The organism is Candidatus Eisenbacteria bacterium (assembly GCA_020847735.1).
In the GTDB taxonomy this organism is placed as follows: domain Bacteria; phylum Eisenbacteria; class RBG-16-71-46; order RBG-16-71-46; family RBG-16-71-46; genus CAIXRL01.
On record JADLBL010000023.1, the window covers coordinates 1 to 115,343 of the forward strand.

The following is a 115,343-nucleotide window of genomic DNA, read 5'->3' on the forward strand; positions in this document are numbered from 1 at the left end:
ACGACAGGTTCACCTGGATCTCGCGCATCAACCGCCGCTCCGACGTGATCCCGAACAGGTGGCCGATCAGCATCGCCTTCAAGAGCTGCTCGGGTGGGACCGACGGCCGCGCCAACGGGCTGTGGAAAGGCGCCATCCGCTCGCGGATGACCTCCCGGTCGATCACGGATTCGATCGCCCGCAGCGGGTCGTCGGCCGGCACCAGCGGGTCCACGGAGGTGTAGTGGAACATCGCCGTCTGGTGGTTCGAGGCGCCCATCGTGGGTCGCGGTCTCCTTCCTGGATGCTCCGCAACCTACCGGGTCGCCTGGACGAAGTGCACCCTTTTTCAGCAGCCTGTTAGACTTTTCCCGCTTCCGAAGGCGCAGCGCGCGATGCGCGGGCGCGAACCGACCTGCACGACTTCGATCGGAGAAGACACCCATGACCCGCGTCCGCCGCCCGTTGCCGATGGCCCTGCTCGCCTGCGCCCTCGTCCTCTCGGCGACGGCGGGCGGCGCGACGGCCCGGCCGATTCTCTTTCCGCCGCTTCCGAACGGCGTTCGCGAAGTCCGCGACGAGCGCGACGTGTCGCCCTACCTCGCGGCGTGGAAGGCCGCGTCGCTCAGGCGCGAGCGCGCCGCGGCGCGACCGGCGACGCTCAACCAGCAGTCGTGGGACGCGCGCTGGTACGACCTGGACCTGTCGTTCGCGCCCACCACCTCGACCGTCTCCGGCACGGTGCGCATGAAGGCGACGGTCACCGCCGGCGCGGTCTCGAGCGCGGACCTCGACTTCGCCGCCGGCATGGTCGTGGACGGCGCGACCTCGGGCCCCGGCGCGACGACCTGGTCGCGCGCCGGCGACGTGCTCACGCTGGATCTGGACCGGGCCTATTCGGCGGGCGAGACGTTCGACGTCACGGTGACCTATCACGGCACGCCGACGGGCGGCTATTTCGGGTTCCAGATGGTGAACGGCCGCGAGATCATCTGGAGCCTTTCCGAGGCCTACGGCGCCCGCACCTGGTGGCCGTGCAAGGACGCGCCCGAGGACAAGGCGGACTCGGTGACCGTCCATTTCACGGCGCCGCTCGGTCTGACGACGGTCTCCAACGGCACCCTGGTGAGCACGGTGATGAACGGCCCGACGGTGACCGCGAACTGGAGCGAGCGTTATCCGATCGCGACCTACCTGGTTTCGATCGCGAGCTACCCGTACACCGTCACGACCGACTGGTACCGGCCCTCGCCCGCCGACTCGATGCTGCTGCGCTTCTGGAACTACCCCGAGTCGGTCGCCGGCGTCTCCGCGGTGCAGGCGAAGGTCAAGGACATGATCGCCGCCTACGCCGCGCGCATGGGCGAGTACCCGTTCCTCGCCGAGAAGTACGGCCACGCCGAGTTTCCATTCGGCGGCGGCATGGAGCACCAGACCTGCACGAGCATCGGCGCTTTCCCCGAGTTCGTGGTCGCGCACGAGCTGATGCACCAGTGGTGGGGCGACCTCGTGACCTGCCGCGACTTCCACCACATCTGGCTGAACGAGGGCTTCGCCACGTACGGCGAGGCGCTGTGGGCCGAATCGCAAGGGGGATACGCCGCCTACAAGGCCGACATGGACCAGAACCGCTACCTGGGGCCCGGCTCGGTGTGGGTGCCCGACGCGAGCAACGAGACGCGCGTCTTCGATTCGAACCTGTCCTACAACAAGGGCTCGTGGGTGCTGCACATGCTGCGGCACGTGCTCGGCGAGCAGACGTTCTTCGACGCGCTGCTCGCCTATCGCGCGACCTGGGGATACAAGAGCGCGACGACCGAGAACTTCCGCGACGCCTGCGAAGCGGTCTCGGGCCGCGACCTCGACGCGTTTTTCCAGCAGTGGATCTACGGGGAGTACTACCCGCAGTACCGCGCGAACTGGACGAGCGCGCCGGCCGGTGGCGGCTACGACGTCACGCTGACGCTCGAGCAGACCCAGTCCTGGCAGCTCTTCACCATGCCGGTGGACGTCACCGTGACCACGGCCGGCGGTGAAACCACCTTCGTCGTTCCCGACTCGCTCGCTTCGCAGCAGTTCGTGCTCCACGTCGCCGACGCGCCCGTGAACGTCGAGGTGGACCGCGACGGCTGGATCCTCAAAACCATGGACCAGGTCGTCGCCAATCCGACGTTCCAGAAGTCCGTGCTGCTCGTGAACGGCGTGGACTGGGCGACCTACGGAACCGAACTCGCGAGCGCCTGCACCGACAAGGCCTTCTGGGGCGCGTACGGAATCGATTTCTGGGACACCTTCGCCGCGCCCGAGGGCGGGTATCCCGCGACTCTGCCGGCGCCGCTCGGCCACGGCTCGGTGCCGGGCGACGTGCTCGGCCAGTACCGGAACGTGATCTGGCTCGGAAACAACTACGCCGGCGACCTCTTCCACTGGCAGGACTCGCCGGTGCTCCAGTACCTGCGCGCCGGCGGCAACCTGCTGCTGCTCTCGCGGCAGGGCGAGACGTTCCTCGGCGACTCGCTGCGCGCCTACCTGGGCGTGAACTGGGCCGCGACCGGCCAGACGCTGCCCGACGCGGCGGCGACCCGGCCCGGACTGGCCGGCATGGCGCGCACGGCCACGCAGTCCGCGTGCGCCGTCTTCGACACCGCGTCGGCGACCGGCGAGACGAGCACGCTGCTGCGCACCGCCAGCGGCTTCACGCCCGCGCGTGGCATCGGCGCGATCCGCATTCCCGCCGCGGGCGCCGGCTCGCGGCCGGCGGGCGGCCGCTTCGCGTTCGTCTCGGGCCGGCCGTACCGCTGGACGCACGCCCAACTCCAGACGAACGTGACGGCGATCCTGTCCGCGTATTTCCTCGAGCCGGTGAACCTCGCGGACGCGGACGGCGGCGCGCCGCCCGCGCGGCTCGCATTCGCGGCGCCGGCGCCCAACCCGTCCAGCGCCACGACCGCGCTGCGCTTTTCGCTTCCGCGCCCGGGTCGCGTACGACTCGTGGTGATGGACGTGGCCGGACGCCGTGTGCGATCGCTGTTCGACGGTCCGCTCGCCGCGGGCCCGCACGAACTCGCGTGGGACGGCCGCGACGAAGCCGGCGCTTTCGCGCCCGCGGGCCTCTACTGGGCGCGGATCGAAGCGGCCGGCGAGACGGCGACGCGAAGGCTCGCGCGGGTGAGGTAGGCGGCCGCGATCTCCCCGGCCGTCGCCGCCGATGCCGCGCCCGTCCCGCGCGGGTCGCGTCGGTCGTGCGTGCGGGCCTAGTTTGCGCGTCTCATGTTCAGCACCCGGTCTCCGGGTCACCGGCCCGAAACTCTTCCGCGTCCGGCCGGGACGCGTTCGCCCGCCAAGGAGCCGACTCCCATGAAGCGCAAGTCGTTCACGACCTTCCCGATCATGCTCGGCGCGCTCGCGCTGGCCGTCCTCGTGGGCGCGGGCCCCGCCGGCGCCGCCGACAAGGACAAGGACAGGAACAAGGACCGCGGCGGCGCGACGCCGGCCGCCCCCGAGAAGCCCGAGAAGCCGTTCACGGACTGGAAGAAGCTGACCAAGGACGCCGAGGCGAAGCCGGGCTTCTTCACGCTCTGGAAGAAGCGCGACAATCTCTACCTCGAGATCTCGCCGGACCAGCTCGGCAAACCGTTCCTGTACGTGGTCAGCATCGCGCGCGGCATCGGCGGCAACTTCGTTCTCGGCGGGCTGCCGCTCGACGACCGCATGCTGCGGTTCGAGCGCGTCGGCGACCGGGTGCTGCTGTACGACGTGAACACGCGTTTCACCGCGCCGAAGAACCTGCCGATTGATCGCGCGCTCGACCTTTCCATCCCGAACTCGGTGCTGGCGTCCTTCAAGATCGAGAGCGAACAGGATTCGACGAAGCATCTGCTGGTGGACGCGGCCGGCTGGTTCGTGAGCGACGCGACCGACCTCGCGGAGCGCCTGAAGGGCGCGCTCGGGAACGTCTCGGTGCGCTTCGACAAGGAGCGCTCGGCGGTCACCGGGGTCAAGGCCTTCCCGCGCAACTGCGAGGTCGAGGCGCTGCTCACGTTCTCGCCCAACGATCGCTCGCGGCTGTCGGTCGAGGCGGTGCCGGACGAGCGCTACATCCCCGTGTCGGTGCACTACTCGCTGTGCGCGCTTCCCGAGACGCCGATGGCCGAGCGCTGGGCCGACAACCGCGTCGGCTACTTCCTCGGCGCGGTGAAGGACTTCAGCCGCGACGACAAGGAGAGCTTCTGGCTGCGCCACGTCAACCGCTGGCGGCTCGAGAAGAAGGATCCGACCGCGGCGGTGAGCGAGGTCGTGAAGCCGATCACCTTCTACGTGGACTGGACGGTGCCCGAGAAGTTCCGCCCGTGGGTCAAGGAGGGCGTCGAGAATTGGCAGAAGGCCTTCGCGGCGGCCGGGCTCCAGCACGCGATCGTCGCGGTGGACGCGCCGAAGGACGACCCCGACTGGGACGCCGAGGACACGCGCTACAGCACGGTGCGCTGGATCACCTCGAACGAACCGAGCTTCGGCGCCATCGGGCCCTCGCGCGTGGACCCGCGCACGGGCGAGATCTTCGACGCCGACATCCTGTTCGAGGCGTCCATGTTCCAGAGCTACGCGAACGCCTACCGGCGCTACGTGGACCCGCAGGCGATGGCGGCCACGCTCCTGCCCGAGTCGCGCCTGGCGGCGCTGCCGCGGGGGCTGGGCCTCGGGGACCTGTGCACGCTGGGCGACGCGCTGTCCGAGGGCGGCTCGCTGCAGCACGTGGCGATGCTCATGGACGACGCGATCCCCCCGGGCGCGCCGATTCCCGACGCCTACCTGCACCGCGCGGTGGTCTGGGCGGTGATGCACGAGGTCGGGCACACGCTCGGCCTGCGCCACAACTTCCGCTCCAGCACCTCGACGCCCGACGACCGCCTGCAGGACAAGGCCTGGACGGAAGCGAACGGCCTCTACTCGTCGGTCATGGAGTACCCGAGCCCCAACATCGACTACACGCACCGGCAGCAGGGCGACTACTGGACGACCACGCCCGGCACCTACGACCTGTGGGCGATCCGCTACGGCTACACGCCGTCGAACGCGACCGATCCGGACTCCGACTACGCGTTCGCGCGCCGGATCGCCGACGAATCGCTGCAGGCCGGCCACGAGTACTCGACCGACGAGGACACCTACCCGGCGGACGCGCCCGACCCGCGTTCGAACATCTACGATCTCGGCAACGATCCGCTGCAGTTCGCGAAGGACCGCACGACCTACATCGCGGGTCTGTGGCGCAACCCGAAGCTCGAGGACCGCATCGTCGGCGGGAGCGGCGACCTGACCGCGCTGCGCCGGGCGATGGTCACGCTGCTGCAGCAGTACGGGATCGCGTCGGGCATGGCGGTCAAGTACCTCGGCGGCTCGTACCTCTCGCGCGTCGAGCGCGGCCAGCCGGGCGAGCGCGATCCGATCGTGCCGGTGCCGGCGGCGCTGCAGCGCGACGCGCTCGCGTTCCTCTCGCAGCGCGTGTGGGCGGCCGGCGCGCTCGACGCGCCGCCGGCGCTGCTCGACCGCATGGCGCCCAGCCGCTGGTCGCACTGGGGCATGGGCCCGGGCGGCGTGTTCGCGGGCCGGCAGGACTTCAACTGGAACGACTACGTGCTCGCGGTGCAGTCGGGGCTGGTTTCGGCCGCGACCTCGCCGGCGCTGCTCGCGCGCATGCGCGAGGCCGAGAACCGCAGCGCCGACCCGTACCGCCTGAGCGAGCACTTCGACCGCCTGACGCGCGCCCTGTGGGGCGAGGTCGGCGGCGCGGCGCCGGCGGCGATGAAGGCGCTCGACGGCACGGGCACGCGTCGCGACGTGCAGCGCGCCTACGTGGACCGGCTCGCGGCGATGGTCACCGGCGAGCTGGCGGTGAACGACGACGCGCTGTCGCTCGCGCGCCTGCAGCTCCAGCGCATTGACGCCCGCTGCGCGCGGGTGCTGGCGCTGGCGGCGCCGCTCGGCGACAACACGCGCGCGCACCTGCTCGAGGCGCGGGCGCGCATCAAGCGTGCGCTCGAGGCGGGAACCGACGTGAGTGGTGGCGCGGCCGCAGGGGCGCGCGGCCAGCGGGCGGCGGACGGGACGCGCTGATCACGACCGCCCCGGTCCGCGAGATGCGGGCCGGGGCGGTGTCGCATCGCATCGCTTCGACCGGTGGCGGCGTCACGCAGCACTGCTCGTCGGGGGCGGGACCTTTCGGGCGCCGGGTGGGGCGAGGCTCCGGAGGGCGTGCTTCTCACGGTCTTCGAGGGAGGCGTCGGGGAGTGCGCGGGCCGCGGCCGTTGCGGCTTCCTTCGCCTCGGCGAGGCGGAAGCGGAGCTTGCGCAGCCAGGGCATCGCTTCTTCGGCGCAGGCGCGGGCGGCTTCGTTCGCAGCGAGTTCGCGGGCGTAGGCCTCGCTTCGGGTGCGTTCGGATTCGGCGGGAAGAGGATCGGCCGGGCGGCCGCGCCGCCCGCCGGCGCCGCGAGGGCGATGACGCAGGCGAGCAGGGCTATCGGCAGCGGGCGGCGGCGAGCGTCTCGGGAACATCTGCCTCGCTTGCACCATTGGGAGCAACTAGCGCTGGCGCTAGTGAACCGTTCGACGGCTCCGGCGGCGCAAGCTGCTCCATGGCCATGGGCTGCGCCTTTGCGGCCCGCTCGGCGAGCAGCTCCTGCACCTGCCGCTTCGTCAGGCGAGCGGCGACCGCGATCAGCTCGGCCACGTTCTCCCGGGTCAGCGCCGGCGCGAGCAGGTTCACGGTCGTGAGCGTCAGCCGTCCGTCGGCGACGGCGTCGAAGAGCGCGGGGAACTCGCGTGCGGCCCGGGCGGCGTCGATGCGGCGGTAGGCGGCGTACTCGCACAGGTGCCACTCGGCGCCTGCTTTCTCGCCCCGTGAAGCCCGAGCTCTTTGCGCGGCGCGTCCGCCCCGCGCCCGCTACTTCTTGAGCACCCGGTACGCGTGCCCCCACTGCCCGGCGAGGAACCCCGGCGCGCACCAGAGGATGCAGAGCGGCTCGATCGCGCGCGCGCCCTCGACGCCGCCGATGTCCTGCCACTCCCAGCCGAACCTCGCGAGCACGTCCTGCACCTGCTTCTTGGCGCCGGCGTCGTTCCCGCACATGAACATCGTCGGCTTCTCGCCGCCGAAGTCGGGATTCACCATGTGCGCGTTGCCGACGCACGAGAACGCCTTCACGAAGTGGGCCTGCGGAGCGAGACGCTGGAGCCGCTCCATGAGCGAGTCCTCGAGCGTGGTGAAGAAGTGCAGGATTCCATTCGAGGGTGGCGCATCGGCGATTGGATTGGTGGCGTCGATCACGGTCCGGCCCGCGAGCGATCCGGGATCCGACAGCTTCACGACCGCCTCGGCCGCCGTGCCCTTGACCGCGAGCACGACGAGATCCGCGCCCTTCACGGCCTCGGCGAACGTCGCCGTCGTCGCCCTGGGCCCGGCTTCCGCGCGCCAGCCCGCGAGCTTCTCGGGCGAACGCGAGCCGCGCACGACCTCGTCGCCATGCTTCAGGAATCCATTCGCGAGCACTTCTCCCACCTTGCCCGAACCGAGAACCGCGACTCTTGCCATGATCTCTCCCTTTCCGCCGCGCCTGCGCGGGCACGCTGGGCGACTGTCCCGCCCGCCGCAGCCCCGCCCGCGCCGAGCCGCGATCCTGGCGGACCACCGGCTCGCAGGGGCCGGCGCCCGGAGCGCGAGTTTCGGCATCCCGGAAACGGCTCGCAAGCGATAACGCTGGCCGCCGGGCCGCCGGGCCGCGTACTCTCGCGGGCCCATGACCCTCAAACTCTCCACGACGCTCAACGGCGAGAACCGAACCTGGGCGCTCGAGGACCTGCCGGCACGCATCGGCCGCTCGTCGTCGAACTTCGTCCAGGTGCTCGATTCCAGTGTCTCGCGCGAACACGCCGAGCTCGCGCGCGACGGCAACCGCATCACGATTCGCGACCTCGGCAGCCGGAACGGCACGCGCGTGAACGGTCAGGACGCCGCCTCGCCGGTCGAGGTCAAGCCCGGCGACACGATCGAGGTCGGGCACGTCGTGATCCGCGCCGGACTCGAGGAAAGCCCGACGCAGTGGGCGTCCTCGCCGAGCCACGCGTCGTCGCTGCGCCTCAAGGTCGCCGACGTGCTCTCGCACCCGACCGCCGACGTCCGTGATCCGAACCGCATGGTCCGGCTGCTGGCCGAGGCCGGCCAGCTGCTCGTCCTGCCCAGGCCGCTGCGCGAGACCTGCGAGGAGATCCTGCGCTTCGTCGAGCGCGCGGTGCCCGCCAATCGGCTGCTGATCCTGCTGCGCGGCAAGGACGGCGACAGCCTCGAGCAGGTGGCGGCGCGCACCCGGGGGGCGAGCGCGAAGGACCCGCTCGCGCTCTCGCAAACCATCGCCAGCGTCGTGCTCGGCGAGAACACCGCGGTGATCACGGCCGATGCCATGAACGACCCGCGTTTCGCGGGCGCGCAGAGCGTCGTGGGCAACCTCATCCACTCGGCGATGGCGGTTCCGCTCTACGACAACGCCCGGGTGCTGGGCATCCTGTACGCCGACAGCACCAATCCGACGGTCACCTACGGCGCCGAGCAGCTCGAGCTGCTCACGCTGCTCGCCAACATGGCGGCGGTCAAGATCAGCAACGCGCGCCTGCTCGAGGCCGAGCAGGCGCGGCAGCGCCTGGCGCTCGAGCTCTCGACGGCGACGCGCATCCAGCAGAACCTGCTGCCGGAGGCGCCGACCGACGTGGCCGGCTGGTCGCTGCACGCGCTGCTGCAGACCTGCTACGAGGTGGGCGGCGATCTGTACGACTTCTACCAGCGCGCCGACGGCCAGCTCGTCTTCCTGGTCGGCGACGTCTCGGGCAAGGGCATGGGCGCGGCGTTGCTCATGTCCTCTGCGCTCTCGTCCTCGCGGGTGCTCTACGAGGCCTTCGACAACCCGCTCGCGCTGGTCGTGCGGCTCAACGAGGTGGTCTACCGCAGCACCGACGCGCGCAACTTCATCACCCTCTTCCTCGGCTACCTCGATCCGGCCAGCGGGCGGCTGCGGTACGTGAACTGCGGCCACCCCGAGCCGCTGCTCGCCCGCGGGCAGGCGCTGCGCTCGCTCGAGGCCACCGGCGTGCCGATCGGCATGATGGCGTCGTTCCCGTGGACGATGGGCGAGACGACGGTGGAGCCGGGCGAGACCATGGCGGTCTTCAGCGACGGCATTCCCGAGGCGCAGCGGGGCGACGAGTTCTTCGACACCGAGCGGGTCGAGCAGGCGATGCGAGAGTTGGGCGGCGAGGCCGACCTGGCGAAGCTGGCCGACGGGATGATCGCCCGCATTGACGACCACTCCGCCGGCGAGCATCGCAGCGACGACGTCACCCTCGTGCTGCTGAGACGGGCCTGAACGGTCCGCTCCGGCCGCCGGCCCGCCCGTGCCCCGGCAGTCCCCGTTCCGTGGGCGGACAGCGCACGTCGGGTGGGCGGGAAAGGCCCTGAAGGGTGTTTTCCGATGGCGCCATGCCCGGCGGCCGGGATAGGGTGGCCGGACCGAGATCCGCCCCCGGAGCCGCGTCGCGCATGAACAAGCCCGAACCGAATTCCGACGTCGAGGACGAGGTCGTCCCTCCGGCCCGCGTGACCGCCGACGTGGCGGCGCACAGCCACGTCGGGAACGTGCGCGAGCAGAACGAGGACTCCTACGCGATCTTCCGGCTGGGCCGCTTCCTCGAGCGCGTGGACAGCAACATCCCCGAGGAAATCTTCTCGTCGCACCGCGAGGACAGCGGCTGGCTGATGGCGGTGGCCGACGGCCTCGGCGGGCACTCGGCCGGCGAGGTGGCGAGCCGCACCGCGCTCGTCTCGATGCTGCAGCTCGTGCTGCGCTCGCCGCGCTGGGCGCTGCGGCTGGACGATCCGGCGACGCGCGAAGCCGACATCGCCGCCCTGTTCAAGCGCGTGCGCAGCTACTTCGCCGGCGTTCACGACGCCCTGCGCGCCACGTCGGCCAGCGACCGGAGCCTCGAGGGCATGGGCACGACCCTGACCTCGGGCTACTCGGTCGGCAACGACCTGTTCATCATCCACGTCGGCGACTCGCGCGCCTACCTGCTCCGCGGCGGGCAGCTGCGGCGCATCACCCACGACCACACGCTCGCGCAGTCGTACGCCGACCAGGGACTGATCCCGCAAGCCGAAGTCGAGTCGCACGAGCTGGGCCACGTGCTGACGCGCGCGATGGGCGCGGGCGAGGGCCACCCGGAGTACGACATCCACCACCTCGACCTGCAGCACGACGACCGCATCCTGCTGTGCTCCGACGGCCTTTCGCGCCACGTTCCCGAATCGGAGATCGCCACGCTGCTGCTCGCGTTCTCGGACAGCGCCGGCGCCTGCAGGGCGCTCGTGGACCGCGCCCTCGCGCAGGGCGGCACGGACAACGTCACGACCATCGTCGCCCGCTACCGCGTTCGATGAGCGACTTCGGGCGCGGGCTGCTCGGGCTGTGGCCGCTGGACCCGTCCCTCACCTACCTGAATCACGGCACCGTGGGCGCTCCGCCGCGCCGCGTGCTGGCGGCGCAGCGGGCGATCCGCCGTGAGTTCCACCGCCGTCCCGCGCCGGTGCTGCTGCGGCAGCTCGCGGACGTGGGCCCGGTCGCGATGCGCGAGCGGCCGCGCATGCGGGTCGCGGCCGACGCCGTCGCGGCGTTCCTCGGCGCGCGCGGCGACGATCTGGTGTTCGTGGACAACGCCTCGGCCGGCGTGAACTCGGTGCTGCGCTCACTGCGTTTCGAGCCCGGCGACGAGATCGTGGTCACGGATCACGGCTACGGGGCGGTCGCGAACGCGGTCGAGTTCGTGGCCTCGCGCACCGGCGCGCGGCTCGTGACGGCAACGCTGCCGCACCCGCTGTGGCGGGCGGACGCCATCACCGGCGCCGTGCTCGCGGCCGTCGGCCCGCGCACGAAGCTGGTGATCGTGGACCACGTGACCTCGCCGACCGCGCTGGTGCTGCCGGTCGAGGGGATCGTCGCGGGCTGTCACGCGCGCGGGGTGCCGGTGCTCGTGGACGGGGCGCACGCTCCCGGCGCGCTGGCGCTCGACATCCCGGCGCTCGGCGCCGACTGGTACACGGCCAACCTGCACAAGTGGGCGATGTCGCCGATCAGCTGCGGCATCCTGTGGGCGCCGCCCGCGCGGCAGCAGGACCTCCAGCCGCTGGTGGTGGGCTGGGGATGGGGCAGGAGCTTCACCGCCTCGTTCGACTGGCAGGGCACGCGCGATCCATCGCCGTGGCTCGCCGCCCCCGCGGGCATCGAGTTCATGCGCGGCCTCGGGCTCGAGGCGATGCGCGCGTGGAACCACGGGCTCGCGTGGGGCTCGGCCCGCCGGCTCGCCGAGCGCTGGAAGGTCGAGTTGCCGCAGGAGGAATCCATGGTCGGAACGATGGTGGCGGTGCCGCTGCCCGAAGCGTTCGGCGCCACCGGCGACGACGCACAGCGGATCAAGGACGCGCTGCTCTTCGAGGATTCGATCGAGGTGCACCTGCAGGCGATGCACGGCCGGCTGCTGTGGCGGATTTCGGCGCAGGTCTACAACGACGAGGCCGACGTCGAACGCGCGACGCGGGCGATCGAAAAGCGGGCGGAGGCCTGACGCGTGGCGCTGTCCCCGGGAACGAAGCTCGGCCCCTACGAAATCACCGCGCCGCTCGGCGCCGGCGGCATGGGCGAGGTGTACCGCGCGCGCGACGGGCGGCTCGGCCGCGACGTGGCGATCAAGCTGATCCCGGACGCGTTCGCGAACGACCCCGAGCGCCTCGCGCGCTTCGAGCGCGAGGCGAAGCTGCTGGCCTCGCTGAAGCACGCGAACATCGCGGTGCTGCACGGCCTCGAGGAGGCGGGCGGGCGGCGATTCCTGGTCATGGAATGCGTCGAGGGAGAGTCGCTGGCGCAACGCCTGCGGCGCGGGACCCCGCCGCTCGGCGAGGCGCTCGAGATCGCGCGCGCCGTCGCCGCGGCGCTCGAGGCGGCGCACGAAGGGGGCATCGTCCACCGCGACCTCAAACCCGGAAACGTCATGGTGACGCCGGCGGGCGACGTGAAGGTGCTCGACTTCGGCCTCGCCAAGGGGGGCGCGGGCGGCTCGTCGGACCCGAACATGAGCGCCTCTCCGACGCTGACCTACGCGGGCACCGAGGCGGGCGTCATCCTCGGAACCGCCGCGTACATGAGCCCCGAGCAGGCGCGCGGCAAGGCCGTGGACCGGCGCACCGACATCTGGTCCTTCGGCTGCGTGCTCTTCGAACTGCTCAGCGGGCGGCAAGCGTTCACGGGCGAGACCGTCTCGGACATCGTCGCCTGCATCCTGCAGGTCGAACCGGAATGGACGGCGCTGCCCGCGGCGACGCCCGAACGCCTGCGCGCGCTGCTGCGCCGCTGCCTCGAGAAGGACGCGAAGCGCCGCCTGCGCGACATCGGCGAGGCGCGGATCGAGATCGAGGACCTGATCGCCGCCGGACGCTCGGGCGCGCGGACCGCGCCGGCGGCCGCGGCGCGGCGGCCGTACACGCCGGGCGTGCCCGCTCTCGCCGTCGTCGCCGCGCTGGCGCTGGCCGCCGGGGCGTTCCTGCCGCGGCTCATCGTGCGCACGCCGCCACCGGAACCCGCCCGCTTCGAGGTGGCGGCCCCGCCCGGACCAACGTTCTACCCCGACGCGCAGTTCGTCTCGCTCTCACCGGACGGCCGCACGCTCGCGTTCGTCGTCCCGGACTCCGCCGGCGTCACCCGTCTCTGGATCCGGCGGCTCGACTCGATCACGCCCAGCGAACTGCCGGGGACCGAGGGCGCGCTGATCATGTTCTGGTCTCCCGACAGCCGCACGCTGGCGTACTTCGCCTCCGACGAGCGGCTCATGCGCGTCGCGCTCGAGGGCGGCACACCCGAGAAGATCTGCGACACCAAGGCCGCGCGGGGCGGAAGCTGGAATCGCGACGGCGTGATCGTGCTCGCGCCGTATCCCAACGGCGGCATCTACAAGGTTTCCGCCGCGGGCGGCCCGCTGGTCCAGCTCACGCACCCGGACTCGGCGCACGGCGTGACCGGCCATCGCTTCCCGGTGTTCCTGCCGGACGGCAGGCACTTCCTGTTCAGCGCCATTCCCGCCGGGCCGGATGGCAAGGGCGGGGTGTGCGTGGGGTCGCTCGATGGCGGGCCGACGCGGGAGATCGCCCGTGGCGAGACCGGGCCGGTGTTCGTTGCGCCGGGCTGGCTTCTCACGACGCGCAACGCGCGGATCGTCGCGCTGCCGTTCGATGCGCGCGCGGCACGCATGCGCGGAGAGCCGGTCGTGATCGGCGACGTGACCACGGGCACGCAGTTCGCCGGCGGCCCCGTGGTCAGCGCCTCGCGGGACGGTTCGCTGGCCTATCTCGAGCCCGCGGAAACCCGGAACCGGCTCGCCTGGCTGGACCTCGCGGGACGCGAGACCAGTGCGCCGCCCGTGCCGCCGGGGGACTACGTCCGCCTTGCGGTCGCTCCCGACGGACGGCGCGCGCTGCTCGTCGTGCAGACGGAGCCGACACGTTCCGACCTGGTGCTCGTGGACCTCGAGCGTGGCGCGCGCCAGCGATTGACCCAGTCGCCGGAGAACGCGGTCCAGATGAGGTGGTCGCCCGACGGGACACAGATTGCCTGGCTCGACGACACGCGACAGAGCCTCCACGTGCTCTCGCTCGCCGACGGTAGCCGGCGCGATCTCCTCGCGGGCGACCATGGCTACAAGCGCCTCGACCAGTGGACGCCCGACGGCCGCTCGCTGCTGATCGAGCGGCTGGACCCCGTGACCCGCTGGGACCTGTGGTTGCTGCCGGTCGATGGCGGGCCGCCCACGCCATGCGTGCGAACGCCGACCAACGACCAGGCCGGACAGGTCTCCCCCGATGGTCGCTGGGTCGCCTTCCAGAACGACGAATCGGGAACGGTCAACGTCTACATCCAGCCCCTCGCCGGAGCGGGGGCGCGCTACCAGGTGACGCTCGGCGGCGGCGTCGGAGCATGGTCGCCCGACGGCCGGCGGTATCTGTTCTCGAACGCCGACGAGCCCGGCGTCATTCACCAGGCCGAAGTGCGCGCCGGCCCGCCGTTCTCGCTGGGACCCGCGACGGTCCTCTCCCGGCTTCCGGCGAATGTCGTGGACCTGGACATGGCCCGGGACGGCAGGCGCTGGCTGGTGCTGCTCGCGGCCGGAAACGCGCGACCGCCGGCAGCGGTCGTGCTCCAGAACTGGCAGGCGGCGCTTCGCAGGCATTGAGGCGCGGCTTCGGGCGCCTCGGCCCCGGAACTGGACGCGGCCCTCGCCGGTCGTGCACAATCGCCCGCCGCAGTCGCAGTGGCGAGGCCTTCCGTGGGCCGTTGACCCGCTCCGGACGCCCACCCGCAACCCCAGCAAGGATTCACCGATGATCGCAGCCACCCAGATCCGCGTCGGCAACCTGATCCTCTACAACGGCAAGCCGCATCGCGTCGCCCAGATGGTGCATCGCACGCCCGGAAACCTGCGCGGCTTCGTGCAGGCGAAGCTGGTCAACATCGAGAACGGCTCGAATCAGGAAGTGCGCTTCTCGTCGGAGGAAAAGGTCGAGAAGGCGCAGCTCGACGAACACTCGCTGCAGTTCAGCTACAAGGCGGGCGACGAGTTCCACTTCATGAACACCGAGTCCTACGAGATGATCTCGCTCGACAAGGGCGTGCTCGGCGAGGCCGCCGGCTACCTGACGGACGGCATGGTGATCTCGGCCAGCTACTGGCAGGGCAAGGTGGTCGGCATCGAGCCGCCGATGTTCGTCGAGCTTGAGGTCGTCGAGACGACCCCGAACATCAAGGGCGCGGCGGTCCAGAACACGAACAAGCCGGCGATCCTCTCGACCGGGCTCGAGATCAAGGTTCCCCCCTACATCGAGCAGGGCAACAAGGTGCGCATCGACACGCGCACGGGCGAGTTCGTCGAGCGGGTCTGACGCGGGGAGGCCAAGTGGCGTCGGCGCGCCGCGGGCTCGCTCCCGCGGCGCTTCGTCGTTCGGGTAGCATGCCGGGCCGTGCCCGCCCCGTTCCTGACGCTCGTCCTGCTCGCCGTCCTCGGAGCCACCGGTCTCCCGGGCGCGGCGAGCGCCGCCGTCGCGGACTTCTGGAGCACGCCGCGGCGGGGCGCCAACCTGTTCAACGCGCGCGAGAGCGGCGAGCGGCTGCGCGCCGCCGCGGCGGCGGGTGTCGAATGGGTGCGCCTCGCGCCGGACAAGTGGGAGGGCGAGGGGAGGGACTTCCTGATGGGCGACGCGGATTCCTTCACCGCGATCCCCCCGCGCGACCTCGCCCGGCTCCGGGCCGTGCTCGACAGCGCCGAGGTCGCGGGCGTCAAGGTCGCGCTCGTGATGCTGAGCCTTCCCGGCGCGCGCTGGCGCCAGCACAACGGCGACCGCTCCGACTTCCGGCTCTACCGCGAGGAGCGCGCGCTCGCCGCCGCGGAACGCCTCTGGGGCGGGGTCGCGAGATCGCTGCGCGGCCATCCGGCGCTCGTCGCCTACGACCTGCTCAACGAACCGCATCCCGACCGCGCGCGCGACGTGGCGCCCGGGCGGCTCGCCGAGGTGCAGCGGCGGCTGCTCGCCGCCGTACGCGCCGCGGACCCGGACGTGCCGGTGATCCTGGAGGGCGCGGCGTTCGCTTCGCCGGCGGGGATCGAGGCGATGGCGGTGCCCGACGATCCGCGTGTGCTCTACTCGTTCCACTTCTACGAGCCGTGGGCCTACGTGAATCACCGGCAGGCCGGACGCTGGCGCTACCCCGGCGACCTTCCGGCCGACGACGACACGACCCGGCTCGAGCGCTGGGACGCGGCGCGCCTCGAAGCGGAGCTCGCGCCGGTCGTCGCGTGGCAGGCGCGGCACGGCGTCCCTTCATCGCGCGTCGTCTGCGCCGAGTTCGGCGTGCCGCGCACGCACCCGGGCGCCGGCGCGTGGCTGGCGGACGTCCTTCGGGCCTGCGAGCGGCGCGGCTGGCACTGGGCGTTCTACGCGTTTCGCGAGGACACCTGGCACGCGATGGACTACGAGCTGGGCGCGGGGGCGCTGCCGCGTGGCTACTGGCGGGCGGTCGAAGCGGGCCGGCCGCCGACCCTGCCCCGGGGCCCGAACCCGCTCTGGGACGTGATCCGGCGTGGGCTCGCGGGGGACACGACCGCGGCGGGCCGGCCCGGTGTCTTGGGAGGGCGCGCGAGATGACACGCGACGACCTGCTCGACCGCATCGCCCCGGACCCGGCGCTCGCGACGCTGCTCGCCGAGGCGCGGGCGCGGGAGGCCGCGCTCGAGACGCCGGACCCGACGCACGACACGGCGCACCTGCTGCGCGTGGCCGCTTGGACGCTGCGTCTGGGTGGCGATCCGGTGGACTTCCGCGAGGCGGTCGCCGCCGCACTGCTCCACGACGCGGTTCATGTTCCGAAGAACTCGCCCGGGCGCGCGGGCGCGAGCGTTCTGGCCGCGGCGCACGCGACGGAGCGCGCCGTGGCGCTCGGCTTTCCGCCCGAGGCCGTGACGCGCATCGCCGACGCGGTGCGCGACCACAGCTTCTCGCGCGGTGCGGTGCCGGCGACGCCGCTCGGCCGCGCCCTGCAGGACGCCGACCGGCTCGAAGCGCTGGGCGCGATCGGGCTTCTGCGCACGATCGCGACCGGCGTGCGCATGGGCGCGGACTGGTTTCACGCGGAGGACCCCTTCGCCCGCGCGCGCCCGCTCGAGGACGCGCGCTACTCGGTGGACCACTTCTTCACGAAGCTGCTGGGCCTGCCCGCGACGATGCGCACGGAGGCCGGCCGCGCCGAGGCGGAGCGCCGCGTGCAGGTGCTGCGGGCGTTCCTCGACGCGCTCGCGGACGAACTCGGGGAAGCGCCGCCCGGAACGAGCCGCTGAGATCCTGAGCCCCGGGTACGCGGGCAAGGAGTCCGGCGCGTTCGATGTGGCGGTGCGGGACGCGCGCACGCTACCCTGCCGCGTCCCTTCTGCCTGCCGATCCTCCCCACGGAGCCTCCATGGCGCTCGCGCCCGGCGAAAAGGTCGGTCCCTTCGAAGTCACCGGCCCGCTGGGGGCCGGTGGCATGGGCGAGGTGTGGCGGGCGCGCGATGCGCGCCTGGGCCGCGACGTCGCGATCAAGGTGCTGCCCGCGGCCGTCGCGGGCGACCCGGAGCGCCGGGCCCGTTTCGAACGCGAGTGCCGGCTGCTGGCCTCGCTGAACCATCCGCATATCGCGGCGGTGCTCGGGCTCGAGGATGCGGGCGGCGCCCCGGCGCTGGTGATGGAGCTGGTCGAGGGCCCGACGCTGGCCGAGCGGCTCGAACAGGACGGCGCGCTGTCGCTGCCCGAGGCTCTGGGCTTCGCGCGGCAGATCGCCGAGGCGGTCGAGTACGCGCACGAGCGCGGCATCGTGCACCGGGACCTCAAGCCGGGGAACGTGAAGCTGACGCCCGAGGGGGCGGTCAAGGTGCTCGACTTCGGGCTCGCCAAGGCGCTCGCGCCCGAAGAAGCGTCGTCCTCGTCGCCGCAGCTCACGCAGTCGCCGACGATGAGCGTCGGCACGCAGGCGGGCGTGCTGCTCGGGACCGCGGCCTACATGGCGCCCGAGCAGGCGCGCGGCAGGAGCGTGGACCGGCGCGCCGACATCTGGGCGTTCGGCGTGATGCTGTTCGAGATGCTCACCGGACGGCAGCTGTTCGCGGGCGAGACCGTGAGCGACACGATCGCGCGCATCCTCGAGCGCGCGCCGGACTGGGGCGGCCTGCCCGCGCGCACGCCGGCGCGCGTTCGCGAGCTGCTGCGGCGCTGCCTCGAGAAGGACGCGAAACAGCGCCTTCGCGACATGGGCGACGCGCGGCTCGAACTGGAGGCTGCGATCGCCGCCCTGGCGTCCGGCAGGACCGAGGCGCCGGCCGGCGCGACGTCCGCGGTCCGCGCCCGCAGCGCCGCCCTGCTCGTCGGCCTGGCGCTCGTCACGCTCGCCGGCGGCTGGTGGCTGCACGCACGCTGGGATTCGAACCACGAGGCGTCCCTGCGGCTCTCGGCCGTTCCGCCCGACGACCTGGTCGTGACCACCATGATGCTCGCGCGGGACCGGGACCAGGTGGTCCTGTTCGCGTCGGGCACGCCGCGCGGCGCCGCCTCGAGCTCGGCGAGCGCGGTGTACCGCCGAGCGCTGGACAGCTTCGAGTGGACCCGGGTCGCCGGCAGTGAGGGAAAGGTGAGCTGGGACCTTTCCGACGACGGGCGCTGGCTCTACGCGGTCCGCCCGGTGGCCGAAGGCGCGCGCGAGCTCGAACTGCAACGCATCGCGACCGACGGATCGTCCCCGCCCACGAAGGTGATGCCATGGGGCCCCGACTGGTTGGGGTGGGAATTGCTGCCCGACGGCCGGATCGTCGTCGTCGAACAGGGATTCAAGCGATTCGCGGTCGTGACGCCCGTCGCGAAGGGCGCTCCCTCGTGGAGGCCGCTCTCGTTCGAGCACACGATCGGCAGACTCACCCTGGAAGAGACGAACCCGGACGGGCGCACCGTGCTCATCACGGTGGGCTACTACGATTCGACCGGCTGGGTGGTGAGCGCGGGCACACTCGACCTGGAGGGCGGGCGACTCTCGATCTTCGAGCCGAACGCCGGCTCGCCGCGGCTCATGCCCGGCAATCGCATGCTGATGTCGCGGAACGGCACGCTGCTGGCCGCGGAGTGGGACCCCGCGCATCGCCGACTGGCAAGTCCTCCGGTCGCGGTCATGCAGGGCCTTCGCGCCGGCATGTCGTGGGATCACTCCCAGCTGCGGGTGTCGCCCCGGGGAGACCTCGGCATCGTGCTCGGCGGCGCGGCCGCCCAGCAGCGCAGTCTCGCGATCGTCCATCGGGATGGCCGCGTCGAATCCTGGAACGAGGAGCGCCGCCTCTTCGAAGGCGCGCCTTCCGTCTCAGCCGACGGCCGGTTCGCGGCGGTGGTCAGCCTGCCGCCGGGAGAGAGCGAATTCGAGGTTCTGGTTCTCGAGCGGGGTCGGCCGGGTGCGCGAAGGTTCGCGTTTGCGGAAGGGGAGGACTGCCGCGACGCGCATTTTTCACCGGATGGCGCCACCGTCGTGTGGACCCTTCAGGGCGGAGACTCGACCGGAGGCCTCTACCGGCAGCCGCTCGACGGAAGCGCGCCGGCCCGCAGGTTCCTGCCCGCCCGCAGCCTGGAATCCAGCGATCAGGTCGAATGCTGGTTCCCGGATGGCCGGTCGGTGCTGGTGAGGAGCTATGACGGACGGCACGGCTGGCTGCGGCGGGCGAGCTTCGTTGGCGACTCGGTCGTTCTGGCCGACGTCATTCGCGAGCCGTTCAACACCTGGTCGGGGGTGATCTCGCCGGACGGTCGCCGGATCGCCTACCTCTCGGACGAGGGCGGCCAGCCCGAGGTGTTCGTCGCCCTGCTTCAGCCCGGCGGTCGTGCCGGCGCCGCGGTGCCCGTTTCGCGGGACTACGGCGTGCGCCCGCAATGGATCGAGGGGGGCAACGCGCTGCTCTGGGCGACGCGCTCGAGCGTCATCATGACCGCGCGCGTCTCGCCCGCCCTCGACGTGTCGGTCCCCGAGAAACGGCTCGACCTGTCGCCGTGGGTCGCCGACCGCGAGGACTTCACGGCGCTGCCCGGCGGCGATCTGCTGGTGACCCGCAAGGGCGACGGCGAGGGCGAGATCCGCCGCTTCGACATCGTGCTGAACTACGGCCCCGAGCTCGAGCGGCAGATGCTGCGCGCCCGCGAAGGCCGTTAGCTTTCGTTCGGCAACTCGCCGCTAGCTCTCGCCGACCCTCACCAGGTTGAAGAACTCCTGGTTCGTCTTCGTCTTGCCCAGGCGGTCGGTGAGCTTGAGCATCGCCTCCTGCGGCGGCATCTGCACGAGGATGCGGCGCAGCGCCTGGAACGTGTTGAGCAGGTCCGGGGCGATGAGCTTTTCCTCCTTGCGCGTGCCGCTCCTGGGGATGTCGATCGCCGGGTAGATGCGCCGCTCGGCCAGCTCGCGCGACAGGAAGATCTCGGAGTTTCCGGTGCCCTTGAACTCCTCGAAGATGATCTGGTCCATGCGCGAGCCGGTGTCCACCAGCGCGGTGCCGATGATCGTCAGCGAGCCGCCGTTCTCGATCTTGCGCGCGGCGCCGAAGATCTGCCGCGGCGCCTGCATGGCGTTCGAGTCGAGGCCGCCCGACATCGTGCGTCCGCTGTTGCCGGCCGCGGCGTTGTAGGCGCGGGCGAGCCGCGTGATGGAGTCGAGCAGCAGCACGACGTCCTTGCCCTCGATGACCTGCTGGGCGACCTGCTCCATGGCCCGCTCGGCGGTCTCGATGTGCTCGTCCACGGTCATGTCGCTCGAGGCGGCGATGACCTCGGCGGGAGTGTTGCGCTTGAAGTCGGTGACTTCCTCGGGGCGTTCGTCCACGAGCAGCGCGTACACCTTCACGTCCGGGTGGTTGTGCGCGACCGAGGCGGCGATGGCCTGCAGGATGCGCGTCTTGCCCGCCTTGGGCGGAGCGACGAGCAGGCAGCGCTGCCCGCGCCCGATCGGAGCGATGAGATCTATGGCGCGCCCGGTGATGCGGTCACCGTAGGGCGGGTCGCCCTGGCCCGCGGGCAGTTCGAGGACCAGCCGCTCGTAAGGATCGAGCGCCGCGCCGCGCTGCTGCAGATCCTTCAGGATCTCGAGGCCGCCGCGCCGGCGCTGCTGCTGCTGGCCGCCTCCGCCGCCGCGCTGGCGGCGGCGGCGCCCTCCGCGCCGGTCCTGGCCGTTCATGTTCTGCTGGGCGTAGCCACCGCCCTGTTGCTGGCCCTGCGGCTGGCCGGGCCCGCCCGGTCTCTGGCCGCTGCGCCCGCGCCGGCGCCGCCGGCGGCGGCCCTGGCGATAGTCCCCCTGCGGCTCCGCGCCGCCTTCCTCGCCGCCCGTCATACCCTGCGGCTCGCCGGCCGGTTCGTGCATCCCGGGCGCTCCTTCGGTGTCTCCACTCATTTCCTGCTGCTCCTGGTACTCGTTCAAGTTCGAGTCTCCGGACTGCGCTTCGGGGGCGGCGCCCGGGGTTTCGGGACGCGGGCCGCGCGGACGGCGACGGCGTGGTCTCATCGAGGATCCTTCCGCGCGCACGTCGCCGTGCGCCGGGGGTTGGACTGCCGCGGCCCGGACGCACTTCCGCCACGGGTGCCGCGTGTGAATGCCGGCGGGCGCATCCGTCGCGTGCGGGGCCGCGCATCGCGCGGCCGGCCGCTCTCGCGTCCGGCTTCAAGGGTTCCTGCGCCCGACCATCTCGAAGTCGGAAGGACCGCCGAAGCTCCCAACCGTCGCGCCCGTCGAGCGGACCGGGAGGACGGGAATGGCCGGGAACCTGCCCGCGTCACCGCGGGCTCGTGAGGCGCGACGCCGCGCCCCACCGGCTTCCTTCGCTTCTTTCTTCGTCTTCTCTTCCGCGCGCGAAGTCATCGCCAGCGTGCGCGCGGCATCCATTGGGAACTACCGCCCCGGGGCGTTCCAGGGCCCGCGCGTCTCCGTCACGGTGCCGCGCGAGCGGCCGCCCTGCAAGTCGTTCGTCGTCCCGGCTCCGGCGCCCGCCGTGCGGGCTTCACGAAGCCCGTCCGGTTTTCGGCATCGCGGCGGCAGACCTTTTCCTTCTTTCCGGCGCGCTCGAGGAGCGCGAATCCCGCGCTCGACGCCGGTTCGCGATCACCCGCCGGGGTCTCGAACGACCCGGCCCAGGGCAACCGCCTGTCACTGCGTTTCGTGTCTCCCGCAATCGCGATCGTGCTCCCGCCCGTTCCGTTTCCGGATCCGGCGGGGCCCGTCCACACCGCCCTCACCCGAACAGCTTCGCGTCGGCGATGTCGGGCGCATCGGGCGCCAGCGACACGGCGACGGCGAGGAGGACGTTGCGGGAGGAGAAACCGGGCGCGTCAGCGACGCGCCGCTTCCGGTGCATGTAGCACTCCTCCAGACAGGGCAGGCTTGCGGGCCGGATTATGGGCACGGTCGCGGCCGAAAGGCAAGGGCCGAAGTTGGCGCGTTCATTCCCCGCCGCCGCCCGACCAGGTCGTCTCCTCGCGGCCTTCGCGCCGGTTCACCCAGCGCGCCATCACGAACAACAGGTCGGCAAGCCGGTTCAGCCAGCGCACGAGGCGCGGCTCGACGTGCTGGCGTTCGACGAGCGCGGTGACGCGACGCTCGGCACGCCGGCAGACGGTGCGCGCGAGGTGCAGTTGCGACGCCAGCGGCGAGCCGCCGGGCAGGATGAACTTCGTGAGCGGCGCCAGCTCGGCTTCGAGCGCGTCAATCAGCCGTTCGATCGAGAGGATGTCGTCGTCGGAGACGCGGTGGAGCGAGGCGAGCGCCCGTTCGTCCACGGCCGCCAGCTCGGCGCCCACCTGGAAAAGGGCCGACTGCAGTTTCGCCAGGTGCGCGTCCACGAGCCGGCCCCCGTCGAGCGCACGCGCGACGCCGAGGACCGCGTTGAGCTCGTCCACGCTGCCGCAGGCTTCGACGCGCGGGTCGTGCTTCGGGACGCGGCCGGCGCCGATCAGTCCGGTGGTGCCGTCGTCGCCGGTGCGGGTGTAGATCTTCATCGCGTCGCGCAGCGTAGCCGCGCGCCCACGAGGCGTGCAATGCCGGCGTCCGGCGCGGGTCCGCCGCGGCGCCGTCGTCGGGCGGCGCGCGCCCCGCGCGGCTTGCGCGCCCGCGGCGCGTGCGCGATATTTCCACCCCTTTCGCCGCCCGACCTCGTCCTTCAGCCCTCGAGGCGTCATGCCCGTTCGCGACGTCCTGCCCGCCGTCCTCCGGGGGGAACTCGGCTCCGAGCTGTCCCCGGCCACCCGCGAAAAGCTGGAGAGCGTCGCCCACGACGCACAGGCCGAGAAGAAGCTCGTGTCCGTTCGCGACGAGCTGGGAAACCGGCTCAAGCAGCCCGAAGCGGCGTGGGGCGTGTACTACCTGCTCGCGGCGGTGTGCGCGCTGCATGGCGAGGTGGAGCGGGCGCAGCAGACACTGCTCCAGCTCGGCGAGAAGGTCGCGGCGAAGGAGCAATGGGAGCCGCTGGCCGCGATCGCCGAACGGTCGCTGGCGCTGCTGCAGACGCACGCCGCGGCGAGGTTGCTCGTGCAGGCGCACGAGGGGCTGGGCCAGGATCCCGAGCGGATTGACGCGCTCTCGCGCGCGTGGGCGATCAACCCCGACGATCTCGAGCTCGCGCTGCTGCTCGCCAGGCGCCTCGGCGACGCGAAGCAGGACGACGATCGTCGCGCGCTGCTCGCCGAACTGGCGCCGCGTTTCGCCGCCGAGCAGCGCTGGAGCGGGATCGAGGAGGCGGCCCTCGAGTTCGTCGAGCACGACGACGACGAGGGGCTCGTGCAGGTCGCGCAGACCCTGCCCGCGGTCGCGACGCAGGGCGCCTTCAAGGAGGCGAAATCGCTCGCCGACATCGTGGTCGGCGGTCTGGCGAAGCGCGCTTCCGCCGGCAGCGCGCTCGAACCGCTGCGCCGGGTCATCGCGACCGCCGCCGCCGCGAAGGGCCCCGAGGCCGCCGAGCCGTTCCGGGCGGCGATCACCGAGGCGCTCCGCCAGGGTCCCGGCGCGACGATGCCGGACGCGGCCGCGGCCATCGAACAGTGCGGGCTCGGCGATCCCGACACGCCGCTCGCGAAGGCGGTCGAGGCGTTCGACGCGGTCGCTGCGCTGGCGCCGGGCCGCGGCGTGCTGCACGACGGATTCGGCCCGGGCCGGATCGTCTCGAACGACACCGAGACGGTCGTCGTGGACTTCACGAAGGTGAAGGGCCAGAAGATGCCGTACGCCGCCGCGAAGCGCACGCTCACGCCGGTCGCCGAGGACGATCTGCGGCTGCTGCGATTCTCGAACCCGGCCGAGGTGAAGCGCCTGATGGCCGAGGAACACGGCTCGATGGTCGTCGGCGCGCTCAAGGCGCTCGGCGGGCAGGCGGACGCGAACCGGCTCAAGCTGTTCCTGATCAGCGCCGACCTCGTCCCGGCCAGGGACTGGACGGTGTTCTGGCGGAAGGCGAAGCCGGCCTGCGAGAAGGATCCGCGCATTGACCATTCGCGGGCGTTCGAGCAGGTCTACCGGCTCGCGCCCGAGGGCGCGGGCGCAGCGGCCGCCGGCCGGGCGCCGCTGCCGCCCTTCGAAGTGCGCAAGCCCGCGCGCTACAACCTCGGCGTCATCAAGAAATTCCTCGCCCAGCACCCGAAGCTCGAGGAGCCCCTCAAGGGCCGCTTCGGCCGCTTCATCGAGAGGACGATGAAGGACGACGAAGGCGAACGGGCCGATCGCGCCCGCGCCGGGCTGTACTTCGCGCGCTGGTATCCGGCCCGCCGGGACGAGTGGGTCGGCACGCTGCGCGAGCTGTGGACGCGCGAGTTGGGGATTTCGGATCTCGCGACCGAGGACGAACAGCTCGCGCTGCTCGCCGACTCCCGCGAGGCCGGCGTCGAGGCCGAGGCGATCCTGTCGGCGCTCGATTCCCGGTTCGCCGCGGTTCGCGAGGAGGCGGAAAAGGACCGCGCGCAGCTCGACGAGACCGGCGCGGCGAAACTGCGCCGGGCGCTGCTCGACCACGCGATCCAGTACCCGGCCGCGGTCCTGCGCCTGATCGAGGACGACCTCGGCGGGGAGTCGCCCCCCGACGACGCCTGGCGGCTGCTCTTCGCGGCGCTGCAGCTCATCGAGGAGCGGCCCAAGCCCTCGACCGCCGAAAAGGTGCTGCGCTGGCTCGAGCCCGACGGCGCGCTCGAACGACTGCTCGCGCTCGTGCCCATCCGCAACGAGGACATCCTCAAGCTCCGCGTGCTCATGCGGCAGTGGCGTTCCAGCGACCGCTACCTGTTCCCGGTGCTCGACGCGATCGCGCGCTTCGGCCTTCCCGAGGAGAAGCACTGGGTGCTCGACCAGCGGCAGAAGAAGAACGAAAAGCTCTTCAGCCAGGTCGGCACGCAGGCCGACGCGTTCGACGTGCCGGTCATGACCCGCGCGACCTGGCAGAAGCTGCACTCGGAACTCGAGGGCATCGAGCGCGAGCTCAAGACCACGATACCGCGCACCATCCAGAAGGCGCGCGAGCTCGGCGACCTCAAGGAGAACGCCGAGTACCATTCGGCCAAGCTCAAGCAGGCGAACGCCCAGAAGCAGGCCGCCTCGCTGCAGCTGCGGCTCACGCGCGCGCGCTTCGTGGAGGACGCCGAGTACCGCGAGGGCGTCGTCGGGCTCGGCACGGAGGTCGTGATCGCCGCGGGCGGCGAGCGCAAGTCGTTCTGGATCCTCGGTGACGGCGAACATCACCTGGGAGAGAACGTCATCTCCTTCCAGGCGCCGATCGGCAAGGCGTTGTTCGGTCGCCGCGTCGGCGAGGAGGTCGAGCTGACGGGAGAAGCCGGCCGCCACTGGCGCGTCGAGACGATCGCGCGGCGGTTGCCGCCGGCGAGCGAGGCGGCGACGAGCCTCTCGTAACGCCATCCCGCACTCGCGCACGCATGACGCAAACGCCGTCCCCGCAGGGGCGGCGTTCGCGTTTCACGCAGCGCGGCGGGGTTTCGTGTCACGTGCATCGCGCGTCGGCACCGATCCTGCGTCGGCGCGCGTCGCCGCGATCGCGTTCGACGCGGCGACAGGCGCGCGTGATTTTGTCCGCGCGTTCGGAGGAATCTCTTGCGCGCCCCGCGAACTGCGCCTATGGTGCGCGCACGTTTCACCGCGCGCTGCGAATCACATCGAGCAACAGTCGCAGCGTTGACGCTGGCAGGTGCGTGCGCGTCTGGCCTCGCGCGCGACCTCTCGATCGGACTCGGGTGCCGGCGGGCGGCGATGACATGAGTTTAGGCCGCAATGATGGGACGGCGTCCGCGTCGATCCCGCGCATTGGGTCGGAAAGGGAATTCCCGCCGCCCGCACTCGAGACTATGGTCACCGGCTCCTCCGCCGGGTCGCGCCGGACGCGCGACGCACCGCGCGGAGGCGATCCGGCTTCGCGAGTGCGGCCAACAGGAGGTGCCGGTGTCCCTCGCGCGCACGTCCGGCACCGTTCTCGAGATCGACGAGGCGCTGCGTGGCGCGCTGACGCTCGGCTGGCTCGAAGCCGATGGCGTGCGCCACGAGCCGCTGCCGGAGGCGTTTCTCGCGGAGCGTGACGAGGCGGTCGCCCGCATGCGCGCCCGCTACGGCGGCCGCCAGGCCGGCGACATTCCCGGCGTCGCCGAGAACCGCTCGATGTTCCACCGCCTCGGCGTGGACCCGACCAAGACGCGGCCTTCGAGCGAGGCGCTGCTGCGCCGCGTGCTCAAGGGTCAGGAACTGCCCTCGATCCACCCGGTGGTGGATGTCTGCAACCTGGCGTCCTTCGAGTACCAGTTGCCGCTCGGACTGTACGACCGGTTGGAGATGCGCGGCCCCGTCTTCGCCCGGCTCGGGCGAAAAGGCGAGGGCTACGATGGAATTCGCAAGGCGCACGTGAACCTGACCGGGCGGCCCCTGCTGGCCGACGACGACGGGGCATTCGGCGCACCCACCTCGGACTCCGCCCGCACGCAGGTGACGGACGCCACCAAGGCGTTGCTGGTCATCGTGTACCGGCCGCTCGCGCGGCCGGGCGAGGACCTCTCGTCCATGCTCGCCCGGGTCGCCGACCTGCTCGCCCGCTACTGCGGGGCGACGGTACGGGTCGTGCAGACGCTCCGCTGACTCCCCGGGCAACTCGGACCTTGTCGCGCCGTGAGGCGCGCACGTACCTTGCGCGCGCCCCCGGTGACGGATCCCACGGCGGCCGACAGGCGCGGCCCCACACCACGAGGAGGAACCTCGTCATGAAGCGTTTGATCGTGCTCACGCTCGCGCTGCTCGCCGGATCGGCCGGCGTCGCGGGCGCGGCCGGCATCGGCCTCGGCGCCTTCGCCGGCATGAGCTTTCCGGTCGTCCAGGACGACGCGGCGCAGGGCTCGATGCTGGGTCTGCGTCTGCCCGTCTCGGTCGTGCCGCTGCTCACCGTCGAGCCGTACTGGGCGTCCAGCGCGCTCGGCGACAAGGACGTGACGATCAACGACGTCACGTACACGCGCGAAGGCTTCGACACGAACGCCTTCGGCCTGAACGCCATGCTGACGACCGGCGGCCCGGTCCAGTTCTACCCGTTCGCCGGCATCGGCCGCACGAAACTCGAACGTCCCGGCAACGACGCGAGCCTGACGACCTACAACGCCGGCTTCGGCGTCGGCTTCGCGCCCATCCCGAAGCTGTCCGTCCACGTCCGCGGCGAGTTCCAGATGGCCGTGGACGGCGAGGCCTCACGCAAGTTCGGCAATGTCACCCTCGGCGCGTCCTACGCGCTGTTCAGCCTGCCCTGAGAGGAGACGCAACTCCCATGAACAAGCTTCGTCTCTCGATGGCGATCGCGGGCCTCGCGGCCCTGATGGCGACGGGCTGCGTGCTCATCTCGGGCCAGTTCGTCGTGACGGCGGCGTTCTCGACGTTCGGCCTCGATCCGGTCACGGTGGACTCGCCGACGACGCTCGCGGGTGTCCCGGTGGATCTGAACGAGGTGAGCGAGTACGCCGACCACAAGGACGAGCTCAAGGGCGTCGTGGACCTGGCGCTGGTCGGGACGGTCACCAACCTCACCGCGAACCCGACCTCGGTCGAGGTCTGGATGGTCGCGAACCCCGGCGCGCCGCTGACGACCGAGACGGCGGTGAAGTCCGCCGGCACGAAGGTCTGGGGTTCGCTGCCCGTGCCCGGCAACGGTTCGGTCAAGGTGGACTGGAACAAGTCGGCGGGACTGTTCGTCGGCCGGCAGGCGCTGGTCTCGGAGATCAAGGGCGACGGCCGCTTCGACCTGTACGCGATCGGCACGGGCGCCTACGCGTTCCGTCTCGACAAGGGCGCGCTCATCGCGGTCGTCTCCGCCGGCAAGTAGCCCTTCGTGGCTCGCGGCGCCCGGTCCCGTTCGCGGGACCGGGCGTTCGTGCTTCACGGACCGGCTCGGGGCTTCGCCTCGCGGGCGGGTCAGCCCCGCCAGCGATTCGTGATCGGCAGGCGGCGGTCCTTGCCGAAGGCGCGGGTCGTGATCTTGATCCCGGGCGGGCTCTGGCGGCGCTTGTACTCGGCCCGGTCCACGAGCCGGACGACACGGCGGGTGACCTCCTCCGGGTGTCCGTGCTTGACGATGTCGGGCACCGAGCGGTCCTCCTCCACGTACAGCCGCAGGATCGCGTCGAGCACGTCGTAGGGCGGCAGCGAGTCCTGGTCGGTCTGGTTCGGGCGCAGCTCGGCGCTCGGGGCGCGCGTCAGGGTTTCCTCGGGGATCACCGCGTCACGGGAGTTGCGCCAGCGCGACAGCTCGTAGACCTGCGACTTGTAGACGTCCTTGAGGACCGCGAAGCCGCCGGCGGTGTCGCCGTAGAGCGTGCTGTAGCCGACCGAGGTCTCGCTCTTGTTGCCGGTGGTGATCGTCATCCAGCCGAACTTGTTCGACAGGGCCATCAGATAGTTGCCGCGAATGCGCGCCTGCAGGTTTTCCTCGGTGGTGTCCGCGGGTCGGCCCGCGAAGACGTCCGCCAGCGCGCGTTCGTAGCCGTCCACGACGTCGCGAATCGGCACCGTGAGCAGCCGCATGCCGAGCCGGCGGGCCAGCTCGTCGGCGCCCGAAAGCGACTCGTGCGAGGTGTACTCGGACGGCATCGAGACGCCGACGACGTGCGCGGCTCCGAGCGCGTCGGCCGCCACGCAGGCGGTGAGCGCCGAATCAATCCCGCCCGAAAGCCCGAGCACCACGGTCTCGAAGCCGTTCTTGCGTACGTAGTCGCGGGTGCCGAGCACGAGCGCGCGGTAAATCTCCTCGATGTCCGGGAGTTCGCGCGGCGCCGGGCGCGGCGCGAGCGGCGGCTTCGCGGCCGCGGGCGGAACGGGCGGCAGGTCCACGCACGGCAGATCCTCCTCCTCGGCGAGCTGGCGCTCCTTGCGCAGGCGCGTGTCGTGCAGCCGGGCGTTGAAGACCTCGTCGAGATCGAGGTCGGCGACGACCATGTCCTCCTCGAACAGCGCGCCCTCGGCCAGCACGCGTCCGCGCTCGTCGAGGATCAGGCTCGCGCCGTCGAACAGCACCTCGTCCTGTCCGCCGACCAGGTTCACGTAGGCGACGATCGCGAGGTTGTCCGTCGCCCGCGTCGCGATCATGCGCCGCCGGTCGTCGGCCTTGTTGGCGTGGTAGGGCGATGCGCTCAGGTTGAGGATCACCTCGGCGCCGCCGCGCACCGCCTGCTCCTCGGCGGGACCGCCCGCGATCCAGATGTCCTCGCAGACGTTGACGCCGAAGACCATTTCGCCGCGGCGGAAGACCTTCGTTTCTCGCTCGGGCGTGAAGTAGCGGTTCTCGTCGAACACGCCGTAGTTGGGCAGGTAGCGCTTGCGTGCGGTGCCCACCCACTGGCCGTCGTGCATCACGACCGCGGCGTTGTACAGGTCCACGTCGCGCTCGACGCTGCCGACGACGACGGTGATCCCGCGGGTGTGCGGCAGCAGGTCGCGCGTGCGCTGGATCACCGCGGAGAGGAACGAGGGCTTGAGCAGCAGGTCCTCGGGCGGGTAGCCCGGCAGCACCATCTCGGGGAAGGCGAGCAGGTCCACGGCCTGGTCGCGCGCGGCCTCGATGGCGCGAACGACCTTCTGGAAGTTGCCGTCGAGGTCGCCGACGACCGGATTGAGCTGGGAAAGGCCGATGCGGATCGCGCGCATGTGGACGGCAGTCTGGGGTCGGTGGAGGAGGCGTGCAAGCGGGGCGGCGCATCGCGCCGGGAGCAAACGAAAGCGCCCGGCCAAGGGCCGGGCGATCCCGTTCATTGCGGAGGGATTCGTGCGAATCCGACCGCCTGCGCGAGAGGGATCGGGGCGACGGGCGCTTGGTGCCCGGTTTCCGTTTCCGACCCGGCATCGCGACGGGGGTCTCGCCGGACCCTCCACTTTACGCGTCGCACGCGGGCTCTCGCCGCAACTGGAAGAGCCGGCTCACGGGCCGGCCAACATCTACGGCAGGTCGCAAGGACCGTTCCTCACGGCTTGCCGCCTTCCAGACTGGCGCAAGTGATTGTGAGACCGCCGCCCTGCACGGGACAAGGATCTTTTTTCGGTTTGCCGGCCGGGCGGGACTGCAACGGCGAGTGGCGGAATGCCACGACGCCGGTGCGAAACGAGCCGGGTCCGCCGGAAGTCACTTTGTGACTTCCGGCACGAGCCGGGCGCCGCTCGTTCGGCCCCGCGGCCCCGTCAGCTTGCGGCGACGGCCCTGCCCCGAGGCATCGCCGCCAGCAGCGTGCCGAGCAGGCCGATGACGGTGAGCGCGACGAACGCGTCATGCGAGGCGGCGACGAACGCGATGCGGTCCACCGGCGTGCTTCCGCCCTCGAGCACGCGGCCGGCGTGCGCGAGGTAGCGCGAAGCGAGCGCTGCGCCGACGAACGCCGCGCCGCCGGACAGGCCGAGGTTCCGGGTCGTCCCCTGGAGCCCCGAGGCGATGCCGAGTTGCTCGTGCGGCACGAGCGAAAGGAGCGCGCTGGCGTTCGGAACCGAGAACAGCCCCTGCCCGGCGCCCACCAGCAGCAGCCCGACGGGGAGCGGCCACGCCATCGTCGTGCGCAACCCGGCGAGGACCGCGAGCCCGGCGGCCGTGGCTCCCATGCCGATGGCGGTCAGCAGCCGCGCGCCGAAGCGGTCGGCGAGCTGGCCGGCGGCGGGCGCGAGCAGGAGCGCCGCGAGCGGCAGGATCGCCACCCACAGACCCGTGCGCTGGGCGTCGTAACCGAGCACCTCCTCGAGGTAGAGCGGCACCTGCAGACCGACGCTCACGGTCACGGCCTGGCCGATCAGCGTGAGTGAGACGGCGGCGCCGAGCGGACCGAACAGGATCTTCAGCGGCAGCATGGGGTGCGACGAGCGGGCCTCGGCGGCCGAGAAAAGAACGAGCAGCAGCCCGGCGGCGATGAACAGGCCGACCACGGCGGTCGCGGCCCAGCCGGACTCCGGCCCGCGCGAAAGTGCCAGCATCAGCGAGGCGAGCGCGCCGCACCACAGGGCCGCCGCGACCAGATCGAGCGGCGGCGCCGCCGGCGCGGGCCGGTCCGCGGGCACGCGCGCGAACAGCAACGCCAGCGCCAGCGCCCCGAGCGGCGCGTTGACGAGGAAGATCCAGCGCCACGACCCGTGCGCGATCATCAGGCCGCCGAGCGGCGCCCCCAGCGCGAGCCCGACACCGACCATCGCCCCGAACGCCCCGAGCGCGCGACCGCGCTCCTCGAGCGGAAACGCCGAGACGAGCAGCGCCGAGCCGTTCGCGGACACCAGCGCACCGCCGACGCCCTGCAGGACGCGGGCCGCGATCAGCACGTGCACCGACGGCGAGAGCCCGCACAGGAGCGAGGCGAGCGTGAACAGGACGAGGCCGGTGGCGTACACCCCGCGCCGTCCGCGCAGGTCCGCGAGCCGGCCCGCGCTCAGCATCAGGCCGGTGATCGTGACCGTGTAGGCGAGCACCACCCACTCGATGGTCGTGAACGGCACCGCGAAGCGCCGCTGCAGGGTGGGCAGCGCGATGTTGACCACCATCGCGTCGAGCGCCGCCATCACCACGCCGAGGGCGATGGGCGGGAAGACGCGCCACCGCGGGTACGGCAGGCCGGCGAGCGGCGCCCGCACCGTCATTTCTGGCGCAGGATCTTGAGGATCTCCGGCAGGTTGGGCGTCTTGCCGTAGAGCAGCAGGCCGAGGCGGAACAGCTTCGCGGACAGCACGAGCGCGGCCAGCGACGTCAGCACGAGCAGTCCGAGCGACGCGGCGATCTGCCAGGCGGGGACGGCGGCGCCGGTGATCGTGCCCACGGCGAGCCGCATCATCATCGTCGTCGGCGCGGTGGGCGGGAAGAGCGACATGCCGATGGTGATCTGCGAACCGGGGTTGTTGAGGATCTTGGTCAGGCCGTAGAACGGCAGGAAGTTCATCATCGTGAAGACGATGGCCAGCTGCTGCGCCTCGCGCAGGTTGTTCGCGATCGCGCCGATGCCGGTCATCAGGCTCGCGTAGAACAGGTAGCCGAACAGGAAATAGAGGATGGCGAGAATCACCAGCATCGGCGACACGTCGATCGGTCCGATGGCGAGCGAGGCGCTGGCGGCCAGAATGCCGAACGTCAGCCAGACGCCGACCAGGGTCAGGCCCGCGCCGCCGAGCCCGATCAGCTTGCCGACCATGAGGTCGTTGGGCGTGACCGTGCACAGCAGCGACTCGAGGATGCGCGATTCCTTCTCCTCGGCGACGCCCTGCAGCAGGTACTGGCCGCCGCTCACGATGGCCAGCCCGAGCAGCAGCGCGAGCGCGAACGGCATCAGGAAGGCGACCAGCTCCCGGGTATCGTCCTTCACCGCGTACCGGCCGCCGCGGTCCGGCACCAGCAGCTCGGTGGTCGCGCCGAGCCCGATGACGCGATCAATGCGGGTGGAATCCACGCCCGCGCTCAGCAGCGAACGCGTGAGCCAGACCCTCAGCATGCGGTCGTCGGCCGAAGCCGTGAACGCCCGCGTGTCGTGCTCGTAGCGCCGGAGGCGGCCGCTGCGCAGGAAGTCCCCGGCGACGACCAGCACGGTGTTGACCGTTCCGGCGTCGAGCGAGTCGAGCGCCGTCTGCTGGTCCGCGAAACGGCGCGCCGTGATCGGCACCACTTCGGGCTTCGGGGCGGTGACCGGCGCGGCGCGCCGCGCGGACGCGGGGGCGGGTCCGACCGGCACGACGTAGTCCCAGCGCAGCGGGGCGGTCGAGAAGACGCCGGAGGAGTCCACCAAGGCGACGATGCGCGACTGGCGGGCGTGCGCGCGGACGTCGTCGCTTCCCGACTTGGACAGCATCACCGACAGGAACATGAGCGCCGGCGTGAGCAGCACGGAGAAGATGAACGCCTTGCGGCGGACGGTCGTCAGGTACTCGCGCCGCGCGATGATGAACGCCCGCTCGAACGAGGTCTTCATCGCACGCCTCCGAGCTGCGGGTCGAGGTCCACGGTGGGCGGGCCGCTGCGGCCCTTGTCGAGGCCGACCCCGGCGGTGACCACGTGGACGAAGATGTCCTCGAGCGGGGGGATGACGCGGCTGAACGACTCGATCGCGACCTTTCGCTCGAGCAGCGCGGCGAGCAGCGACGCTGGCGTGGCCGAGCCGTCGAGCGTGACGCGCGTGGCGCCGTTCACCTTCTCCCGGGAGCGCACTCCCGGCAGTCCGCCGGGGATCTCGCCGCCCTCGATGTCGAACGCGTGCTCGGCGTGCTGGCGGCGGATGTCGCCGACGCGGCCGTAAAGCACCATGTGGCCGCGATTGATCATCAGCGCCCGGTCGCACTGCTGTTCGACCTTGTTCATCTGGTGCGTCGAAAGGAGCACGGTGGTGCCCTGCTGGCGGCGGCGGCGAAGCACGTCCTCGAGCAGCGCGACGTTGACCGGATCGAGCCCGGTGAAGGGCTCGTCGAGGATGAGCAACTGCGGGTTGCCGATGAGGGCGCTGCACAACTGCAGCTTCTGCTGCATGCCCTTGCTGAGCGCGGTCACCTGCTTCTTCGCCCAGCCGGCCAGCTCGAACTCCTCGAGCAGCGCCACCGCCGCCTGGCGCGCGCCGCGCGCGCCGAGCCCGTTGAGCTCGCCGTAGTAGGACAGCGCTTCGAGCACGGGAACCTTCTTGTAGATCCCCCGCTCCTCGGGCAGGTAGGCGATGCGCGGCCTGCCGGGGTCGCCGGCGGGCTTGCCGGCCAGCGTGATGGCGCCGCCGTCGGGCTTGATGATGTCGGTGATCATCCGGATGAGCGTCGTCTTGCCCGCGCCGTTGGGTCCGAGCAGCGCGAAGATCTCGCCTTGCGGAACCTCGAACGTGACGTCGTTCACGACGATTCGATCGTCGTAGATCTTCCGGACACTGCTGACCTGGAGCATGGATCCTTCCCGGGGCGGGCGCGGCGGGTGTGGGGCGGCGCGGGTGGTTCGCCCGCGCCGGCGACGCGGCGGGTCCCGGCCCGGGCAGCCCGTCTGCTGCGTCGCGGCCCGCTACGGTAGCGGCGATGCGAGTGGCGCTCAAGCCCCGGACCGCGAACCCCGCCCCGCGCCCCTGCGGGCCCGCCCGGGCTCGCCCCGCGGGGGACCGGCGCGCCCGGGAACGCGGGCGGCACGGCGCCCGGGGCGGGGCAGGCCGCAGTCGGGGGGCCCGGAACGTGACATCATGCCGGGCGCCTGCCCTGCCGATAACGACCGCACACCGACATCTGGAAGGCCCCGCGCCGGTCCGGCCGGCGGCGGTGGCGCCCGCGAGGGCGCCGGGTCTTCCGCAACTTCGGGGGATTCCCGCGCCATGCCCATCGCTCGTTTCATCCGGGCCGCCCTTCGGCGCCCGTTCGTGCTCGCGGTTCTGGCCCTCGCGGCCGCGGGCTGCAGCAGCAAGACGGTCGCACCGCCTCCGCCGCTTCCGCCGCTCTCGCGCGTCGAGCTGGTGCCGACGGGCGATTCGCTCGCCGTCGGTGGCTCGCGGCTGTTCACGGCGACCGCCTACGACACGAACGACGTCGCCGTCTCGGGTGCGTCGTTCATCTGGACGTCCACGAACAACGGCGTGATCACGGCCGGCAGCAACGGCCTGGCCACCGCGCAGGGAGAGGGCACGGCCTGGATCGTCGCTTCGGCGGGCGGCAAGTCGGATTCCGCGCGCGTGTTCGTCTACACGCAGAACGGCTGGTACGCGCAGACGAGCAACACGACCCGAAACCTGAACGGTGTCTTCTTCCTGCCCGACGGACGCACGGGATTCGCGGTCGGCGCGCTGGGCACGGTGGTGCGCACGCTCGACGCGGGCGCGACCTGGGCGACGATCACGAGCGGCACGACGAACGACCTGCAGAGCGTCTGGTTCACGTCGTCGAGCAACGGCTGGATCGCGGGCGACGCGGGCGTGGTGCTCAAGACATCGAACGGCGGCACGACCTGGACGCGCGATCTGACGGTGGGCGCTTCCGAGAACCTGATGTGCGTCCGCTTCGCCGACGCCAGCCACGGCTGGTTCGTGGGCTCGAGCGGCGTCGTGGTGCGCACCGCCAACGGTGGCGCGACGTGGACGCGTACGCATCCGACGGCGAATCAGCTGAGCGGAGTCTCCTTCGCGGACACTTCGAACGGCTGGGCGGTCGGCAACACGGGCACGATTCTCGGCACCCACGACGGCGGCCGGAGCTGGTACGTGGTGCAGCCGTCGGTGACGGCGCTGACGCTGGAAGCGGTCTGGCGCAACAGCAACACGCTGGCGTGGGGCGCGGGCGCCGCGGGCGCGCGTGTCAGCACGGCGGCGACCTCCGACTCGCTGGCCTGGAGCTCCGGATCGTTCGGCGCGGCGAACGACCTGCGCGGGCTGATGTTCGTGTCGGACCAGACCGGCTACGCGGTGGGATCGAACGGCGGCGGGGTGGTGCTCAAGACGCTCAACGGCGGCGGCACCTGGGCCGCGCAGACCTCGAACAGCGCGCAGGCACTGAACGACGTCTACTTCGTGGACGGGTTGCGCGGGTGGGCGGTGGGCGATGCGGGGCGGATCGTGCACACGTCGAGGGGCGGAAACCAGTAGGGGCGTTCCCTGCGCGGGCGAAACCTGGCGGCGCGTTCGCGGAGTACGCGGACGCGCCGCGGTCGTTTTCCGGCGGCGGTCCGTTGCGCGTCCGGGGGGGGCGCGCATCGGCGGAGGCTCGCCTCGGGCGGCGGTCCGTTGCGCGTCCGGGGGGCACGCATCGGCGGAGGCTCGTCTCGGGCGGCGGGCCGCTGCGTGACTGAGGGGGCGCGCATCGGCGGACGCTTGCCTCGGGCGGCGGTCCGCTGCGCGTCCAGGAGGCGCGCATCGGCGGACGCTCGCCTCGGGCATCCTGCCCTCGGCTCGCTAGGCGTTCGGCCTTCTTCGCCATCCATGGCTCTCGAAGGCCTCTCGACTCCGCCGATGCGCGCCCCCCGGACGCGCAACGGACCTGCGGCGCGGGGGTGCGGGCGGCGCGGGGGGCTCGTGCCGGGGCGCCGGGTATTGACGGGGTGCGAGGGATGCCGGAGGGTTCGGGCATGTCGGAGCGGGTGATCATTCTGGATGGCTACAACATCGTGCACCGGTCGCCGCAGTTGAAGCCGGGGCCGGGGCGGACCTTGCGTGAGGCGCGCGAGAAGCTCGTCAACCTGCTGTCGTGGATGATGGGCGGCGAGGCGGCCCGCTTTCTGGTGGTCTGGGACGGGGCGGACGGCGGAGGGCGCGACGGGGCTTCGGGGCGGATCGAGGAGCGGTTCTCGCGCCCGCCCGAGAAGGCCGACGACCTGATCCGCCGGCTGGTGGAGCAGGAGGTCGAACGCGTGGACCGGGTGACGGTCGTGACCGCGGACCTCGAGGTGGCGCGGCATGCCCGGGCGATGGGCGCCGACGTGTCGATCTCCGATCTGTTCCTCGCGAGCGCGCTCGGCGCGGGCGCCCGCTCGGGCGATGACGGCGACTCGGGCGAGCCCGAGAAGCCGGCCTCGCTCAGCAAGGCCGAGATCGAGGCCTGGGCGAAGCTGTTCCAGGAGCAGCGCGAGAAGCGGCGCGAGGATTGAAGGGCGACGCGAGGCGCTGGCGGGCACTCCGCGCGAGCCGGCGGTGACGAACGAAATCGGGCGGCCCGTCGTGCAGACGGGCCGCCCGATCGTTCGAGCCCCGGATCAGCCGCCGAGGTGATCGTCGGCGTCGTGAACGACGAACGGGAAAATCCACGCCTGCGAGTCGTAGGGCGCGGCGTCGTCGTACAGCGTGCCGTGCGAGAGCGCGTTGACACCGAAATGGCGAAGGCCACCGTCGTTGCCCGTGGTCCAGCGAATGGTGTACTGGCCGCCGCCGTCGTTGTGGAAGCGGGCCCGGTGCATCCAGCGGTAGAGCAGGACGACGTCGTTGTCGCGGGTGGTTTTCACCGTGAGGACGACCTGGGTGCCGGTGGGAATGTGCAGCACCCGGCGCAGACGGTGCATCTCGAGCGGCGCGGTGATGGTCGTGTCGAGCACGCCGGCCTGGACGCGGACGCTCTGGATGTGCGTGCCGGCCTCCGCCGACGTGACCTTCACGCCGCTCGTTCCGACGAGCCGCCAGATGACGATGCCGGTGCTGTCGTTCCGCGGCTCACGCCGCAGGAGCAGCCGGCGCTCCCAGCGGTCGTCGAGCGGCTTGCGGACGAGCGAGGACGGGACCGCCGTCGAGTCGCCGGCCAGGATGTGGAATCCGCCGAGCAGGCGCTTGTGGATCGTGACCACCGCCAGCAGCGGCCGTCCGGTGGAGTCGGGGTTCGTGTACGCGACGTCGTAGGACCGCGTGACGGAGCGGATCGTGCGCCACCAGTAGAGCGGGCGGATCGCCGCCATGCCGGAGCCGTCCGCGTCGAGCTGCATCGGGTCGTTGCTCTCGTAGACGTTCTCGTCCACGTACTCGGGGCTTGCGGCGACGGCGTCGTTGACCTGCGCGATGTCCTGCGGGGTCGGGGTGGCGGTGAGTTCCTGGGGCTGGCTCGGGTTGCTCTTGCCGCATCCGGCGGCGAGCGCCGCGACGAGCGCGAGACCCAGGGCGATCGGGACGAGCTTCTTCATGGATCCTCCAGTGATGCGGCCGGCGTGCGGCCGGCAAGGTCACCCAGGGCAGGGGTCGGTTTCGGGATACGGGGGCGTGACCAGCACTGGACATGCCACCGCGGACGAAGCGCCAACGCCTTGCGCCGCAACCGGGGTGCCGGGGCCGGCCGCCGGGGGGTGTACCGCCGCGGCCACACGGCCGCGACCGGCAGTACGCCCGGGGACAGCGCGGCGCGGCCCCCGGAAGGGAACCGCGCCGCGGACTGCGCCCCGAAAACGTCGGGCTAGAGTTTGACCTTCGTGTCGGTGTCCACGTGGAAGACCAGTTCCTGGCCCTGCTTGACCTCGACCTGGAAGCCCTTCGAGGCGGCCACCGCGCCGGTCGCGGCCGCGCCACCGAGCACGCCGCCGATGAGCGCGCCCTTGCCGCTGCCGCCGATGGCCTTGCCCAGCAGCGCACCGGCCGCCGCGCCGCCGGCGATGGCGCCGACGTTCCGCTTGGTCGTCGAGCCCGCGATCATGCTGTCGGCGGTGGCGCCGATCTCGTGCGTTCGACCGTTCGCCTCGATCGAAGTGATGCGCAGCACGAAGAAGGCGCGCGAACCCTTCTCGGCGGACTTCACGGCCGAGACGACGCCATGCACGACGCTGCCCGCCGGGAAGGGCGCGGACGAGCCGATCGTGACCGCTTCCTTCACGGTGCCGCTCCAGGGATCGCCGGCGTGCGCCGTCTCGGTGTTGAGCGCGACGTCCACGCCGATCTTGATGGGCGTTCCGCCGGGCACGGTGGTGGTCGCCGCCGCCGCGGGCGACGTCGCCGGCTTCTTCGTGAGCGGGGGCGCCGGCTTCTTCGCGGGCGCGGGCGCCGGCGTCTGCGCGGGCGTCGGCTCGGGCTGCACGCCGGCCTGCGGTTCGAGGCCTCCCTGCGGCTGCTCGATGGGGCTGGTCGCGAGCAGGCTGTCGCTGGTGGCGGAGCTCGCGGACTGGTCGGACTTCTGGCCACAGCCAGAGGAGACCGCGGCGAGGGCGAGGAGCAGGGCGAGAGCGACGAGGGTTCGGCGGAGCATCATGGTTCCTCCATGGCGACGGCAACGGCATCCGTGCCGCTGCGGGTGGCTGGGCGACGGGGAGTCGGCGACCGGCGCGTAGATTGCCGGGCACGGACGCCTCGCGCAAGCGGGCCCGACGCCTCCCGGGGGACGGCGAGCCCGCGAGGCGTTCGGGAACGCGGCCACGCGCCGCCGTGCACGCGGACGCACCCGGGCGGTAAGGTCGGCGCTCCGTGACAACGCGGCACGCCACGATTCTTCCAAGAGGAGACCTCCCGACATGATCGTCACCTTTCGCAAGTCCTCGCTCGCGACGCGCGCGGCCGACCTGCTGGCCGTCGCCGTGAGCCCGGGTGCGCGCCTGGTGGGCGCGGCGCTCGCGCTCGACCGCGCCACGCGCGGCGCCGTGACCGCCGTGCTGCGAACGGGCGACTTCCGGGGGCGTGCCGGTGAGACCGCCCTGCTCTATCCGCGCGGCGTGAAGGCGAAGCGGGTTCTGCTCGTGGGGCTGGGGGCGCGCGGCGCGGGCGGGACCGGGCGGATCCTGACGGCCGCCGCGCAGGCGGCACGGCGGGCGCGCGAACTGGGCGCGAAGTCGTTCGCCTTCGCCTGCGAGGACGCCGGGGAGTTCGGGGCCGGCGAAGCCCAGGCCGTCGGCGAAGGTCTCGTGCTCGGCCACTACCGCCACACGGCCTATCGGCGCGAAGCGAAAGCCGCCCTCAAGCGAGCCGAGGTCCTGCTCGCCTTGCCGCCGGCGCGCCCGCTCGCGGACGCGCTCGCCCGCGGTGTCGCGATCGGCGAAGCGGTGTGCATGGCTCGCGACCTCGCCAACACGCCGGCGCAGGATCTCGTGCCCGCGCAGCTCGCCGCGCGCGCGACCGAGGTCGCGCGCGCGGTGGGGGCGAAGGCGACCGTGCTCGATCCGCCCGCCATGGAACGGCTGGGAATGGGATGCGTGCTGTCGGTCGGGCGAGGCAGCGCGCACCCGCCGCGTTTCGTCGTGCTCGAGAAGGAGCCGGGCGCGCCCGGGCGCCGGCGCGACGGGCGGAAGCTGCCGACCGTCGTGGTGATCGGCAAGGGCGTCACGTTCGACACGGGCGGCTATTCGCTCAAGCCGCGCGAGGGCATGAGCAAGATGAAATACGACATGTCCGGGGCCGCCGCCGTGATCGGGCTGTTCGCCGCGAGCGCCGTGCTCGAGCTGCCGTTCCGGCTCGTCGGGCTGATCCCCAGCGCGGAAAACATGGTGAGCGACCGCGCGCTCAAGCCGGGCGACGTGATCCGCGCGCTCGACGGCACCACGATCGAGGTGACGAACACCGACGCGGAGGGCAGGCTGCTGCTCGCCGACGCCCTCGGCTACGCGCGGCGCTTCGAGCCCGAATGCGTCGTGGATCTCGCGACGCTCACCGGCGCGATCTCGATCGCGCTGGGGCGCGCGGCGGCGGGGCTCTTCACGGACGACGAAGCGCTGGCCACGCAGCTCGCCGCCGCCGGCGAGGCGACGGGCGAGAGGCTCTGGCGCATGCCGCTCTGGGACGACTACCTCACCGAGATGCGGGGCGAGACCGCCGACCTGGTGAACTCGTCCGAGAAGCGCGAGGGCGCCGCCTGCACCGCGGCCGCGTTCCTGGCGCACTTCGCGAAGGGCCTGCGCTGGGCGCACCTCGACATCGCCAGCACGGCATGGACCTACGGCGAGCGTCCCGACTCTCCCCGCGGGGCCAACGCCTTCGGCGTGCGACTGCTCGCGGCCTGGCTCCAGGCCCGCGCGGGCGAATGAGCCCGGGCCAGTCCCGGCCGGAGCTGCCCCGGAAAAGAGCCGGCCCGGGAGCCAACAACGCTCCCGGGCGGTCAGCGCCGACCTTTCCCCCGAAATGGTCGGACACACCTCTCTCGCATGGGACCCACGGACCCGCGGCGCGCCCGCGTCCGATGGAGGAAGAACGCGGCCGCGCGACCCCGAGGGAGTGCGGGTGGTGGGTCTCGTCAATGAGGTCGCCGGACGGGGCTCCGTATGACGGGTCCGGAGTGAAATTCCTCGCGGGGATCGTCCGGGGAGGGGCGGGGGCGTCACATTTCGGCCGGCCGGGCGACCTCCTGTATATGGAAGCGATCCGAAGCATTGCTTGCCCCATCGCGGGACGAAGCCTAGGCTTCTCGCGGTCCCCCCGGCCCTTCGAAACGGCTCCCCTCCGGCTCCCCCCGGTGTTGGGTTGCGCGCCCGTCTGCGATTTCAGGCCCAACCCCAGCGAAGGCAGAAGTGTCCGCCCCCCGAGACCCCGCGCCGTCACCATTGGACTGGAACGACCTGCGCGCCTCCGTGCGCCGTCGGGTCTCGAGCCTGCTGCGCGGATGGTCCTCCGAGGACATCGAGGACATCACACAGGACGTTTTCGAGAAGCTCCTGAAGTTCACGAGTCGATCCGGTCCCCCGGACGATCACGAGGCGCTGCTCACGGTGATCGCGCGGCGCACGGTGGTGAGCCGCATTCGCAAGCGCGCGCGGCGACCGGCGCACGAACCGATCACCGAGAGCCTGCCGGCGCCGGATGAAGCTGAAGGGGAGGAGCTCGCCGAGCTCGAAGCGCTGACCGAGTGGCGGGCGCTGCTGGTGATCGAGTTCTTCCGCGCGGGGCCGGGCGATTGTCTCGACCTCGCGGAAGCCCGACGGCAGGGAATTGACTTCAAGCAGCTCCCGACGAAGCGGCCGGGAGACACGCATCAGGCGAAGCTGCAGAGATGGGCCCGTTGCAGGCGGAGCCTTCGCGCCGCCATCGCGGCGGGAAAGCTGCCCTGGAACGGACCCGGGAAACGGCCATGAGCGATTCGATCCACCACGAACACGAATGGTTTCGCCGGCACCTGCCGGACCACCTGCTCGACCTGCTCGTCGAAGGCGAACAGAAGCGCTTCGACTCGCACGCCCGCCGGTGCGCCACGTGCGCAAGGCTGCTCGCCCGCGCGCTCGGCGCCAGGCCGGACTGGTGGGACGACGCCGGGCATGCGCCGGTCGCCGTGCTTCTCGAGTGGGATCCGGCGGCGCGCGGCGAGCCGACGCACGAGGCGGTGCGGGCGCACCTCGCGCACTGCGAGGACTGCCGGCGCGACCTCGAGGAGTTGCGTGGAGCCGGGGTCGCGGGCCAGGTGGAACCGGCCCCGACCGTTTCGTCGCAACCCTCGCGCGCGGCGGCGCGCCGTGCGCCGGCCTGGCGCGGACTCGTCGCGGCAGGCGGAACCGCGGCGGTCGTCGTGGCCGCGGTCCTGCTCTGGCCGCGCCCGATCCTGCACGCACCGGCGCCGCCGGCCAGCTCCCCCGTGACGCCATTGACCGGCGCGCCTTCCACCGGGCCGGCCCCGGACGCACCGCGGAACTCGGTGCCCGAACCGGGCCGCACGGCCGAGCCCGTCGCGCTCGCCACCAGCGACCGGGGTGCTGCGGCAGCCATGACCGAAATACGAATCGCTCCCGGTGTGACGATCGTGCCCCTGACGCTGCCGGCGCTTCCGGTCGCCGACGACGCGATGCTGGTCGCCGAACTGCGCGATCACACCGGCGCCCTGGTTCACCGGCAGGTCCTGGTCGCGCGCCGTGCGCTCATGCCGGGCGGCGTCGAACTTCCGGTCGAAGGCCTGGGCGAGGGGCGCTGCACGCTCACGGTCCGCTATGTGGATCCGGCCCTCGGGGAATCGTCGCGCGAGTTCACACTCGATGTGAGAATATCGCGCTAGCAATGTCTCCACCGGGAGGCGGCAATCAGGCCGTCGTCCTGCGACTGGCCGTCCTCGCGATCGTCTGCGCCGGCCTCGGCGCGGCCGCCCCCGCGCGAGCGGACGCCCTCGCACGCGATGGCGAAGCGCGATCCGCGCTGGCCGAAGCCGGGAAGCTGGCTGGCGCAGGCCGCTTCGGCGCGGCCGAGAGCCTGCTCGCCACGCTGCCCCCGGCGCCGCCGGACAGCGCGGCGGTGCTCGACCGCGAGCAGGCACGCCTCGAGCGTGCGCGACTGGGCGTGCGGACGGAAGCGCCGGGGCTTTGCCGCCCGGACTGGGCTTGGCGCCCGGTGCGGCTTGTCGCCGCGCTCGAGCGGCTGGGCGAGCAGCCGGTGCCGCTCGCGGGCGTGTGGACCGATCGCGCGCGGGTCGAATATCGCATGGGTCGCTGGCGGGAAGCCGCGGCGAGCGCCCGGTACGCGCTCGCGCTGCTCGATCGCGCCCGCTCGCGCGACCCGCTGCCGCGCTATCGCGCCCGCCTCGCCCTCGCCGAAGCGCTCGTCACCGAGGATCAGCTGGCCGCCGCGGTGCAGGTCGCGATCGCGGACTCGCTGGCGCACGAACTGGGCGCGCTGGCCGGCGCCGACCAACCCCGGCACCTGCGCATCGCCGGGGCCGTCGCGCTGATGGGCGGCCGCTTCGGCGAGGCCGTGCGAATCTTCTCGGAATGCGTCTCGGCGGCGGACGCGCGCACTCCGCCGAACGACGCCGAGGCGGGGCTCGGGCTGCTGTGGCGGGGCTACGCCGAAGGCTTCACCGGAGACCCCCTCGCCGAGACGCGTCGAACGCAGGCGCGCGAGCGGCTGCTGGCGACCCTCGGGCTCGGTGACGAACGGACGCTGCTCGTGATCTGGCGTTCGTTCGCGACCGTGCGCGATCCCGCCGTGCTGCCCGCGGCGGCGGCGTTGCTCGAGCGTGCGCAGACCTGGTTGCGCGCGAACGGTCTGTCGGAGATGGCCTGCGCCTGGGACGTGGACTATGCGCAGAGCCGCGTGAAGATCCAGCTCGAGCGCTTCGACGAGTCGCAGGCCCTGCTGCGACACGCGCTCGAGGTCAGCCGGCGCTGGAACGGACGCGACAACCTTCGCGAGTACCTCGCGCTCGTGGACATCGGCATCGTCCACTGGCTGCAGAAGGACACGCTCGCCTGCGTGCAGACCGAGCGGCAGGCGCTCGAGATCAGCGCGAAGCATCCGATCTCGCTCGTCAACGACCCGAACTTCCCGCTCAACTACCTCGCGACCGAGCATGCGGCCGGCGGCCGCCTCGCCGAGGCGCGCGAGGAGTACGCGAAGATGTGGGAGGTCTACCGGGTCCTTTACGGCGACACGGTCCGGCTCGCGAGCATTCCCGCCGCGCGCGCCGGACGGGCCTCGCGCGGACTCGGCGACACGCTCGCCGCCGAGATGTGGTTCCAGCGCGCCCTGCTGCCGTTCGCACGGCACGGTGGCGGTTCGCGCGAGGAGTTCGCGGAGCTGAAGTCGAGCTACGCGCTCTTCCTCTACTGGAGCGGACAGAACCGCCGCGCGTTCGACATCATGCTCGACAACACGCGGCTGCGGCGCAAGGTCGTGAACGAGACCGTGCCGTGGTTCGCCGAGAACGACGGCGTGAGGTTCGCGAACAATCGCCGCTGGGATATCGAGATCCTCCTGTCCATCGCGCTCTGGACCCCGGGGGCCGACGCGCAGGTGCGCTCGGACACCTGGACCGAAATGGCGCTGGGGCGCGGGCTCGTCCTCGAGGCGCTGCTGAGCCGGGCGCACGGTGCGGGCGATGCGGCGGGCGGCACGACCGGGTTGCGGCGCGAACTGGCGACGCGCGTGCTCGCCTCGCTGCGATCACCCGACTCACCGGCGACGGAGCGCGGTCTCGACAGCCTGCGCGCGGAGATTTCCCGTCGCGAAAGCGCTCCGAGGGAGCCGGGCGACTCCGCGGCCCCAGGGCCCGATCTCACCCCGGCGGCCGTCGCACGCCGCCTCGGCCGGGGAGCGCTCGTCAGCTACGTGCGCAGCGAGTTGTTCGAGCGAAAGGATGCGGTCGGCGACGTCGTGTGGTGGCCGCGCGAGTACTACATGGCGTTCGTTCTCGCGCCGGGCGACACCGCGCCGCGCCTCCTGCTGCTCGGCGCGGCGGACTCCGTGGACGCGGCGGTGGCCCGCTGGCGCGCGCAGGCGTTCGCGAGTCCCCCGGGGGCGCGCGCCTTCGAAGACGGCGAGCGGCTCCGCCGGCTCGTCTGGGACCCGGTGGTGGCGCTGCTGCCCGCCGGCGCGCCGGTGTGGATGGTTCCCGACGGAGAGCTGCAGAAGGTGAACTTCTACGCCCTGCCGGCCTCGCCCGGGCGCTGGCTGGTCGAGCAGCCGCGCGTGCTGCACCGGATCGGCTCCGAGCGCGACCTGCTCGCCGCGCAGGATGCGGGTGAGGCGGCGCACGGCGCGCTCGTGTTCGGAGGCGTGGACTACGATCGCTCGAGCGAGACGGTGGATTCCACCGGAGTCGGAGCGCCGCGGATGGCGGCGAATGGGACCGTCGCTGACGGCGGAGCCGCGGCGCGCGCGAACTCGAGGACCGCGGCGCCCGGGCCGCCCGCCTGTCGCGGACTGCTCGGTCAGCATTTCGATCCTCTGCCCGCGACCCGGGGCGAAGCCGCGGCGATCGCCTCGCTCGCGGGTGCGCTCGCGGGCGCCTCGGGCGGCGTCGCCCCCATCGCCCTGTCCGGTCCCGAGGCGGACGAAGCGGCCTTCAAGCGTCTCGCCCCGGGCCGGCGCGTCATCCACCTCGCGACGCACAGCTATTTCCTGGGCACCGAGTGCGCCAGCGGTTCGCCGGCGGCGCGGGTGCTGGCGCAGAACCCTTTGGTCTTCTCGGGCATCGTCCTTGCCGGCGCGAATCGCTGGCAGCAGGCGCGCGAACGTCACGAAGCGGACGACGGCCTTCTCACCGCCGAGGAACTCGCCGGGCTGGACCTGCGCGGCGCCGAGTGGCTCGTGCTCTCGGGATGCGAAAGCGGGCTGGGCCAGGTGAAATCGTGGGAGGGGGTGTTCGGGCTGCCGCGGGCCGGCCGCCGCGCCGGCGTGCGCACCCTGATCATGAGCCTCGCACCGGTGGACGACGACGCCAGCAGCCTGTGGATGCGCTCGCTCTACGACGCGCGGTTCGTCCGCGGCGAGGAAACCGCGTTCGCCGTTCGCACGGCGTCGCGCCGGGTGATCGAGTGGCTGCGCCGCCACGGCCGCGCGCCGGAGCCGCGCCTGTGGGGTGCGTTCGTGGCGCTCGGGGAGTAGCGCGTCGTACGCGGCGCCCGCGGCCCCGCCTCGCGATCGATCGTCCGGCGCGGGCCCACGCGTGCGCAGCCGGCCGGGCTCCGATCGCCGAACGATTGTGCCACCTCCGCGACTTCGCTAGCTTCGATACATGACGAGCTCGGATCCTCCACCCCGCGAACGGTCCGCCGGTGAACCCGCCGCGGACCCCTCGCACAAGGGCACCGATACCTTCGTCCAGCAGGTCTACGACGAGCTGCGCGCGATCGCCCGCTCCCGGCTGCGCGGCGAGCACGGGCACGTCACGCTCCAGTCCACCGAGCTCGTCCACGAGGCGTACCTGCGTCTCGGTCCCGCGGACGGTTCGCGCTGGGAGAGTCGCGGTCAGTTCTTCGCGGCGGCGGCCGAGGCCATGCGGCGCATCCTGATCGACCGTGCACGGTCGCGCGGCCGCCAGAAGCGCGGCGGCGATGCCGACGGGCGGCCGGCGCCGAAACTTTCGCTCGATCTCGCCGAGGTCGCGGCGCTCGCCGCCGACGACGATCCCGGGACCGTGCTGGCGCTCGACGAGGCCATCGAACGCCTCCGGGATCAGGACGCACGCGTGGCGGAAATCGTGCGCCTGCGCTTCTACGCCGGGCTCAGCGTCGAGGAGGTGGCCGAAGTGCTCGGGACCTCGACGCGCACGGTGCTGCGCGATTGGGCCTTCGCTCGGGCCTGGCTCTACGGCGAGCTGACGAAGGGGTAGTCAGGCCGGGAGCGCGCGGCCAGCAGCCTCGGGAAGCGCTCGACGTCCTTCACGGTGGCTCCGCTGCGCCGAGCCTTGGCGAGCAGCGCGATCGCCGCATCCCGCCTGCCGGTCTCCCAGCTCACTTCGGCCATGCAGAACCACGTATCGAGCATCTGAGGATCGCTTTCCTCAAGACCGCCGCGGCACAATCGAAGCGCGATCGCCGCGAGCGCCTCGGCTTCCGCCGCGCGGCCCTGCCGGGCCGCGACGCGCGCGCGGCCGAACAGGTCGTCTCCGCAGTAGGAGCGCAGCGCCGCGTTCGACGAGTCGAGGCCGGTCCACGCGCTCACGAACAGGCTCTCGGCTTCGGAGTGGCGCTCGAGATCGAGACACAGGTTGCCGTAGCCGATCCGCGCGGTGGGCAGCACGAGCGTTTCGTCGCGGTTGGCCACGAGCACCGCGATCGCCCGGCGGTAATGCGCGTCGGCCGCCCTCGTCTGCCCTGCCTGGAATTCTTGTCCCGCGAGGTTGGCCAGGGCCTCGCCGACGCGGGCGTGGTCGGGTCCGTAGACTTCGCGGTAGATCTCGAGCGCTTCCTTCGTCAGGCGGATTCCTTCGTCGAGTTGCCCTGCCGACCTGTGGATGCTGCCGAGTGTCGCCAGCTCGAACGCGAGCGCGTCGTTTCGCGCCCCCCTGGCGCGCAGGATACGGACGGCCTCCTCTTCCGCGGCGATCGCCTCGGGGTACCTCCCGCGCGCCACCTGGACGTCGGCGAGCCGACCGAGCGCGATCGCGACCGAACGGTGATCCGGTGCCCAGAGCCGCCGGGCCATGTCCACGCCGATCCGGGCGTGCGCCAGGGCCGAGTCGAGCCTGCCCAGATGGAGGAAATCGGAGGCGATCATGGACTGGAGCCCGGGCTCTTGCAGCGGCTCGTTCGCTTCAATCGCGTACGCGAGTGCGCTCCTGCCCTCCTCGAGCGCCGTGTCGTGACGCGAGCGCCACGAGGCGAGCGTCGAGCGACTGGAGTGGACCCGCGTGAGCACGCTGGCGTCCGGCTTCGGAGAGCGGTTTGCGCTGGCGATCGCAAGTGCGAGCAGCGAATCGGCCTGGTCGAGCGCCTGAGCATCCATTTGCAGGCGCGCTTTTCGGTAGTAACTCATGGCCAGCAGCGTGGGATCGCCGGTGCGGCTTCGGGCGAGCAGTCCGATCGCACGGTCGACGAGCGGCGGAATGCTGTCCCTGCGCCCCGCCATGCTGTATCCGTTCGCGAGCTTGTCCAGATAGCGCCCGACTTCGACTTCGTCACGCGGTCGTGCCGCATCCACGGCGGCCAGCGCGGCGCGCGCCGCCCGTAGACCCGATTCGAAATCGCCGAGATTGAGATACGAGTCGCTGATTGCGCCGAGCAGCCGGGCGCGCACGAGAGGATCCGCGGGAGGCGCGGTCGCGTCCTGCTCGAACCCGCGTTCGAGAAGCGCCCGCACGGTGAGCGAATCGGGGTTTCCGCCCGGACCCGAGGCGTGGAAGAGCCCGACCATGAACTGGGCCACCTGCTTCGCCGACTCGGCCTCGCGGCGCGCGACTCGCTCGGCCTGGACCGCGCGGCGGAAGCCGATGCCTGTGGCGATGCCGCCGACCACGAGCGCGAGCAGCACGATTCCGGCCGCTGCGACCCCCACGGCGTGCCGGCGCGCGAACTTCTTCCAGCGGTAGAGCGCTCCGGGCGCCGCCGCGAGTACGGGCTCGTTCGCGAGGTAACGCCGGATGTCCGCGGCCAGCTCGGAGGCCGAGGCGTAGCGGCGCTCGGGGTCACGCTCCATCGCCTTCAGTGTGATCCATTGCATCTCGCCCTTGAGCGATCGGATCAGGGTGCGCGCGTCGGTCGAGCGCTTGCCTGCCCGCTCGCCCGTGTCGGAGCGCGCGGCCCGCTCGGCCGGCGTCGGCGGATCGGAGAGCACGATCTGCATGGCATCGGGCCACGAGGCGTTCCGGAGGCGATCGCGGTCAAACGGCAGGTCGCCTACGAGCAGCTCGTAGAGGAGCACGCCGAGCGAGTAGATGTCCGAGCGCGTATCCACGGGGGCGCGGATCGCGCCGAGCTGCTCGGGGCTCATGTAGCCCGCGGTGCCGATGATGACCCCTTCGCGCGTCATCGCCGGTCCGCCCAGCGACGTCTCGCCCGTGGCCTTCGCGACGCCGAAGTCGATCACCTTCAGCACCGCCGTCTCGCCGCGGGCCACGAGGACGTTCGACGGCTTGATGTCGCGGTGGATCACGCCCTTCTGGTGCGCGTGCTGGATCGCATCGCACACCTGCAGGAACAGCTTCAGTCGCTCGCGCAGCGTCAACTGCGCGGCGTCCGAGAAGCTGGTGATGGGGACGCCGGGCACGTTCTCCATGGCGAAATAGGGTCGGCCTGCTTCGGTTTCGCCGGCGTCGAAGACCTGGGCGATGCCCGGATGGTCCATCAGCGCGAGAGCCTGGCGTTCGGCTTCGAAGCGTGCGATCACCTGTTTCGAGTCCATGCCCGGCTTGATGAGCTTGAGGGCCACGCGGCGGCGGATCGGCTGCTGTTGTTCGGCGAGGTAGACGACGGCGAAGCCGCCCTCGCCGATCGGTTCGATCAGGCGATACGGCCCGACGAGCGTGCCGGCGGCGGGCGCCGGCCGGTCGGCGAGGAATCCGGAGGCCGCGTCGTGCGCCTTCAGCAGCGCATGGACTTCGTCACGTAGCGCGGGGTCGAGGCCCGGGTCCGCGTCGAGTGCCTCGTGCCGCGCGACGGCGGGCAGGTCGCGAACACGGTCGAACAACTCCCGCAACCTGGACCATCGTTCGTCGGCCATGGCCTCTCCCCGGGTGAGACTGCCCGCTCGGCTGGGATTCTAGGCTCCCGCCAACCGCGCCCACCATGTCTCGTTCCATGCCATGCGACAAAACGAACCGGGATGTGACAGGCGGGCAAGCCGAGGCGGCAAAGCGCCGCCGCCGGGGCGTTCTCGGGGTTCGTGGGGCGCCGCATGTCACTTCGCGGGCGGTTTTGGCGCACGAGGTATTGACGGGCGGACATCGCCCGGTGGGCCGCGCTGTTCCGGACGTGAGGCCGAGGCCCGGCCAGTTCCTGGGGATCCACGAACCAACCCTGCGGAGGTGAATATGTCGAAGCGTCACTCGATCCACGAGCTGCTTGCCGCATTGCTGCTCGTCGTGCCCGGCCTTGCGCCGGCGACGACGCTCGGACACGGTTTCAGCTACCAGGGCCAGCTCAGTCGGTCCGGCGTGCCCGTCCAGGGCAACGTGGCGCTTCGCTTCAGCCTCTGGGATGCCGCCGGATCGGGCGATCCCCCGACCGGGGGCAACCAGGTCGGCACGGTTCAGACGCTGACGAGCGTGCCGGTCTCGGGCGGCATTTTCTCCGTGGTCCTGAACGCGGGCAACGAGTTCGGATCGCAGGCGTTCAACGGCGAGGCGCGCTGGCTCCAGGTCGAGGTGTGCGCTGACACCACCTGTTCGGCGGTGACGGTGCTGGGGCCGCGGCAGGCAATCACCGGCGCTCCCTACGCGCTCGGGCCCTGGCAGATGAACGGGACGAACCTCGGCTACCTCGGCGGAAACGTCGGCATCGGCACGGCGACGCCCGGCCGCCCCCTCCACATCAGGGCCAACCAGCCCGCGATGGTCCTGGAGGACAGCGCGGCTCCGTTGCAGCAGTCGGGATTCATCTCATTCCAGAACGCGACGACCGAGACCGGATGGATGGGTTACGGCTCCGCGGGCAGCCCGGACATGACCTTCGCCAACGCGCGCCCCGGCGGCGACATGGTGTTCTGGGACAACGGCGAGAAGATGCGGGTGGACACCGGCGGCAACGTCGGCATCGGCACCTCGGCGCCGACGAGCAAGCTCGAAGTCCGCGGCGACATTCGAATGGGCGCGTCGGGCCAGTGGCTCGCCCCCGCGAGCGAAGAGGCGCTGCGGATCGTGCGGGGCGAGGTGCTGGCCGCAGGCTCGATCAACGAGGGATCCGGTTTCAGGGTGACGCACCCGGCCACGGGCATCTACAACATCATCTTCGACACCCCGTTCCTCGCCACCCACCACACGACCCTTTCGGTGACCCCGGTGGCGAACAGCGGAACCCTGATCGCGATGGCGTCGTCGCTTCCGGGCCCGGCGCTCGTCGCCCTGCGTATCGTCAACGGCTCCGGCACGGCGACCGACGGCGCGTTCAGCTTCACCGTGATTGGTGTGCGATGAACGCTCGGCGGATGATGTTTGTCGCCGCGGCCGCGACGCTGGCCGTCGCTGGTGGGGTAGGCAGTGCCGGCGCTTACGATGCACTCGCCTGGCGCGCGCTCGAGGGCGGCGGCACGGCGTTCGTGTCCGCCGGCGGTTACGTGCTCGGCGGAACGATCGGACAGCACGATGCCGGCACGCTGGCCGCGGCGGCGTACGCGCTGCAGGGCGGGTTCTGGATCGGCGGGGCGCCGGGCTGGGTCGACGTTCCGCAAGTGCCTCCGCTCGTGCGTCCGTTCCGCTTCCTTCCGACGCGGCCGAACCCGGTTCTCGGACATTCGCTCGCGGCCTTCGATCTGCCCCGAGCCTCGCGGGTCACGCTGGCGCTGTTCGACGTCTCGGGTCGGGCGGTGCGCCGCTGGGATCTCGGGCTGCTCCCGGCCGGGCACCAGGAGCGCGAATGGAGCGCCGTGGATGGCGGCGGGCGTTGGCTCGCGAGCGGCGTCTACTTCCTTCGGCTCGACACGGCGCGCGAGTGGGCCGTGAACAAGGTGCTTGTACTTCGATGAGCGGGACCAGCGGTGATCCAGGAGCCCTGCTTCCGGCAGTGGAGGGGCCGAGGCCCCGCGTGATTCTCCCGCCGCGCGAGCCGGCGGATCATTGGCGCCGCGATCGCTCCGCCGCCCGGCGCTTCCCCTTCGCCGCGGGCTCTTCGCGCAGCACCTCGAGGCCGCTCGCCCCGTGCAGCAGGCGGAGCATGTGGCCCTCGGGCGAGACCCACGCGACGAACGTGCCGCTCTCGTCGGTGAGCGTGTAGCGCCGGGTGATCATCCGCTTGCCGGCCCAGCGGATCGTGTCCGTTCCCGCGGCCGCCAGGGTCGCCTGCCCGGTGCCCGCCGGCTCGCCCAGGGTCACCAGTTCCACCGGCCGGCTCGGAAGCGACCGCATGCTCGCGTGACGGCAGATGACGTCGAAGAGCGAGAACAGGGGCGGGTCCATGACGAACAGCCGCCCCGGCGGCTGCTCGAGGCGTTCGGCGGTGCCGGCGCCATCGCGTTCGGTGTACACGGTCATGGCCGTGTCTCCGGGCACGACGCCCTTCACGGTCAGGTCCGTGCCCACCTCGAGGTTCGACGTGTATCCCCGCAGGCCGAAATCCCGGCCATCCACCACCAGGCTGAACCTCTTCACCCACTTGACGGTCGAACCGTCCGGGTTGCGCACCGTGCGCGTGTGCGCACCGCTGACGAGGATCGAATCGGCGCGGCGCTCGTAGGCGAAGTCCTCGTATCCCACCGGGGTGCCCCGCTCGAGGACGATCAGGCGACCGCTGTCGAGGCTGGCGGGTGAGCCCTCCTGAGCGCGTGACGAGGGTGCGGCGAGCGGGGCGAGAAGGACCGCGGCGAGGGCCAGCGGACGCAGGGCGGGGTGGTTCATGGGCAACGAGGGTAGCACGCGCGCGCTCGGCTCCGGGCAGGGCAATTTGCAACGGAAGGCGCCGGGCGCCGGAGTTCCGTCAGGTCAGGCGTTCGTCCGCTCGAGGCGCGCGACGCATTCGATGTGCGGCGTGTGCGGGAACATGTCCACCGGCGTGACCTCGGCGGGCGTGTAGCCGAGCGGCGCGAAGTCCTTGAGGTCGCGGGCCAGCGTGGCCGGATTGCACGAGACGTAGACGATGCGCTTCGGTGCGAGTTCGGCCGCGCGGAAGACGACGCGCGGATGCAGTCCCGCGCGCGGCGGGTCCACCACGACGAGGTCGGGCTTCACCGCGCCCTCGCGCCTGCCCTGCGCCCACTCGCGCAGCACCTGCCGGGCCTCGCCGCATTCGAAGCGAGCCCCGCCGAGGCCGTTGCGGACGGCGTTGCGGCGCGCGCGCTCGACGGCCTCCGGCACGCTCTCGACCCCCACCGCGTGTCGCGCGACTCGCGCGAACAGCAGCGTCAGCGTGCCGGCGCCGCAGTACAGGTCGAGAACGGTCTCGCCGCCCTCGATGCGCGCGGCGTCGAGCGCGGCCTGGTAGAGCCGCCCGGCCTGGGCGCTGTTGGTCTGCAGGAAGGCGTTGCCGACGACCTCGAACTCGAGGCCGAGCAGCCGCTCGACGATCGCGCCCGTTCCGTGCAGCACGATCTCGCTTTCCATGACCGCGACGTTCGCGCGCGATCCGTTCAGGCCCAGCGTCACGGTCTTCACCGCGGGCGAGAGCGCGGCGACCGCCGCGGCCCATTCGCGCAATCCCGCGAGCCGGTCGGACACCGCGATGAGGTGCACGGCGCACTCGTCGGTGAGCGGCAGGTGCCGGATCATCAGGAAGCGCGCGATTCCGTCGTGGCGCGAGGGATGGTAGGCGGGCCATTGCCGCTCGCGGGCGAATCGCTGGGTGAGCCGCAGGATCTCGACCACGAGCGGCGAGGGCAGATGGCACTCGCGCACCTCGAAGACCCGGTCGAAGGTTCCGCGCTCGTGCAGGCCGAGCACCGGAGCGCCCTGCGCGTCCTGCATGAAGCTGAACTCCATCTTGTTGCGGTACTGCCAGGGCGAAGGCGCGGGGATGAGCGCGCGCACGGGCGGCTCGGCGATGCCGCCGAGATGGCGGAGCGCCTCGACGACCTGGCGCTCCTTGAGCCTGCACTGCGCCTCGTAGGGCAGCTCCTGAAGCCGGCAGCCGCCGCATTGCCCGGCGTGCGCGCAGCGCGCCGAGGTCCGCTCGGGACCGGGCGCTTCGACCGCCTCGAGCCGCGCCTCGGCGAAGGTGCGCTTGACCTTCGTGAGCCGCGCGCGCACGCGGTCGCCCGGCAGGCCGCGATCCACGAACACGACCCGGCCCTCGTGACGGGCGAGCGCCTTGCCGCCGAGGGCGATGTCCTCCACGGCGAGCGTTAACACGTCTCTGACTTTCATGGGATTGCGGGCGCCGATCGCGGCAGGGCGTGGAGGAACTTCGTGGAACCAAATGGGCGATCGCTCTGTCTAACCCCACAGCAGGACGCGATCCCCGCCCAGGATCCGGACGCTAACACAGGGGGAAGTTCATGCGTAGAACGACGCCAGTTCGCTGGCTCGTGCTCTCCGCCTCGTTGCTCATGCTCACGCTGCCGGCACTCGCGTCGGCCCGGGCATGGCTGGGCGTGTACACGCAGGAGGTCACGAGCGACCTGCGCGAGGCACTCGACCTTTCGGCGGACGGCGCGCTCGTCTCGAGCGTCGTGCCCGACAGCCCGGCCGATCGCGCCGGGCTGCGCAAGGGTGACGTGATCGTGTCGGTGGACCGCCGCGACATCTCCTCGCCGGAGGATCTGACCGAGCGCATCGGCGGTTCACGCGAAGGGGACAGCGTGTCGCTCGGCCTGGTGCGCAAGGGGCAGCGCCTGACGCTGGCCGTGCGGCTCGCAGAGCGGCCGCAGGACGACGACATCGCGCCGCCGGCGCCTCCCGCGCCGCCGGAGCCGCACGCGGCCCCGGCTCCGCGGGTGGAGAAGGAGGTTCGCCGCCACCCGGGCAACGCGCCGGACGCCGACGAGATTCGGGACCACGTTCGCGAGTCCCTTCGCGACTTCGACGTTCGCCGGCTGCCCGGCGGCGGCGGGATGATGTGGATGGGCACCGCGGGACGCGGCCGTCTGGGGGTGCGCATCGAGGCGCTGAACGAGGATCTCGCGTCGGCGCTCGGCGCTTCCGGCACCCGGGGCGCGCTGGTCGTCGAGGTGCTCGAGAAGACGCCCGCCGAGCGGGCCGGCATCCGCGCCGGCGACATCATCACGGCGGTGAACGGCACCGCGGTGTACGACACGGACGACCTGATCAAGGCGCTCGCGGACGAGAGCGGGGACGTGTCAGTCACGCTCGTGCGCCGCGGCGGGAAGCAGACCGTGCAGGCCGCACTGGAGGACTCCCCGCGCGTGTTTCGCCTGCGCGACGGGAAGGGACCCATGGGGCTCGGCCGAATGGGGGACGACAGGAAACTCGACATCCGCATCAAGGGGAATGCGGACGACGAGGACCTGCGCCAGCAGCTGCAGGACCTGCGCGAGCAGCTCCAGCAGTTGCGACGGGAACTGCAGGAGAACCGTCGCTAGCGGGTGGCAGGATCCGCAGGGCAATCCACGGAGTCATCGCGCGGAGCGGTCCGCCGCGCGCGGGAGTCGCATCGGGGGGCGTCGACCGACCGCCGGCGCCGAAAGGCGCCAAGCATGGGGCGAAGTAACGGCGGAACGGTGCAGCGCGGCGCCCCCTCGATGTGACGCAGCACGGACGGCCGGACCCGGGGATCGGGTCCGGCCGCTTCGTTTTCGCGCCCCGGATGCCGACTCGGGGAAAGTCGTTTACGCTGCGCGGTCCATGTCCCTCTTCGACCCGAGCTTCTGTCCCCGCTGCGCCACGGCCCTCGAGCCGCGCGACGAGCATGGCACCCTTCGCCCGACCTGCCCGGCGTGCGGTTTCATCTGGTACCGCAATCCGGTGCCCGCTGCCGGCGTGCTGCTCGTCGAGAACGGCCGCGTGCTGCTCGTGCGCCGCAAGTACGACCCGCGCGCCGGCGAGTGGTGCATCCCGGCCGGGTTCATGGAGGCGGGCGAGACGCCGGAACAGTCCGCCGTGCGGGAGCTGCGCGAGGAAACGGGACTCGACGCGGTGCTGACCGGGTTGTTCGGCGTCTACGCCGGCTTCGACGATCCGCGCGTGCGCGCCGTCCTCATCCTCTACATCGGCACGGGCGACGGCGGGCGGCTGACGCCCGGCGACGACGCGCTCGACGCGGAATGGTTCCCGCTCGAGGACCTGCCGCACGACATCGCCTTCGCCGCCCACCGCCAGGCGCTCGCCGAGCTGCGCGCGAAGCGCTGAGCCGTCCGCCGTTCCGCGAGGACGCTACGCCGCCTTCGCGCGCGCGCCCGGCGCGCTCTCGCCGATCGCGAGCGCGAGCACGCTGCCCGCGAGCTGGGCCCGGGTCAGGTCACGCTCCGAGAACGGCTCGCCGTCGCGCTTGTTGCTCAGGTTGAGCACCCCGACGATGCGGTTGCGGTGCACGAGCGGCATCGAGATGAACGAGTCCGAGTTGTACTCGTCCACTCCCGTCGGCGGGACCGGCGTCTCGTCCTCGCGCTCGCGCATGAACACCGGCTGGCGGTTGTGCGCGACCCAGCCCGCGACACCCGCGCCCATCGGCACCCGCACCTGGCCCGCGAGCGCCGGGTCGAGACCGCGGTGCGCGAAGATGCGCAGGTCGCCGTGCGCGTCGTCCACGCGCATGACGCTGCAGCGCCCGACGTCGAAGTGCTCGCAGCACCACGCGACCAGCGAGCGCGTGAGCGACACCGCGTCGTCCGAGCCCGACAGCGCCGAGAACGCGCGCTGCACGAGCAGCAGCGTGTCCTGCAGCTCCTGGTTGATCGCCTGCGTGCGGGCGAGCTGCGCGTAGGCCTCGTTCAGGTGCTGCGCCGCGGCCGCCGACTGTTCCTCGAGCGCGCTCGTGATGCGTGCGGTGGCGACGCGCTCGTTGTGGCGCGCGTCGGCTTCGCCCCGCAGCGACTCGACCTCGCGCATGAGCGACTCGAGCGTCGCGGCCTTGGCGAGATTTTCGGCCTCCAGCGCCTCCGACTGCCGCTGCAGCTCCTGCACGCGCCCCTGCATGAGCAGCGCGGCGCGGCGGGCCGCCTCGGTGGCGCCGCGCGATTCGCCGGAGGGCGCTTCGGTGACGTTCATGCGCCGCGCGAGCGCCAGCGACGCCATGCCCCGCAGGGCGCCCAGTTCCTCGGCCACGGCGTTCGGGAACGCCTTGGCCTGCGGGCTCACGATCACGATCAGCCCGAGCAGGCGGTCATGGTCGTTGAGCGGCAGGCAGACGCACGACCGCCAGCCGACCGGGGCCGTCAGGGGCTGGACCTGCGGGCCTTCGAAACGGTCCGGTTCGTAGGTCGGGCTCGACTGGAAGAGCTTCGCCAGCAGCGAGCGCCGGTCGTCGCCATTGAAGAATGCACTGGGCCGGATGAACTTTCGCACGAACCGGGCCGGCAGGTGGTCCACGGGCAGGACCAGGTCGCGCCGGTCGAGCCGGCCGCGCTCGCGCTGCCAGACGCGGTGGAAGACCTCGCGCGAGGAGTCGTAGAGCGCCACCGTCGGGTGCCATTCCGCCTGCTGGGGCCGCAGATAGGCGAGCAGCGTGTCCAGGCAGCTCTCGAGATCGGGGGCGTTGGCGAGCCGTTCGGCGATGTCGCGGAGCGGAAGTCTGGACATGGGCCACCTCCTGGTGTCGGTGCGTGGGTGCGTGCGGGTCCACGGGCGAGGCAACGCCCGTGCCGTGCGCGCGCGTGCGAAATGCGCGGCGCTGCCGAATCGCGCCCACCCGGGCACGGCACGCGCGGCGCACATCCGGGGTTGGAACCGGCGCGCTCCGGCGGCTACATTCCGCGCGCCGAATGGATCCGCCCCGTCGTCCTTCCCGGAGCCCGCCGATGCCCCAGTTGATCGCCGACCGCCCCGTCCTGCACGCGACCTCCGATCTCGCCCGGGTGATGGCCGCCGCGAAGGCGCGGGAGAAGGCCGGCGAGCGCATCCTGCACCTCGAACGCGGCGAACCCGACTTCGACACCCCCCCGCACATCGTCGAAGCGCTCGCGAAGGCGGCCCGCGATGGCGCGACGCACTACCCGGACCAGCGCGGCGATGTCGGCCTGCGCGAGGCGCTGGTCGCGAAGCTCGAACGCGAGAACCGCATGACCGCCCACCCCGACGACATCGTCGTCACGGCCGGCGGAACGCACGGTTTGTTCCTCGCCATGCAGGCGCTGCTGTCGGCCGGCGACGAGCTGCTCGTGCTCTCGCCGCACTGGATGGCGCTGCCCAAGCTCGTCGGCTTCGCCACCGGCGCCTCGATGCGATCGCTGCCCGTGTACCTCGAGCTCGGCCCGGGAGGCTGGTCGCCCGCGGAGTTCGCCGACCGGCTGCGCGCGGCGCTCGCGCCGAACACGAAGGGCATCTACCTCAACACGCCGAACAACCCGACGGGCGTGGTGCTCGGACGCGCGCACCTCGAAGCGCTCGCGGCGGTCGCCGGCGAGCGCGACCTGTGGATCATCAGCGACGAAGCGTACGAGCACCTGCTCTACGACGGCGCGAAACACGTGAGCTTCGCGTCGCTGCCCGGCATGGCCGAGCGGACGCTCAGCGTTTACACGTTCTCCAAGTCGTACGCCATGACGGGCTGGCGGGTGGGGTACGTGGTGGCGCCGCCCGCGATGCGCGCGGTCTTCGGCCCGCTGCTCGCCTTCTACACGACGCACGGCGTGTTCCCCGCGACCCAGCTCGCGGCGCTCGCGGCGGTGGCCGGACCGCAGGACTGCGTCGAGGCGATGCGTTCCGCCTACGACGAACGCCGCCGGCTGCTGCTGGGAGGGCTGCGCGACTGCGCGGCGATCCACACGCCGGTGCCGCTCGGCGCGTTCTACGCGTTCGCGAACATTCGCGAGGCGCGCGGCGACGGAGACGTCTGGGCGCTCGTCGAGCAGTGGCTCGCGATCGGGGTCGCGGCGCTGCCGGGCACCGCGTTCGGCGAGGCGTTCGGCGACTGGGTGCGGCTGGCGATGTGCACGCGGCGCGAGGACGTCGAGGAGGCCGCCCGGCGCCTCGCCGCGCACCACGCGGCGCCGGCGCGGACCTGACCGCCGTGCCCTGGTGCCCGGAGTGCGGAACCGAATACGGGCCCGAGACGGTCGCCTGCCCGGACTGCCGCGTCACGCTGGCGGACGAGCCCCCGCGGGATCCCGGCGACGTCCTGGTGGTTCACCGGGTGCCCGACGCCGCATCGGGCGCGCTGCTGCGCGGAGTTCTCGAGAACAACGGCGTGACCGCGGTGCTGCGCAGCACGAGCCTGCCGGGTTACGGCGACGTGCGGCGCGACTGGTCCACCTCCGCCTGGGGCGAGATCCTGGTCGCCGGGCGCGACTTCGACGAGGCGCGCGAGATCCTCGACGACTATCTCGAGGCGATTGATCGGGGCGGAGCGGTTCGCGACGAGGACGTCGAGGGCACGGGCGAGGAACCGTAACCACGCCGGTCGGCGGCCCCGCGACGGGCACGCGCTCCACGCCGATCGGCCGGACGCTTCGCTACTCGTCCTCGTCGTCCACCAGGATGCGGCGGCGGCCGGTCTCGGTCAGGTCCGCCGGGCGTTCCTCCCCGGCCGGCTCCTCTCCCGGGATCACGAACTGCGAACCGACGCGCTGCGGCACGATGACGCGGGACAGGGCGAGGTCGAACACCTGGTCCATGGAATCCACCGGAACCAGCTCGAGCCGTGACCGCACGTCGGCCGGAATGTCGGCAAGATCCTTCACGTTGGCGGCCGGAAAGATCAGCATGCGGATGCCCGCGCGGTAGGCCGCCAGCGCCTTCTCGCGCATGCCGCCCACCACGAGCACTTTGCCGCGCAGGCTCACCTCGCCGGTGAGCGCCACGTCGTGCCGGATCGGCCGGTCGCTCAGGACCGAGGCGATGACGAGCCCGACGGTCATGCCCGCCGAGGGGCCGTCCTTCGGCACGCCGCCGGCGGGGAAATGAATGTGGATGTCGCTGCCGCTGAACGCCTCGGCCTCGATCTCGAGGTCGTCCGCCCGCGAGCGCACGTACGAGTGCGCGGCCTGCACCGACTCGCGCATCACTTCGCCGAGCTGCCCGGTGAGCGTCACCCGGCCGGCGCCCGGCATGCGCAACGCCTCGACGACGAGGATCTCGCCGCCGGCCGCCGTCCACGCCAGCCCCATCGCCACGCCGACCTCGTCGTCCTTGCCGGCCATCTCGGGCTGGAACAACCGGCTGCCGAGATAGCCCTCGAGCTTCGGCGGCGTCACGAGATGGCGCCGGCCCTGTCCCATGACGCGCGCGCGCGCGACCTTCCGGCAGACCGTCGCCAGCTGGCGCACGAGCCCGCGCACGCCGGCCTCCAGCGTCCAGTGGCGGATCATCGCGCGCAGCGCATCCTCCTGGATCACCAGATCGCGCGGCGCGAGGCCGTGCTCGACGAGCTGGCGGGGAATCAGGAAGCGGCGCGCGATCTCGATCTTTTCGTCCTCGCTGTAGCCGGGAACCTCGATGACCTCGATGCGCTCCTGCAGCGCGTCGGGCACCTGCTCGAGGTGGTTCGCGCACAGCAGCAGGATCGCGTGCGACAGGTCGATGGGAAGCCCGAGGTAGTGGTCGGTGAAGTGGGCGCTCGATTCGGGGTCGAGCAGTTCGAGCAGCACTTCGGCGACTCCGAGCCCGCCTTCGCCGACGAGGCGATCCATGCCGTCGATCATCAGCACCGGATTGCGCGCGCCCGCCTCGCGCAACGCACGGACGATCTTGCCCGGCTGCGCGCCGGGCGCCGAGCGGGCGTCGCCGATCAGCTCGGCCGCGTCGCTGGTGCCCGAGACGCTGATGCGCGCGAACGGCCGCGCGAGCGCGCGCGCGACGGTCGCGCCGATGGACGACTTGCCGGTGCCGGGCGGGCCGACAAGGCACAGCGCCGGCCCGGGCAGGTCGGGCTTGAGCCGCCGCACCGCGAGGTACTCGACGATCCGCTCCTTGGCCTTGTGCATGCCGAGCTGGTCGTGGTCGAGCACGGACTCGACGTGCGGCAGGTCGGCCTCCTCGGAAACCAGCGACTCCCACGGCATGGACCACAGCCATTGCAGGTAGGTGCGGATCTGTCCCGCTTCGGGCGCGCCGGCGGGCAGGCGGCGCAGGCGGTCCAGCTCGCGCTGCGACTGGCGCGCGACCTCGGCCGGCAGCGCCGAAGCGGGCGCCTGACCCGCTCCCGCACGCGGCGCCTCGCGCTCGCGCGAAAGCGGAGCATCGAGCGCGCTCGTGGCGCGCAGGGCGCGTGGCGGGCGTTTCGCCTGCAGGGTCCGGTTGCGGGCGGGACGCGGCATGGAGGACTCCGTGTCGTGGGGAGAGCGAAGTCGTTTCGGCTCCGGCGGACGGCGCCGCCGCTCGGGGGGTTCCCCCTGCAAATCGGCTGCTGCTGCGTCGTTCTGAAGCGTCCTCTCGGCCCGCCGCGCAAGCGCCCCGGGCGCAGGCCCTTGGCGGCGCCAGCGTGGAAAGCCGAAACCCCGCCCGGGTCGGGCGGGGTTTCGGTGCTGCGAGCGAAGCGTCGTGCTTCGGGTACTAGCGGTAAATGGACTTCAGCGCGCCCCAGGTGCCCTTCATGGACGGGGTCGCGAGGCAGGCCGCGTTCGCGCCCGAAGCCGCGTTGTGCATGATCGGGCCGGCGGCGACGGGGGCGAAGTCGGCGCCATTCTCGTCGGTGTCCGTCAGGCCGCCGTTGGCGCGCACCGCCACCGTCGTGTTGGTCAGCGCGCCGCACGCAGCCGCGCCTTCCCAGCAGTTGGCCGTGCCGTACGAGACCTTGTCCACCGTGACGCCCGCGGGAACCGACGTGCACGCGACGTTCGCCTGCAGCGCCGTGAACAGGCCGATCTTGCCGTTCGTCTGACCGGCGTTGATCGAAGCGGTGACGAGGTCCGGCGTCACCGGAAGCGCCTCGCCGGCGGTGCCGGCCGAGCCGGTCTGGATCAGCAGATAGGAGCAGGGCTGGATGATCGTGCCGGCCGGCAGGACGAAGTAGTTGCCCGACGAGCTGCCCCAGTTGCCGGTCGCCGAGCCGTATTCCAGCGCCCAGCCGCTCATGTCCACGGGAACGGCGCTCGAGTTGAAGAGCTCGACGTAATCGTTGGTGTAGGTGCCGCTGCCGCCGCCGCCGCCATAGACCTGGCTGATGCGCACGGCGCTGGCCGCGAACGAGGCGGTCGCCACGAGGGCGACGGCCGCGACCGTGAGGAGCGTGGTCACAAGCTTCTTCATCGGGGATCTCCTGTGGGCTGCGATGCGAGATGCGATCCCGTTGGGGTGGGCGCACTCGGGGGGTGGCCGACGTCCCGCGCCGGATGTGCGTGGCCGGGGCCGCGCACGCTGTGACTGATACGAAGGTTGTAACGGACTCAAGGATAGGCCACGGGGCGGCCCTGCCTCAAGGCCAAGTCTTGCGAACGCAACGATGTTCATGCCCCGAAAACGAGGTCGAGTCCGGGCAAACTGCACGACGCTTCCCGGCCCGCCGGAAGGGGCGGCCTCCCGACCCCGGCTAACCCCTCGCGCGGGCGACCCGCGCCCAGGTCTGGACCGCGTTCGCGAGCAGGAAGACCGCGAAAGCGCGCGCCAGCACCGCCTGCGGCAGCCGCAGGGCGAGGGCGGAAGCCAGCGGCGCCCCGACGATCGCGCCCAGCGCCAGCCACGGCACCAGGCGGGGCACGACGTTGCCGTGGCGGTGGTGTTCGATGGCGCCGACCGGCGCGGTGGCGAGGATCAGCGCGAGGGAGGTGCCCTGCGCCGTCTGCTGGGGGGCGCCGAAGAGCAGCGCGAGGGCCGGCACCGCGAGCAGCCCGCCACCCACGCCCATGAAGCCGGAAAGCAGCCCGACGGCCGCGCCCACGAGCATGGCGACCAGCGCGCCCGCCACCCCCGCGAGCAGCGGAGCACCCGTGTGCATGGGCGTACGCCAGAACAGCCGCGCGGCGACGATCGCGAGCAGCACCGCGAAGGCCCGCGTGAGCGCCACGCGACTCGTCCGTGCCGCGAGGCGCGCGCCCAGGCGCGCGCACAGCACGCTCGTGACCGCCATGATCGCGCCGATCACCCATGCGACGTGGCCGCCGGCCGCGTAGACGATCAGGCCCGCGACCGCGGTCGCGCCGACTGCGGCGAGCGAGGTGCCGTGCGCCTCGTGCTGGGTCAGCGAGAACAGGCCGGTCAGCATCGGCACGAGCACGATGCCGCCGCCGACGCCGAACAGTCCGCCGGCCAGCCCGGCCGCGAGCCCCGTGAGGATCCCGCGCCAGCGCTCGCCGGACGGCGTCACGTCACGTGCCGGCGTGGGCGCCGGCCGGGGCGGTGGACTTCTGCAGCAGCCGCACCGTGTCGGCGAATCGCGTGGCGTTCGTCGGCGCGCCGAGGACAACCGCGATCAGGTCGCGGCCCTGGGTGCGCACCCAGGTCGCGAAGCAGTAGCCCGCCTCGAGGATGAAGCCCGTCTTGCCGCCGAGGATCTCGTAGCGGCCGTAAAGCATGCGGTTCGTGTTGTGAACGGCGTGCATGCGGCGGCCGGTCGCGAACTGGTACTGCCGCGTCGTGGTGATTTCCTGGATCAGCGGTTCGTGGGCCGCCGCGTGCAGGAGCCGCGCGACGTCGGCCGCGGTCGAGACGTTGCGCTCGTCGAGGCCCGTGAACTCGACGAACCGCGTGTCCTGCAGTCCGAGCTCGGCCGCCTTGCGGTTCATGCGCGCGACGAACTCGCCGGCCGTCAGGCCCGCCTCGCGCGCGAGCACGCGCGTCGCGACGTTGTCCGAGGACATGAGGCTCATGTGCAGCAGGTCGCCGAGCGCCACGCGGTCGCCGCGGCGCAGCTGGGTGTGGCCCGCGCCGTCGAGCTCGACCGCCGTCACCTCGACCTCGCGATCGAGCGCCGGCTTCTGCTCTAGGAAGACGAGCGCGGTCATGAGCTTCGTCAGGCTGGCGATGGGCACCTGCCGGTCGCTGTTCTTGGCGAACAGGACTTCTCCCGTTCCCGGATCCACGAGAATGGCGTTGCGCGCGTAGACACCGCCCGGCGGCGGGCGCCGGGCACGGCGGCGAACCCGCCGCTTGGTCGCACGGGCCGCGGATTTCGCGGTGGCGGTCAGGCTCGTCTGTCCGGAGCGGGTGGTCTGACGGGTGGCGGCGTCGGCCATCGTGGCCGTGCCGGCCAGCAGGGCGAGCAGGAACGACACGCCCAGCATGCGCAGCGCGCGGAACATCATGAGCTCCTCCTGAATCTCCCCTCGCGGGGAGGGCACCGATTCCGTCCATGGTATCGGAGACTTCAACGTCGAAACTTAGGGGCGGACGCGGGACGCGTCAACGCATTTGCCGGCCGGCGCGTGAAATTTCAGTCGCCCGCACCGGCACCGGCGCGTTCCTCGCGCAGGAATCGCACGAATCGCCCGCAGGCCGCGATCGCGAGCGAATCGGCCTCGACGAGGTCGGCTTCCCGCGAGGGCTCGCGGCAGGCCGCGAGCCGCGCGGGAAGGGCGCGCAGCGAGTCCATCGCGGCACGCCAGGGCGCCGCGAGGGACTCGGCGACGGCCGCGTTGGCGACCGGAAGGGCGCGCAGCGTGACGCGCGCGGCGCGCAGCACTTCGGGCAGCGCGCGCATCCGCCGCGTGGCGTGGCGCGTGCGCGCGCAGGCGCCGGCGCCGCGCAGTCTCGCGGACTCGAACACCGCGCCGGGTCCGAGCTCGAGGTAGAGCGCGGGGTCGCGCGCCCACGCGCCGCTCTCGTGCGGCGCGAGCTCGCGCGCCACCTGCGCGCGCAGCGAGTCGAGGCGCGCAGCTTCGCGCGCCGTCAGTCGCCGGCCGTCCAGCGCCGCGAGCCGCGACGCCAGGCGCGTGAGCCAGGCCGGATCGCTGCGCAGCGTCGCCTCGGTCACGGGCACGAGCCTCGACTCGGCGCCGCGCACGCCGAAACGCGTGGCGAGGTCGGGACGGTCGCGCAGGAGGTGCCCGTGGTATTCGGCCTCGGCGTGCCGCAACGCCGCGGCGTCGTCTTCGGCGGTCGCCGCCCACGCACGCGGCGCCGCGCCCGGCCGGCCGAGGAGCGCGACGGCGAGCAGGGCGGCCGCCGCGGGGCCGGGGCGCGGAAGTCTCAGGGCCGTGGGATCACCGTCTGCACGAGCGTGAGCGGATCGTCCACCTTGAGCGGCGACGCGGCGATGTACGCCTGGCCGAACTTCGCCCCGATCTGCCATCCCCAGTAGCGCGCGTTCGCCTCGAACGCCTCGCGCGGGTGCGGCAGGTGCGCGGGGCGGGGACGATCGGGGTTGTAGAACTGGCTCTTGTGGCAGTCCACGGCCGCGAGCCAGTCGCCGTAGTCGTCGGAGATGTCCACGATGAACGTGGGCATGTGCCCCGGGGGGATGAAGTAGAAGTAGATCGCCTTGGCCTGGTGGGGCTCCCCTTCGACCGGCGCCTTCGCGAGGTGCGCGAGGTTGTAGGCGTTCGCGACGATCTGGCCCGACTTGTAATGATCGTTGTGCCCCAGGCCACGCCCGATCGGCAGGTCGTAGTAGGGCGCCAGCACGATCTGCGGGCGATGCCGTCGGAGCACGCCGGCGATCGCACAGCGGCGTTCGAACGTGTCCTCGACCCGGCAGTCGCCGAAATCGAGGGTCTCGCGCACGTCGAGCTGAAGCAGTTTCGCGGCGGCGGCACTCTCGCCGGCGCGGATCTCCGGCGTGCCCCAGCCCATGTCCCCGGTCGTCAGATCAATGATGCCGGTGGTGTGACCGTAGCGCTTCATCTTGCGGAGCAGCCCGCCGCAGCCGATCTCGGCGTCGTCGGGATGCGGACCGAATGCGAGGAAATCGACGGACATCGCGTACTCCAGTCGAGGCGGAGAGGAATGCGGTGCGGAACCGGCACCTTAGCCCCACCGGTTCCAGGTCCGCCAGCCGGAGGCCGCGAGAGCATGGATCGCCGCGGCGGCGCCGCCGTCGCGCGACCGGGCAACTCGGCCATCCCGGGCCGCGGGTGTTTTGGTTATCCTCCGCGGCGGTCACGAGCCCGCGCACCGGGGAGTCGGATGCTCTACTTCGCCTACGGTTCCAACCTGAGTACCGAGCAGATGCAGAGCCGCTGCCCGGGGCACACGGTCGTCGGCATGGGCGTGCTGCGCGACCACCGTCTCGCGTTCCCACTCACGTCGCACGACTGGGGCGGCGGCGTCGCGAGCGTCGTGCCCTCGCACGGCGCGAACGTCTGGGGCATGGTCTTCGATCTCAGCGAAGCGCACCTCGCGTCGCTCGACCGCTACGAGGGCTACCGGGGGCCGGACGACCAGCACAACCTGTACGACCGCCTGCCGGTGTTCGTGGACCTGATCCGGCCCGACGACGGCTCGATTCCGCGCCGCGTGCGCGCGGCCTGCTACCTCGCGCGGCCGGCGAACCCGGCGCCGCCTTCGCGCCGCTATCGGGACACGATCCTCTCCGGCGCCCGGCACCACCGCCTGCCCGACGAGTACGTCGCGGCCCTCGAGCAGATCGCGACCGCCGACTGAGGCTCAGGTCCGCTCGCGCAATTGCCGGTAGAGGTGCGCCCAGCCGTAGTAGGTCACGGTGGCTGCGGGAATCACCCCCACGCACAGGGCGAGCACGCCGATCAGCATCACGGGGACGGTGAGCAGCGTGAATCCGACGATCCTCCAGAAACGGCCGGCCGTGAGCGCGAACGAACGGCGGATGGATTCGATCGCGCCCGGACGCTCGGGTTCCATGAGCACGAAGATCGTCATGGCGGAGCGCAGCGACCACCACAGCATGAGCGGGTAGATCACCAGCATCGCCAGCCACAACAGGCCGAAGCCGGCCGGCTGGAAGTTGGGCGACGCTCCGGGCTGCCGCTCCACGATCGCGGCGAGCCCGGCGGCCCCGAACATCGCGAGCAGGACGGGCAGCAGGATCAGCATGGACACGAGGCTGACGATCACCAGCGCGCCGGTCGCGCTCGCCCAGCGCTGGAAGCCTTCGAACGCGGACTCGAAGGACGCCCGCTCTCCGCGGGAGCCGCGCAGGAAGTAGCCCGCCCCGCCGGCGGCGACGGCCGGCGCGACGAGCAGCAGGAACAGCACGTTCACGAACGGAATCAGCTGTCCGACGACGAAGATCGCCATCAGCACCAGCGTGACGCCGATACAGGTCCACAGGTTCGCCTTGAAGGTGTTCCACCCGTCGGTCATGGCGCGGATCGGGTCCAGCGGGGCGTGGGTCGCGTGGACGGGGGCGGGCGGCGTTTCCTGGGTCGAGTCCATCGAGGAGCTCCTGTTCTCACGTGCGGGTGACGGGAAAACGGTGGCTTCCGGCTCGATGCGGTGCGCGGGTGCAGCGCGGCGACGCGGACGGCGGCAGTCTAGGCGCTACGGGCGGGTCCCGATACGGGAATCGTGCCGGGCGTCCCGCCACCGGCAGGGGCGGCCGCGGCGAACCTCCGTCGGGACCTCCGGCGGGGAAGGAGTCGTCACCGCCCCTGGACGCGTCGTGCGGCACCGAGCGCGGCGAGTTCGCGCTCGATCTCACGACGCAGCTCGCGCCATGCGGCGGCGACGTTCCGGTGGTTCGCCGCGACGTAGGCGCGCGCCATGCGCGGATCGCTCCTTGCCAGGCGCGTCATGTCCGCGAAGCCCGGCCCGGCGAGCCGGCGGCGCGCCGCGGCCGCTCCGGTGCGTGCGAGCGCGCGCGCGAGGACCCACGGCAGGTGGCTGGTGCGCGCCAGCGCCGCGTCGTGCGCCGACGGCGAGACGACGAGCGGCACGCCGCCGAGATCGGCGACCAGCGCGCGGACCCGCCGCGGCACGCCGCGACCGCACGGCAGCAGCGCGAACGGCGCGCCCCGGAAGAGCGAGGCCTTCGCCCCCGCGAGCCCGCGCCCCTCGCTGCCCGCGAGCGGGTGTCCGCCGCACGCGCGCACCCCGCGCGCGGCGGCGGCGCGCAGCGCCCCGCCGAGGTCGGCGCGGGTGCTGCCGGTATCCAGCAGCGCCGCGCCGCGCGGCAGCGCCGCCGCGACGCGCGCGATCACGCCGGGCAGCACGTCCACCGGCACCGCGACCAGGGCGAGGTCGGCGCCCGCGCAGGCGGACGCGAGCGAGCGCGCCGCCTCGTCAATCGCGCCCGCGCGCAGCGCCGCGCGCGTCGCGGCGGAACGGGCGTCGAAGCCGATGCGCCGCCAGCGCGGGCGACCCGCCAGCGCGAGCCCGGCGGAGCCGCCGATCAGCCCGAGCCCGATGAGCGCGATGCGCCACGGCGCCGGACGGGCCCGGCCGCGCCGCCCGGTGCCCGCGCCCGCCGCGCTCCCGGCGAGGTCGGGCCGCAGCGCGGCGGCCCCGTCCAGGTAGACGGGCTCGAGTCGCGGTGCGCGGCCGCGCACGCGCGCCGTCACGAGCACGCGCACGATGCGCGCGGGCGCGCCGGGCACGTCGCTCTCGGTCGCGCCGAGGAGCGGCACGTCGGTCCAGCCGAGCCGCCGCGCGGCGTGCGCCGGGAAGTCGGCCGTCAGGTCCGGGGTCGTCGTGAAGAGCGCGCTCACGATCGCCGACGGCGCGAGCCGGTTGCGCCCGAGCAGTTCCACGAGCAGGCGCGACGTCGCCTCCTGGATGGCCGCGCGCGTGTTCGCGCGCACCGACACGGCGCCGCGCACGGCGGCGATGGTTTCCCTCGGCATGAGTCCTCCCGGAGCGGCGGCGGGCGACGAAAAAAACCCGCCTCCGCGGTGGCGGAGACGGGTTCCTGGTGGGCGCCGCTTACGCGCGCACGTCCGGTCCCGTCCCCGCGCGGGGATAGGAGCGGCGATACGAACGGTCGGAGCGGATCGGCATGGCGGAAAGTCTACCGGAGCCCCGGCGATCCGGCACCCGGAATCGTGCCGGCCGCCCCGCCACCGGCCTGGGCGGCTCCCGCCTCCAGCCCGTAGAGGCGCTCGAAGTACTCGCGCATCATGCGCGTCATGCTGAACTTCGTCGTCGCCATCTCGACGCTGGCGGCCATCATGCGGCGCCAGCGCGGCGGATCGTTCCAGGCGGGCAGCACCTTCTGCTCGAGCGTGTCGTAGAGCGCCTCCAGGTCGCGCGCGTCGTCGCCGGGCTCGCCCTTGCCGATGGCCCAGCCGTTGACGCCGTCCTCGCAGGCCTCCGGCCACCAGCCGTCGAGAATGCTGACGTTGAGCACGCCGTTCATCGCCGCCTTCATGCCCGAGGTGCCGCTCGCCTCGAGCGGCCGCACCGGGTTGTTGAGCCACACGTCGCAGCCGCGCGTCAGCAGCCGGCCGAGCGACATGTCGTAGTTCTCCAGAAACAGCACCTTGCCCGGGTGCCGCTTCGCGCCCGCCACGAGCCGGGCGACGATGTCGCGGCCGGTCGCGTCGTCGGGGTGCGCCTTGCCGGCGAACAGGACGCGCACGCTGTGCTTCTCGAGCAGCCGCTCGAGCCTGGCCTCGTCGCGCAGGATGAGGTCGCTGCGCTTGTAGCTCGCGGCGCGCCGGGCGAAGCCGACGAGCAGCGCCTTCGGGTCGAGCTCGACGTTGTGGCGCCGGTCCACTTCTTCGAGCAGCGCCCGCTTGCCGATGACGTGCGCCTGCCACAGCCGGTCCGGATCGTCGCCGGCCGCGGCGATCTCGGGCGACTGCCAGGTCGGGCGGTGCACCCCGTTCGTGATCGCCCCGATCGGGGCCGCGTTCTCGACGTTCTTCCACATCGCCCGCGCCGTCTCGCCGTGCAGCTGCGCGACCGCGTTCGCGGCGCGCGCCAGGCGCAGGCCCGCGACGGTCATGTTGAACGGGTCGCCGCCGATGGCGCGCATCTCGGCGCCCGAAAGCTGCAGGCAGGCGCCCATGCGGCGCAGGTCCTTGAGGTCGTGCACCTCGTTGCCCGCCACGACCGGGGTGTGGGTGGTGAAGACGATGCGCCGGCGCACCGATTCCCACGCGGTCGGGAACGGGGCGCCGCCTTCCATCTGGTCGGCGATCATCTCGATCCCGGCGAACACCGCGTGGCCTTCGTTGAAGTGGTAGGTGTGCACGTCGTAGCCGAGCCACTGCAGCGCCCGCGTGCCGCCGATGCCGAGCAGCATCTCCTGCGCGATGCGGGTGTCCGTGCCGGCCTCGTAGAGGCGGTGCGTGATCCAGCGGTCCTCGTGCTTCTCGGGATCGATCAGATAGAGCGGGCAGTGGCCGAAGTGGTCCGTGACCCACACGCGGCACAGGACCTCCTTGCCGCGCACGCGAACGCGAACGCGCACGCCCGTGTCCTGCAGGAAGCCCGCGTCGAAGCCGGGGAACTCCTCGTAAGGCCGCCCGTCGGCGCCGATGCGCTGCACGCAGTAGCCGCGGGCCCACAGCAGCCCGACCGCGACCATCGGCATCTTCAGGTCGCGCGCCTCCTTGATGTAGTCCCCGGCCAGGATCCCGAGCCCGCCCGAATAGATCGGGAAGGACTCGTGCAGGCCGTATTCCATGCAGAAGTAGGCGACGTGGGGGGTGCGCGGGGGCATCCAGGCTCCGGGAGGCGCGGCGTGATGGGGTTCGGACTTCGAAGCGCGGCATGATAGGCGCGCGGGGCGCGCGCTGTCACGAGCGGCGCCCGATCGCCGCCGTTATCGGCCGCGCGCGTCCCGCGGATGACGCCGCGCTCGTCGTGCGAAGGTCCGGGAGGCGCGGCAGCGCCCCCCGGGCCCTCCCGACCCTCCGCGCCGCCGGCGCGAACCCGCTCCGGCTCAGCGCACCCGCGCGATGCGCCGCGTGCCGGCGACGCCGGCGGACTCGATGCGGGCGAAGTAGAGCCCCGGCGAGGCCGCCATGCCGCGCTCGTCGCGCGCGTCCCACGTCACCGCGTGCGCGCCCGCGGGCAGCGTCCCGTCGAGCAGCGTGCGCACGAGGCGGCCCTGCGCGTCGAGCACGCGCAGCGTCGCGCGGCCCGCGCGCGGCAGCGTGAACGCGAGCCGCACCGTTCCCGCCGCCGGATTGGGCCACGGCGGCGAGAACGCGAGCGCCGCGGAGGCCGCGGACGCCGCGTCGAGCGGAGCCTGCAGCGCGTGCTCGATGTTGAGGCGTGGGCCGATCGGGTTGTCGTACGTGCGCGCGTCGCCGTTCAGGACGAGCTGGCGCTGGACCTGCCAGGGCCCGAGGGCGGGAAAGCGCGAGCGCACGAGCGCCGCCGCGCCCGCGACGATCGGCGAGGAGAACGACGTGCCGTCGTTGTACATGTAGGGATTGATCGTGTCCCAGTACCAGAGGATCTCGAAGAAGATCTGGCTCACGTCGTCGTAGACGTAGTTGCGGGCGATGCTCGACCACACCGATTCGCCGGGTGCCGCGATGTCCACCCAGTCGCCCCAGTTGGACCAGTCCGCACGGTTGTTCGCGGAGTTGGTCGCCGCCACCGACAGCACGCTGTCGCAGGCGGCCGGAAAACTGCGCGTGTCCACGCCGTCGTTGCCGGCCGACGCCACGCACACGATGCCGGCGTCGAACGCCGCCGTCATGAGCGGCTGGAAGAACGCGAGCGCGGTGGTGTCGGAGGTGCCGAGGCTGAAGTTGAGCACCGAAGCGCCGTTGTCGATCGCGTAACCAACGGCTTCCGTCACCGCCGAGAGGGGAATGTCGCCGGCCGCGTCGGCGACCTTGAGCGGCATCACCGGGCAGCCCCAGGCGACGCCGGCGATGCCGTCGCCGTTGTTGGTGGCCGCCGCGGCCAGCCCCGCGACGAACGTGCCGTGCCAGCCGACGTCCACGCCGGCGACCGGATCGATCATCGGAGTCGGGCTCGGATCGGCGTCGCCGTCGCCGAAATCCCAGCCGGTCACGTCGTCCACGTAGCCGTTGCCGTCGTCATCGAGCCCGTTCGCCGGGATCTCGCCCAGGTTGTGCCAGATCTTGGCCGCGAGGTCGGGATGCGCGACGTCCACGCCGGTGTCCACGATGCCGATGGGCACGTTCGGCGAGCCGGTCTCGAGGTCCCACGCCGGCCGGGCACGCACCGCCGCGACGCTGGTGCCGAGATGCCACTGGGTCGGCAGGTGGGGATCGTTGGGCACGAGGTGAAGCGAAAGGTTCAGGTCGGGCGCCGCGGCGAGCACGCCCGGTTGCGCCCGCAGCGCCGCGGCGGCGGCGCGTGGATCGAAGTCCGCCGCGTCGCTGCGCAGCGAGAAGTACTCGGGACGCCCGGCGCCCGAGCCGCCACGCACGAGCCGGCGGGCGTGCGCGAGGCCGAAGCGCCCGAGCGCCGCGGCGAGCGCCGGCTCGCGGACGCGCAGCGCGCCGCCCGGCGCGTCCTCGAGCGTCGTGCCCGCGCGCAGCGCGACGAGGACGACGCCGTGGCGGGGTGGCCGCGCGTGCGAATGCAGCGGGCTCGAAGGCGGCGCGGCAAGGGCCTGCGCGGCGAGGGAGAGGAGCAGCAGCGCGGGCGCGGCGAAGGGGAGCGGGCGCATGGAACCTCCCTGAGGGTGGAGTGCCTGCGGAGAATGCTAGCCCGCGCCGGGCAGTCCGCATACGCAAATCGCCGGCCCGGACGCGGTCCGGGCCGGCGATCCCCCGGTCGTCGCGCTCAGCGCACGGCGACGGTCGTCTGCTCGCCGCCCGCGTCCTCCATCACCCATCGCACGCCCTTGCTGCACGGGCAGGTTCCGCCCACGCGCTTGAGCTTGGGCATGGACCGCACCGCGTCCTCGACCGACAGCTCGCCCGCGGCCACCTTCGCCAGGGCCTCGGCGTACATGCGCAGGTCGCGGCTCGCGACGTAACCCTCGTTGAGGTTCTTCGCCAGGTAGCGCAGGTATTCGTCGGCGCTCGCGAACGTCTCGCCGTCCATGCCGATCATCTGGAACGCGTGCACGCCCTTGCGCCGGAAGAACCGCTTGTCCGGCACGCGCAGCAGGTCGGACCACGCCACGCCCTGGTGCGTGCCGCGCGAACGCGCGAGTTCGGCCAGCACCTGCTCGCACTTGTCCGGCGTCATGTCGGGGAAGCGCGCGCGCAGGTAGCGCGTGTTGATGTCGTGCACCATCTTCACGACCTCGTCGTGGTAGGCCGACGAGGCCTCGTCGTTCTTCATGTCCTTGAATCCGAACTTCACGTTGGTGTCGCCGCCGCGCTCGTCGCCGAACATCTCGAGGCCGCGCGGGACCCACTTGTTGAGCGCGTGCTGCATCATCGTCATGGTCACGAACACGCTGCCCTGCGCCGCCTTCTGCGCCCAGCGGCGCATCGGGATCACGCCGGCGGCGAGATGGAACGCCTCCTCGCGCAGCATGGGCGGCATGCTGTCGGCCATCGGCTTGTACGCGCAGACCTTCTGCATCGTCAGCTGGTACTTGCCGACCCGGTCAATGCACGCGGCGAACACGACGTTGTCGGTGTACGAGTCGTAGTCGAGGTTGAAGGCGTCGAGGACGTGGCTGCCCGTGGTCATGGACAGGATCTCCTCGACCATCTGCTCGCCGGTCACGCCGCCGGAGACGTGCGACCAGTCCTCGGAAAGCAGCAGGTGCAGCATCTGGTAGCCGTGGCGCAGCTCCTCGGCCATGACGCGCATGGTCCAGAACTTGTCCTCGTCCTCGGGCGCGCGGTCCACGGTGCCGGCGTGCTGCTGGATCGAGCCGAACTCGGTCGAAGCCTGCGCCTTGATGATCGCCAGCAGGTGCTTCGCCTGCTCGGGGGTCATCTCGTCGGGCTTGACGCGCTTCTTCTCGCCCTTGAACTCGCCGACCTGCACCACGTCGGTCGTGCCGATCTCCATCTTGGCGCACAGGCAGAACGCCTCGTCCTTGGGGAAGAACTTGTCCCAGTACCTGAGCAGGACGTCGTAGTCCTTGAAGTTGTGCCGCTGCCAGTGCTCGACCGCGTCGTGGTAACGCTTCGGCAGCTCGAGGTTTTCGACCTTGATCATGGCTGCTCGTTCCTCTTCCTCTCAGATGGCCCGTTCGAGCGCGGTGAGCGGGGACTCGCCGAAGCCGATCGCCTTCAGGAATCCGGCGAGCGAGGCGTCGTTGCGGTCCACCAGGGTGCGGACGCTGCTCGCGCCCTCGGCCTTGAAATGGCGGCACATGGCTTCGAACATCCGGCGGCCGAGATCGCGGCCGCGGTGGTCGGGATCGATGCCGAAGCGCTCGATCCAGCCGCTCGGAGCCTCGAGCCCGAACTCGCCGGCGCGGCAGTCGCCGAGCATGAAGCCGACGACCTTGCCGTCCACCTCGGCCACCTGCGAGGCGCCCGGGTCGCGCCGCACGTAGAACATGACGCGCTGCTCCCACAGTTCGGGCTGGTACCTGCCGGTGATCCGCTCGTCAATGCGGACGATGCCGTTCAGGTCCAGTTCGTCGAGCGGCCGGATGCGCACGGTGGCGGTGGCGTCGGTCATGGCGGGCTCCGGTTCGGGTGGACTCAGCGCGAGCGCGCAAGAGGCTAGCAGGTCGGCGGGGACCATGAAAACGCCGCCCGCGCGGGCTCCCGACGACTTCCGGACGCCCCCAGCCCGGCGCCGGCGAACCTCCGGCCTTTTCACCGCCCGCGACTCTCGCGCATAATCTCGCCGCATTCGTCACGAGCCGGACCTCGAGATTCGCGCGCGTCTTCTCCTGCATGGCCGCCCGCGGCGGAACCGGAGGTTCATGAGCAGGATCGATCCGTCTCCATCGCCGCTCCCCTCGCCGCCGGGAATGGCGCCGCTGCTCGCCGGCGCGCTGGTGCTGGCGATTCTGCCGTGGGCGTCGGCGCTGTTCCGCGACGGCAGCCTGGCCGAGTCGCCGCGCGCGCTGCTCTCGTCCATCGCCGCGTCGCTCATCGCCGTCGCCTTCGCCGCCTGGGTCATCGTGCTGCTGCGCCGCGAGCGGGCGACGGCGCGCCGGCACCTCGCCGACCTCGAGGCGCTCACGCTGACCGACGCGCTCACCGGCCTCGGCAACCGCCGCGCGCTCGAACGCGAGCTGGCCAGGGCCATGCTGCGTTCGCGGCGCATGGACCACCCGCTGTCGCTGCTGTTCCTCGACGTGGACGACCTGAAGACGGTCAACGACCGCTTCGGGCACTCGGGCGGCGACGAAACGCTGCGCGTCGTCGCGAACGTGACGCGGGCCTGCTCGCGCGACGGCACCGACATGGGCTACCGGGTCGGCGGCGACGAGTTCGTGCTGATCGTGCTCACCGACTTCGCCGGCGCCGAGGTGCTGGCCGGGCGCATCCGCCAGGGTTTCACGGCCCGCTCGCCGTACCAGAGCACGCTGAGCGTCGGCGTGATGGAGTGGGACGGCGCGATGTCGGCGGGCGAGCTGCTGAGCGAAGCCGACCAGCTCATGTACCGGAGCAAGCAGGCGCACCGCGCGCCCCCGACCACGCAGCGCCACGCCTGACTTCCCGAAGGAGGAGCGCCTTTGAACGCCCGCCTGGCCCCCGTCGCGGCGGCGCTCGTGTTGCTGTGCGCGGCTTCGCTCGCCCGCGGCGGCGCGCGCTTCGCCTCCGGGCCCGAGCCCTCGCATACCGGCGCGCCGGCCGTCGGCGGGCAGCCCGCCGAGCCCACCTGCGCCGAGTGCCATACGGCGGGCGGCGGCGGCCCGAACCTCGACGCTCCGGGCGGGGCGATCGAGATCCTCGACCTGCCGCGCATGTACGCGCCGGGAATCACCTACCGCCTGCGCGTGCGGCTCGCGAGCGACAGCACGGCGCGCTTTCCCGACCGGCGCTGGGGCTTTCAGCTGACCGCGGTGCGCGCCGCCGACGGCCTTGGCGCGGGCACGTTCGCCGTGCGCGGCGCGCAGGGCCCCGGCGATTCGCTGCAGGTCGTGCCCGGCGACCCGGCGCGCAGCTGGCCGACGCGCCAGTACGTCGAGCACCTGTGGGACGGCATCCAGGCGGGCGCCGACGGGCCGGTCGAGTGGAGCTTCGAGTGGACCGCGCCCGCGGTGGGCGCGGGCACCGTGCTCTTCTACGCCGCCGGCAACGCCGCCAACGGCAGCGAGGAGCCCGGCGGCGACTGGATCTACACCACCGCCGACTCGATGCGCGACACCACCACGGCGGCCGCGCCCCGAAGCTGGGGAGCGATCAAGGCGCTGTGGCGCTGAGTCGCTGACGGCCGGCGGGTCGTCCGCGGGCACGGGACGCGGCGGACGACATCGCGTGTCGCGGGCGGACCCAGGGACGCCGGAGCGCGCAGGCGCGCCTACCCGCCCGCCGCGCGGGTCACCACCTCGAGCCGGCGTTCCGCGGCCCACGGCCAGCGGAACAGCGCGCCCAGGCTCGGACGTTCGTTCGAGGCGTGCCACTCGCGCGCGTGGTTGTCGCCGCGCAACTCGTCGGCGAAGTCGGGGTCCACGGCCTCGGCGGCGACCCACGCCGCCTCGCGCGGCGGCGCCGCGGCGCGCCTCGGGCGCGCCGGCGGATCGGGGTGGTGCCGTTCGAGCTGGCGGGCGAGCCAGCCGATCATGCGCGGCCGCAGGTCGGCGAGCACGTTGAAGCACTCGTGCGCGCCGCGCGGGTAGAACACCAGCTCGCGCTCGCAGCGCGCCGCCTCGAAGATCCGGTACGCCTCCTCGCCGGGCGTGATCATGTCGTGGCCGCCGCCCGCGACCATGAGCGGCCGGTCGAACGTCGGCAGCGTGTCGGCGAGCGTGATGCGCGGAATGTGGCGGTCCATCTCCTCGACCGGCATGTCGTAGAGCGCGGCCAGCTCGCGGCGCATCGCGAACAGCGTGACGTTCCAGTAGACGTCGGCCGAAAACGGCGGGCTCACCGCCGCGACGGCGCGCACGCGCGGGTCGTGCGCCGCCATGCGGATCGCGCAGTAGCCGCCGAGCGAGAGCCCGGCGTAGGCGACCGCCTCGGGGTTCAGGTCGGGATGCGACTCGATGTGGTTCATGATCGCGACGCCGAGCGGCCGGGGCTCGGCGACGTGGCCGAGACGGTGGAACGTCTCGCCCAGTCCGGGCCCGTCGAACGTCACGACGGCGAGCCCGCGCGCGAGGAACGCTTCGCTCCACCAGTGCAGCTCCTCCTTGACGCCGTTGGTGCCGTTGAACATCACCACCACCGGGCGCGGGCCGTCGCCGGGCGGCACGCGCAGGTAGCCGCGCAGCTGGCGCTTGCGGAACGGCACCTCGAAGGGCACCGCGGGCACCTCGAACAGCGGCGCCGCGTGCCCGTAGGCGCGCACGCAGGCGCGATGCAGGCCCTTCTTGCGCTCGGGGTCGAGGAACACGACGTACTGCGCGAAGTTGTAGGCGGCGGAAGCGGCGACGAAGCTGGCCGCGGCCTCGCGCGTGCGCACCAGCGCCAGCGCGTCGCGGCCGGCCTGCTCGTGCCTGCGGCCGAGCGCCTCCCACTCGTCGGCCCACGACTCGAGGCTGGTGACCCTGCCGAGCACGCCGTCGAGGTCGGCGGCCGAGACGCCGTAGGAGAGGAACTGGAGCTTGGCCCAGGTCGGCATCTGGCGGGCGGCGCCGAGGCGCAGGCTCAGGCGCACGAAGCCGGGCCGCAGGAGCTGGCTGCGCAGCACGTGCGGCACCAGTTGCTCGAGTCGTCCGCCGGCGACCTGCATGGGGGTGGGCCTTCCGCTCGCTCGAGGTGGTCCTGACGGGGCCCGGGGTCTCCGGCGACCGCGGCAGGACCTCGCGTCCTTCAAGATGAGCACACCGTGTGCCACGGAGCGCACGAGTTGCGAGCCGGTGAGCGTCCCGGGCGGAGGGCCTGGTTTCGGGCGAAACCGGACGCGGCCGGATCCAGGGCCGCCGCCGCGACAGGTTCGTATCGCCGCGGCTGGGTGCGGCCGCGCAGCACCCGGGGCGAATGCGCCACGCGCCGCGCGCCGGGCATCCGGCATCGCGCCGGCGATCCCGCGGCGCGGGCGGGCCGTGCCGCGGCCCGCCGGGGAGCTTCAGTCCCGGCCGGCCGCCACGCGCTCGCGATACGCGGCGAGGAGCCGCTCGCCCGCCGCCCGGGCCGGCAGCTCGCGGTCGCCGATCCGGGCGAGCGGCAGGATCTCCTGCGCCGAGTTGGTGAGGAACGCTTCGCCGGCGGAGTCCAGATGCGCGGGCGGAAAGGCCGCCTCGCGGTGGCGCAGGCCCCGTTCTCGGCACAGCTCGAGCACGATCGCGCGCGTCACTCCCGGCAGCACCGGCAGCGAGAGCGGCGGCGTCACCACTTCGCCTGCGCTCACGAGGAAGACGTTGCTCGCCGCGCCCTCGAGCACCTGGCCCGCGGGCGAGACGAGGAGCGCCTCGTCCACGCCCGCCGCGCGCGCCTCCTCGCGCGCCAGATCGAAGGCAAGGCGGCTCGTCGTCTTGTAGCGTCCGAGCCGGCCCGGCTCGAACGGCAGGCGCGAGAGCACCGCGCTGCCGGCCCCGGACCGGGTGCCGGCCCACAGGCGGCCGCCGAGCGGCTCGGCGTCCACCCATGCGCCGGCGCGCGTCGGCCGTCCGCCGGCGACCCCGCGCGTCACGGTCACGCGCACGACCGCGTCGGTCAGGCCCTGCGCTTCGAGCAGCGCGTCCAGCCCCCCGCGCAGCTCCGCGGGCGCCGCGGGCACGGGAAAGCCCAGCTCGGCCGCGGCGAGCACGAGCCGCTCCATGTGGCGTCGCCAGGCGAACGGGCGGCCGCCGTAGACGCGCAGCGTCTCGAAGATGCCGCCGCCGTCGCGCGCGCCGCGGTCGAAGACGCTGAGCGTGGCGTCCTCGCCGCGCACGACCCGCCCGTTCACCCACACGGGCCGCCCCGGGAGGCGAACCGCCCGCACCTCAGGCCTCGCCGAGCCGGAACTCGCCGAGAATGGACGAGAACGCGATCCGCAGGCCTTCGGCCTTCTGCAGCGACTCGCGGTACTCGGCCTCGGGGTCGGAATCGGCCGTGATGCCGCCGCCGGCGTGGAAGACGAGGCCGCCCGGCGTCACCGTCGCCGTGCGGATCGCGACGTTCCAGTCGGCGTCGCCCTCCCAGCCGAGGTAGCCGATCGCGCCGGTGTAGGCGTGACGGCGCACGGGCTCGAGCGTCTCGATGATCTCCATCGCGCGAATCTTGGGCGCGCCGGTGATCGAGCCCCCGGGGAAGCAGGCGTGCAGCAGGTCGAACGCGTCCAGTCCCTCGCGAAGCCGTCCGGTCACCGTCGAGGTCAGGTGCAGCACCTGCGGGAAACGCTCGAGCTCGCACACGGCCGCCGCCTGCACCGTGCCGACCTCGCAGGCGCGCCCGAGATCGTTGCGCAGCACGTCCACGATCATCACGTTCTCGGCGCGGTCCTTTTCGCTCGCCAGCAGCTCCGCCGACAGGCGCGTGTCCTCCTCCGGCGTGCGGCCGCGGGGCCGGGTGCCCTTGATGGGCCGTGCCTCGACGTGTTCGCCGCGCAGGCGCAGGAACCGCTCGGGGCTCGCCGACAGCAGCGCGTGATCGTCGAGGTGCAGGTAGGCGGCGTACGGCGCGGCCGAATGCTGCGCGAGCGCTTCGTAAAGCGCGGGCGCCATCGCGAGCGCCGCCGGCTGGGTGAGCTTCCAGCGCTGCGCGAGATTCGCCTGGAAGATGTCGCCGCGGCGGATGGACTCGCGCACGCTCTCGACCGCGCGCCGCCAGCCGGCGGCGTCGAACGTGCCGCTGACGATGGGCCGGCGCTCGCCCGGTTCGAGCACGTGCGCCGCCCGACCGGGGCCCTGCAGGCGCTGGCGGAACTGCGCCAGCCGTTCGCGGGCGCGCGTCACCGCGTCGGCGCCCTCGAGCGGCAGGCCGCTCGAGAACAGCCACGTCTGCTGCGTGTCGTGGTCGTAGGCGCCGACCACGTCGTAGAGCGCGAACACGAAGTCGGGCAGGCCGAGGTCGTCGGCCGCGAGGACGGGCAGCGTCTCGAACCGCCGGCCGTAGTCGTACGCCCAGTAGCCGACCGCCCCGCCGGTGAACGGCGCTCCCGTCACCCGCGGCAGATCGCCGTGCGGCGCGTGCCGGGCGAAGCGGCGAAACGCGCCGATGGCCTCCAGGTGGTCGCCGCCGCGGAAGGCCGCGAACGGATCGGCGCCGAACACCGACCAGCGCGCCCGTCGCTCGCCCTGCGCCGCGTCGTCGGGCAGCGCCGAATGAAGGAGAAACGGGTACGGCAGACCCGCCAGCGCACGCAGGGGCGCCAGTGGCCGCGACTGTTCGAGGGCGTGGACGAGCGGCAGCTCGGGCCGGGCGAGCATGCGCGCCAAGGTAGGTGCGGCGCGCGGGCAGGTCAACGGCCCCGCGCGGCGGTGCCCGGTTCGCGACGCGCGCCGGCGACGCCGGCGCGGCCGGGCGCCGCGGCGACGGTGCTCAGTTCGCGGCGCGCGCCGGCGCGGGAGCTTCGGCGTCGAGGCCGAGCCCGCGGTGCAGCAGCCGCACCGCGCGGTCCGAGTCCGCCTCGCGCACGACGAACGACAGGTTCACGCGCGAGGCGCCCTGCGAAATCATCTCGACGCCGATGCCGACGCCGCCGAGCAGCGTGAAGACGTGGCCCGCGAGCCCGATGCGCTCCGGCGCGCCCTCGCCGACGACCGCGACGATCGCCAGGCCGCCGCGCACCTCGACCCGGCCGATGCCCTCGAGCTCGGCGAGCGCCTCGTCGAGCCGCGCGACGTCGTCGAGCGTGACCGAGATCGAGACCTCGGAGGTCGTCACCAGGTCCACCACCAGGTGGTGGCGCCCGAACACCTCGAAGACGCGCGCCAGAAAGCCGTGCGCGGCGAGCATGCGCGTCGAGACGATGGTCACCGCGGTGACGCCGCTGCGGCTGGCGATGCTCTTCACCCGCCACGGCGCGTCGGCGGGCCCGGCGGCCGCGGTGATGACCGATCCGGGGTCGTCGGGCCGCGCGGTGTTGAGGATGCGCACGGGGATGCCGCGCTCCATGGCCGGCTGCAGCGTCTTCGGGTGCAGCACCTTCGCGCCGAAGTAGGCGAGCTCGCTCGCCTCGGCGAACGACAGGCGCGGCACCGGCCGCGCCTCGGGCACGACGCGCGGGTCGGCCGAGAGCAGGCCGCTCGTGTCCGTCCAGATCTGGATCTCGTCGGCGCCGACCGCGGCCCCGACGATCGCGGCGCTGAAATCCGAGCCGCCGCGCCCGAGCGTGGTCGTGCGCCCGTCGAGCGTGACGCCGAGAAAGCCGGTCACCACCGCCACCTCGCGCAGCGGCCCGAGCGCCGACGCCAGGCGCGCGGCCGATTCGGGCAGCGGGTGAGCGGCGCCGAAGCGTTCGTCGGTGACGAGCCCGGCGTCGCCCGCGACGATCGCCCGCGCCGCCACCCCGCGCGCCGCGAGCCCGGCCGCGAACAGCGCCGCGGCGCAGCGCTCGCCGAACGCCAGCACGCCGTCGCGCGCCGCGCCGTGCACGGCCGCTTCGCCCGCGAGCGCGGCCGCCGCCTCGCGCCACCGCGACAGCAGCGATTCGAGCGGCCCCGGGCCGAGGCCGGTCGCCGCCGCGAATTCCTCGTGCCGCGAGACGAAGCGCGCCGCCAGCGCCACACGGCGCGAGGGCAGCGCGCACCACTCGACGAGCAGGTTCGTCACGCCGGTGAGCGCGCTGACCACCACGATCGGCGGGCGTTCGTCGCGCACGGCGCGGTCCGCCGCCAGCGCGACCGCGTGCGCGAAGTTGGCGGCGACGCCGACCGAGGTGCCGCCGAACTTCATCACCACCCGCCGCATCGCGCCGCTCACGTCTGCACCACGTAGGTGCTGGAGACGAGGCCCGACGGGTACGAGTTCACCTGCGCGAGGCGCAGCCGGTGGCGCGGCGAGCCCGGCGGGAACAGGGGAATGCCGCCGCCCAGCACGATGGGGTGCACGGCGATCGTCATTTCGTCCACCAGGCGGGCGTTCAGGAAGTCGCGGATCAACTCGCCGCCGCCGGCCACCCACACGTCCCTGCCGGGACCGGCCTCGATCCCGCGCAACCAGTCCTCGGGCGGCTTCGAGGTGAAGTTCACGCTCGCGTCGTGCGGCATGCGCTCGCGGCGCGTGAACACCCAGGTGGCCTGTCCGGCGTACGGCCACTCGCCGAGGCCGCGGACCACTTCGTACGTGCGGCGGCCCATGGCGATCGTGTCCACCCCGGCGATGAAGGCGTCGTAGCCGTAGTCGGCGTCGCTGAACAGCCAGTCGAGGGCGTCGTTCGGGCCGGCGATGTAGCCGTCGAGGCTCGTGGCGATGAAGAGGCGGACCCTGCGGCTCATGAAGGGCGTCTCCGTGGCGAGCGCGCATGATGGACCATGCCCGGGCGGGCGTCACGTTGCGGACGCTGCGGATCGCGCGTGCGGCGCTGGCTGCGAGCCCTGACGCGCGTCCGCGCACGACGGAGTGCTTGACCCGTCCGGCGGCCGGTGCCACCGTGCGCGCTCGAACGCCGGCACGGACGCCGTCGCGCGGAGCTTGATCGCATGGAGGCGGAATCCTGAGTTCCCTTCTCGTCGAAGGCGGAACGCTGGTGTGCATGGATGCCGCCGGCACGACCGGACCCGGCGACCTGCTGGTCGTGGACGACCGCATCGCCGCGCTCGGCCCCGGAGTGCCCGCCGCGCTGGCGAAGCTGCCGGGCGGCCGTGCCGACCGCACGTTCGACGCCAGCGATACGCTCGTCACGCCCGGCTTCGTGCACGCGCACCTGCACCTGTGCCAGACGCTGTTCCGCGGGCGCGCCGAGCAGAGCGACCTGCTGCGCTGGCTGCGCGAGCGCATCTGGCCGCTCGAGTGGCAGCACACCGAGGTCTCGCTCGCGGCCTCGGTGCGGCTCGCGCTGCTCGAGATGCTCTCGGGCGGGGTGACCTGCTTCAACGACATGGGCACCACGCGCCACACCGACGTGATCGGCCAGGTGCTCGCCGACACCGGCGTGCGCGCGACGTTCGGCCAGGCGCTGATGGACGTCGGCGAAGGCGTGCCGGCGGGCATGGCGGAGCCGGCCGGCGTCGTGCTCGAGCGCGCGCTCGCGGTGGCGGACCGCTGGCACGGGCACGCGAACGGACGCCTGCGCGTCTCGCTCGCGCCGCGCTTCATCCTGTCGTGCAGCGAATCGCTGTGGGCCGACGTGCGCGACGCCTCGCGCGAGCGCGGCCTGCTCGTCCACACGCACATCGCCGAGGCCCCGAGCGAAGGCGCCGCGGTCAAGGCGGCGGTCGGCTGCCATGCCGCGCACTACTTCGCGAAGCACGACCTGCTCTCGGAGCGCTTCCTCGGCGCGCACGGCGTGTGGCTGGACGACGCCGAGCTGGACCTGGTCGCGCGCGCCGACGCCGCGCTCGTTCACTGTCCGGGCTCGAACCTCAAGCTCGGCTCCGGTCTCGCCGACGTCGGCGCGTGGCGCGCGAAGGGCATCCGCTGCGGGCTCGGCTCCGACGGGGCGGCGTGCAACAACCGGCTCGACACGTTCGCCGAGATGGGCCTGGCGGGCGGCATCGCGCGCGTCAAGCGCCGCGACGCGCCGCTCGGCGCGCGGGACGTGCTCGCGCTCGCGACGATCGAGGGCGCGCGCGCGCTCGGCATCGCCGACGAGACGGGCTCGCTCGAGGTGGGCAAGCAGGCCGACCTCGCGGTCACAGACGTCGAAGGACCCTATTCGGCGCCGTTCGCGGCCGAGGACCCGTACACGGCGCTCGTCTACGGCGCCTGCCAGCGCGACGTGCTCCTCACGGTCGTCGCCGGACGCGTGCTCTACGAGCGCGAGACGTGGTCCACGCTCGATCCCAACCGCGTGAACGCCGAGGCGAAGTCGGAGGCGCGAGCCCTGCTTCGGCGCGCCGAGGCGGCGGGCATGAAGTGATCGTCGGCCCCTGCACGATCGTGACCGGCGGACCCGAGCCGCTGGTCTACGAGAACGGCGCGGTGCGCGTCGTCGGAGCGCACATCGCGGCCGTCTCGACCCTCGGCGATCTCGCGCACGCCTATCCCGACGAGATGCTGTGGCCGGCGCGCGGCCGCGTGCTGATGCCCGGGTTCGTCAACACGCACGCCCACCTGGCTCGCCATCTCGCGCGCGGCCTCGGCCTGCGCTCGCCCAAGGAGTGGGGGCGCTACGACCGCGCGCTGTCGGCCGAGGACGTCGCCTGGGGCGTTCAGGCCGCGCTCGTCGAGGGCGTGCGGCACGGCGTCACGACGGTCGTGGACTTCCACCGCTCGGGCGCCTGCCTCGATCTGTCGCTCACCGAGGTGGTGGGCGCGGCCGAGCGCGTGGGCGTGCGCGTCGCGACCTGCTACGGCGCCGCCGAGGACGACACGCCGCTCGAGCGCCGCGCCGCCATTGACGAGTGCGTCGGTTTCGCGCGCGACCTGGCGCGCACGCGCCGCGGCCGGCTGCGCGGCATGCTCGGCGTGCAGGCGACGAGCCTGCACGGCATCGAGACGCTGCTCGCCGAGGCGCTCGAGAGCGCCGGCGACTTCTCGGTGCACGTGGACCTGGCGCTCGACCTGACGCCCGCCGAACGCTGGAAGCGGCGCGACGCGCTGCCCGCGACGACGCTGCCGGCGCTGTGGGCGCACGCCGAGCGTGCGCCGCGCGACCTGGTCGGCGCGGTGCGCGAGCGTGGCGACTCGCTGTGCGCGACCGGCAGCGGGGCGGCTTCGCTGCTGGTGCGCGAAACGGAGGTCGCCTGGGGCAGCGACGACGGCGCCAACGCGCCGCCCGTGCCCGACGGCGCGTTCGCGCAGGGCATGGCCGAGGCGCACTACCGGCGGTTGTTCGTGGCCGGCGCGCGCTGGGCGACCGACCACTTCGGCGAGGAGCTGGGCCGCATCCGCCCCGGCGCGCCCGCCGATTTCATCCTCGTGGACTACAGCCCCGCCACCGAGTTCTCGACCCGCACGCTGCACGCGCACCTGTGGTCCGGCCTGCTGCGCGCGCCGGTCTCGGGCGTGGTCGTCGCCGGCAACGTGGTGATGGACAACGGCATGCTCGTCACCGCCGACGAGGCCGAGATCGCCATCCGCGCCCGCGAGTGCGCCGGCCGCGTGTGGGAGCGGGTGGGGTAGGGGGCCGGACCGACTTTCCCGTTGATGGCCTTCGCGGGCCGATCTTACGATTGTGTGCGTCCCCCGGCTCCCGCCGCGATCAACGGCTCCTTCGCATGCCGCGGCTTGTAGACTCGTATTCCGTGACCGCAGCATCGGGAACGAGGTCCGAATGCGTGCGCTGCCGCTCCTGATCCTGATGTTCGTCGCGACCGACGCGCTCGCCCAGTACGGTTCCGGACTCAACCTGTTCTGGAATCGCTGCCACGCCGGCGGCGGGACGGCATCCGCATCCTTCGCGTGCGACAGCTCCACGGGTCCGTCGCTCGACCTGATCGCGTCCATCGTGATTCCGGCGGATATACCCGAGTTCGCGGGCGCAATGGTGACGATGGACATCTGGGTTTCGGGCGCCGCGTTGCCCCCCTGGTGGCAGACGAACGCGGGCCAGTGCCGCGACGGCGCCATCTCCGCACGGTTCGACGCCGCGGCGCTCCAGGAAACCGGATGTCCGAGCATCTGGATGAACTCGACGGTGCAGACCGTTTTCCAGGCGATACAGGGCCTGCGCGGTCCGTACACGCTGCGCCTGGCCGCCGCAGCAGCGGTTCCCGAGGGCGAAGAGATTGCGCTGGTTGCCGACGGCACCGAGTGGACGGTCGCGCGCATCTCGATCTCCCGCGCGAAATCGGCCGGTGCGGACGCCTGTGCCGGATGCCGCACTCCAGCCTGCCTGCAGTTCGAAGGGTGCGTGCTGTGGCGACGTGCGGGGGACGACTACTTCAGAGTCACCAATGGCACCACCTATCAGAGCCAGTTTGCCTTCCTGAACGCGCCCGCCCCGGAGGTCTCGAGCGAGAACGTGTGGTGGCCCTGCGGCATCGTTCCCGCCGTCAACCGCACGTGGGGCGCGATCAAGACGCTCTATCGGTGACGGCCGCCCCGCCTTCCGCGGGAGGATTCGCGATGCGAAGACTGCTTCTCCTTTCCCTGGCCCTTCTCGGTGCCGGCGCGCCGCGCGCGTTCGCGCAGAGCGGATTGAGACTGCTCTGGGATCAATGCCTTGCGGACGGCGGCGTCACGCAGACGTTGTTCGACTGCACCAAGAACGCGGGAGCGGCGGCCCTGAATGCCTCGGTGATCATTCCCGCGGACATGCCGCAGTTCGCGGCGGCCCGGGTGATCATCGACGTCCATGTCGCGGACGGGACGATTCCGCCCTGGTGGCAGGTGGCCGCAGGACAGTGCCGGGAGAACAGGCTCACGGCCTCGTACGACCCGACGGGGTTCCCGTGGAGCGAGCACTGCCCGGCGATCTGGGGCGAGGTCGCACCGCTCCAGATCCAGACGATCCAGCCGGAGATCTCCGGCCCGGGGATGTTCCGCGCGATCTCCGCCGCCGCCCTGCCGGCCGGGTCGGAGCGTTCGCTGGTGGCGGACGGCACGGAGTTGACCGTCTGCCGCGTCGTGGTGCTTCACGCCAAGACCGTGGGCCAGGGTGCGTGCGACGGGTGCCGCGTCGGAGCGTGTTTCTGGCTGAAGGAGATCTACCTCGAGCAGCTGGCGGGCCTCCCCAGTCAGCGGATCACCGATGCGCGCCGGAACGCCATCGTCGGGCACAATGCCGTCTGGGACTACTCCATCGAATTCCAGTCATCCGGGTTGACCTGCACCACCCCGGCCCTGAACCGCACGTGGGGCGCGATCAAGACGCTCTACCGATGAGCGCCGGCGCGGCTCACCTCGCGCGCAGCTGCTCCGCGATCCACTTCGGCAGCTCCTCCTCGGCGAACGCGGAGTCCCAGCTGTCGTGGCCGGCGTCGGGGTAGAAGGTGGCGCGCAGGTTCGTCGTGTCGAGTCCGCCGCTGCGCTTCAGCTCGCGCATCCAGCGGACGATCTCCTGCGTCTCGCGCGGCAGCACGACGTCGTCCTTGAGCCCCTGGAAGCACCACGCGGGCACGTTGCGCACGCGCGTCGCGATGGTCTGCGCCCGCCCGTAGCCGCACACGGGCACGAGGCAGCGCCAGCGGTCGGGGTGGCGCGCGCCGATCATCCACGCGCCGTTGCCGCCCTGGGAGATTCCCGCGAGCGCGACACGCCGCTCGTCCACGCCGTAGCGACGGTGGGCGTCGGCGAGCGTCGCGAAGACGAGGTCCTCGTGCTCCCACCATTCCTCGTCGGCCGTCGGCTTCTGCGGGAACACGACGACGAACGGCCAGCGTTCCGGGTGCGCCTGCAACGCGGGGCCGAGTCCGACGCGCGTCGGCTTTCCGCCGTCGTCGCCGCACTCGCCCGAGCCGTGCAGGAAGACGATTCCCGGCCAGCCGCCGGCGCGCCGCGACCAGCCGGGCGGCAGCCAGACCGCGTAGCGATGCGCCCTGCCCGCGACCCGCACCGTGGAGTGTTCGAAGCGTCCGGCGTCCGCCGAGGGCGCGCCGCCGCCCTCGAGGAGGAGCGCGAGGGCCAGCAGCGGAAGCGCCGCGAAGAGCGTGAGCGAACTCATGCCGCGCACCTTCGCTCGCGCGCGCCGAGGCCGCAACCCGCGGGTCGCTCGAGCGAGGCGAAGCCATGGCGAGCGCCCGGGCGAACGCGCCGCCGCCGGGCCGCCGGGCAGGAGAGACCCCCGGCTGGCGGTTCATGAAGCGTCCGGGCTAGCGTGGCGCCCATGATCGCCACCCACGAGCCTCGCGCGATGCGGAAGTCCGGCTGCGCGGCGGTGCGCCGCTCGCGTCACGAAGGTGAGCCGAAGCCCGGGCGGGGGCGCGTGGAATGAAACAGCGCGAGCGTTCACCCTGGCACCGCGACGACCTGCCCGCGTGGGCGTGGGGGGTGCTGATCGTCGTACGCGCGGGCCAGCTCGCGGCGGCGCTGCTGCCGCTCGCGCTGATCGTGCTGCTGTGGTGGACCTGGACGCACCGGCGCGAGCCGGCGGTGCAGCGCGCGCTGCGCGAGGCGACGAAGCAGGTCGGCGCGGTCGTGGACTCGGCGCGCAGCCTCGTGCGCTGAAGCCGCGCCGCGCGCCGCGGCGGCCCGCCCCCCGGCTGCGGCGGCTGCGCCTGCGCGCGAGGACCCATCTGCCCCGATCCGGCCACGCGGGCCGAACGCGGGTGAACGCCCCGGTTCACCCCGGCGCGGCCGGGGCCGCCCGGAGCCCGCGCAGCCCCGTGGAATTCATGGGTCCTGCGCGATCGGCCGCCCGCGGCACAGGGCCTGCAACAGGGGTGCTGCGAAGCGGGCGAGGCCCGCGACCGAGTCAGGCAGCTCCCCCGGGCCGTGAGGCCCACCGACGCGAGGCGAGGCCTCGAGGAGACGGCACATGAAGACGCTCCAGATTCTCACGCTGGCCATCGCGGCCACCCTGTTCACCGCCACGATCGCTTCCGCCGGCACGGCGACCCCGCGCGTGGACCGCCGCGAGGCGCGACAGACGGCCCGCATCCACCAGGGCGTCCGCAGCGGCGAGCTGACCCGCGGCGAGGCGCGCTCGCTGCGCGCCGGGCAGCGTCACGTGCATCGCATCGAGCGGCGCGCGAAGGCGGACGGCAACGTCAGCGCCCGCGAGCGCGCGCACCTGAACCGCGCGCAGAACCGCCAGAGCCGGCACATCCATCGCCTCAAGCACAACGGCCGGACGCGCTGAAGTTTCCTAGCGTCTCCGCCGCCCCGGTGCCAGGGCAAGGGGAACGGGCGGCGTGACGAGCCCCGGGGGAGCGATCCCCCGGGGCCTCTTGTCGCCCGCGTCGCGATCCGGCGGCGTGCGCGCCGGCCGCGACGCTCAGCGTCCGCTCAGCAGGTGAAGCGTGCGCTTCCAGCTCACGTACAGCGTCGCGTCGCGATCGCCGGGTCCGAGCGGCCACGCGTAGTCCACGCGCAGCCAGGTCTCGGGATCGGGCAGGCCGGGGCGGTACATCAGGGACAGTCCGGCCTCGGGCATCCACTCCCCGGCGCGGGGCCAGTTGCGCGCCACGATGCGCGGCGCGCCGGATGCCGGATCGAATCCCCAGCGCGCGGCGGTGGTGGCGAAGACGCCCGCCTGCAGCGGAAACGCGGGGTTCCGGCGCAGGCCCAGCAGCGTCGGCACGTCGTCCTGAAGCAGCAGGTCCACGCGGGCGATCGCCCGCCCGGTGCCGGCGAGCGACTGCGAGGGCACCGTGAGCAGCGAGTACGAGCCGCCCACGTAGAGCGCGTCCTGCGCGAGCGGGGCGCCGCGCAGGCGCGCGTACTCGAGCTGCGGCGCGAGCGCGAGGTGGGCGCCGAGCGGAATGCCGCCGCCGAACGCGGCGCGGTAGCGGTGGTAGGCGAGATCGCCGCCGAGCGCGCCGCCGGCGTTCCACAGGGTCGCTTCGGCGGCGAACGGCGCCCACGGCAGCCGCGCGCCCGCCGAGACGCTCAGTTCGCTCGCGCGCCCGAAGACCGCCGGCGCGTTGGCTTCGACCTCGAGCCCCGCGCCCGTGAGCGTCCAGCCGGCCGTGGTCGAAAGCGGCGACTCGAGCTCCCAGCGGTAGGCGAGCGCGCTCCAGCCGGCGGCGCCGCGGTGCGCGAGCTCGGCGCGCACGCCGTCGCGCCGCAGGTAGCTGTGCCGGTCGCTGCCCCAGACCAGCGCGTTGAGCGTCGCGAAGCCGGAACTGTAGCGGTCGCGGTTGAGCGCCTCGAAGCGCCGGCCGCCGCTCACGCTCAGCGTCACGCTCGCGTCCTGACGCGGCCGCGCCCGCCCGAGCAGCAGCTCGCCGCCGCCGTACCACTGGTTCGGGCCGTTCGCCCACTGGAGCTGGCCGGCCAGCCGGTTCGGCGCTCGCCCGAGCCCGAGCGCCGCCGAGCCGCCATAGACCGCGCCGAGCGCGCGGTTGAAGCTGAACGCGGGCGCGAGCGACAGGCGCAGCGCGCCGCGCGGCGCCATGCCCGGCGGCCGCGCGAGGCCCGCGGCGAGCGCCGAGTCGAGTCCCGCCGTGTCGGCGGGCTGCGCCGAGAGGCCGAAGTAGGCGTCGGTCGAATCCGACAGGGCGCGAAAGTACGAGTGCATCGTGCTGTCGGCGGGCGATTCGCCGGCGCGCGCCGGCGACGCGGCCGCGCACGCGAGCGCGGCGCACGCGAGCGCGGCCCACGCGGGGCGCGCGTTCACCGCCCGCGTCCTCGCGCCGCGCCGCCCGCGGCCGGGGCGCGGAACAGGGAATCCGGCAGGCCGGTGTTGATCGTGTAGTCGCTGAACTGGATCGCCAGATCGAAGCTGCTGCCGAACTGCGGCAGCGGAACCGTGGTGCGCACGCGCGCGAGCACTCGTGAGAGCACCCAGAAGCCGTCCACCTGCCGGCGCTCGACGACCATGCGGTCGAGCCCGCGCAGCAGCAGCGGCACGGGCGAATGCCGGAAGGAGATTTCCTGGCGCACGATGACGTAGTCCCGGGTGTCCACCCAGACCTCGCCGCTCGGCTCGGTGACATCGAGCGGCGAGCGCGGCTCGAAGGCGAGCCGGTAGATCACGTGGTCGCCGAGAATCTCCCGCCCCGCGATCCGGTAGTTGAAGTTGCGCCGCGCGCCCGGTTGGAACGCGAAGTCCACGATGGTCTCGTCCATGCCGGCCTCGACGCGCACCCCGGCCTTCACGCCGCGCTCGTTCGGCCGCTTCGCGCGCCAGTGGCGGAGCGGAATCGCGCGAGAGTCGGAGGGCCGCCTCTGGTAGACGCGGGCGACCGTCTCCTCGACGAGTTGCGGGGTCCTGCCGTCGGCCGCATGGCCGACGGTGCGGACCGTGATCCGATAGCTCCGGTCGCGCAGCAGCGAGTCGCGACGCGCCTCGCCGGCCGCGACGCGGTCGAGGATCTCGGCGAGCGTCACGCGCCGGGCGTTGACGAGCACCGGCGGGACTTCGGTCCGCATCGTGTCCTCGACCGCGAGCACCGCCCCGGGCGCGGGCGGTGTCGCCGCCGCGCCCGCGGGCACGGCGAGTCCCGCGGACAGCGCCGCGGCGGTCAGAAACGTCGCGAGGGGTGTTCGCATGTCGTGGGCGCGATCTCGCTCGGCCGAAGTCCGATGCGCGCCGGCACGCTAACGGGCGTGCGGCGGGGTCGCAACACCGGCGCGATTTGGCAACGGGCTGACCGCGTCGCCGGTCCACGCAGGGTCCAACTGGGATAGCTTTACGCGCGTACGCGCAGGATCTTGAAGCTCGGCTCCGATACCGGCACGGCGCGTGCCAAGGAAAGGCACGGAAGCAACTGCCCGGCACCACCTCGTCGCCGGAAGGGAGGACACCCATGAAGTCGCGCATCACCCGTTTCGCCGTGCTCGGCGCGGCGATGCTCACGTTGACCGCGCCGGCCGCCTTCGCCGCCGCGGCATCCTCGCAGGATCCGTCCGCGTTCACGCTGCCCGCCGAAACGCTCGCGCTCGCCGCGACGCCGGTCGCCTCCGGCCTCGCGCCCGAAGTGGCCGCGATTCATGTGCCCGGCGTGCCCGAAGTGTCGGTCGCGGGCGTCGCCTATCGCCCGCGCCGCTCCGGCTACGGCCGGCACGTGGACTCCTACGGCGTCAGCCAGATCCATCTCGGCTTCTTCGACCCCGACGGCGATCCGCCGCGCAGCTTCCTCGCCGGCATTCGCGGCGGCCCGATGCTCGATCCGCACGTCCAGGTCGGTGTCGGCGTGGACTGGGCGCACAGCGGCGACCGCACGGCCTCGGTGCGTTCGACCGAGATCGGACCCGGCGGCACGCCGATCACGGTGCAGCGCGAGATCGCGCGCTCCTCGACCGACTTCTTCCCGATCATGGCGTTCATGCAGCTGTCGGCCGACGACGACCTGAGCCTGGTGCCGTACTTCGGCATCGCCGGCGGCTACCAGGTGTTGAACTTGTCCGCCGACGACTACCAGTCGGGCCAGAGCTTCGACGCAACGTACGGCGGCTGGGGCTGGCAGGCGTGGGGTGGCGCGGCGATGCCGCTGTCGGGCCGCACGCGTGTCACGGGCGAGGTGTTCTTCAACGGCGGCGAAATGGGTCGCGACGTGGACGACCCGCTGTTCGGCGGCTACCGCGAGACGGTCAAGGCCGATGGCTTCGGCGCCCGCTTCGGGCTCGCGTGGGGGTTCTGAGGACCGGGTCGGTTCCTTCACGCGCTGTACACGATCGCCCCGCGGCCCGGAAACCGCGGGGCGTCGTGCGTCCGGGGCCATCGTCGTGGCGGCCCGGACCGCGGGCCCGCGCGGCGACAAGCGGTGGCGCACGCGACGCGCCGTTGCGCCCGCCCGGGCCGCGGCCTACGCTGCCCCGCGCCATGCCCCGCAAGTCCCCCCGATCGCGCCGCACCGCCGGCGCACGGCCCAGCATGCCGTCCTCGCCACGCGTGCGGTCGGCGCCGGGCAAGTCGCGCACGCGCGCCGCGCGCGCCGCCCACCTTCTGAAGGGCGCGCGGCCGTCGGCCGCGGCCGCGCGGAAGAAGAAGGCCGCCCCGCGCAAGTCCGCCAAGCCGCGCCGCCCGGTCGCGACCCAGCCGGGGAAGTCGCGGTTCTTCACGCCCGACCCGGTGCGAGTGGCGGCGGTGATCGAGCAGCTCCGCGAACTGTACCCCGACGCCCGCTGCGCGCTGAACCACGCCTCGGCGCTCGAGCTGCTGGTCGCGACGATCCTGTCGGCGCAGTGCACCGACGAGCGCGTGAACCGGGTGACGCCGGCGCTGTTCGCGAAGTACCCCGACGCGGCGGCGTTCGCGAGCGCGAACCCGAAGGAGCTCGAGGAGGCCATTCACTCGACGGGCTTCTTCCGGCAGAAGGGGCGCTCCATCCGCGAGGCGTGCGCCGACATCGTGACGCGGCACGGCGGCGAGGTGCCGCGCACGCTCGAAGCGCTGGTCGCGCTGCGAGGTGTCGGCCGCAAGACGGCGAACGTCGTGCTCGGAAACGCCTACGGCATCGCCTCGGGCATCGTCGTGGACACGCACGTCGCGCGGCTCGCGAACCGGCTCGGATTCACGAACGAGTCGGACCCGGTGAAGATCGAGTTCGCGCTCCAGCCGCTGGTGCCGCGGGATCTGTGGACGCTCTTTTCCCACTGGCTGATCCTGCACGGCCGCGCGGTCTGCATCGCGCGCAAGCCGCGCTGCTCCGTGTGCCCGCTGGCGCCGCACTGCCCGCGCATCGGCGTGACGCTCTCGCAGTAGGGTCCGACGTGCGACCGCTCGCCGCCGCAGCCACCCTCGCGCTCCTCGCGCTGGCCGCCGCGCGCGCGGACGCGACCGCGCCCACGCCGAACCTGCCGCTGGCGCTGTACGGCGACGAGGGCGTCGCCACCACCGACGACGCGCGCGCGGCGCTCTTCAATCCCGCGGGGCTCGGGGTGCGTTATCCCGCCGAGCTGTTCGTGGGCTTCTCGCACGCGGGGCCGAAGCAGGAGTGGAACACGACGCTGCTTTCGGCGGGCGGCTTCGGGTTCATCGCCCTGCGGCAGCGCGACACGACGCAGACCTACGGGCTCGCGTTCGCGGCGGGTGGCGAGAAGCTGCGCGCGGGCTGGGCGCCCTACTGGGTCGTGACCGGCAAGGCGATCGGCCGCGCGACGACGCCCGACCACCGCTTCGGGCTGCTGTCGCGCCCGTCCCCGTGGCTGTCGGCGGGCGCGGTCGTCGAGCACGTCCTGCGCCCGAAGTTCCGCGGCGACCGTCTCGCCCGCGAGTACACGCTCGGCGTGGGGCTGCGCCCGCTCGCGCTGAACCGCGCGCGCGCGCACGACCTGGGCACGCGCCTGACGCTCGGCGCCGACGTCACGCTGGTCGAGGACGGCGACTGGTCGCAGGCCCGCTCGCGCGTGACCGCCGAGCTCGAGCCCGTGCCGGGCCTGGCGCTCGCGGCGAGCGTGGCCGACCACCGCGAGCTGCGCGTCGGCCTGACGCTGCGCGGCGTCGGCGGCTCGCTGCACGGCGGCACCGCGCGCGCCGGCGACCGCCGGCTCTACGACCACTGGGCGGTGTCGCTGCACGCCGGCGAGGAGCCATCCGTTTTCGCCGCGAAGTCCGAACGCCGCGTCGCGGTCGTGCGCGCGGGCGGGCTGCTCGCCGACGAGGCGCTGGGTGGCGGCCTGCTGGGCGGCGCTTCCACGGTCGCGGGCGCGCCGCTGCACGCGCAGCTTCGGCGTGCGCTCGAGGACCCGCTGGTGCGGGGCGTGCTGCTCGATCTGCGCGGCGTCGCCGGCATGGCGCAGCTCGAGGAGCTGCGGCCGCGCGTGCAGGCGTTGCGGCTCGCCGGCAAGCCGGTCGTCGCCTTCCTCGAGACCGGCGGCGGGCGCGGCGATCTCTACCTCGCCAGCGCCTGCGACCGGGTGTTCACCACCGAGGAGGCCGACTTCACCGGCCTCGGGCTGCGCGTCGAGCGGCGCTACTACCGCGAGTTCCTCGCCGGGCTGGGCCTGCGCATGGACCGGGTGAGCGTCGGCGACTACAAGTCCGCGTTCCGCAACTTCAGCGTGGACTCGACCGGCGCCGCCGACACCGAGTCCATCGAGCGGACGCTCGACGTCTCGCAGGCGCTGTTCACCGAGGCGCTGGCGCAGGGGCGCGGCGTCCCGCGGGAGCGCTTCGCGCACGTGCTCGACGGCCGCGCCTGGCCGGCCGCGGACCTCGTCGCCGCCGGGCTCGTGGACTCGGTCGGCTGGCGCGAGGACGCGCTGCGCGCGCTCGGACGCCTCGCCGGGCTGGGACCGAAGCCGCGCACGGTGAACCTGCGCCGCGCGCCGCTCGCCGGCCGCGAGTGGACGCGGCGCTCGCCCGTCGCGGTCGTCTACGCGGGCGGCGCGATCGAGACCGGGCGCAGCGGCGGAAGCCTGCTCACGGGGCCGTACATGGGCAGCGAGACCATCATCGCCCAGCTCGAACGAGCGTTTCGCGCGCCCGGCGTGCGCGCCGTGGTGCTGCGCATCGAGAGCCCGGGCGGCTCGGCCATCGCCTCGAACCTGATGGACCACGCGGTCACGCGTCTCAAGCGCGAGACCGGCAAGCCGTGCATCGTCTCGATGGGCTCGGTCGCCGCCAGCGGCGGCTACTACATCGCCGCGCACGGCGACCGCATCTTCGCCGACCGCGCGACGCGCACCGGCTCGATCGGCGTGCTGTTCGTGAAACCCTCGCTCGAAGGCTTCTACGCGAAGCACGGCATCCGGCAGGACGACTTCGAACGCGGCGCGTACATGGCCGGCGGATCGCCCGCCCGCGACTGGACGCCCGCGTTCCAGGCCTCGGCCGACTCGGCCATCCGCAGGCACTACGACCTGTTCGTCGCCCGCGTCGCGCAGGGCCGCGGACTCGATCCCGCCGACGTGTACCGGGCGGCGCAGGGCCGCGTGTGGCTCGGCGACGACGCGCGCGAGCGCCGGCTCGTGGACGAGATCGGCGGCTTCGAGGCCGCGCTCGCCGAAGCGCGCCGGCGCGCGGGCGTGCCGCCGGGCGAGAAGATCCGCCTCTTCGAGCTGCACCGGCCCCGCGGCGGCTTCCTCGAGCGGCTGGTCCGCGGCTGGGTCACGGAGACGCTCGAACGCGACGCGTCGCTGCGCTCGCTGCGCGGCGCGCAGCTTCGCGACGCCGAGTGGCTCGAGGGGCTGGAGGAGTAGCGCCGGGCGTCGCGGCGGACTTCGCGATCCCCGCGAAGGGCGACTCGGCGCGCCGCACGGTCCTGCGCGTCCCCGAAAGCGCCCGCGCGCCGGAGCCCACGGACAAGCCCACGCAAATTTCCGCGGCCGCGGCGCGATTCCTCCGCGGGTTGCCGCGCGATCGCGCCCCGGGCCTGTCGCGGGCGCTGCCGGGTTTCTGGTAGACAGGCGGAAGGCCGCTGGCCGACCCTCCGCGGTGATCGCTCGCGAAGCCGCTTCGTCCTGGTCCGTTCCGAACCGCCCGTCCGGGCGCGACGAACCGTCGCCGCCCCCGGTCGCCGGCCAAGGAGGCGCGATGATGCCGGTTCCCCCGCTTCGAACCGGGCTCGAAGGCTTCCCGCCGGAAGTCTGGAAGCGCATCCGGGGCGCGAACCACCGGCTGCTGCTGCTCGACTACGACGGCACCCTCGCGCCCTTCGAGGTCGAGCGCATGAGCGCGCGGCTTCCCGAGCGCACGGCGCGCGCGATCCGGCGCATCGTCCGCGAAGCGGGGGACGTGGTCGCCATCGTCTCGGGCCGCCCGCTCGCCGAGCTCGAGGCGCTCGCGGGCGACCTGCCGATCCATCTCGTCGGCTCCTACGGTTGGGAGCGGCGCACGGCCGAGGGCGAGCGCATCGTCGTCGCGGTGCCGCATCTCGTCGCCGAGCGCCTCGCGCTCGCCCGCACCGCCGCCGCGGAACAGGGCTGGGGCGATCGGCTCGAAGCCAAACCCGCGGCGGTGATGCTGCACACGCGCGGGCTCCCGGAGGCCGAGGCGCGGCGGATCGAGAGCGCCTGCGAGGCCCTGTGGCGGCGGCTGTTCGTGCGCGAAGGACTCGAGCTGCTGCACGCCGACGGCGGGCTGGAGCTGCGCGCGACCGGTTTCGACAAGGGCCGGGTGGTGCGCGAGCTGACGCGAGCGCACGCCGGCTCGCGCGTGGTCGTGTTCATCGGCGACGACGCGGGCGACGAGAGCGCGTTCGAGGTCCTTCGCGACGGCGGCATCACCGTGCGCGTCGGCGCCGACGCGCGGCCGACGCGCGCGCTGTGGCGTCTGGAGTCTCCCGGGGCCGTGTGCTCGCTGCTCGAACGCTGGGCCGAGTCGGTCCACTGATCCACCCGCACCCCCGGAGGCGGACATGGGACTGATGCACAACCTGCGGCGCGCCTCGCGGCGCGCGGCGGCGAGCGCCGAGCGCCGCGCGGGGCTGCCGCCGCACGCGACGCGCGAGTCGCTCGCCGAATGGGCGCGCCGCCACCTCGGCAGGCGGCGCGTGGTGATCGTCTCGAACCGCGAGCCCTACTCGCACGAACAGGGACCGGAGGGGCTCCTCTGGCAGCGAAACGCCGGCGGACTCACCGTCGCGCTCGACGCCGTCGCGCAGGCGGTCGGCGGGGTGTGGGTCGCGCACGGCAGCGGCGGCGGCGATCGCGAGGCGGTGGACGAGCACGACCACGTGCGCTGCCCGCCCGACCGGCCGGCGTACACGCTGCGCCGGTTGTGGCTGTCGGCCGAGGATCACGAACGCTACTACGCGGGGTTCGCCAACGGCGCGCTCTGGCCGCTGTGCCACATCGTCTACGTTCGGCCCCGCTTCGAGCAGGCGGACTGGCTGCGCTACGAGGACGTGAACCGGCGCTTCGCCGAGGCGGTGCTCGAGGAGATCGGCGACGAGCCGGCGTTCGTGTTCATTCAGGACTATCACCTCGCGCGCGTCGCCCCGTACCTGCGCCGGGCGCGGCCGGACCTGCGCATCGCGCTCTTCTGGCACATCCCGTGGCCGAACGCCGAGGTCGTGCGACGGCTGCCGTGGCGGAACGAGCTGCTCGAGGGCCTGCTCGCCTGCGACCTCGTCGGCTTCCACATCCCTTACCACGCCCAGAACTTCCTGAGCACGGTGGCCGACTCGCTCGAGGCGCGCGTGGACTTCGAGCACAACGCGGTCGTCTGCGGAGGACGGCGCACGTGGGTGCGGCACTTCCCGATCGGGACCGATCCGGACGAGATCGGCGCCATGGCCGAGCGGCCGGCGACGGCGCGCGCCATCGAGGCGTGGAGAGCCGAGCTCGGGCTGGGCGACGCGCTCGTCGGCCTCGGCATTGACCGGCTCGACTACACCAAGGGGATCCCGGAGCGGCTCGAAGCGCTCGAGCGCTTCTGGGAGCTGCATCCCGAGTGGGTGGGACGCTTCCGCTTCGTGCAGGTCGCGGTGCCCTCGCGCATCGAGCTCGAGGAATACCAGGCGATCGGCACGCGGGTGCGCGCGCTGGTGCGGCACATCAACGGGCGTTTCGCGCCCGCGGGCCCGCCGCTCGTCCACCTCATCGAGCGCAACCTCGACTTTCCCAGCCTCGTGCCGCTCTACCGCATGGCCGACCTGTGCATGGTGACCTCGCTGCACGACGGCATGAACCTGGTGGCCAAGGAGTACGTCGCCGCCCGGACGGATCACGGCGGCGCGCTGGTGCTGTCGCCGTTCACCGGCGCCGCGCGCGAGTTCCTGCGCGCGTGGATCGCCTCGCCCTACGATCGCGAGCGGCTCGCCGAGACGATCGCGGCCGCGCTCACCGAGGATCCGGAGGCGCGCGCCGCGCGCATCCGCGACCTGCGCACGGCCGTGCACCGCCACACGGTTTACGATTGGGCCACCGAAGTCCTCGACACGGCGCTGCGCATGGAGACCGCGTGGCCCGCCGAAACGTCCGCCGGCGGCGCCGGCCGCACGAAGGCGCCGGTGCGGCGCCGGAAAGGAGCCGGATCATGATCGGCAGCATCGGAATCGCCTGGATGCCCCTCGACGAGCTGATGCAGCAGCTCCGGTCGTTCGCCGACGCGGTGGTGCAGGGTCTGCCGTCGTTCCTGCTCGCGGTCGTCGTCGTGGCCGTGGGCTGGCTGATCGCCTCGCTCGTCGCCCGGCTGCTGCGCGCCGTGCTGCGGCGCGGCGGCTTCAGCAGCGGCGCCCGCAGCCTGCTCGGCCACCGGGCGCTGGGCGCGCACGATCCCGCCCACGTGGCGGCGAGCCTGGTGAAGTGGCTGCTGGTCGCCATCGCCGCGCTGCTGGCGCTCGACCTGCTGGGCTTCCAGCTCGGACAGGAGCTGGCGATGCGGCTGCGCGACGCGCTGCCGCGCGTGGTGGCCGCTTCGATCCTGCTGGTGGTCGGCAGCCTGGTGGCGATGCTGCTGGGCGCGGGCACGCAGCGCTTCTTCGAAAGCGCCGGTGTGTCGGGGGCGCGGCTGCGCGGGCAGGTCGTGACGGGCGTGTTCACCTTCTTCGCGATGATGGTCGCGCTCGAGCAGCTCGGCTTCGCCGCCCACTTCGTGACCGCGCTCGGCCTCGTGCTCGCCGGAACGCTCGGGCTGACGCTCGCCCTCGCGGTCGGGATCGGCTGCCGCGAGCTGGCGCGGGACTTCGTGATCGAATACCTGAAGACGATGGACGAGGAAAAGCGCGAGCGTGACTGAGGACGCCGCCATGCGACCGTTCGAGCTGACGGGCGTCGTGTACCTCACCGCGCCGACCGGGGCCGTCGCGACGACGCTCGACGACCTGCGGCGGTGCGTCGCCGACGCCGCGCCGGCGTCGCTCTTCCGCCACACGCAAATGCAGCGCCTCGACGCCCACGGCGCGGAACCGCCCGCCGACGAGCTGAGCGCGTGGGTGCGCGGCGTCGTGCAGGACGCCGAGACGGCCGAGCGCATCGGCTTCGTCGTGCAGACCGCTCCGCCCGGCGCCGAGCCGCTGCGCGCCCGGCTGCTCGAGGCGCTCGACACGCTGCCGGCCGCCGCGCGCGAACGCCGCGCCGCGCCCGAAGGCGGCGCGTTCGCGTTCCTCGCCGCGCGCGCCGTGCCGATCCGCGCGGGAGCGCCCGCGCGGGACGCGCGCGAGCTGGCCCGCGCGCTCGAACGAGCGACGCGCGACGTGTGGTTCCACCATCTCGTCGAGGAGCCGTGGTTCGCCGGCGGCGAGCCCGCGCTGCTCGCCTGGCTGCGGGCCGCGGGCGGCGAGGCGCTGGCCGAAACGCTCGCGCGCGAGACGCGGCGCCGCACTTCGATCGACGCCCTTCGCGCCGCCGTCCGCCGGCACGACCGACGCGCCGGCATCGCCGGGCGCGTGCTCTCGGGCGAGACGGCCGCCACGGCCGCGGACGCCGCGGGCATGCGCTCGCTGGTCCGGCGTCTGGCGCGGCGCCTGGCGGGCGCCGATGCGCGGAGGGGCGCATGATCGTGGACGTCGGTCCGGCGCGCGCGGAGTGGCTGCGGGCGATTCGCGAAGCGGCCGGCGAGGACGCGTTCGGCCAGCTCGAGAACCTCGCGCGCTCGCTGCGCGGCCACCGGCTGGCGATGGTCAACTCGACGGCGACCGGAGGCGGCGTGGCCGAGATCCTCCACCGGCTGGTGCGCCTGCTGAACGGGCTGGGCGTGGACACGCGCTGGCACGTGCTGCCCGGCGACGAGCGCTACTACCGGATCACCAAGGCGATCCACAACGGCCTGCACGGCGCGCCGGCGGTGATCACGGACGACGACTGGCGCCACTTTCTCGAGGTCGCCTCCGCCGGCGCCGCCGGGCTCGGGCTCGACGCCGACCTGGTGCTCATCCACGATCCGCAGCCGGCCGCGCTCGTGCAGATGCTGCGCCGGCCCGGGCAGCCGTGGGTCTGGCGCTGCCACATTGACCTGTCCGCGGCCGACCGCCTCGTCTGGCAACGGCTCGCGCCCTACGTCGCGGCCTACGACGCGACGATCTTCTCGCACGCGGCGTTCGTGCCCCCGCTGCCGATTCCGGCCTACCTCGTGCCGCCCTCCATTGATCCGCTGTCGGACAAGAACCGCGAGCTCGACGAGGCGGAACAGGAGCGGCTGCTCGCGCCGTTCGGACTGCCCGACGACGTGCCGCTCGTCACCCAGGTGTCGCGCTTCGACCGGCTCAAGGATCCGATCGGCGTGCTCGAGGCGTTCGACCTCGTGAGCCGCGAGGAATCGGCGCACCTCGTGCTGGCGGGCGGAGCCGCGGACGACGACCCCGAGGGCCGCGAGGTGCTGGCGGAGGTGCGCGCCCGCGCCGGCGACCGGCGCGACGTCACGCTGCTCGATCTGCCGCCGGACGCCCATCTCGTGATCAACGCGCTGCAGCGGCGCTCGGCGGTGGTCGTGCAGAAGTCGCTGCGCGAGGGCTTCGCCCTGACGGTCGCCGAGGCGCTGTGGAAGCGCCGCGCGGTGGTCGCCGGAGCGGTCGGCGGCATCCCGCTGCAGGTGCTGCACGAGCGCACCGGCCTGCTGGTGCGCAGCGTGCCGGGCTGCGCGTACCAGATCACGCGGCTGCTGCGCTCGCCGGAACTGCGCCGGCGCCTCGCGCTCGCCGGCCGCGAGCACGTGCGCCGGCACTTCCTGCTGCCGCGCGAGGCGTGCGACTACCTCGCCGTGTTCGCCTCGCTCGCCACCGCCGCCCGGACCTGAGCCGCCGACTCGTCCGGCGGGCGGGCCGCGCCGGTGGCGCCGACCCGCCGCACGCCCGTCAATCCGCGAAGCCGTCGCGGCGCAGCGCCTCGCTCCAGGGTCCGTCCGGCTCGCGGGCGATGGCGCGCGACGCCCAGAAGCGCGCCTCGCGGTCGCGGCCCAGCGCGCGCAGCACGCGCGCGCGGTCGTACAGCGCGTGCGGGTACTCCTGCTGTGTCGAGTCCACCATCGCGAACTGCGCCGCCGCCTCCAGCCACAGCGCGCGCGCCCGTCCCGGCTCCGCGGTCCGGTCCGCCTCGAGCGCGAGCGCCACGCCCGCCCCCAGCCGGCCCTCGCCGTAGTGCGGCGCCAGCTCGCACGCACGCCGATAGCGCGCGAGCGCGCGCGGGAAGTCGTGCACGGCCAGATCGAGCGCCGCGAGCGCCGCCAGCAGCCGCGCGTCGCCCCCGCGCCCGAGCGAGTCGAGTCGCGCGCGCGCGCGCGCGACCCGCGCGAGCATCGCCCGGTCGGGCGCGTCGTTCACCGGCTCGCCGCCCAGCAGCGCGGCGTGCCAGCGCAGCTCGTTGGTGCGCACGCTCACACCGGCGACGCCGTCCGCGGCCGCCCGGGCGGCCGGACCCTCGGGCAGGCCGCGCGGGTTCTGCTTCGGCAACACCAGCGAGACGATCCCCAGCACCAGCAGCGCGGCCAGCACCGCCACGAACACGACCGTGGGCAGCACGCGCCAGCGCAGGCGCTTCTCGATCCCGGCGATGGGCGGCGGCAGCGGAGATTCGGTCATGGGCGCGAAGGATAGAAGACGGGCGGGGGCTCCGAAAGGCGGCCGGGTGGATCGCGCGGGGGGCTTGCCGGTCGGCGCCTGCATCCGGCGCGTCGGGCCGCGCGCCGGGCGATCCGCCGGCGCGCCCCGGGCGAACCCTACCTGCGCCGTGGCGCCCCGCGCGACGCGCCGGACTCGGCGAGCGCCTTGCGCATCAGCGCGGCGTTCTGCTCCGCGCGCTCGCGCAGCTCGTCGGTGGTCGCCAGCGCCTTCGCGCGCTCGAACGCCGCCAGCGCGGCGGCCGGGTCGTTGCGCCGGTACGCCTCGAGCGCGGCCTCGTATTCGATCATGCCCGCCAGGTCCGCGAGCCTCGCCGAGGCCTCGCCGCGCAGCCGCTCGTCGCCGGCCGAATCGCGGGCGGCCGTGAACGCGGCGCGGGCGTCCAGCAGCCGGCTCGCACGCAGCGCGCGCACGCCGTCGTTGTAGCGGTCCACCCAGCGCTGGCGCTGGCGTGCCGCCGCGAGCTGCGTGCGAAGCGAGCGCACCGCGCCCAGCGTCGGCTCGTCGTCGTGCGTCGCCTCGGTGCGGTCGAGCAGGCGGTCGAGCGCGGCGTACTCGCCGGCCTTCGCCAGCGCCGTCGCCGAGTCCCGGAAGGCGTCGTAGTCGAGCATCGCGCCGGTCGCGGCGCGGATCTCGCGGTCCTGCACGAGGCCGCCGTGCGAGGCCAGCACCTCGCGCGCCCGCTGCGCCTGGCCCGTATGGCTGAGCGCCGCGGCCCACGCGGAGGCGATGGGGCCGTCGAACGGCAGCGCCGCCGAGGCGGTCGCGAGCGCGCGCATCGCCCGCGGCGTGAGCCGGTCGCCCGCGAGCGCGGCGCGGCCGTACCAGCCGAGCGCCACGGCGTCGGTGGAATCGCGCTCGACGCTGCGCTCCAGCAGTCCGTACGCCTCGCCGACGAGCTTCGGCTCGGCCGGGTCCTGGCCGGCGGCCTGCATGAGCAGCGCGCCGCCGGCGACCGACAGCGCCAGCGCCGAAGCGTCGTCGCGCGCGGCCACCTCGCGAAAGCGCAGCAGCGCCTCCTGCGGTCGCCGCTCGCGCTGCTCGAGCAGCCCCAGCCCGGCCAGCGCGAGCCCCGGCTCGGCGGTCTCGCCGCGCCCGGACTCGAGCAGCGTCCGGATCGCCTGCGCGTCGCCCGCTTCATCGAGCACGCCCCACAGGCCGAGCTGCGTCGCGACCTCGGACTCCCGCGCGGCGCGAATCGCGACCGGCAGCTCGCCGGGCGGCACGGTGAGCCGGATGTTCCAGCCCGTGAGGCGCTCCGCGGACGCGTAGCCGGAGAGCTTGCCCGGGATCTCGTCCCAGTTCTCGCCGGGGAAGGCGTCCGCGAACGCCCGGCGTGGCGCCACGCCGGCCGCGATCGCCTGCGCCAGCTCGCGAAAGTGGGCGGTGCGGCCGTCGAGGCGCGTCAGGTAGTGCACGAGCGTCCACGACTCGGCGTAGAACATCGCCTTCGCGTCGCCGTCCCGCGCGTAAACCGGCGAGTCGCGGTCCACCGCGAACAGCTCGTCGAGCGTGAACGGCCGCTCGCGCTCGACCACGTACTGGTGCCAGGGAATCGCGTCGCCGTAGTGGCCGCCGCTCGCGCCCGCGCGCCAGGTGCTGAAGAACTCCGCGAGCCCCTCGTTCAGGCACAGCGGCGCGCGCCCGAGCGCCGCGTCGGCGATCGCGTGCAGCAGTTCGTGGTGCGCGACCATGCGCCCGCGCTCGTCGTAGCCCGCGAAGGCGATCCACGTACCGAAGGGCAGCTTGTGGGCGAGCCCGGCGACCTGCGCGCGCTTGCCGTCGCGCACCGGCAGCAGCGGCAGGAAGTCGCGCTTCGCGGGCACCGCCACCATCGTCACGCGCTGGCGCGCGCGCGCGCGCACGCCGAAGCCTTCCACTTCGAGCACGACCGCCATGCTCTCGAGGTTGCGGGCCAGGCGCAGCACCGAATCGGCCTCGGCCTTCGCGTAGAGCACGAAGTGGGGCGTCGAGGCGCGCCACCACAACTCGGCGGCGCCCGCCGGCGTGCCCGCGAGCAGGACCGCGAGCGCGAGCAGCGCGGCCGCGGCGGGCGAACGCCGCGCGCCGGGGGACGCGAGCGTCACGCGGCGGGCTCCGCCGCGCGCAGTCCCGCGGGGCCGCCCGGGCGGTTGAAGAACCTCTCCGCGACGAGCAGGTTCGGCACCCAGCAGAGCCAGGCGATGGCGGGGTAGGCCGTCTCGAAGGGCAGGCCCGAGACGACGGACAGCGGAATCCACAGCCTCAGCGTCACGGCCGCGAACGACAGCGCGTAGTTGCGCACCATCCACCGGCGGTGCGTGGCGAAGTCGCGCGCGCGCACCGCGCGGAAGGCCCGATACCCGGTGAAGAGCCAGCCGAACGCGAGGCCGCCGAAGCCGAGCCGCGAGACCGGGCCGCCGAACGCGTGCAGCGCCAGGTAAAGGCCCGAGAGTCCGCCCGCCAGCACCCCGATCGCGAGGTACAGGCGGCCCGTCAGCCGGTGCAGTGCCGGCCGCCGCGCGCGCAGCCTGCTCACGAACTGGAAGGGGCCGAGCGCGAGCGCGAACATCGCGGCGAAGACGTGCGCGTAGACCGCCGCGCGCTGCGCCGTGAACGACGGACGCATGGCCGGATGAACGGCGGCGCCGAGCGGGAGGAGCGAGTAGGCGACGAGCGCGTAGGCCGCGACCCCGAGCGAAAGGAACGCGAGCGCGGTGAAGCCGGCGCGACGAGCCGCGCCGCGCCCGGGTGGCCGGCCGAAGTCCGAGGTCGTGTCCGGCATCGGCGCGAGTCTATCCACGGAGAGCCGCTCGCGGCCAGGGTTCGTTGCTCCGGCCGCGCGGCGACGGGGCCGGAGTCCGGGCGCTTTTCCCGCTCAATGGCCGCGCGCCGGCATTGCCCCGACCCGCTGGCAGTTGGTAACTTGCGGCTCGATTCGCCGCGCCGGGCATCGCGCCCGGAGCGGGAGCCTTCCTCACCGGATGAGGACGTTCGCCGCATGGCCCTCGCGCGATTCCTGCAGGTTTCGGACCTGCACCTCGGGAAGCCCTTTGCCTGGCTGCCCGCCGACCGGCGCGAGGACCGCCGCCGCGACCAGCAGCGGGCGCTCGAGCAGGCGATCGCGCAGGCGATCGAGCGGGGCGCGCACGCCATCCTCGTGCCCGGCGACCTGTTCGACTCCGTCAACGTCGAAGCCGGGCTGCTGACCTTCGCGGTCAAGGCGTTCGCGGTCGCCGGCTGCCCGCCGGTCTTCATCTCGCCCGGCAACCACGACCCGGCGAGCGCGACGAACGCGGCCTGGAGCCAGCGGCTGCTGCAGGCGCGCGGCATCGCCTGGCCGGCGCACGTGCACGTCTTCGACACGCCGTCCTGGACGGCGGCGACGGTGCCGAGGCTGCAGGGCGTGCGCGTCTGGGGGCGCGGCTTCGCGGCCAACGTCGAGAGCGCCGAGCGGCCGCTCGCGAAGGAGGCGCTCCGCGAGGTGACCGGAACCAACCCGCTCGGTTTCGAGATCGCCGTCTTTCACGGCTCGCGCGAGGGCTTCTGCCCGCCGGGACAGAAGGTGACCGCGCCGTTTTCCGACCCCGAGATCGCCGCCTCGCCGTTCGTCTACCACGCCGTCGGCCACTACCACACGCTCCAGCGTCTCGAGCAGCCGCTCGCCGAGGGCGTCAACTCCGCCGGCGCGCGCCTGGCCTACGCCGGCTCGGGCGTCTCGCTCGACCTGACCGAGACCGGCATCCACGGCGCGCTCGAGGTGCGGATCGAGTACGGCCACCGCATGCCGTTCATCGAGGTCGAGCCGATCGAGCTGGACCGCCGCCGCGTGTACGACCTGAACGTGGACGTGACCGGCTCGGCGAGCGCGGATGCGATCGACCGCCGGGTCCTGAAGGCGCTCGACCTGGCGGGCGCGGGCGAGCTGGACCTGGTGACCGTGCGCATCGCCGGCCGGCTCTCGGCGGGCGTGCGCTGGTCCGGCCCGGGCTCCGACCTGCGCGACCGCACGTTCCACGGGCGCTTCGACACCACCGGCGTCCGGCCCGACTACGACCTCGCCTCGTATCGCGGCTCGGAGGCGAAGACGACCGAGGAGCGGTTCGCGCGCGAGCTGCTCTCGCGGATGGACGCCGAGTCCGATCCGGCGCGCCGCGCGATGCTCGAGCGCGCGCTCTACCACGGCCTCGACGCCTTCAAGCTGCGCGAGGTCGCCCCGGCCTGGGACGAGGTCGCGAAGTGAAGATCCTGCGCCTCAAGGTCGCAGGCTTCGGCCCGCTGCGCGGCGAGTGGAACTTCTCGACCGTCAAGGCCAACGTGGTCGTGGACGACAACGAGCGCGGCAAGACCTCGATGCTCGCCGCGATCGCGGCCGCGCTCTACGGGCTCGAGGACGACAAGCGCTCCCACCGCGTGCTCACCCCGCTCGAGCGCTGGCGGCCGTGGACGAGCGGGCCCTACGGCGTCGAGATGGATCTGGACGTCCTCGGGCGGCGCTATCGCATCGTGCGCGACTTCGAGCGCGGAACCGTCGCGGTCTTCGACGGCGCCGGCCACGAGGTCACCGCCGAGTTCCTCGAGGGCAGGGACCAGTACCCGGTCGGACGCAGGCTGCTCGGCGTGGATTCGGCCGAGTTCGAGAAGTGCTCGTTCCTGCGTCAGGGCGAAATGGACGGCGTCGTGCCCGGCGACGAAAGGGCCCGCCGCGCCTCGACGCTGCGCGCCCGGCTCGAGAACGCCGCCGACACGCACATCGGCGACACCAACGCTTCCGAGGCGATGCGCGTGCTCGAGGAGGCGCTGCGCCGCTACGAGTCGCCGGAGCTCGAATCCACGCTGACGGTGGACGTGGCGCTCGACCGCCTCGAGGCGAAGCGCCGGCTGGTCGAGAGCGAGCTGCACGACCTCGACCACCAGCTGGTGCTGGCCCAGGTCCCGCTCGAGTCGCTGGCGCAGATGGCCGAGGACGAGAACGGCCTCAAGGACCAGCTCCGCCGGCTCGAGGCCGAGCGCCACGCCGGCATGGCCGCCGAGATCCGCCGCCAGATCGAGGACAACGATCGCGGCCGCGAGGAGCTGCGCCGGCTCGAGGCCGAGGCCGCCGAGCTCGAGGCCGTCGCGCAGATGCCGGCCAACATCGAGACCGAGCTGCGCGAGACGGTCGCGCGCTTCGAGGAGGGCCAGCGCAACCTGCAGACGTTCGAGACCCGCCGCCGCGAGGAGTGGACCGCCGAGCGCGAGCAGATCGACGCGGTGCTGGCCGAACGGCGCGCCTACGACAGCTTCAGCGAGGAGGACGCGCGCCGCTGCGACGCGCTCGCCGTCGAGCTGCGCCGCGTGGCGGTCGAGGACGCGCACCAGCGCAACCAGGTGTTCGTCCTTCGCGACCAGCTCGCGGCGCAGGGCTACGAGCCCGAACGCATCCAGTTCCTGCGCGGGCGCTTCAGCTCGATGCCCGAGGAGCAGCAGCGGCTGCTGCGCCAGCAGACCGACTCGAGCCTGCAGTTCCAGACCGAGGTCGCGCAGCTCGAGCAGGAACGCACCGGGGCGACCGAAGCGCTGCGCGCGCTCGACGCGCACCGCAGCGCCCGCCGCGTGCCCGGCTGGTTCTCGCTCGCTCTCGGCCTGGGCGGCGTGATCGCCGGCGGCGTGGCGTTCGCGCTCAAGTCCGCGCCGCTCGTGTGGGGCGCGCTGTTCGGCGCGGGCGGCGTGGTGGCGCTCGCGGGCGTCGCGATGCTCGCGATCGGCGGGCGCGCGCAGGCGGCCGAGCGCGACGCGGCCCTGCGCCGGCTGGCCGAAGCGCAGCGGCGGTTGAACCAGCTGCGCACTCAGCGCGGCGAGAACGAGGCCGGGCTCGCCGAGATGGCGCGGCTGATGGGCTACCGCGACGCCGTGGACCTGATGCGGCACTGGAGCGAGTTCGCCCGCCTGCAGGAGGACAGCTCGCCGCTGCTGCGCGCGCAGGAGCAGCTCGCGCAGGCGGAGTCGCAGCGGCAGGCCGTGTTCGAGGAGTCGAGGCAGCTCCTGCGCGCGGCCCCCGGCTCGGCGCCCACGCCCGAGCTGCTCGAGAAGGCGGCCTACGAGGCGCGCCTGGCCATCAACGCGCGCAAGCGGCTCGATCAGCTCGACCGCAACTGGGAGCTGGTCGAACGCGAGCGCCGCGTGGACGAGGCCGCGGTCGCGGGCCTGCGCGAGCGCGCGGTGCGCATCCTGCAGAGCGCCGGACTCACGTACGACCCCGAGAAATCGTGGAGCGAGAACGTGGACGCGCTCGCCCGGCGCTCGGGGGACCGGCTGCGCTGGACGATCCTTTCCGAGGAGCTGATTCCGGCCGCCCGCAAGCGCCTGCTGCCGGAACTCGAGATCGAGCAGCGACGCCAGAGGATCGCGATGCTCGAAGCGGGCCGCGAGCACATCACCTCGCCGCGCCAGCCGGACGAGATCGAGGTCGAGGCCCGGCAGTGCCGCGCGCGGCTCGAAGAGACCCAGCAGCGGCGCGGGGACCTGCGGCTCGAGGTCGAGGAAGTCTGGCGGCGGCACACGCAGCTGCGTCCCGAGCTCGAATCGCAGCTCGAGCGGCTCGCCCGCGCGCTCGCCCGCGCGAAGACCTTCAAGGAGAGCGTCGAGCTCGCCCGCGCGACCATCCAGAAGGTGGCGACCGACACGCATCGCAAGTGGGCCGACTTCCTCAATGCCCGCGTCGGCGAGCTGCTCACGGGCTTCGGCGCGCAGGTGAACCAGCTTCGCTTCGGCGAAGACCTCGACTTCTCGGTCCAGCTCGAGGGCGGGCCGCTGGTCTCGCGCGGCAAGGCCCACCTGCAGCTTTCGGCCGGCGCGCGCGACCAGCTCTACTTCGCGGTCCGCCTGGCGGTGAGCGAGTTCCTTTCGCGCGGCGGTGAGCCGCTGCCGCTGCTGCTCGACGACGCGTTCGCGACGAGCGACGACGCGCGGCTTCAGGCCGGCATGAAGACGCTGGTCGAGGGCCTCGCGGGCGGACACCAGGTGATCCTCGTGACCTGCCACCGGGGCCGCTACATGGACCTGAAGCGCCTCGACCCCGAGCTCTACCGGGAGCGCGTGAACTGGCTGGACGTCGGCGCCGGCACGCCGGCCTCCGCCTGAAGGTGACGCGACGCACCGCCTGAGCCGCACGCTCGCGCCGCGTGCGCGTCCGCGCGGCGGGGAAGTCCGCGGCGTGCGGGCGGAGCAGGCGCCGAACCCGTCGCCCCGCGATCGCGCGGGGAGTCGCCGCCGGCCGCTTCGGGCGCTCGCGCTGCTCCTCGCGTTCGCCGCGCTGACCGCGGTCGCGCCGCGCGAGCGAAGGGTGCTGCCGACGGATCTGCCGCTCGGTCAGGCGGCGCCGGACAGCTTCCTCGCCAGCTTCGAGACCACGAAGGGCCGCTTCGTCATGAAGGCCGTGCGCGCCTGGTCGCCGCTCGGCGTGGACCGGCTGTGGCACCTGACGCGCTCGGGCTACTTCGACGGCCTGACGATCTATCGCGTCGGCGAAACGATGAGCGTCCGCGGCGGGCGCGTGGTCCAGTTCGGCACCAGCGGCGACACGGCCGTGAGCCATGCGTGGGAGCGGGCGACGTTCGCCGACGAACCGGTCGTGCGAACGCACCGCGCCGGCGCCGTCAGCTTCGCGCGCGGCGGGCCCGGCACGCGCGGCGTCGAGATCGCGATCAGCACGAACGCCAGCGCCGCCCTCGACACCGTGCGGTACCTGGGCGTCACCGGCTTCCCGGTCGTCGCCGAGGTGGTCGGGGGGCTGGACGTGCTCGGCCGGCTGAACGGCGAGCACGGCAACGCGCCCATCGCGGGCGATTCGCTGTCGATCGCCGGCGGGGCATGGCTCGAACGCGCCTTTCCGCGCCTCGACCGCATCCGCACGGCCCGCATCGTGAAGTCGTGGGGAGGCGGACGGCGGCGGGTCGCCGGGGCGAAGCGGTGAAGCTCGTCTCACGTTACGCCGGGCCGCTGCACGCGCTCGCGATCCTGTGGCTGCTGCTGTCGCGTCAGCTGCTGTCGCGATCGCCCGGGGTGATCGCCGTGCAGGTGGCGGCGGTCGCGCTGTCGGTCTGGGCGCGGGCCGCGTTTCCGCCGGGACAGTTCAGCGTCCATCCCGAACCGAAGCAGCCGCGGCTCATCGAGGCGGGCCCCTACCGCTGGCTGCGGCACCCGATGTACACCGCCGCGCAGGCGCTCGTCTGGTCGGGCGCGCTCCAGCACCGCACGGTCGTCAATCTCGCGATCGCCGCCGCCCTGCTCGCCGCCGTGATCGTGCGCATCGCCGACGAGGAGAAGCTGCTGCGGGAGCGGATCCCCGGCTACGCCGACTACGCGCTCCGCACGAAGCGCTTCGTGCCGTTCGTGTTCTAGCGGACATTCAGCGATTCGGCAGCAGGGGCTCGACGGCGGCCCGCTTGCTCGGCTTCCTGCCTCGCCGCGCTGCATCCACTCGGACTCTCGCCATCCATGGCTTCGCCCTCGCCGGACGCACCGTCGTCGAGCCCCTGCTGCCGAATCGCTGAAACCGATTCAGACCGGCATCTTCACCGCGCGCGAGCCGAGCAGCAGGGCGGCGCCGATCGAGAAGGGGATCGCGCCGACGGCCCAGACGTTGTCGTTGCCGGCGACCTGGCCGAGCAGCAGCGCGAGCGCGAGCCCGAAGAACGCGAACACCAGCCCGGCGATGATGAGGCGCTGGCGGCGGCGCGCGACGAGGATGCGCTCGTCGCCGGCGCCGTTGCCGAACGCGAGGGCCAGCGCGTGCTCGGAGACCGCCGGCAGCTTGCCGGGCTCGACGCCGCGTTCGATCATCGCGATGCGTTCGCGCTGCACCAGCTCGACCAGCCGCTGGCGCTGGTAGCTGCGAAAGATGCCCGACACGATTCCACCGAGGATGGCCGTGCCGCCGAGGATGATTCCGCCCCCCACGACGAGCGCACCGACGTCTTCTCCGCCCATGGTCTTCCCCCTTGTGAGTGGTTCCGGCGCGGCGGGGGCCGCGGCCGTTCGATCCGTTTCGCCTGCTTGGACGGCGGCCGGGCGGCCGCGGTTTCAGCCCGGGCGGCCGGAGCCGGGCGCCGGCGGCGAGGTCGGTCCGCGCCGCGCCGGCAGGAACGCCGAAACCCCGGCCGCCCGGCCGCCGTCCAAGAGGCGTGATGGCCATCACGACCACGCTCGAGCAGGCCGCCGCCGCGGCTCCGGCCGCTGAGGATCCGGTGCCCGCTCCCGACGCCGGGGAACACGCGCTGATCGCGCGCGCCCGCGCGGGCGAGTCGGCGGCATTCCGCGAGCTCGTCGAGCGGCACCAGGGCCGCGCGCTCGCGCTCGCGCGGCGTCTGCTGCGCGACGAGGCGGAGGCCGAGGAGTGCGCGCAGGACGCCTTCCTGCGCGCCTGGTCGGCGCTGCCCGGCTTCCGCGCCGAGTCGAGCTTCGGCACCTGGCTGCACCGCATCGTCCATCGCCGCGCGCTCGACCGGCTCGACTCGCTGCGCACACGCCGCCGCCACGAGTCGGCGGCTCCCTCGTGGCCCGAGGAAGGCGCGCGGCCCGCGGCCACGGGGGCCGCCTCGGACGAGCGCGTGCGCCGGCTGGTGGACGCGCTGCCGCACACGCAGCGCGCGGCGGTCACGCTCTTCTATTTCGAGGACCGCTCCGTGCGGGAGGCGGCGCGGGTGCTCGGCATGCACGAGAACACGGTGAAGACGCACCTGCACCGGGCGCGCGCCTCATTGCGCGCCGCCTGGGCGCGCGAAGAGGAGAAATCGCGATGAACTGCGGAACGTTCCTGCTGGCGCTCGAGGCCGGCGACGCCGCGTCGCTGAGCCGCGAGGCGCTCGCGCACGCGGAAGGCTGCACGCTGTGCGGCCGCGCGCTCGCCGAAGCGCGCGACCTCGAGCGCGCGCTCGCGTCGCATCTGTCCGCCGCGGACGAGACCGTGCCCGCGGGTTTCACCGACCGGCTCATGACGCGGGTCGAACGCATGCCGCAGGTCCGCCTCGCGCCCTCGGACGTCGCGCGCGCCAGCCTCGCGGCGCTCGCGACGCCGCCCATCGCCGCGTCGCTGGCGGCCGGCGTGGCGCTGCTCGGCTTCGCCGCCGCGAACGATTTCGATCCGGTCCGCATCGGCGCGGCCACCGGCGGGGCCCTCGCGCCGCTCGCCCGCGTCGCCGACGCCGTCGCCCGGCCGCTGACCGCCACCGGGCTTTCCGGCGTGATCGCCGACGCCGGGCTCGTCGCCGGCCTGCTGCCGCTCGCCGCGGCGCTGCTCGCCGCCGCCTGGTGGCTGGGCCGGCTGATCGGCGAGAAGAGCCCGCGGGCGCTGTAGTTCGGGCCGGGGCCCCCGCGGCACCGCGCCAGACGTTTCCTGACACGGCGTGCCGCGCGGCCGGGCATAATCGCCGCCCATGTCCGCGCCCAACCGACTCGCGCTCGAGAAGAGCCCCTACCTGCTGCAGCACGCCCACAACCCCGTGGACTGGTACCCGTGGGGCGAGGAGGCGTTCGCGCGCGCGCGCGCCGAGGACAGGCCCATCTTCCTTTCGATCGGTTACGCGACCTGCCACTGGTGCCACGTCATGGAGCGCGAGTCGTTCGAGGACCCGGAAGTCGCCGCCGCGCTGAACGCGCACTTCGTGTGCATCAAGGTGGACCGCGAAGAGCGGCCCGACGTGGATCGCGTCTACATGACCGCGATGCAGGCGGCCGGCATGGGCGGCGGCTGGCCGCTCAACGTGTTCCTGACCCCGCAGCTCGAGCCGTTCTACGGCGGCACCTACTTTCCTCCGCGCGCCGTGGACTCGCGCCCGGGCATGCTTGAGCTGCTGCCGCGCGTGCACGAAGCATGGACGAACGAGCGCGCGGCGCTGGTCCAGCAGGGTTCCCGCGTGCTCGCCGCGGTGGAATCGCTGGCGCGGGCCGGGGGCGAAGCGGCCGCGTACGACGAGCTGGCGCGCCAGTGCGCGGCCGCGCTCGAGCGTTCGTTCGACAAGGCGAACGGCGGCTTCGGCGGGCGGCCCAAGTTTCCCTCGACCGTGAACCTGGCGTTCCTGCTGCGCTGGTGGGCACGCGCGCCGCACGAGCGCGGCAACGCGCTCGACATGGTGCGCGCGCAGCTCGACGCGATGCGGGCGGGCGGCCTGCACGACCACCTGGGCGGCGGCTTTCACCGCTACTCGGTGGACGAACGCTGGCTCGTGCCGCACTTCGAGAAGATGCTCTACGACCAGGCGCTGATCGCCGACGCGTACCTCGACGCGTTCCACGCCTGCGGCGAAACCGCCTACGCCGACACCGCCCGCGGCGTGTTCCGCTACCTGGCGCGCGACCTGACCGGACCCGGGGGCGAGTTCCACTCGGCCGAGGACGCCGACTCCGAAGGCGAGGAGGGCCGCTTCTACGTGTGGACGCCGGCGCAGCTCGCCGGCGTGCTCGGAGGCGAGGAGGCGAGGCTTTTCGCGCTGCGCTACGGCGTGACGCCGCAGGGCAACTTCGAGCACGGCGCGAGCGTCCTGCACGAAGCGCACGCGCTCGACGAGCTCGCGCGCCGGCTCGGCACGGACGCGGCCGGGCTGGGCGCGCGCCTGGCCAGGGCGCGCGCGGCGCTGCTGTCCGCCCGCGAACTCCGGCCGCGGCCGCTGCGCGACGACAAGGTCGTCACCGCCTGGAACGGCCTCGCCATCGCGTCGTGCGCGCGCGGGGCGCGCGTGCTGGGCGAGCCCGCGCTGGCGAAGGCCGCCGCGCGCGCCGCGACGTTCGTCTGGGAGCGGCTGCGCGATCCGGCGGGTGGCGCGCTGCGCCGGCGCTGGCGCGAGGGCGAAGCGGCGGGCGAGGGCCAGCTCGACGACTACGCCTTCCTCGCGCGCGGCATGCTCGAGCTGTACCGCGCGACCTTCGAGCCGCTGTGGCTCGAGCGGGCGGTCGCGCTCACCGAAGCGCAGATCGAGCGTTTCTGGGACGAGCACGACGGCGCGTTCTTCGAAAGCCCCGCGGGCGACGCTTCGGTGCGCGTGCGCATGAAGGACGGCTTCGACGGCGCCGAGATGGCCGGCAACTCGGTCGCCGCCGGGAACCTCGTGCGTCTCTCGGCGCTCGGCGAGCGGCGGGACTGGCGCCTTAAGTCGCGCCGCCTTCTCGACTACTATTCCCGGCGCCTTTCCGGGAACGCCTGGGCGATGCCGCAAATGCTCGTCGCGATGGACCTGGCCGCGCACCCGTCGCGCCACGTCGTCGTCGCCGGCGAGCCGTCGCCCGGGCGGGACGCGCTGCTGGCGGCGGCGCGCGCGCGCTTCCGGCCCTTCGACGACCTGCTGGTGGTGGACGACGCCTCGCGAGAACGCCTTTCGCGCCTCGCGCCGTTCGCCGCGACGCTCGCGCCGAAGGACGGGCGCGCGACCGGCTACGTGTGCGTGGACCGGGCGTGCCGGCTGCCGGTGACGGAGCCGGAGGCGTTCGCAGCTCAACTCGACGAGGTCGCGCCCGCGGGCGCCTGAGAGAGGGGAATGCAAGCGATGAAGCGACTCCTGTGGGCGCTGCTGGCGGTGGCGCTCGGCCTCGCGCCGCTGGCGCACGCGCAGCAGGCGCCGGCGCCGGCCGGCGGCGGCGATGCCGGCGCGCAGGCCGGGGGCGAGGAGCCCGGCGACTCCGGGCCCGCGATTCCGGCCGCGGGCACGCTGGTGCGGGCGAGCGCGACCCCGGTCACGCTCGGGCCCGGCGGCACCGCGACGACGACCGTGACGCTCACCGTGCTGCCCGGCTGGCACATCAACGCCAACCCGCCGGCGCTCGACTACAACATTCCGACCAGGGTGTTCGTACGCGCCGGCTTCGGCGTCTCCGCCGGATCTCCGACGTACCCGGCGCCGAAGAAGGCGAAGTTCGCCTTCGAGGACTCCGAGCTGTGGGTCTGGGACGGCGAGACGAAGGTCACGATCCCGCTCACCGCTTCCGCCGCGCCCGGCAACGGCGTTCACCTCCTGAGCGGTCGCGTCTCGTACCAGGGCTGTAACGATCAGGTGTGCCTGGCGCCCGCGAACGTGCCGTTCACGGTCGCGGTCACGGTGACGGGTGGCGCCGACGGCGCCTTCGACAGCACCGGCCGCCCGCTCGACCGGCCGGCCGGCTCCGACAGCGCCGCCGCGGGCGCGGCGCCCGCGCCGCAGGCCGGCACGGGCTTTTTCACCGAGCGCCCCGCGGGCGCGGGTGCCGCCACCGCACCCGCCGGCGGAGCGGTGCAGAAGCGGCTCAGCGACGCGCTCGCCGGCGGCGGGCTCGCCTGGTTCCTCGCGCTGTTCGTGGGCGGGTTGCTGCTCAACCTGACGCCGTGCGTTTTCCCGATGCTCGGCATCACGGTCTCGATCTTCGGCGCGCGGCGCAAGGAGGCGCTGCCCAAGGTCCTGCGCAACGCGGTCGTCTACGTGCTGGGCATCTGCGTCACCTATTCGGCGCTCGGCGCCGTCGCCGCCGCGACCGGCGGGCTGTTCGGCGCGGCGCTGCAGAACACCTGGGTGCTGGTGGGCCTCGGCCTCGTGCTGGTCGCGCTCTCGCTCTCGATGTTCGGCTTCTACGAGATGTCGCCGCCGACCTGGGTGCTCGACCGTGCGGGCGGCGCGAACACCTCGACGCTCGCCGGCCTGTTCCTCTCGGGGCTGCTCGTCGGCATCGTCGCCGCGCCCTGCGTCGGGCCCTTCGTGGTCGCGCTGCTCGCGATCCTCGCGCAGCGCGCCGATGTCGGCTTCGGGCTCGGCTCGATGTTCACGCTCTCGCTCGGCCTCGGGTTCCCGTACCTGTTCCTCGCCACGTTCTCGGGCTCGCTCCAGAGCCTGCCGCGCGCCGGCGAGTGGATGGAGTGGGTGAAGAAGCTGTTCGGCGTCGTGCTCGCGACGCTGGGCCTCAATTACGTGCTGCTCGGGCTGGCGCCGAAGCTGGCGCCCTACCTGCTGCCGGCCGCGCTGGTGCTGGGCGGGCTCTACCTGGGGTTCATGGAGAAGAGCGCGAACGTCCGCAGGGGCTTCCGGCTCCTGAAGAACGTGTGCGGCGGGCTCGCCGTGCTCGCGGGCGTGTGGCTCACGCTGCAGGTGACGACCGCCGCCTCACGCTCGATCCCGTTCCGGCCCTACGACGAGCAGGCCGTGCAGGCGAGCCTCGCGGGCGGACGACGCGTGCTGCTCGACTTCTCGGCCGACTGG

Annotated in this window: 91 protein-coding genes (1 of these 91 running past the window's edge); 52 read left to right on the forward strand and 39 right to left on the reverse strand. The window is 72.9% G+C overall.

All coding sequences use genetic code 11. From position 1 onward, the window contains the following. Positions 1-259 (reverse strand): transposase (locus tag IT347_12070; protein ID MCC6350313.1); only part of this gene is annotated, 259 nt, incomplete at its 3' end. A 164-nt stretch (positions 260-423) separates the two neighbouring features. On the opposite strand from IT347_12070, the gene IT347_12075 reads away from it, so the two are divergent. Together IT347_12075 and IT347_12080 are read left to right on the forward strand one after the other, a co-directional pair. Continuing rightward, positions 424-3,156 (forward strand): hypothetical protein, encoded by a 2,733-nt coding sequence (locus IT347_12075; protein ID MCC6350314.1) that lies wholly within the window; start codon positions 424-426, stop codon positions 3,154-3,156. A gap of 180 nt (positions 3,157-3,336) precedes the next feature. Then, a complete protein-coding gene (locus IT347_12080) occupies positions 3,337-6,093 on the forward strand; it encodes a zinc-dependent metalloprotease (GenBank protein MCC6350315.1) in 2,757 nt (918 codons plus the stop codon). Positions 6,094-6,493: 400 nt separating this feature from the next. On the opposite strand, the gene IT347_12085 is transcribed toward IT347_12080, so the two are convergent. Both IT347_12085 and IT347_12090 read right to left on the reverse strand, forming a co-directional pair. Continuing rightward, on the reverse strand, positions 6,494-6,742 hold the full coding sequence (locus IT347_12085; protein ID MCC6350316.1) for a hypothetical protein: 249 nt from the start codon (positions 6,740-6,742) through the stop codon (positions 6,494-6,496). 177 nt (positions 6,743-6,919) lie between these two features. Beyond that, positions 6,920-7,567 (reverse strand): NAD(P)-binding domain-containing protein, encoded by a 648-nt coding sequence (locus IT347_12090; protein MCC6350317.1) that lies wholly within the window; start codon positions 7,565-7,567, stop codon positions 6,920-6,922. 205 nt (positions 7,568-7,772) lie between these two features. Here IT347_12090 and IT347_12095 point away from each other — a divergent pair, with 205 nt between their 5' ends. The 8 genes from IT347_12095 (at position 7,773) to IT347_12130 (ending at position 19,826) form a co-directional block, all read left to right on the forward strand. Then, positions 7,773-9,389, forward strand: a complete 1,617-nt coding sequence (locus IT347_12095; GenBank protein ID MCC6350318.1) for a SpoIIE family protein phosphatase — start codon at positions 7,773-7,775, stop codon at positions 9,387-9,389. A gap of 173 nt (positions 9,390-9,562) precedes the next feature. Beyond that, on the forward strand, positions 9,563-10,459 hold the full coding sequence (locus tag IT347_12100) for a serine/threonine-protein phosphatase (GenBank protein ID MCC6350319.1): 897 nt from the start codon (positions 9,563-9,565) through the stop codon (positions 10,457-10,459). Next, positions 10,456-11,640 (forward strand): aminotransferase class V-fold PLP-dependent enzyme, encoded by a 1,185-nt coding sequence (locus IT347_12105; protein MCC6350320.1) that lies wholly within the window; start codon positions 10,456-10,458, stop codon positions 11,638-11,640. Before IT347_12100 ends, IT347_12105 begins: the two co-directional genes overlap by 4 nt. A 3-nt stretch (positions 11,641-11,643) precedes the next feature. Then, positions 11,644-14,295 carry a serine/threonine-protein kinase gene (locus IT347_12110; protein MCC6350321.1) on the forward strand — a complete coding sequence of 884 codons (2,652 nt, stop codon included), beginning with the start codon at positions 11,644-11,646 and terminating at the stop codon, positions 14,293-14,295. 148 nt (positions 14,296-14,443) lie between these two features. Then, complete coding sequence (gene efp / locus IT347_12115) at positions 14,444-15,001, forward strand: elongation factor P (GenBank protein MCC6350322.1); 558 nt, start codon at positions 14,444-14,446, stop codon at positions 14,999-15,001. Between the two features lie 78 nt (positions 15,002-15,079). Continuing rightward, complete coding sequence (locus IT347_12120; GenBank protein MCC6350323.1) at positions 15,080-16,261, forward strand: cellulase family glycosylhydrolase; 1,182 nt, start codon at positions 15,080-15,082, stop codon at positions 16,259-16,261. Then, positions 16,258-16,950: an HD domain-containing protein gene (locus IT347_12125; protein MCC6350324.1), complete on the forward strand. Its 693-nt coding sequence runs from the start codon at positions 16,258-16,260 to the stop codon at positions 16,948-16,950. Before IT347_12120 ends, IT347_12125 begins: the two co-directional genes overlap by 4 nt. A gap of 119 nt (positions 16,951-17,069) precedes the next feature. Next, on the forward strand, positions 17,070-19,826 hold the full coding sequence (locus IT347_12130; GenBank protein MCC6350325.1) for a serine/threonine-protein kinase: 2,757 nt from the start codon (positions 17,070-17,072) through the stop codon (positions 19,824-19,826). Between the two features lie 21 nt (positions 19,827-19,847). On the opposite strand, the gene rho is transcribed toward IT347_12130, so the two are convergent. Both rho and IT347_12140 read right to left on the reverse strand, forming a co-directional pair. Next, positions 19,848-20,840 carry a transcription termination factor Rho gene (gene rho, locus IT347_12135; protein MCC6350326.1) on the reverse strand — a complete coding sequence of 331 codons (993 nt, stop codon included), beginning with the start codon at positions 20,838-20,840 and terminating at the stop codon, positions 19,848-19,850. A 1,256-nt stretch (positions 20,841-22,096) separates the two neighbouring features. Next, positions 22,097-22,651, reverse strand: coding sequence for a cob(I)yrinic acid a,c-diamide adenosyltransferase (locus tag IT347_12140; GenBank protein MCC6350327.1), 555 nt, complete (start codon positions 22,649-22,651; stop codon positions 22,097-22,099). Positions 22,652-22,829: 178 nt separating this feature from the next. Here IT347_12140 and IT347_12145 point away from each other — a divergent pair, with 178 nt between their 5' ends. The 4 genes from IT347_12145 (at position 22,830) to IT347_12160 (ending at position 27,996) form a co-directional block, all read left to right on the forward strand. Further along, the gene (locus IT347_12145) at positions 22,830-25,541 is read left to right on the forward strand and encodes a GreA/GreB family elongation factor (protein MCC6350328.1); all 2,712 of its coding nucleotides are present in this window, start codon (positions 22,830-22,832) and stop codon (positions 25,539-25,541) included. A gap of 543 nt (positions 25,542-26,084) precedes the next feature. Further along, complete coding sequence (locus IT347_12150) at positions 26,085-26,768, forward strand: hypothetical protein (GenBank protein ID MCC6350329.1); 684 nt, start codon at positions 26,085-26,087, stop codon at positions 26,766-26,768. Between the two features lie 122 nt (positions 26,769-26,890). After that, positions 26,891-27,427: a hypothetical protein gene (locus tag IT347_12155; protein ID MCC6350330.1), complete on the forward strand. Its 537-nt coding sequence runs from the start codon at positions 26,891-26,893 to the stop codon at positions 27,425-27,427. Positions 27,428-27,444: 17 nt separating this feature from the next. Beyond that, positions 27,445-27,996: a hypothetical protein gene (locus tag IT347_12160; protein ID MCC6350331.1), complete on the forward strand. Its 552-nt coding sequence runs from the start codon at positions 27,445-27,447 to the stop codon at positions 27,994-27,996. Positions 27,997-28,085: 89 nt separating this feature from the next. Here IT347_12160 and IT347_12165 read toward each other — a convergent pair whose 3' ends face one another. The 4 genes from IT347_12165 to IT347_12180 form a co-directional block, all read right to left on the reverse strand. Next, entirely contained in the window at positions 28,086-29,813 is a 1,728-nt protein-coding gene (locus tag IT347_12165) for an NAD+ synthase (protein MCC6350332.1), read from the reverse strand. A 528-nt stretch (positions 29,814-30,341) separates the two neighbouring features. Further along, a complete protein-coding gene (locus IT347_12170; protein ID MCC6350333.1) occupies positions 30,342-31,772 on the reverse strand; it encodes an MFS transporter in 1,431 nt (476 codons plus the stop codon). Continuing rightward, the gene (locus IT347_12175; GenBank protein MCC6350334.1) at positions 31,769-33,088 is read right to left on the reverse strand and encodes an ABC transporter permease; all 1,320 of its coding nucleotides are present in this window, start codon (positions 33,086-33,088) and stop codon (positions 31,769-31,771) included. Before IT347_12175 ends, IT347_12170 begins: the two co-directional genes overlap by 4 nt. Further along, a complete protein-coding gene (locus tag IT347_12180; protein ID MCC6350335.1) occupies positions 33,085-34,038 on the reverse strand; it encodes an ATP-binding cassette domain-containing protein in 954 nt (317 codons plus the stop codon). The genes IT347_12175 and IT347_12180 overlap by 4 nt, the downstream gene beginning before the upstream one ends. Positions 34,039-34,450: 412 nt before the next feature. Here IT347_12180 and IT347_12185 point away from each other — a divergent pair, with 412 nt between their 5' ends. Both IT347_12185 and IT347_12190 read left to right on the forward strand, forming a co-directional pair. After that, the gene (locus IT347_12185) at positions 34,451-35,710 is read left to right on the forward strand and encodes a hypothetical protein (protein MCC6350336.1); all 1,260 of its coding nucleotides are present in this window, start codon (positions 34,451-34,453) and stop codon (positions 35,708-35,710) included. Between the two features lie 479 nt (positions 35,711-36,189). Further along, positions 36,190-36,708 carry an NYN domain-containing protein gene (locus tag IT347_12190; GenBank protein ID MCC6350337.1) on the forward strand — a complete coding sequence of 173 codons (519 nt, stop codon included), beginning with the start codon at positions 36,190-36,192 and terminating at the stop codon, positions 36,706-36,708. A gap of 105 nt (positions 36,709-36,813) precedes the next feature. On the opposite strand, the gene IT347_12195 is transcribed toward IT347_12190, so the two are convergent. Both IT347_12195 and IT347_12200 read right to left on the reverse strand, forming a co-directional pair. Then, on the reverse strand, positions 36,814-37,725 hold the full coding sequence (locus IT347_12195) for a hypothetical protein (GenBank protein ID MCC6350338.1): 912 nt from the start codon (positions 37,723-37,725) through the stop codon (positions 36,814-36,816). 266 nt (positions 37,726-37,991) lie between these two features. Further along, positions 37,992-38,777 (reverse strand): hypothetical protein, encoded by a 786-nt coding sequence (locus IT347_12200; protein ID MCC6350339.1) that lies wholly within the window; start codon positions 38,775-38,777, stop codon positions 37,992-37,994. A gap of 259 nt (positions 38,778-39,036) precedes the next feature. Here IT347_12200 and IT347_12205 point away from each other — a divergent pair, with 259 nt between their 5' ends. The 5 genes from IT347_12205 (at position 39,037) to IT347_12225 (ending at position 46,538) form a co-directional block, all read left to right on the forward strand. Further along, the gene (locus IT347_12205; GenBank protein MCC6350340.1) at positions 39,037-40,539 is read left to right on the forward strand and encodes a leucyl aminopeptidase; all 1,503 of its coding nucleotides are present in this window, start codon (positions 39,037-39,039) and stop codon (positions 40,537-40,539) included. A gap of 480 nt (positions 40,540-41,019) precedes the next feature. Then, the gene (locus IT347_12210) at positions 41,020-41,580 is read left to right on the forward strand and encodes a hypothetical protein (GenBank protein MCC6350341.1); all 561 of its coding nucleotides are present in this window, start codon (positions 41,020-41,022) and stop codon (positions 41,578-41,580) included. Beyond that, positions 41,577-42,488: a hypothetical protein gene (locus IT347_12215; protein MCC6350342.1), complete on the forward strand. Its 912-nt coding sequence runs from the start codon at positions 41,577-41,579 to the stop codon at positions 42,486-42,488. The genes IT347_12210 and IT347_12215 overlap by 4 nt, the downstream gene beginning before the upstream one ends. A gap of 2 nt (positions 42,489-42,490) precedes the next feature. After that, entirely contained in the window at positions 42,491-45,811 is a 3,321-nt protein-coding gene (locus IT347_12220; GenBank protein MCC6350343.1) for a CHAT domain-containing protein, read from the forward strand. A gap of 130 nt (positions 45,812-45,941) precedes the next feature. Continuing rightward, positions 45,942-46,538: a sigma-70 family RNA polymerase sigma factor gene (locus IT347_12225; protein ID MCC6350344.1), complete on the forward strand. Its 597-nt coding sequence runs from the start codon at positions 45,942-45,944 to the stop codon at positions 46,536-46,538. Here the strand turns inward: IT347_12225 and IT347_12230 are convergent. After that, positions 46,514-49,366 (reverse strand): serine/threonine protein kinase, encoded by a 2,853-nt coding sequence (locus tag IT347_12230; protein ID MCC6350345.1) that lies wholly within the window; start codon positions 49,364-49,366, stop codon positions 46,514-46,516. The two genes, IT347_12225 and IT347_12230, sit on opposite strands and share 25 nt — an antisense overlap. Positions 49,367-49,676: 310 nt before the next feature. Here IT347_12230 and IT347_12235 point away from each other — a divergent pair, with 310 nt between their 5' ends. Then, on the forward strand, positions 49,677-50,777 hold the full coding sequence (locus IT347_12235; protein MCC6350346.1) for a hypothetical protein: 1,101 nt from the start codon (positions 49,677-49,679) through the stop codon (positions 50,775-50,777). Between the two features lie 11 nt (positions 50,778-50,788). Then, positions 50,789-51,325, forward strand: a complete 537-nt coding sequence (locus IT347_12240; GenBank protein ID MCC6350347.1) for a hypothetical protein — start codon at positions 50,789-50,791, stop codon at positions 51,323-51,325. An 88-nt stretch (positions 51,326-51,413) separates the two neighbouring features. Here the strand turns inward: IT347_12240 and IT347_12245 are convergent, their stop codons facing one another. Both IT347_12245 and rlmD read right to left on the reverse strand, forming a co-directional pair. Further along, a complete protein-coding gene (locus IT347_12245; GenBank protein ID MCC6350348.1) occupies positions 51,414-52,193 on the reverse strand; it encodes a hypothetical protein in 780 nt (259 codons plus the stop codon). 84 nt (positions 52,194-52,277) lie between these two features. Then, positions 52,278-53,639 carry a 23S rRNA (uracil(1939)-C(5))-methyltransferase RlmD gene (rlmD, locus tag IT347_12250; protein MCC6350349.1) on the reverse strand — a complete coding sequence of 454 codons (1,362 nt, stop codon included), beginning with the start codon at positions 53,637-53,639 and terminating at the stop codon, positions 52,278-52,280. Positions 53,640-53,785: 146 nt separating this feature from the next. Here rlmD and IT347_12255 point away from each other — a divergent pair, with 146 nt between their 5' ends. Together IT347_12255 and IT347_12260 are read left to right on the forward strand one after the other, a co-directional pair. Then, the gene (locus IT347_12255; protein ID MCC6350350.1) at positions 53,786-54,829 is read left to right on the forward strand and encodes a PDZ domain-containing protein; all 1,044 of its coding nucleotides are present in this window, start codon (positions 53,786-53,788) and stop codon (positions 54,827-54,829) included. A 262-nt stretch (positions 54,830-55,091) separates the two neighbouring features. Continuing rightward, positions 55,092-55,595: an NUDIX hydrolase gene (locus tag IT347_12260; GenBank protein ID MCC6350351.1), complete on the forward strand. Its 504-nt coding sequence runs from the start codon at positions 55,092-55,094 to the stop codon at positions 55,593-55,595. Positions 55,596-55,619: 24 nt separating this feature from the next. Here the strand turns inward: IT347_12260 and IT347_12265 are convergent, their stop codons facing one another. After that, on the reverse strand, positions 55,620-56,984 hold the full coding sequence (locus IT347_12265; protein ID MCC6350352.1) for a GAF domain-containing protein: 1,365 nt from the start codon (positions 56,982-56,984) through the stop codon (positions 55,620-55,622). Positions 56,985-57,202: 218 nt separating this feature from the next. Here IT347_12265 and IT347_12270 point away from each other — a divergent pair, with 218 nt between their 5' ends. Both IT347_12270 and IT347_12275 read left to right on the forward strand, forming a co-directional pair. After that, on the forward strand, positions 57,203-58,408 hold the full coding sequence (locus tag IT347_12270) for an aminotransferase class I/II-fold pyridoxal phosphate-dependent enzyme (GenBank protein ID MCC6350353.1): 1,206 nt from the start codon (positions 57,203-57,205) through the stop codon (positions 58,406-58,408). 5 nt (positions 58,409-58,413) lie between these two features. After that, on the forward strand, positions 58,414-58,794 hold the full coding sequence (locus IT347_12275; protein ID MCC6350354.1) for a hypothetical protein: 381 nt from the start codon (positions 58,414-58,416) through the stop codon (positions 58,792-58,794). Positions 58,795-58,855: 61 nt separating this feature from the next. Here IT347_12275 and IT347_12280 read toward each other — a convergent pair whose 3' ends face one another. The 6 genes from IT347_12280 to IT347_12305 all read right to left on the reverse strand — a co-directional run bounded on the left by IT347_12280 (position 58,856) and on the right by IT347_12305 (position 65,192). Then, entirely contained in the window at positions 58,856-60,658 is a 1,803-nt protein-coding gene (locus IT347_12280) for an AAA family ATPase (GenBank protein ID MCC6350355.1), read from the reverse strand. Positions 60,659-60,893: 235 nt separating this feature from the next. Further along, positions 60,894-61,589, reverse strand: a complete 696-nt coding sequence (locus IT347_12285; GenBank protein MCC6350356.1) for a lamin tail domain-containing protein — start codon at positions 61,587-61,589, stop codon at positions 60,894-60,896. 280 nt (positions 61,590-61,869) lie between these two features. Beyond that, positions 61,870-62,643, reverse strand: coding sequence for a sulfite exporter TauE/SafE family protein (locus IT347_12290; protein MCC6350357.1), 774 nt, complete (start codon positions 62,641-62,643; stop codon positions 61,870-61,872). A gap of 1 nt (position 62,644) precedes the next feature. Beyond that, a complete protein-coding gene (locus IT347_12295) occupies positions 62,645-63,580 on the reverse strand; it encodes a D-alanyl-D-alanine carboxypeptidase (protein MCC6350358.1) in 936 nt (311 codons plus the stop codon). A gap of 128 nt (positions 63,581-63,708) precedes the next feature. Next, complete coding sequence (locus tag IT347_12300; GenBank protein MCC6350359.1) at positions 63,709-64,350, reverse strand: hypothetical protein; 642 nt, start codon at positions 64,348-64,350, stop codon at positions 63,709-63,711. Between the two features lie 113 nt (positions 64,351-64,463). Continuing rightward, entirely contained in the window at positions 64,464-65,192 is a 729-nt protein-coding gene (locus IT347_12305; GenBank protein MCC6350360.1) for a PIG-L family deacetylase, read from the reverse strand. Between the two features lie 207 nt (positions 65,193-65,399). Here IT347_12305 and IT347_12310 point away from each other — a divergent pair, with 207 nt between their 5' ends. After that, entirely contained in the window at positions 65,400-65,876 is a 477-nt protein-coding gene (locus IT347_12310; protein ID MCC6350361.1) for a gamma-glutamylcyclotransferase, read from the forward strand. Between the two features lie 3 nt (positions 65,877-65,879). Here the strand turns inward: IT347_12310 and IT347_12315 are convergent, their stop codons facing one another. The 6 genes from IT347_12315 to IT347_12340 all read right to left on the reverse strand — a co-directional run bounded on the left by IT347_12315 (position 65,880) and on the right by IT347_12340 (position 73,718). Next, on the reverse strand, positions 65,880-66,626 hold the full coding sequence (locus tag IT347_12315) for a hypothetical protein (GenBank protein MCC6350362.1): 747 nt from the start codon (positions 66,624-66,626) through the stop codon (positions 65,880-65,882). Positions 66,627-66,832: 206 nt separating this feature from the next. Then, the gene (gene aroH, locus IT347_12320) at positions 66,833-68,032 is read right to left on the reverse strand and encodes a chorismate mutase (protein MCC6350363.1); all 1,200 of its coding nucleotides are present in this window, start codon (positions 68,030-68,032) and stop codon (positions 66,833-66,835) included. Between the two features lie 164 nt (positions 68,033-68,196). Then, positions 68,197-69,855 (reverse strand): alpha-glucan family phosphorylase, encoded by a 1,659-nt coding sequence (glgP, locus tag IT347_12325; protein ID MCC6350364.1) that lies wholly within the window; start codon positions 69,853-69,855, stop codon positions 68,197-68,199. A gap of 222 nt (positions 69,856-70,077) precedes the next feature. Continuing rightward, the gene (locus IT347_12330; protein MCC6350365.1) at positions 70,078-71,790 is read right to left on the reverse strand and encodes a S8 family serine peptidase; all 1,713 of its coding nucleotides are present in this window, start codon (positions 71,788-71,790) and stop codon (positions 70,078-70,080) included. Between the two features lie 116 nt (positions 71,791-71,906). Continuing rightward, the gene (locus IT347_12335; GenBank protein ID MCC6350366.1) at positions 71,907-73,247 is read right to left on the reverse strand and encodes a phenylacetate-CoA oxygenase subunit PaaI; all 1,341 of its coding nucleotides are present in this window, start codon (positions 73,245-73,247) and stop codon (positions 71,907-71,909) included. Positions 73,248-73,268: 21 nt separating this feature from the next. Next, entirely contained in the window at positions 73,269-73,718 is a 450-nt protein-coding gene (locus IT347_12340; GenBank protein MCC6350367.1) for a GNAT family N-acetyltransferase, read from the reverse strand. A gap of 250 nt (positions 73,719-73,968) precedes the next feature. On the opposite strand from IT347_12340, the gene IT347_12345 reads away from it, so the two are divergent. Both IT347_12345 and IT347_12350 read left to right on the forward strand, forming a co-directional pair. Then, positions 73,969-74,706, forward strand: coding sequence for a GGDEF domain-containing protein (locus IT347_12345; protein MCC6350368.1), 738 nt, complete (start codon positions 73,969-73,971; stop codon positions 74,704-74,706). Between the two features lie 21 nt (positions 74,707-74,727). Beyond that, complete coding sequence (locus IT347_12350; GenBank protein MCC6350369.1) at positions 74,728-75,417, forward strand: hypothetical protein; 690 nt, start codon at positions 74,728-74,730, stop codon at positions 75,415-75,417. A 98-nt stretch (positions 75,418-75,515) separates the two neighbouring features. On the opposite strand, the gene IT347_12355 is transcribed toward IT347_12350, so the two are convergent. From IT347_12355 to IT347_12375, 5 genes are all read right to left on the reverse strand, one after another. Beyond that, on the reverse strand, positions 75,516-76,889 hold the full coding sequence (locus IT347_12355; protein MCC6350370.1) for an alpha/beta hydrolase: 1,374 nt from the start codon (positions 76,887-76,889) through the stop codon (positions 75,516-75,518). Between the two features lie 336 nt (positions 76,890-77,225). Further along, a complete protein-coding gene (locus IT347_12360) occupies positions 77,226-78,047 on the reverse strand; it encodes an aminotransferase class IV (GenBank protein ID MCC6350371.1) in 822 nt (273 codons plus the stop codon). A 37-nt stretch (positions 78,048-78,084) separates the two neighbouring features. Then, the gene (gene pabB / locus IT347_12365; protein MCC6350372.1) at positions 78,085-79,509 is read right to left on the reverse strand and encodes an aminodeoxychorismate synthase component I; all 1,425 of its coding nucleotides are present in this window, start codon (positions 79,507-79,509) and stop codon (positions 78,085-78,087) included. A gap of 112 nt (positions 79,510-79,621) precedes the next feature. Further along, the gene (locus IT347_12370; protein MCC6350373.1) at positions 79,622-81,004 is read right to left on the reverse strand and encodes an aspartate kinase; all 1,383 of its coding nucleotides are present in this window, start codon (positions 81,002-81,004) and stop codon (positions 79,622-79,624) included. Further along, on the reverse strand, positions 81,001-81,519 hold the full coding sequence (locus tag IT347_12375; GenBank protein MCC6350374.1) for a dihydrofolate reductase: 519 nt from the start codon (positions 81,517-81,519) through the stop codon (positions 81,001-81,003). The genes IT347_12370 and IT347_12375 overlap by 4 nt, the downstream gene beginning before the upstream one ends. Before the next feature lie 257 nt (positions 81,520-81,776). On the opposite strand from IT347_12375, the gene IT347_12380 reads away from it, so the two are divergent. The 4 genes from IT347_12380 (at position 81,777) to IT347_12395 (ending at position 86,011) form a co-directional block, all read left to right on the forward strand. Beyond that, positions 81,777-83,102: an amidohydrolase family protein gene (locus IT347_12380; protein MCC6350375.1), complete on the forward strand. Its 1,326-nt coding sequence runs from the start codon at positions 81,777-81,779 to the stop codon at positions 83,100-83,102. Further along, positions 83,099-84,307 carry an amidohydrolase family protein gene (locus IT347_12385; protein MCC6350376.1) on the forward strand — a complete coding sequence of 403 codons (1,209 nt, stop codon included), beginning with the start codon at positions 83,099-83,101 and terminating at the stop codon, positions 84,305-84,307. The genes IT347_12380 and IT347_12385 overlap by 4 nt, the downstream gene beginning before the upstream one ends. A 151-nt stretch (positions 84,308-84,458) precedes the next feature. After that, positions 84,459-85,220, forward strand: coding sequence for a hypothetical protein (locus IT347_12390; protein ID MCC6350377.1), 762 nt, complete (start codon positions 84,459-84,461; stop codon positions 85,218-85,220). 32 nt (positions 85,221-85,252) lie between these two features. After that, complete coding sequence (locus IT347_12395) at positions 85,253-86,011, forward strand: hypothetical protein (GenBank protein ID MCC6350378.1); 759 nt, start codon at positions 85,253-85,255, stop codon at positions 86,009-86,011. A 13-nt stretch (positions 86,012-86,024) separates the two neighbouring features. On the opposite strand, the gene IT347_12400 is transcribed toward IT347_12395, so the two are convergent. Then, a complete protein-coding gene (locus tag IT347_12400) occupies positions 86,025-86,789 on the reverse strand; it encodes a phospholipase (GenBank protein MCC6350379.1) in 765 nt (254 codons plus the stop codon). 266 nt (positions 86,790-87,055) lie between these two features. On the opposite strand from IT347_12400, the gene IT347_12405 reads away from it, so the two are divergent. After that, entirely contained in the window at positions 87,056-87,292 is a 237-nt protein-coding gene (locus IT347_12405) for a hypothetical protein (GenBank protein MCC6350380.1), read from the forward strand. Between the two features lie 352 nt (positions 87,293-87,644). Further along, a complete protein-coding gene (locus IT347_12410) occupies positions 87,645-87,926 on the forward strand; it encodes a hypothetical protein (protein MCC6350381.1) in 282 nt (93 codons plus the stop codon). A gap of 135 nt (positions 87,927-88,061) precedes the next feature. On the opposite strand, the gene IT347_12415 is transcribed toward IT347_12410, so the two are convergent. Both IT347_12415 and IT347_12420 read right to left on the reverse strand, forming a co-directional pair. Further along, positions 88,062-89,405: a hypothetical protein gene (locus IT347_12415; GenBank protein MCC6350382.1), complete on the reverse strand. Its 1,344-nt coding sequence runs from the start codon at positions 89,403-89,405 to the stop codon at positions 88,062-88,064. Next, entirely contained in the window at positions 89,402-90,280 is an 879-nt protein-coding gene (locus IT347_12420; GenBank protein ID MCC6350383.1) for a hypothetical protein, read from the reverse strand. The genes IT347_12415 and IT347_12420 overlap by 4 nt, the downstream gene beginning before the upstream one ends. Positions 90,281-90,537: 257 nt before the next feature. Between IT347_12420 and IT347_12425 the strand changes: the two genes are divergently transcribed. The 8 genes from IT347_12425 to IT347_12460 all read left to right on the forward strand — a co-directional run bounded on the left by IT347_12425 (position 90,538) and on the right by IT347_12460 (position 100,349). After that, entirely contained in the window at positions 90,538-91,371 is an 834-nt protein-coding gene (locus IT347_12425; protein ID MCC6350384.1) for a hypothetical protein, read from the forward strand. A gap of 233 nt (positions 91,372-91,604) precedes the next feature. Then, positions 91,605-92,435 carry an endonuclease III gene (gene nth, locus IT347_12430; protein MCC6350385.1) on the forward strand — a complete coding sequence of 277 codons (831 nt, stop codon included), beginning with the start codon at positions 91,605-91,607 and terminating at the stop codon, positions 92,433-92,435. An 8-nt stretch (positions 92,436-92,443) separates the two neighbouring features. Then, the gene (gene sppA / locus IT347_12435) at positions 92,444-94,873 is read left to right on the forward strand and encodes a signal peptide peptidase SppA (GenBank protein ID MCC6350386.1); all 2,430 of its coding nucleotides are present in this window, start codon (positions 92,444-92,446) and stop codon (positions 94,871-94,873) included. A gap of 334 nt (positions 94,874-95,207) precedes the next feature. After that, a complete protein-coding gene (otsB, locus tag IT347_12440) occupies positions 95,208-96,005 on the forward strand; it encodes a trehalose-phosphatase (GenBank protein MCC6350387.1) in 798 nt (265 codons plus the stop codon). A gap of 25 nt (positions 96,006-96,030) precedes the next feature. Further along, a complete protein-coding gene (locus tag IT347_12445; GenBank protein ID MCC6350388.1) occupies positions 96,031-97,656 on the forward strand; it encodes a trehalose-6-phosphate synthase in 1,626 nt (541 codons plus the stop codon). Next, positions 97,653-98,354 (forward strand): hypothetical protein, encoded by a 702-nt coding sequence (locus tag IT347_12450; protein MCC6350389.1) that lies wholly within the window; start codon positions 97,653-97,655, stop codon positions 98,352-98,354. The genes IT347_12445 and IT347_12450 overlap by 4 nt, the downstream gene beginning before the upstream one ends. Further along, complete coding sequence (locus tag IT347_12455; GenBank protein MCC6350390.1) at positions 98,347-99,114, forward strand: hypothetical protein; 768 nt, start codon at positions 98,347-98,349, stop codon at positions 99,112-99,114. The genes IT347_12450 and IT347_12455 overlap by 8 nt, the downstream gene beginning before the upstream one ends. Next, positions 99,111-100,349 carry a glycosyltransferase gene (locus IT347_12460; GenBank protein ID MCC6350391.1) on the forward strand — a complete coding sequence of 413 codons (1,239 nt, stop codon included), beginning with the start codon at positions 99,111-99,113 and terminating at the stop codon, positions 100,347-100,349. The genes IT347_12455 and IT347_12460 overlap by 4 nt, the downstream gene beginning before the upstream one ends. Positions 100,350-100,407: 58 nt before the next feature. On the opposite strand, the gene IT347_12465 is transcribed toward IT347_12460, so the two are convergent. The 3 genes from IT347_12465 to IT347_12475 all read right to left on the reverse strand — a co-directional run bounded on the left by IT347_12465 (position 100,408) and on the right by IT347_12475 (position 103,933). Continuing rightward, the gene (locus IT347_12465) at positions 100,408-101,130 is read right to left on the reverse strand and encodes a hypothetical protein (protein MCC6350392.1); all 723 of its coding nucleotides are present in this window, start codon (positions 101,128-101,130) and stop codon (positions 100,408-100,410) included. Positions 101,131-101,267: 137 nt separating this feature from the next. Further along, positions 101,268-103,256, reverse strand: coding sequence for a hypothetical protein (locus tag IT347_12470; GenBank protein MCC6350393.1), 1,989 nt, complete (start codon positions 103,254-103,256; stop codon positions 101,268-101,270). Then, positions 103,253-103,933, reverse strand: a complete 681-nt coding sequence (locus tag IT347_12475; GenBank protein ID MCC6350394.1) for a DUF2306 domain-containing protein — start codon at positions 103,931-103,933, stop codon at positions 103,253-103,255. The genes IT347_12470 and IT347_12475 overlap by 4 nt, the downstream gene beginning before the upstream one ends. Positions 103,934-104,149: 216 nt before the next feature. On the opposite strand from IT347_12475, the gene IT347_12480 reads away from it, so the two are divergent. The 4 genes from IT347_12480 (at position 104,150) to IT347_12495 (ending at position 109,530) form a co-directional block, all read left to right on the forward strand. Beyond that, positions 104,150-105,391 (forward strand): metallophosphoesterase, encoded by a 1,242-nt coding sequence (locus IT347_12480; protein ID MCC6350395.1) that lies wholly within the window; start codon positions 104,150-104,152, stop codon positions 105,389-105,391. Beyond that, positions 105,388-108,270, forward strand: coding sequence for an AAA family ATPase (locus tag IT347_12485; protein MCC6350396.1), 2,883 nt, complete (start codon positions 105,388-105,390; stop codon positions 108,268-108,270). Before IT347_12480 ends, IT347_12485 begins: the two co-directional genes overlap by 4 nt. A gap of 73 nt (positions 108,271-108,343) precedes the next feature. Continuing rightward, complete coding sequence (locus IT347_12490; protein MCC6350397.1) at positions 108,344-109,102, forward strand: peptidylprolyl isomerase; 759 nt, start codon at positions 108,344-108,346, stop codon at positions 109,100-109,102. Beyond that, positions 109,099-109,530 (forward strand): hypothetical protein, encoded by a 432-nt coding sequence (locus IT347_12495; protein MCC6350398.1) that lies wholly within the window; start codon positions 109,099-109,101, stop codon positions 109,528-109,530. Before IT347_12490 ends, IT347_12495 begins: the two co-directional genes overlap by 4 nt. A 159-nt stretch (positions 109,531-109,689) precedes the next feature. Here IT347_12495 and IT347_12500 read toward each other — a convergent pair whose 3' ends face one another. Further along, positions 109,690-110,118: a hypothetical protein gene (locus IT347_12500; protein ID MCC6350399.1), complete on the reverse strand. Its 429-nt coding sequence runs from the start codon at positions 110,116-110,118 to the stop codon at positions 109,690-109,692. Positions 110,119-110,315: 197 nt separating this feature from the next. Here IT347_12500 and IT347_12505 point away from each other — a divergent pair, with 197 nt between their 5' ends. The 4 genes from IT347_12505 to IT347_12520 form a co-directional block, all read left to right on the forward strand. Further along, on the forward strand, positions 110,316-110,930 hold the full coding sequence (locus IT347_12505; protein MCC6350400.1) for an RNA polymerase sigma factor: 615 nt from the start codon (positions 110,316-110,318) through the stop codon (positions 110,928-110,930). Further along, positions 110,927-111,484 (forward strand): hypothetical protein, encoded by a 558-nt coding sequence (locus IT347_12510; protein ID MCC6350401.1) that lies wholly within the window; start codon positions 110,927-110,929, stop codon positions 111,482-111,484. The genes IT347_12505 and IT347_12510 overlap by 4 nt, the downstream gene beginning before the upstream one ends. Before the next feature lie 79 nt (positions 111,485-111,563). After that, positions 111,564-113,648, forward strand: coding sequence for a thioredoxin domain-containing protein (locus IT347_12515; GenBank protein ID MCC6350402.1), 2,085 nt, complete (start codon positions 111,564-111,566; stop codon positions 113,646-113,648). Positions 113,649-113,666: 18 nt separating this feature from the next. Continuing rightward, positions 113,667-115,343 carry the 5' portion of a thioredoxin fold domain-containing protein gene (locus IT347_12520; protein MCC6350403.1) on the forward strand. 276 nt of this gene lie beyond the right edge of the window, so 1,677 of the gene's 1,953 nt are visible here — the first part of the coding sequence; it begins with the start codon at positions 113,667-113,669; its stop codon lies beyond the right edge, outside the window.

Bases quoted from the DNA above. Each gene is read 5' to 3' on its own strand.
- IT347_12330 (MCC6350365.1), bottom strand. From the start codon at position 71,790: ATGCGCCCGCTCCCCTTCGCCGCGCCCGCGCTGCTGCTCCTCTCCCTC.
- IT347_12100 (MCC6350319.1), top strand. From the start codon at position 9,563: ATGAACAAGCCCGAACCGAATTCCGACGTCGAGGACGAGGTCGTCCCT.
- pabB (MCC6350372.1), bottom strand. From the start codon at position 79,509: ATGCTCGCCCGGCCCGAGCTGCCGCTCGTCCACGCCCTCGAACAGTCG.
- IT347_12125 (MCC6350324.1), top strand. From the start codon at position 16,258: ATGACACGCGACGACCTGCTCGACCGCATCGCCCCGGACCCGGCGCTC.
- IT347_12445 (MCC6350388.1), top strand. From the start codon at position 96,031: ATGGGACTGATGCACAACCTGCGGCGCGCCTCGCGGCGCGCGGCGGCG.
- IT347_12145 (MCC6350328.1), top strand. From the start codon at position 22,830: ATGCCCGTTCGCGACGTCCTGCCCGCCGTCCTCCGGGGGGAACTCGGC.
- IT347_12280 (MCC6350355.1), bottom strand. From the start codon at position 60,658: ATGCCGCGTCCCGCCCGCAACCGGACCCTGCAGGCGAAACGCCCGCCA.
- IT347_12420 (MCC6350383.1), bottom strand. From the start codon at position 90,280: ATGCGAACACCCCTCGCGACGTTTCTGACCGCCGCGGCGCTGTCCGCG.
- IT347_12380 (MCC6350375.1), top strand. From the start codon at position 81,777: ATGGATGCCGCCGGCACGACCGGACCCGGCGACCTGCTGGTCGTGGAC.
- nth (MCC6350385.1), top strand. From the start codon at position 91,605: ATGCCGTCCTCGCCACGCGTGCGGTCGGCGCCGGGCAAGTCGCGCACG.
- IT347_12355 (MCC6350370.1), bottom strand. From the start codon at position 76,889: ATGCAGGTCGCCGGCGGACGACTCGAGCAACTGGTGCCGCACGTGCTG.
- IT347_12480 (MCC6350395.1), top strand. From the start codon at position 104,150: ATGGCCCTCGCGCGATTCCTGCAGGTTTCGGACCTGCACCTCGGGAAG.
- IT347_12305 (MCC6350360.1), bottom strand. From the start codon at position 65,192: ATGTCCGTCGATTTCCTCGCATTCGGTCCGCATCCCGACGACGCCGAG.
- IT347_12375 (MCC6350374.1), bottom strand. From the start codon at position 81,519: ATGAGCCGCAGGGTCCGCCTCTTCATCGCCACGAGCCTCGACGGCTAC.
- IT347_12310 (MCC6350361.1), top strand. From the start codon at position 65,400: ATGCTCTACTTCGCCTACGGTTCCAACCTGAGTACCGAGCAGATGCAG.
- IT347_12215 (MCC6350342.1), top strand. From the start codon at position 41,577: ATGAGCGATTCGATCCACCACGAACACGAATGGTTTCGCCGGCACCTG.
- IT347_12175 (MCC6350334.1), bottom strand. From the start codon at position 33,088: ATGAAGACCTCGTTCGAGCGGGCGTTCATCATCGCGCGGCGCGAGTAC.
- IT347_12340 (MCC6350367.1), bottom strand. From the start codon at position 73,718: ATGACCGACGCCACCGCCACCGTGCGCATCCGGCCGCTCGACGAACTG.
- IT347_12265 (MCC6350352.1), bottom strand. From the start codon at position 56,984: ATGTCCAGACTTCCGCTCCGCGACATCGCCGAACGGCTCGCCAACGCC.
- IT347_12400 (MCC6350379.1), bottom strand. From the start codon at position 86,789: ATGAGTTCGCTCACGCTCTTCGCGGCGCTTCCGCTGCTGGCCCTCGCG.
- IT347_12130 (MCC6350325.1), top strand. From the start codon at position 17,070: ATGGCGCTCGCGCCCGGCGAAAAGGTCGGTCCCTTCGAAGTCACCGGC.
- IT347_12245 (MCC6350348.1), bottom strand. From the start codon at position 52,193: ATGAACCACCCCGCCCTGCGTCCGCTGGCCCTCGCCGCGGTCCTTCTC.
- IT347_12270 (MCC6350353.1), top strand. From the start codon at position 57,203: ATGCCCCAGTTGATCGCCGACCGCCCCGTCCTGCACGCGACCTCCGAT.
- IT347_12090 (MCC6350317.1), bottom strand. From the start codon at position 7,567: ATGGCAAGAGTCGCGGTTCTCGGTTCGGGCAAGGTGGGAGAAGTGCTC.
- aroH (MCC6350363.1), bottom strand. From the start codon at position 68,032: ATGCCGAGGGAAACCATCGCCGCCGTGCGCGGCGCCGTGTCGGTGCGC.
- IT347_12080 (MCC6350315.1), top strand. From the start codon at position 3,337: ATGAAGCGCAAGTCGTTCACGACCTTCCCGATCATGCTCGGCGCGCTC.
- IT347_12335 (MCC6350366.1), bottom strand. From the start codon at position 73,247: ATGATCAAGGTCGAAAACCTCGAGCTGCCGAAGCGTTACCACGACGCG.
- IT347_12190 (MCC6350337.1), top strand. From the start codon at position 36,190: ATGTCGGAGCGGGTGATCATTCTGGATGGCTACAACATCGTGCACCGG.
- IT347_12235 (MCC6350346.1), top strand. From the start codon at position 49,677: ATGTCGAAGCGTCACTCGATCCACGAGCTGCTTGCCGCATTGCTGCTC.
- IT347_12155 (MCC6350330.1), top strand. From the start codon at position 26,891: ATGAAGCGTTTGATCGTGCTCACGCTCGCGCTGCTCGCCGGATCGGCC.
- IT347_12220 (MCC6350343.1), top strand. From the start codon at position 42,491: ATGTCTCCACCGGGAGGCGGCAATCAGGCCGTCGTCCTGCGACTGGCC.
- IT347_12205 (MCC6350340.1), top strand. From the start codon at position 39,037: ATGATCGTCACCTTTCGCAAGTCCTCGCTCGCGACGCGCGCGGCCGAC.
- IT347_12505 (MCC6350400.1), top strand. From the start codon at position 110,316: ATGGCCATCACGACCACGCTCGAGCAGGCCGCCGCCGCGGCTCCGGCC.
- IT347_12390 (MCC6350377.1), top strand. From the start codon at position 84,459: ATGCGTGCGCTGCCGCTCCTGATCCTGATGTTCGTCGCGACCGACGCG.
- IT347_12395 (MCC6350378.1), top strand. From the start codon at position 85,253: ATGCGAAGACTGCTTCTCCTTTCCCTGGCCCTTCTCGGTGCCGGCGCG.
- IT347_12200 (MCC6350339.1), bottom strand. From the start codon at position 38,777: ATGATGCTCCGCCGAACCCTCGTCGCTCTCGCCCTGCTCCTCGCCCTC.
- IT347_12165 (MCC6350332.1), bottom strand. From the start codon at position 29,813: ATGCGCGCGATCCGCATCGGCCTTTCCCAGCTCAATCCGGTCGTCGGC.
- rho (MCC6350326.1), bottom strand. From the start codon at position 20,840: ATGAACGGCCAGGACCGGCGCGGAGGGCGCCGCCGCCGCCAGCGCGGC.
- IT347_12240 (MCC6350347.1), top strand. From the start codon at position 50,789: ATGATGTTTGTCGCCGCGGCCGCGACGCTGGCCGTCGCTGGTGGGGTA.
- IT347_12170 (MCC6350333.1), bottom strand. From the start codon at position 31,772: ATGACGGTGCGGGCGCCGCTCGCCGGCCTGCCGTACCCGCGGTGGCGC.
- efp (MCC6350322.1), top strand. From the start codon at position 14,444: ATGATCGCAGCCACCCAGATCCGCGTCGGCAACCTGATCCTCTACAAC.
- IT347_12515 (MCC6350402.1), top strand. From the start codon at position 111,564: ATGTCCGCGCCCAACCGACTCGCGCTCGAGAAGAGCCCCTACCTGCTG.
- IT347_12095 (MCC6350318.1), top strand. From the start codon at position 7,773: ATGACCCTCAAACTCTCCACGACGCTCAACGGCGAGAACCGAACCTGG.
- IT347_12105 (MCC6350320.1), top strand. From the start codon at position 10,456: ATGAGCGACTTCGGGCGCGGGCTGCTCGGGCTGTGGCCGCTGGACCCG.
- IT347_12160 (MCC6350331.1), top strand. From the start codon at position 27,445: ATGAACAAGCTTCGTCTCTCGATGGCGATCGCGGGCCTCGCGGCCCTG.
- IT347_12500 (MCC6350399.1), bottom strand. From the start codon at position 110,118: ATGGGCGGAGAAGACGTCGGTGCGCTCGTCGTGGGGGGCGGAATCATC.
- IT347_12180 (MCC6350335.1), bottom strand. From the start codon at position 34,038: ATGCTCCAGGTCAGCAGTGTCCGGAAGATCTACGACGATCGAATCGTC.
- IT347_12225 (MCC6350344.1), top strand. From the start codon at position 45,942: ATGACGAGCTCGGATCCTCCACCCCGCGAACGGTCCGCCGGTGAACCC.
- IT347_12140 (MCC6350327.1), bottom strand. From the start codon at position 22,651: ATGAAGATCTACACCCGCACCGGCGACGACGGCACCACCGGACTGATC.
- IT347_12510 (MCC6350401.1), top strand. From the start codon at position 110,927: ATGAACTGCGGAACGTTCCTGCTGGCGCTCGAGGCCGGCGACGCCGCG.
- IT347_12315 (MCC6350362.1), bottom strand. From the start codon at position 66,626: ATGGACTCGACCCAGGAAACGCCGCCCGCCCCCGTCCACGCGACCCAC.
- IT347_12230 (MCC6350345.1), bottom strand. From the start codon at position 49,366: ATGGCCGACGAACGATGGTCCAGGTTGCGGGAGTTGTTCGACCGTGTT.
- IT347_12345 (MCC6350368.1), top strand. From the start codon at position 73,969: ATGAGCAGGATCGATCCGTCTCCATCGCCGCTCCCCTCGCCGCCGGGA.
- IT347_12460 (MCC6350391.1), top strand. From the start codon at position 99,111: ATGATCGTGGACGTCGGTCCGGCGCGCGCGGAGTGGCTGCGGGCGATT.
- IT347_12425 (MCC6350384.1), top strand. From the start codon at position 90,538: ATGAAGTCGCGCATCACCCGTTTCGCCGTGCTCGGCGCGGCGATGCTC.
- IT347_12465 (MCC6350392.1), bottom strand. From the start codon at position 101,130: ATGACCGAATCTCCGCTGCCGCCGCCCATCGCCGGGATCGAGAAGCGC.
- IT347_12195 (MCC6350338.1), bottom strand. From the start codon at position 37,725: ATGAAGAAGCTCGTCCCGATCGCCCTGGGTCTCGCGCTCGTCGCGGCG.
- IT347_12295 (MCC6350358.1), bottom strand. From the start codon at position 63,580: ATGATGTTCCGCGCGCTGCGCATGCTGGGCGTGTCGTTCCTGCTCGCC.
- IT347_12075 (MCC6350314.1), top strand. From the start codon at position 424: ATGACCCGCGTCCGCCGCCCGTTGCCGATGGCCCTGCTCGCCTGCGCC.
- IT347_12185 (MCC6350336.1), top strand. From the start codon at position 34,451: ATGCCCATCGCTCGTTTCATCCGGGCCGCCCTTCGGCGCCCGTTCGTG.
- IT347_12260 (MCC6350351.1), top strand. From the start codon at position 55,092: ATGTCCCTCTTCGACCCGAGCTTCTGTCCCCGCTGCGCCACGGCCCTC.
- IT347_12450 (MCC6350389.1), top strand. From the start codon at position 97,653: ATGATCGGCAGCATCGGAATCGCCTGGATGCCCCTCGACGAGCTGATG.
- IT347_12475 (MCC6350394.1), bottom strand. From the start codon at position 103,933: ATGCCGGACACGACCTCGGACTTCGGCCGGCCACCCGGGCGCGGCGCG.
- otsB (MCC6350387.1), top strand. From the start codon at position 95,208: ATGATGCCGGTTCCCCCGCTTCGAACCGGGCTCGAAGGCTTCCCGCCG.
- glgP (MCC6350364.1), bottom strand. From the start codon at position 69,855: ATGCCCCCGCGCACCCCCCACGTCGCCTACTTCTGCATGGAATACGGC.
- IT347_12405 (MCC6350380.1), top strand. From the start codon at position 87,056: ATGAAACAGCGCGAGCGTTCACCCTGGCACCGCGACGACCTGCCCGCG.
- IT347_12285 (MCC6350356.1), bottom strand. From the start codon at position 61,589: ATGAAGAAGCTTGTGACCACGCTCCTCACGGTCGCGGCCGTCGCCCTC.
- IT347_12255 (MCC6350350.1), top strand. From the start codon at position 53,786: ATGCGTAGAACGACGCCAGTTCGCTGGCTCGTGCTCTCCGCCTCGTTG.